Origin of the sequence: Marinobacter sp. (genome assembly GCF_040882185.1) — a bacterium.
In the GTDB taxonomy this organism is placed as follows: Bacteria; Pseudomonadota; Gammaproteobacteria; order Pseudomonadales; family Oleiphilaceae; genus Marinobacter.
This window is the reverse complement of record NZ_JBBEBW010000006.1, coordinates 1-115,343: the sequence shown is the minus strand read 5'-3', so window position 1 is coordinate 115,343 and position 115,343 is coordinate 1. Positions and strand designations below refer to the sequence as shown.

At 55.1% G+C, this 115,343-nt stretch carries 107 protein-coding genes (1 of these 107 running past the window's edge); 79 read left to right on the top strand and 28 right to left on the bottom strand.

What is annotated here, in order from left to right; translation table 11 throughout:
- The 19 genes from WEB64_RS05765 to WEB64_RS05675 all read left to right on the top strand — a co-directional run.
- Positions 1–152 carry the 3' end of an acyl-CoA dehydrogenase family protein gene (locus WEB64_RS05765; RefSeq protein ID WP_368059915.1) on the top strand. Its footprint begins 988 nt before the window's first position, so only the last 152 of its 1,140 coding nucleotides appear in the window; its start codon lies off the left edge, out of view; it ends in the stop codon at positions 150–152.
- Between the two features lie 19 nt (positions 153–171).
- Positions 172–1,620, top strand: a complete 1,449-nt coding sequence (locus WEB64_RS05760; protein ID WP_368059917.1) for a hydroxymethylglutaryl-CoA synthase family protein — start codon at positions 172–174, stop codon at positions 1,618–1,620.
- Positions 1,621–1,649: 29 nt separating this feature from the next.
- Positions 1,650–2,849: an acetyl-CoA acetyltransferase gene (locus tag WEB64_RS05755; RefSeq protein WP_368059919.1), complete on the top strand. Its 1,200-nt coding sequence runs from the start codon at positions 1,650–1,652 to the stop codon at positions 2,847–2,849.
- 23 nt (positions 2,850–2,872) lie between these two features.
- A complete protein-coding gene (locus WEB64_RS05750) occupies positions 2,873–4,564 on the top strand; it encodes an acyl-CoA dehydrogenase family protein (RefSeq protein ID WP_368059921.1) in 1,692 nt (563 codons plus the stop codon).
- 37 nt (positions 4,565–4,601) lie between these two features.
- Positions 4,602–5,522, top strand: coding sequence for an SDR family NAD(P)-dependent oxidoreductase (locus WEB64_RS05745; protein WP_368059923.1), 921 nt, complete (start codon positions 4,602–4,604; stop codon positions 5,520–5,522).
- A 71-nt stretch (positions 5,523–5,593) separates the two neighbouring features.
- Entirely contained in the window at positions 5,594–6,451 is an 858-nt protein-coding gene (locus tag WEB64_RS05740) for a MaoC/PaaZ C-terminal domain-containing protein (RefSeq protein WP_368059925.1), read from the top strand.
- A 1-nt stretch (position 6,452) separates the two neighbouring features.
- Positions 6,453–7,679 carry a CoA transferase gene (locus tag WEB64_RS05735; protein ID WP_368059927.1) on the top strand — a complete coding sequence of 409 codons (1,227 nt, stop codon included), beginning with the start codon at positions 6,453–6,455 and terminating at the stop codon, positions 7,677–7,679.
- A gap of 69 nt (positions 7,680–7,748) precedes the next feature.
- Entirely contained in the window at positions 7,749–8,879 is a 1,131-nt protein-coding gene (locus WEB64_RS05730) for a CaiB/BaiF CoA transferase family protein (protein ID WP_368059929.1), read from the top strand.
- Positions 8,880–8,919: 40 nt separating this feature from the next.
- Complete coding sequence (locus tag WEB64_RS05725) at positions 8,920–9,714, top strand: enoyl-CoA hydratase/isomerase family protein (RefSeq protein WP_368059931.1); 795 nt, start codon at positions 8,920–8,922, stop codon at positions 9,712–9,714.
- Between the two features lie 37 nt (positions 9,715–9,751).
- Positions 9,752–11,305, top strand: coding sequence for an acyl-CoA synthetase (locus tag WEB64_RS05720; RefSeq protein WP_368059933.1), 1,554 nt, complete (start codon positions 9,752–9,754; stop codon positions 11,303–11,305).
- A 128-nt stretch (positions 11,306–11,433) separates the two neighbouring features.
- Positions 11,434–11,892 carry a PaaI family thioesterase gene (locus tag WEB64_RS05715; protein ID WP_368059935.1) on the top strand — a complete coding sequence of 153 codons (459 nt, stop codon included), beginning with the start codon at positions 11,434–11,436 and terminating at the stop codon, positions 11,890–11,892.
- Positions 11,893–12,078: 186 nt separating this feature from the next.
- Complete coding sequence (locus WEB64_RS05710) at positions 12,079–13,146, top strand: C4-dicarboxylate TRAP transporter substrate-binding protein (protein WP_368059937.1); 1,068 nt, start codon at positions 12,079–12,081, stop codon at positions 13,144–13,146.
- Positions 13,147–13,180: 34 nt separating this feature from the next.
- A complete protein-coding gene (locus WEB64_RS05705; protein ID WP_368059939.1) occupies positions 13,181–14,257 on the top strand; it encodes a C4-dicarboxylate TRAP transporter substrate-binding protein in 1,077 nt (358 codons plus the stop codon).
- 83 nt (positions 14,258–14,340) lie between these two features.
- Positions 14,341–14,946 carry a TRAP transporter small permease gene (locus WEB64_RS05700; RefSeq protein WP_368059941.1) on the top strand — a complete coding sequence of 202 codons (606 nt, stop codon included), beginning with the start codon at positions 14,341–14,343 and terminating at the stop codon, positions 14,944–14,946.
- Positions 14,947–14,949: 3 nt separating this feature from the next.
- Entirely contained in the window at positions 14,950–16,296 is a 1,347-nt protein-coding gene (locus tag WEB64_RS05695; protein WP_368059943.1) for a TRAP transporter large permease, read from the top strand.
- Between the two features lie 50 nt (positions 16,297–16,346).
- Positions 16,347–17,930 carry a class I adenylate-forming enzyme family protein gene (locus WEB64_RS05690; RefSeq protein WP_368059945.1) on the top strand — a complete coding sequence of 528 codons (1,584 nt, stop codon included), beginning with the start codon at positions 16,347–16,349 and terminating at the stop codon, positions 17,928–17,930.
- Positions 17,930–19,093: an acyl-CoA dehydrogenase family protein gene (locus WEB64_RS05685; RefSeq protein ID WP_368059947.1), complete on the top strand. Its 1,164-nt coding sequence runs from the start codon at positions 17,930–17,932 to the stop codon at positions 19,091–19,093. Before WEB64_RS05690 ends, WEB64_RS05685 begins: the two co-directional genes overlap by 1 nt.
- A gap of 18 nt (positions 19,094–19,111) precedes the next feature.
- A complete protein-coding gene (locus tag WEB64_RS05680; RefSeq protein ID WP_368059949.1) occupies positions 19,112–20,200 on the top strand; it encodes an acyl-CoA dehydrogenase family protein in 1,089 nt (362 codons plus the stop codon).
- Positions 20,201–20,216: 16 nt separating this feature from the next.
- Entirely contained in the window at positions 20,217–20,999 is a 783-nt protein-coding gene (locus WEB64_RS05675) for an enoyl-CoA hydratase/isomerase family protein (protein ID WP_368059951.1), read from the top strand.
- A gap of 101 nt (positions 21,000–21,100) precedes the next feature.
- On the opposite strand, the gene WEB64_RS05670 is transcribed toward WEB64_RS05675, so the two are convergent.
- The 4 genes from WEB64_RS05670 to WEB64_RS05655 form a co-directional block, all read right to left on the bottom strand.
- Positions 21,101–22,063, bottom strand: a complete 963-nt coding sequence (locus WEB64_RS05670) for an NAD(P)H-dependent flavin oxidoreductase (protein ID WP_368059953.1) — start codon at positions 22,061–22,063, stop codon at positions 21,101–21,103.
- Positions 22,064–22,103: 40 nt separating this feature from the next.
- Positions 22,104–23,483, bottom strand: a complete 1,380-nt coding sequence (locus tag WEB64_RS05665) for a hypothetical protein (RefSeq protein ID WP_368059955.1) — start codon at positions 23,481–23,483, stop codon at positions 22,104–22,106.
- A gap of 10 nt (positions 23,484–23,493) precedes the next feature.
- Positions 23,494–24,174: a nitroreductase gene (locus tag WEB64_RS05660; protein ID WP_368059957.1), complete on the bottom strand. Its 681-nt coding sequence runs from the start codon at positions 24,172–24,174 to the stop codon at positions 23,494–23,496.
- A gap of 148 nt (positions 24,175–24,322) precedes the next feature.
- Positions 24,323–25,114, bottom strand: a complete 792-nt coding sequence (locus WEB64_RS05655) for an IclR family transcriptional regulator C-terminal domain-containing protein (RefSeq protein WP_368059959.1) — start codon at positions 25,112–25,114, stop codon at positions 24,323–24,325.
- A 145-nt stretch (positions 25,115–25,259) separates the two neighbouring features.
- Here WEB64_RS05655 and WEB64_RS05650 point away from each other — a divergent pair, with 145 nt between their 5' ends.
- From WEB64_RS05650 to WEB64_RS05630, 5 genes are all read left to right on the top strand, one after another.
- On the top strand, positions 25,260–26,381 hold the full coding sequence (locus tag WEB64_RS05650) for a C4-dicarboxylate TRAP transporter substrate-binding protein (protein WP_368059961.1): 1,122 nt from the start codon (positions 25,260–25,262) through the stop codon (positions 26,379–26,381).
- Positions 26,382–26,439: 58 nt separating this feature from the next.
- The gene (locus WEB64_RS05645; RefSeq protein ID WP_368059963.1) at positions 26,440–27,630 is read left to right on the top strand and encodes a CaiB/BaiF CoA transferase family protein; all 1,191 of its coding nucleotides are present in this window, start codon (positions 26,440–26,442) and stop codon (positions 27,628–27,630) included.
- A gap of 82 nt (positions 27,631–27,712) precedes the next feature.
- A complete protein-coding gene (locus WEB64_RS05640) occupies positions 27,713–28,711 on the top strand; it encodes an NADPH:quinone oxidoreductase family protein (protein WP_368059965.1) in 999 nt (332 codons plus the stop codon).
- 10 nt (positions 28,712–28,721) lie between these two features.
- Complete coding sequence (locus WEB64_RS05635; protein ID WP_368059967.1) at positions 28,722–29,228, top strand: TRAP transporter small permease; 507 nt, start codon at positions 28,722–28,724, stop codon at positions 29,226–29,228.
- Positions 29,225–30,532: a TRAP transporter large permease gene (locus tag WEB64_RS05630; RefSeq protein ID WP_368059969.1), complete on the top strand. Its 1,308-nt coding sequence runs from the start codon at positions 29,225–29,227 to the stop codon at positions 30,530–30,532. The genes WEB64_RS05635 and WEB64_RS05630 overlap by 4 nt, the downstream gene beginning before the upstream one ends.
- Before the next feature lie 36 nt (positions 30,533–30,568).
- Here the strand turns inward: WEB64_RS05630 and WEB64_RS05625 are convergent, their stop codons facing one another.
- The gene (locus WEB64_RS05625) at positions 30,569–32,329 is read right to left on the bottom strand and encodes an acyl-CoA dehydrogenase family protein (RefSeq protein ID WP_368059971.1); all 1,761 of its coding nucleotides are present in this window, start codon (positions 32,327–32,329) and stop codon (positions 30,569–30,571) included.
- 139 nt (positions 32,330–32,468) lie between these two features.
- Here WEB64_RS05625 and WEB64_RS05620 point away from each other — a divergent pair, with 139 nt between their 5' ends.
- The 6 genes from WEB64_RS05620 to WEB64_RS05595 all read left to right on the top strand — a co-directional run bounded on the left by WEB64_RS05620 (position 32,469) and on the right by WEB64_RS05595 (position 39,561).
- Positions 32,469–33,401 carry a LysR family transcriptional regulator gene (locus WEB64_RS05620; RefSeq protein ID WP_368059973.1) on the top strand — a complete coding sequence of 311 codons (933 nt, stop codon included), beginning with the start codon at positions 32,469–32,471 and terminating at the stop codon, positions 33,399–33,401.
- 248 nt (positions 33,402–33,649) lie between these two features.
- On the top strand, positions 33,650–34,801 hold the full coding sequence (locus WEB64_RS05615; protein ID WP_368059975.1) for a TAXI family TRAP transporter solute-binding subunit: 1,152 nt from the start codon (positions 33,650–33,652) through the stop codon (positions 34,799–34,801).
- Positions 34,802–34,873: 72 nt separating this feature from the next.
- Entirely contained in the window at positions 34,874–36,826 is a 1,953-nt protein-coding gene (locus tag WEB64_RS05610) for a TRAP transporter permease (protein ID WP_368059977.1), read from the top strand.
- A 29-nt stretch (positions 36,827–36,855) separates the two neighbouring features.
- Positions 36,856–37,536, top strand: a complete 681-nt coding sequence (locus tag WEB64_RS05605; protein ID WP_368059979.1) for a 3-oxoacid CoA-transferase subunit A — start codon at positions 36,856–36,858, stop codon at positions 37,534–37,536.
- On the top strand, positions 37,523–38,164 hold the full coding sequence (locus WEB64_RS05600) for a 3-oxoacid CoA-transferase subunit B (protein ID WP_368059981.1): 642 nt from the start codon (positions 37,523–37,525) through the stop codon (positions 38,162–38,164). The genes WEB64_RS05605 and WEB64_RS05600 overlap by 14 nt, the downstream gene beginning before the upstream one ends.
- A 59-nt stretch (positions 38,165–38,223) precedes the next feature.
- Positions 38,224–39,561: a hypothetical protein gene (locus tag WEB64_RS05595; protein WP_368059983.1), complete on the top strand. Its 1,338-nt coding sequence runs from the start codon at positions 38,224–38,226 to the stop codon at positions 39,559–39,561.
- Positions 39,562–39,611: 50 nt separating this feature from the next.
- Here the strand turns inward: WEB64_RS05595 and WEB64_RS05590 are convergent, their stop codons facing one another.
- Positions 39,612–40,595, bottom strand: a complete 984-nt coding sequence (locus tag WEB64_RS05590) for an aldo/keto reductase (RefSeq protein WP_368059985.1) — start codon at positions 40,593–40,595, stop codon at positions 39,612–39,614.
- Between the two features lie 168 nt (positions 40,596–40,763).
- Between WEB64_RS05590 and WEB64_RS05585 the strand changes: the two genes are divergently transcribed.
- The 8 genes from WEB64_RS05585 to WEB64_RS05550 are packed head-to-tail and all read left to right on the top strand — an operon-like array spanning position 40,764 to position 48,502.
- Positions 40,764–41,894, top strand: a complete 1,131-nt coding sequence (locus WEB64_RS05585; RefSeq protein ID WP_368059987.1) for an ABC transporter substrate-binding protein — start codon at positions 40,764–40,766, stop codon at positions 41,892–41,894.
- A gap of 9 nt (positions 41,895–41,903) precedes the next feature.
- Entirely contained in the window at positions 41,904–42,776 is an 873-nt protein-coding gene (locus tag WEB64_RS05580) for a branched-chain amino acid ABC transporter permease (RefSeq protein ID WP_368059989.1), read from the top strand.
- 9 nt (positions 42,777–42,785) lie between these two features.
- Entirely contained in the window at positions 42,786–43,667 is an 882-nt protein-coding gene (locus WEB64_RS05575) for a branched-chain amino acid ABC transporter permease (protein WP_368059991.1), read from the top strand.
- Positions 43,664–44,482, top strand: a complete 819-nt coding sequence (locus WEB64_RS05570) for an ABC transporter ATP-binding protein (protein ID WP_368059993.1) — start codon at positions 43,664–43,666, stop codon at positions 44,480–44,482. Before WEB64_RS05575 ends, WEB64_RS05570 begins: the two co-directional genes overlap by 4 nt.
- Positions 44,483–44,484: 2 nt before the next feature.
- Positions 44,485–45,195, top strand: a complete 711-nt coding sequence (locus tag WEB64_RS05565; RefSeq protein ID WP_368059995.1) for an ABC transporter ATP-binding protein — start codon at positions 44,485–44,487, stop codon at positions 45,193–45,195.
- The gene (locus WEB64_RS05560) at positions 45,195–46,793 is read left to right on the top strand and encodes an AMP-binding protein (protein ID WP_368059997.1); all 1,599 of its coding nucleotides are present in this window, start codon (positions 45,195–45,197) and stop codon (positions 46,791–46,793) included. The genes WEB64_RS05565 and WEB64_RS05560 overlap by 1 nt, the downstream gene beginning before the upstream one ends.
- 9 nt (positions 46,794–46,802) lie before the next feature.
- Complete coding sequence (locus tag WEB64_RS05555) at positions 46,803–48,005, top strand: acetyl-CoA C-acetyltransferase (protein WP_368059999.1); 1,203 nt, start codon at positions 46,803–46,805, stop codon at positions 48,003–48,005.
- Positions 48,006–48,037: 32 nt separating this feature from the next.
- Complete coding sequence (locus tag WEB64_RS05550) at positions 48,038–48,502, top strand: MaoC/PaaZ C-terminal domain-containing protein (protein WP_368060001.1); 465 nt, start codon at positions 48,038–48,040, stop codon at positions 48,500–48,502.
- Here the strand turns inward: WEB64_RS05550 and WEB64_RS05545 are convergent.
- Complete coding sequence (locus tag WEB64_RS05545; protein WP_368060003.1) at positions 48,499–49,401, bottom strand: LysR family transcriptional regulator; 903 nt, start codon at positions 49,399–49,401, stop codon at positions 48,499–48,501. The two genes, WEB64_RS05550 and WEB64_RS05545, sit on opposite strands and share 4 nt — an antisense overlap.
- A gap of 167 nt (positions 49,402–49,568) precedes the next feature.
- On the opposite strand from WEB64_RS05545, the gene WEB64_RS05540 reads away from it, so the two are divergent.
- The 10 genes from WEB64_RS05540 (at position 49,569) to WEB64_RS05495 (ending at position 60,735) form a co-directional block, all read left to right on the top strand.
- Positions 49,569–50,402: a MaoC family dehydratase N-terminal domain-containing protein gene (locus WEB64_RS05540; RefSeq protein WP_368060005.1), complete on the top strand. Its 834-nt coding sequence runs from the start codon at positions 49,569–49,571 to the stop codon at positions 50,400–50,402.
- Entirely contained in the window at positions 50,403–51,566 is a 1,164-nt protein-coding gene (locus WEB64_RS05535) for an acyl-CoA dehydrogenase family protein (RefSeq protein WP_368060007.1), read from the top strand.
- Between the two features lie 58 nt (positions 51,567–51,624).
- Positions 51,625–52,800 carry a CaiB/BaiF CoA transferase family protein gene (locus WEB64_RS05530; RefSeq protein WP_368060815.1) on the top strand — a complete coding sequence of 392 codons (1,176 nt, stop codon included), beginning with the start codon at positions 51,625–51,627 and terminating at the stop codon, positions 52,798–52,800.
- A 34-nt stretch (positions 52,801–52,834) separates the two neighbouring features.
- Positions 52,835–53,659, top strand: a complete 825-nt coding sequence (locus WEB64_RS05525; RefSeq protein WP_368060009.1) for a CoA ester lyase — start codon at positions 52,835–52,837, stop codon at positions 53,657–53,659.
- A 29-nt stretch (positions 53,660–53,688) separates the two neighbouring features.
- Entirely contained in the window at positions 53,689–55,344 is a 1,656-nt protein-coding gene (locus WEB64_RS05520) for a long-chain fatty acid--CoA ligase (protein WP_368060011.1), read from the top strand.
- 135 nt (positions 55,345–55,479) lie between these two features.
- On the top strand, positions 55,480–56,394 hold the full coding sequence (locus tag WEB64_RS05515; RefSeq protein WP_368060013.1) for a LysR family transcriptional regulator: 915 nt from the start codon (positions 55,480–55,482) through the stop codon (positions 56,392–56,394).
- 427 nt (positions 56,395–56,821) lie between these two features.
- Positions 56,822–57,820 carry a TRAP transporter substrate-binding protein gene (locus tag WEB64_RS05510; RefSeq protein WP_368061559.1) on the top strand — a complete coding sequence of 333 codons (999 nt, stop codon included), beginning with the start codon at positions 56,822–56,824 and terminating at the stop codon, positions 57,818–57,820.
- 68 nt (positions 57,821–57,888) lie between these two features.
- Positions 57,889–58,392, top strand: coding sequence for a TRAP transporter small permease (locus tag WEB64_RS05505; protein WP_368061560.1), 504 nt, complete (start codon positions 57,889–57,891; stop codon positions 58,390–58,392).
- A 10-nt stretch (positions 58,393–58,402) separates the two neighbouring features.
- Entirely contained in the window at positions 58,403–59,665 is a 1,263-nt protein-coding gene (locus WEB64_RS05500) for a TRAP transporter large permease (RefSeq protein WP_368061561.1), read from the top strand.
- A 257-nt stretch (positions 59,666–59,922) separates the two neighbouring features.
- Complete coding sequence (locus tag WEB64_RS05495; RefSeq protein WP_368061562.1) at positions 59,923–60,735, top strand: class II aldolase/adducin family protein; 813 nt, start codon at positions 59,923–59,925, stop codon at positions 60,733–60,735.
- A gap of 489 nt (positions 60,736–61,224) precedes the next feature.
- Here the strand turns inward: WEB64_RS05495 and WEB64_RS05490 are convergent, their stop codons facing one another.
- A complete protein-coding gene (locus tag WEB64_RS05490; RefSeq protein ID WP_368061563.1) occupies positions 61,225–62,022 on the bottom strand; it encodes an enoyl-CoA hydratase-related protein in 798 nt (265 codons plus the stop codon).
- A 246-nt stretch (positions 62,023–62,268) separates the two neighbouring features.
- On the opposite strand from WEB64_RS05490, the gene WEB64_RS05485 reads away from it, so the two are divergent.
- The 6 genes from WEB64_RS05485 (at position 62,269) to WEB64_RS05460 (ending at position 68,923) form a co-directional block, all read left to right on the top strand.
- Positions 62,269–63,084, top strand: coding sequence for an ABC transporter ATP-binding protein (locus tag WEB64_RS05485; RefSeq protein ID WP_368061564.1), 816 nt, complete (start codon positions 62,269–62,271; stop codon positions 63,082–63,084).
- Positions 63,084–63,962, top strand: a complete 879-nt coding sequence (locus WEB64_RS05480; protein ID WP_368061565.1) for a branched-chain amino acid ABC transporter permease — start codon at positions 63,084–63,086, stop codon at positions 63,960–63,962. Before WEB64_RS05485 ends, WEB64_RS05480 begins: the two co-directional genes overlap by 1 nt.
- 1 nt (position 63,963) lies before the next feature.
- The gene (locus WEB64_RS05475; RefSeq protein WP_368061566.1) at positions 63,964–65,007 is read left to right on the top strand and encodes a branched-chain amino acid ABC transporter permease; all 1,044 of its coding nucleotides are present in this window, start codon (positions 63,964–63,966) and stop codon (positions 65,005–65,007) included.
- A 90-nt stretch (positions 65,008–65,097) separates the two neighbouring features.
- Complete coding sequence (locus tag WEB64_RS05470; protein ID WP_368065526.1) at positions 65,098–66,306, top strand: ABC transporter substrate-binding protein; 1,209 nt, start codon at positions 65,098–65,100, stop codon at positions 66,304–66,306.
- 8 nt (positions 66,307–66,314) lie between these two features.
- Positions 66,315–67,124, top strand: a complete 810-nt coding sequence (locus tag WEB64_RS05465; RefSeq protein WP_368065525.1) for an ABC transporter ATP-binding protein — start codon at positions 66,315–66,317, stop codon at positions 67,122–67,124.
- Positions 67,121–68,923, top strand: coding sequence for a long-chain fatty acid--CoA ligase (locus WEB64_RS05460; protein WP_368061504.1), 1,803 nt, complete (start codon positions 67,121–67,123; stop codon positions 68,921–68,923). The genes WEB64_RS05465 and WEB64_RS05460 overlap by 4 nt, the downstream gene beginning before the upstream one ends.
- Positions 68,924–69,043: 120 nt before the next feature.
- Here the strand turns inward: WEB64_RS05460 and WEB64_RS05455 are convergent, their stop codons facing one another.
- Positions 69,044–70,318 (bottom strand): porin, encoded by a 1,275-nt coding sequence (locus tag WEB64_RS05455; protein WP_368061503.1) that lies wholly within the window; start codon positions 70,316–70,318, stop codon positions 69,044–69,046.
- A gap of 201 nt (positions 70,319–70,519) precedes the next feature.
- Here WEB64_RS05455 and WEB64_RS05450 point away from each other — a divergent pair, with 201 nt between their 5' ends.
- From WEB64_RS05450 to WEB64_RS05415, 8 genes are all read left to right on the top strand, one after another.
- Entirely contained in the window at positions 70,520–71,434 is a 915-nt protein-coding gene (locus WEB64_RS05450) for a LysR family transcriptional regulator (protein ID WP_368061502.1), read from the top strand.
- A 168-nt stretch (positions 71,435–71,602) separates the two neighbouring features.
- On the top strand, positions 71,603–73,144 hold the full coding sequence (locus WEB64_RS05445) for an ABC transporter substrate-binding protein (RefSeq protein WP_368061501.1): 1,542 nt from the start codon (positions 71,603–71,605) through the stop codon (positions 73,142–73,144).
- A gap of 2 nt (positions 73,145–73,146) precedes the next feature.
- Entirely contained in the window at positions 73,147–74,064 is a 918-nt protein-coding gene (locus WEB64_RS05440) for an ABC transporter permease (protein ID WP_368061500.1), read from the top strand.
- Entirely contained in the window at positions 74,065–75,006 is a 942-nt protein-coding gene (locus WEB64_RS05435) for an ABC transporter permease (protein ID WP_368061499.1), read from the top strand.
- A gap of 1 nt (position 75,007) precedes the next feature.
- Positions 75,008–77,032, top strand: a complete 2,025-nt coding sequence (locus tag WEB64_RS05430) for a dipeptide ABC transporter ATP-binding protein (protein ID WP_368061498.1) — start codon at positions 75,008–75,010, stop codon at positions 77,030–77,032.
- A gap of 25 nt (positions 77,033–77,057) precedes the next feature.
- A complete protein-coding gene (locus tag WEB64_RS05425) occupies positions 77,058–78,134 on the top strand; it encodes a hypothetical protein (RefSeq protein WP_368061497.1) in 1,077 nt (358 codons plus the stop codon).
- Positions 78,135–78,170: 36 nt separating this feature from the next.
- Positions 78,171–78,989 carry an alpha/beta fold hydrolase gene (locus tag WEB64_RS05420; RefSeq protein ID WP_368061496.1) on the top strand — a complete coding sequence of 273 codons (819 nt, stop codon included), beginning with the start codon at positions 78,171–78,173 and terminating at the stop codon, positions 78,987–78,989.
- 167 nt (positions 78,990–79,156) lie between these two features.
- Positions 79,157–80,086 (top strand): pirin family protein, encoded by a 930-nt coding sequence (locus tag WEB64_RS05415; protein WP_368061495.1) that lies wholly within the window; start codon positions 79,157–79,159, stop codon positions 80,084–80,086.
- A 104-nt stretch (positions 80,087–80,190) separates the two neighbouring features.
- Here WEB64_RS05415 and WEB64_RS05410 read toward each other — a convergent pair whose 3' ends face one another.
- From WEB64_RS05410 to WEB64_RS05360, 11 genes are all read right to left on the bottom strand, one after another.
- A complete protein-coding gene (locus tag WEB64_RS05410; RefSeq protein ID WP_368061494.1) occupies positions 80,191–80,616 on the bottom strand; it encodes a VOC family protein in 426 nt (141 codons plus the stop codon).
- An 85-nt stretch (positions 80,617–80,701) separates the two neighbouring features.
- The gene (locus WEB64_RS05405) at positions 80,702–83,275 is read right to left on the bottom strand and encodes an EAL domain-containing protein (RefSeq protein ID WP_368061493.1); all 2,574 of its coding nucleotides are present in this window, start codon (positions 83,273–83,275) and stop codon (positions 80,702–80,704) included.
- Between the two features lie 299 nt (positions 83,276–83,574).
- Positions 83,575–83,838, bottom strand: a complete 264-nt coding sequence (locus WEB64_RS05400; protein ID WP_368061492.1) for a sulfurtransferase TusA family protein — start codon at positions 83,836–83,838, stop codon at positions 83,575–83,577.
- Entirely contained in the window at positions 83,822–83,947 is a 126-nt protein-coding gene (locus tag WEB64_RS05395) for a hypothetical protein (protein ID WP_368061506.1), read from the bottom strand. Before WEB64_RS05395 ends, WEB64_RS05400 begins: the two co-directional genes overlap by 17 nt.
- Positions 83,944–85,116, bottom strand: coding sequence for a formate dehydrogenase subunit gamma (locus tag WEB64_RS05390; protein WP_368061491.1), 1,173 nt, complete (start codon positions 85,114–85,116; stop codon positions 83,944–83,946). The genes WEB64_RS05395 and WEB64_RS05390 overlap by 4 nt, the downstream gene beginning before the upstream one ends.
- A gap of 85 nt (positions 85,117–85,201) precedes the next feature.
- Positions 85,202–85,810 (bottom strand): formate dehydrogenase FDH3 subunit beta, encoded by a 609-nt coding sequence (gene fdh3B, locus WEB64_RS05385; protein WP_368061490.1) that lies wholly within the window; start codon positions 85,808–85,810, stop codon positions 85,202–85,204.
- Positions 85,811–85,825: 15 nt separating this feature from the next.
- Positions 85,826–88,711 carry a formate dehydrogenase subunit alpha gene (locus WEB64_RS05380; protein ID WP_368061489.1) on the bottom strand — a complete coding sequence of 962 codons (2,886 nt, stop codon included), beginning with the start codon at positions 88,709–88,711 and terminating at the stop codon, positions 85,826–85,828.
- Between the two features lie 90 nt (positions 88,712–88,801).
- A complete protein-coding gene (locus WEB64_RS05375) occupies positions 88,802–88,990 on the bottom strand; it encodes a twin-arginine translocation signal domain-containing protein (protein WP_368061488.1) in 189 nt (62 codons plus the stop codon).
- Between the two features lie 41 nt (positions 88,991–89,031).
- Positions 89,032–89,577, bottom strand: coding sequence for a molecular chaperone (locus WEB64_RS05370; RefSeq protein WP_368061487.1), 546 nt, complete (start codon positions 89,575–89,577; stop codon positions 89,032–89,034).
- Positions 89,578–89,739: 162 nt separating this feature from the next.
- A complete protein-coding gene (locus WEB64_RS05365) occupies positions 89,740–90,375 on the bottom strand; it encodes a DUF3306 domain-containing protein (protein WP_368061486.1) in 636 nt (211 codons plus the stop codon).
- A complete protein-coding gene (locus tag WEB64_RS05360) occupies positions 90,375–90,953 on the bottom strand; it encodes a DUF3305 domain-containing protein (RefSeq protein ID WP_368061485.1) in 579 nt (192 codons plus the stop codon). Before WEB64_RS05360 ends, WEB64_RS05365 begins: the two co-directional genes overlap by 1 nt.
- Positions 90,954–91,095: 142 nt before the next feature.
- Between WEB64_RS05360 and WEB64_RS05355 the strand changes: the two genes are divergently transcribed.
- Genes WEB64_RS05355 through WEB64_RS05340 form a run of 4 tightly spaced genes read left to right on the top strand, consistent with a single transcriptional unit; the run spans position 91,096 to position 95,114 of the window.
- A complete protein-coding gene (locus WEB64_RS05355; protein WP_368061484.1) occupies positions 91,096–93,075 on the top strand; it encodes a 4Fe-4S binding protein in 1,980 nt (659 codons plus the stop codon).
- Between the two features lie 19 nt (positions 93,076–93,094).
- The gene (locus WEB64_RS05350) at positions 93,095–93,940 is read left to right on the top strand and encodes an Mrp/NBP35 family ATP-binding protein (RefSeq protein ID WP_368061483.1); all 846 of its coding nucleotides are present in this window, start codon (positions 93,095–93,097) and stop codon (positions 93,938–93,940) included.
- The gene (locus WEB64_RS05345) at positions 93,937–94,641 is read left to right on the top strand and encodes a biotin/lipoate--protein ligase family protein (protein WP_368061482.1); all 705 of its coding nucleotides are present in this window, start codon (positions 93,937–93,939) and stop codon (positions 94,639–94,641) included. Before WEB64_RS05350 ends, WEB64_RS05345 begins: the two co-directional genes overlap by 4 nt.
- Positions 94,638–95,114: a DUF6505 family protein gene (locus WEB64_RS05340; protein WP_368061481.1), complete on the top strand. Its 477-nt coding sequence runs from the start codon at positions 94,638–94,640 to the stop codon at positions 95,112–95,114. The genes WEB64_RS05345 and WEB64_RS05340 overlap by 4 nt, the downstream gene beginning before the upstream one ends.
- A 16-nt stretch (positions 95,115–95,130) precedes the next feature.
- On the opposite strand, the gene WEB64_RS05335 is transcribed toward WEB64_RS05340, so the two are convergent.
- The 7 genes from WEB64_RS05335 to WEB64_RS05305 form a co-directional block, all read right to left on the bottom strand.
- Complete coding sequence (locus WEB64_RS05335) at positions 95,131–96,378, bottom strand: molybdopterin-binding protein (RefSeq protein ID WP_368061480.1); 1,248 nt, start codon at positions 96,376–96,378, stop codon at positions 95,131–95,133.
- 6 nt (positions 96,379–96,384) lie between these two features.
- Positions 96,385–96,891 (bottom strand): molybdopterin-guanine dinucleotide biosynthesis protein B, encoded by a 507-nt coding sequence (gene mobB / locus WEB64_RS05330; protein ID WP_368061479.1) that lies wholly within the window; start codon positions 96,889–96,891, stop codon positions 96,385–96,387.
- Positions 96,888–97,475, bottom strand: coding sequence for a molybdenum cofactor guanylyltransferase MobA (gene mobA / locus WEB64_RS05325; protein ID WP_368061478.1), 588 nt, complete (start codon positions 97,473–97,475; stop codon positions 96,888–96,890). The genes mobB and mobA overlap by 4 nt, the downstream gene beginning before the upstream one ends.
- Complete coding sequence (fdhD, locus tag WEB64_RS05320) at positions 97,468–98,337, bottom strand: formate dehydrogenase accessory sulfurtransferase FdhD (protein WP_368061477.1); 870 nt, start codon at positions 98,335–98,337, stop codon at positions 97,468–97,470. Before fdhD ends, mobA begins: the two co-directional genes overlap by 8 nt.
- 65 nt (positions 98,338–98,402) lie before the next feature.
- Complete coding sequence (locus WEB64_RS05315; RefSeq protein ID WP_368061476.1) at positions 98,403–99,209, bottom strand: substrate-binding domain-containing protein; 807 nt, start codon at positions 99,207–99,209, stop codon at positions 98,403–98,405.
- A 70-nt stretch (positions 99,210–99,279) separates the two neighbouring features.
- Positions 99,280–100,023, bottom strand: coding sequence for an ATP-binding cassette domain-containing protein (locus WEB64_RS05310; RefSeq protein WP_368061475.1), 744 nt, complete (start codon positions 100,021–100,023; stop codon positions 99,280–99,282).
- Complete coding sequence (locus WEB64_RS05305) at positions 100,020–100,718, bottom strand: ABC transporter permease (RefSeq protein ID WP_368061474.1); 699 nt, start codon at positions 100,716–100,718, stop codon at positions 100,020–100,022. The genes WEB64_RS05310 and WEB64_RS05305 overlap by 4 nt, the downstream gene beginning before the upstream one ends.
- Positions 100,719–100,835: 117 nt before the next feature.
- On the opposite strand from WEB64_RS05305, the gene WEB64_RS05300 reads away from it, so the two are divergent.
- Positions 100,836–101,720, top strand: coding sequence for a substrate-binding domain-containing protein (locus tag WEB64_RS05300; protein ID WP_368061473.1), 885 nt, complete (start codon positions 100,836–100,838; stop codon positions 101,718–101,720).
- A 115-nt stretch (positions 101,721–101,835) separates the two neighbouring features.
- Positions 101,836–102,960 carry a putative sulfate/molybdate transporter gene (locus WEB64_RS05295; protein ID WP_368061472.1) on the top strand — a complete coding sequence of 375 codons (1,125 nt, stop codon included), beginning with the start codon at positions 101,836–101,838 and terminating at the stop codon, positions 102,958–102,960.
- A 45-nt stretch (positions 102,961–103,005) separates the two neighbouring features.
- Here WEB64_RS05295 and WEB64_RS05290 read toward each other — a convergent pair whose 3' ends face one another.
- The gene (locus tag WEB64_RS05290; RefSeq protein WP_368061471.1) at positions 103,006–104,064 is read right to left on the bottom strand and encodes an SDR family oxidoreductase; all 1,059 of its coding nucleotides are present in this window, start codon (positions 104,062–104,064) and stop codon (positions 103,006–103,008) included.
- A 144-nt stretch (positions 104,065–104,208) separates the two neighbouring features.
- Between WEB64_RS05290 and WEB64_RS05285 the strand changes: the two genes are divergently transcribed.
- From WEB64_RS05285 to WEB64_RS05235, 11 genes are all read left to right on the top strand, one after another.
- Positions 104,209–105,123, top strand: a complete 915-nt coding sequence (locus tag WEB64_RS05285; protein WP_368061470.1) for a LysR substrate-binding domain-containing protein — start codon at positions 104,209–104,211, stop codon at positions 105,121–105,123.
- Between the two features lie 62 nt (positions 105,124–105,185).
- Positions 105,186–105,524, top strand: coding sequence for a hypothetical protein (locus WEB64_RS05280; RefSeq protein WP_368061469.1), 339 nt, complete (start codon positions 105,186–105,188; stop codon positions 105,522–105,524).
- A 536-nt stretch (positions 105,525–106,060) separates the two neighbouring features.
- Positions 106,061–107,305, top strand: coding sequence for a transporter substrate-binding domain-containing protein (locus tag WEB64_RS05275; RefSeq protein WP_368061468.1), 1,245 nt, complete (start codon positions 106,061–106,063; stop codon positions 107,303–107,305).
- Positions 107,306–107,401: 96 nt separating this feature from the next.
- Complete coding sequence (gene urtB / locus WEB64_RS05270; RefSeq protein WP_368061467.1) at positions 107,402–108,271, top strand: urea ABC transporter permease subunit UrtB; 870 nt, start codon at positions 107,402–107,404, stop codon at positions 108,269–108,271.
- Between the two features lie 12 nt (positions 108,272–108,283).
- On the top strand, positions 108,284–109,414 hold the full coding sequence (gene urtC / locus WEB64_RS05265) for an urea ABC transporter permease subunit UrtC (RefSeq protein WP_368061466.1): 1,131 nt from the start codon (positions 108,284–108,286) through the stop codon (positions 109,412–109,414).
- Positions 109,415–110,164 carry an urea ABC transporter ATP-binding protein UrtD gene (gene urtD, locus WEB64_RS05260; protein ID WP_368061465.1) on the top strand — a complete coding sequence of 250 codons (750 nt, stop codon included), beginning with the start codon at positions 109,415–109,417 and terminating at the stop codon, positions 110,162–110,164.
- Positions 110,157–110,852 carry an urea ABC transporter ATP-binding subunit UrtE gene (urtE, locus tag WEB64_RS05255; protein WP_368061464.1) on the top strand — a complete coding sequence of 232 codons (696 nt, stop codon included), beginning with the start codon at positions 110,157–110,159 and terminating at the stop codon, positions 110,850–110,852. The genes urtD and urtE overlap by 8 nt, the downstream gene beginning before the upstream one ends.
- A gap of 77 nt (positions 110,853–110,929) precedes the next feature.
- Positions 110,930–111,976, top strand: coding sequence for an aliphatic amidase (locus WEB64_RS05250; protein WP_368061463.1), 1,047 nt, complete (start codon positions 110,930–110,932; stop codon positions 111,974–111,976).
- 96 nt (positions 111,977–112,072) lie between these two features.
- Positions 112,073–113,200, top strand: coding sequence for an AAA family ATPase (locus tag WEB64_RS05245; RefSeq protein ID WP_368061462.1), 1,128 nt, complete (start codon positions 112,073–112,075; stop codon positions 113,198–113,200).
- A gap of 45 nt (positions 113,201–113,245) precedes the next feature.
- Positions 113,246–114,400 carry a transporter substrate-binding domain-containing protein gene (locus tag WEB64_RS05240; protein ID WP_368061461.1) on the top strand — a complete coding sequence of 385 codons (1,155 nt, stop codon included), beginning with the start codon at positions 113,246–113,248 and terminating at the stop codon, positions 114,398–114,400.
- On the top strand, positions 114,400–115,035 hold the full coding sequence (locus WEB64_RS05235) for an ANTAR domain-containing response regulator (protein WP_368061460.1): 636 nt from the start codon (positions 114,400–114,402) through the stop codon (positions 115,033–115,035). Before WEB64_RS05240 ends, WEB64_RS05235 begins: the two co-directional genes overlap by 1 nt.
- Positions 115,036–115,343 lie beyond the last annotated feature (308 nt).

The following is a 115,343-nucleotide window of genomic DNA, read 5'->3' as shown; positions in this document are numbered from 1 at the left end:
GCAAGGTCGTTGACCAATGCCTGCAGCTCTTTGGTGGTTATGGCTACATGCGTGAGTACCCGATTTCCCGCATTTATGTGGACGCGCGGGTACGTCGGATCTACGGCGGCACTTCAGAAATCATGAAGCTGGTTATTGGCCGCTCCCTCTAACAAACAGGAAGGAAAACACATGTTTGGTATTACCGCCTACGGTGCCTATATACCGAGAAGCCGGCTCTCCAGGGCAGCCATAGCTGACGCCAATGACTGGTTCGATGCCAGCCTGCGGGGTCTTGCGAAAGGTGAGCGCAGTGTCTGCAACTGGGATGAAGATACGATCACCATGGCCGTGGAAGCCGGGCAGGACTGTTTATCCCTGCTGGACGCCAGCTCGGTGGGCGCCCTGTATCTGGCCTCCACTACCTTGCCTTTCCTTGATCGGCAGAACTCGGTGGTGGTCAGCCAGGCGCTGAATCTGGGTGACCATCTGCGCACCATGGACGTCAGCGCTTCCCAGCGCGCGGCGACCTCGGCCCTGATTGCGATGTTGGAAGCTGGCGGTTCTGATAAAGGCGCCGCCATGCTGGTGGCTTCTGAGCATCGTCGCAGTAAGTGCGGCTCCCGGGCGGAAATGCTCTGGGGTGATGGCGCTGCTGCGTTGGGTGTGGGCAGTAACGGCGTGATTGCTGAGTATCTTGGTAGCGAGACCTATGTAACAGACTTTGTCGATCACTACCGCGGTGAAGACTCCACGCTGGATTATGAGTGGGAAGAGCGCTGGATACGGGACGAAGGTTACCTCAAGAGTGTGCCGCTGGCCGCTTCCCGGCTGCTGGAAAAAGCGGGCGTAAAGGTCAGCGAGATTGCCCATTTCGTGCTGGCATCGGATCAGGCCAAAACACCGGCTGCGGTTGCCAAAAAGCTCGGAGTGTCGGCGGAAGCCGTCGTTGACAATCACATTGCGACGACGGGTGTCTCTGGTGCGGCCCACCCGATTCTTATGCTGACATCAGCGCTTGAAGCTGCCAAGCCTGGCGATCTGATCATGCTCGCAGGCTTTGGCCAGGGTACCGATGTCGTGCTTTTCAGGGCTACCGATCAGGTTGGGGCACGTCGACCGAAAACGGGCTTCGCCGGGGCACTCGAACGTCGTCGTCCCGATGAGAACTATAACCGCTTCCTTAGCTTCAATAATCTGGTTGAACGCGAAACCGGCAAGCGTGGCGAGCTGGACAAGCAGAGTTATCTGGCTGCGATGTACCGCAAAAAGGATCTGCTGACCGGCTTTGTCGGTGGCAAGTGCCGCGAGTGCGGCACCATCCAGATCCCGAAGGAGAACTATTGCGTCAATCCTGATTGTGGCGCATTGCACAGTCAGGATGATTACCCGATGTCCGCCTTACCCGGTCGGGTGAAAACCTGGACTGCTGACCGCCTGACCTTTGACTGGAACCCGCCCGCTTATTTCGGATTGGTGGAGTTCGAGGGTGGTGGTCGAATGATGATGGACTTCACGGAAGTAGAGGAGGGGAGCATCGACACCGGTGTCGCCGTCAGTCTGCATTTCCGTATCCGACAGTTCGATAACCAGCGGGGCTTCCGGAAATATTTCTGGAAGGCGACACCCTCCGGGCAATAACACGCGCAGCTGACAACAGGTGATTGAATATGGCTAGTGGAATCAAAGACAAAGTAGTGGTCCTGGGGATGGGTTGCAGCAAGTTCGGAGAGCGCTGGGATGCCAGCCCTGCCGATCTGATGGTGGAAGCCTTCGAGGAATGTCTTGCTGACGCGGGGATCGAGAAAAAGGACATTGAAATGGGCTGGTTTGGCGCCGGTATTGATGCCTACAACGTGGGCTCCAGTGCATTGCCTTTGTCCCTTGCCTTGCGGTTGTCGAACATTCCGGTAACCAAGGTTGAAAATATGTGTGCAACTGGCACCGAAGCATTTCGCGGAGCGGTTTACGCGGTTGCCTCCGGTGCTTGTGATATCGCCCTGGCGCTGGGTGTGGAGAAACTGAAGGATGTCGGTTACGGCGGTCTGCCCCAACGCACTCGCGGCGTGGAAAACGACATGTTCTGGCCCAATCTGTCAGCGCCGGGCTCGTTTGCCCAACTGGCGAGCGGCTACCGGGCCAAACACGGTCTCGATAAGACTGAATTGAAGCGCGCCATGGCGCATGTTTCAGTAAAGAGTCATGCCAACGGGGCGAAGAATCCGAAGGCCCACCTGCGTCGTGAAATCACGGAAGAGCAAGCCATCAATGCCCCTTATATTGCAGAACCGATTGGCTTGTATGATTGCTGCGGCGTGAGTGATGGCTCCGCCTGCGCCATCGTAACCACGCCTGAGATAGCCCGGCGACTGGGTAAAACAGACCTGGTGTCCGTGAAGGCGTTGCAATTGGCGGTTTCCAACGGTGATGAGGCCAGTTTTAGTGACTGGGACGGGTCTTACCTGAAGACCACGCGTATTGCTGCCCAGCGTGCTTATAATGAAGCCGGTATCAAAAAACCCCGGGAAGAAATCAGCATGACGGAAGTTCATGACTGCTTCTCGATTACCGAGCTGGTGACCATGGAAGACCTGCAGTTGTCTGATGAAGGTCAGGCAGTGCGTGACGTGTTAAACGGTGATTTTGATGCGGGTGGTCGAATCCCCTGCCAGATTGATGGCGGTCTCAAATGTTTCGGCCATCCCATTGGGGCCTCGGGTTTGCGCATGATTTACGAAAACTACCTGCAGTTCCAGGGGCGGGCAGGGGACCGGCAACTGCCGAACGCCCGCCTGGCCCTGAACCACAACCTTGGGGGCTTCCCGCACCAGAATATCTGTAGCATCTCGATTATCGGGCGTTACGAGTAAATGTCGAAGGAACAGGTGATCTGATGAGCCACACACAAACAGCCGTTATGCAGTCGGGCAGCGACGCCGAATCACTGGCGGTAGCCCAACGCAGTCTGGACAAGGTCCGGAAGCAGCTTGGGCTGGCCCTCAAGAACCTCAAAGCCTATTGCACTGAAGAGGGTCGGCTGAGCGCAGGCCTGCTGGACCGGCACCAGTTGAGCTGTTATGAGGCAGCCTTCTGCGCAGCGGAGCTCTCTGCTTCTGATGCGGTCTGTCATTACGCCGTGCAAGCAGGTGTAGAAGACGAGCTTGCCCGGGATGTGGCACTTGCTTTCTGCGCCGAAGCGGTGCCCTCGGCCATCCAGCGTTTGCTGGCCCGCGCCGGAGATGTTGGGCTTGATCGCGCCACGATCATTGGCTTGTACAGCGACGGGGACATCGAGCAGCTTGTCGGGCAGTTTGGAAATAGTGACTTCCTGGCGGCTATCGGAGCCACCGTGGCGGAACGAGGCAGTACCCGTTTGCCGTCCGCTCTTGGCGAAGAAAAGGAAATGGTGCGGGACATGTTCGCGCGGTTTGCCAACGACGTGGTGATGCCGCTGGCCGGCGCAATCCACCGGCAGGACCTCGATATCCCCGATGAGATTCTCAAGCCAGCAGCGGAACTCGGCTGTTTCGGCATCAGTATTCCAGAGCGGTTTGGCGGTTTGTTGCCCGATGATAAGCCGGACAGTCTGGGCATGATTGTTGTAACCGAAGAATTATCACGAGCGTCACTGGGAGCCGCTGGTAGTCTGATAACCCGTCCGGAGATCGCCGCCAAGGCTCTGCTGCAGGGCGGTACCGACGAACAACAGCAGAAATGGTTGCCGCGAATTGCCTCAGGCGAAACCCTCTGTGCGATCGCCATCACCGAACCCGATTATGGCTCGAATGTGGCTTCTCTCGGGCTGAAGGCGACGCCGGTTGAAGGCGGCTGGGTTCTTAACGGCAGCAAAACCTGGTGCACCTTTGCAGGCAAGGCCGGGATGCTGCTGGCGATGGCCCGGAGTGAGCCGGACCCGTCGCTGGGTCACCGGGGTCTAAGCCTCTTCCTGGTGGAAAAACCGCCAGCTGCTGGCCACGAGTTCCACCACCAACAACCGGCTGGCGGTGTTATTTCCGGTAAGGCTATAGCCACGCTGGGCTACCGGGGCATGCATTCATACGACGTTTTTTTTGAAGACTATTTTGTGCCGGCTGACGGCTTGATTGGCGGTGAGAAAGGCCGTGGTCAGGGCTTCTACTTCACTATGGCCGGATTTGCTGGCGGAAGGATCCAGACCGCCGCCCGGGCAACCGGAGTGATGCAGGCTGCATTTGAAAAGGCCTTGAGCTACGCCAAAGACCGCAAGGTGTTCGGCAAGGCGGTGGGTGATTATCAGCTCACCCAGGTGAAACTGGGCCGGATGATGTCGACTCTTACCGCTTCCCGTCAGTTCAGCTACGCGGTTGCCCGCATGATGGACGATGGCGGCGGCCAGATGGAAGCCAGCCTGGTGAAACTGTTTACCTGCCGTTCGGCAGAGTGGGTAACCCGTGAGGCCATGCAGATTCATGGTGGCATGGGTTATGCCGAGGAGTCAGATGTCAGCCGCTACTTTGTCGATGCGAGGGTACTGCCCATATTCGAGGGGGCTGAAGAAACCCTCGCGTTGAAAGTCATTGCAAGAAACCTGGTTGCGCAGGCTTGAAATCACAAACCTACAAGAAACCTTTCGGGAGAATGTTATGAGCGATAAAAAAATGTTGGATGGAAAAGTCATTGTGGTGACCGGTGGTGGTCGTGGTATCGGTCGCGCCACGTCTCTGATGCTCGCGGAACACGGTGCTAAAGTCGTGGTTAATGATATTGGCGGCGGTGCTGACGGTGCTGGTAACGACCAGGCCCCTGCTGACGAAGTCGTATCTGCAATCAAGGAAGCTGGCGGTGAAGCCGTGTCGAGTTTTGACAGCGTGACCGAATGGGAAGGTGGCCAGGCCATCATCCAGACCGCACTTGACACTTTCGGTCAGATCGACTGCGTCGTTAACAACGCCGGCAATCTTCGCGATGGCATTTTTCACAAGATGTCGGAGCAGGACTTCGAGTCCGTTCTTGCTGTGCATCTCAAGGGCACTTTCAACGTCAGTCGCGCGGCAGCACCGCATTTCCGACAGCAGGGCAGTGGTACCTTTGTGAACATGACGTCCACGTCTGGCTTGATCGGTAATTTCGGGCAGGCCAACTACTCCGCAGCCAAAATGGGCATTGTGGGCCTGTCCAAGTCCATGGCCCTGGATATGGACCGGTTTGGTGTTACCTCGAACTGCATCGCACCGTTTGCCTGGAGCCGACTGATCGGAAGCATCCCGACAGAAGACGAGGCCCAGAAAGAGCGTGTCGCGAAGATCCAGAAGATGACGCCGGACAAGATTTCCACGTTGGTGGTATCCCTGTGCAGTGACCAGGCCAAGCATGTGACAGGTCAGATCTTTGGCGTCCGCAATAACGAGATCTTCCTGTTCAGTCAGCCGCGGCCGATTCGTTCTGCGCACACGGCTGATGGCTGGACGCCGGAGACAATACTGAGCCGGGTGATGCCTGCCTTTGAAGCGGATTTCTACCCGCTCAGCCGCTCGGCGGATATCTTCAGCTGGGACCCGTTCTGAACAACCGCGGTTAGCAACGACTCCGTCCGGTATAACCGGAGGGAGTCTTTTCCAGACGAAGGAGGATGCACGTGGCCATCAGTTACGACAAACTTGTAAATCGCAAGTTCGAACGTATCGACCAGAAATACACCGAGAAAGATTCCATTCTGTACGCCCTGGGTGTGGGTCTGGGTATTGATCCCCTCGACCGGGATTGCCTGCCGTTCGTTTACGAGGATGGCCTGAAAGCGCTACCCAGTATGGCGGTGGTTATGGCTTACCCGGGCTTCTGGGCGAAAGAGCCGGACACCGGGATCGACTGGGTGAAGGTTTTGCACGCCGGCCAGGAGGTGGTCATGCACAAGCCGCTGCCTGCCTCCGGTCAGGTGTATGCCACCACTCGTGTCACCGATGTGATCGACAAGGGGGAGGGCAAAGGCGCCCTTATTTTCTCCGAACGCACCGTGATGGACGCCGCGACAGATGAGCCGCTATGTACGTTATTAATGACCACGATTGCCCGCGGCGATGGGGGTTTTGGTGGCCCTGCCGGGCAGACCCCGAAGCCGAATCCCATTCCCGACCGCGAGCCGGATACGGTATGTGACCTGCCAACGCTGCCGCAGCAGGCCCTGATTTACCGGCTGTCCGGGGACTACAACCCGCTCCACGCCGACCCGGATGTGGCGAAAAATGCGGGCTTCGAAGCCCCCATCCTTCACGGCCTGTGCACCTTCGGGGTGGCCTGCCACGCTCTTGTTAAAACCCTGTGTGATTATGATCCAGCGCGTTTTCACCGAATGAGTGTGCGCTTCTCGGCACCGGTTTATCCGGGCGAAACCATTCGCACTGAAATCTGGCGCGAAGGGAATTCCGTGGCCTTCCGTTGTCGCTCTGTGGAGCGGGATCTGGTCGTGATCAACAACGGCTATGCTGAGGTAAGCTGATATGCAGAATATTCTTTCCGGACTACGGGTCATTGAGGGCAGTGCTTTTGTGGCCGCGCCCTCGGGGGGCATGACGCTGGCGCAACTGGGAGCGGATGTGATTCGTTTCGACCCCATCGGCGGCGGCATCGATTACCGCCGCTGGCCGGTGACCAGTAATAACGAGAGCCTTTACTGGCATAGCCTGAACAAAGGCAAGCGGTCCATCGCGGTGGACATCCGCCGTCCGGAAGGTCAGGAAATCCTGTCACGCCTCATTACGCTTCCCGGGGATGATTGCGGCATGTTTCTCACCAATTTCCCGGCCAAAGGCTGGCTTTCCTATGAGCGCCTGAAAGAACTTCGGGAAGACCTGATTTACATGAACCTCACCGGTGACCGTCATGGCAAGAGTGCTCTGGACTATACCGTCAACTGCAAGGTTGGCTTCCCGTCCATCACGGGTGTGGGTGAGGCCGGAAAAATCCCGCCCCTGAACAATCCCATGCCTGCCTGGGATGTGATCACCGGCCAGCAGATTGCCCTGGGTTTGCTGGCTGCGGAGCGTCATCGCTCCCGTACCGGTAAAGGTCAATTGGTTAAGATTGCGCTGGCAGACGTTGCTCTGGCTACGCTGGGTAATCTCGGCTACATCGCTGAAGCCATGATCAACAATGCCGACCGCGAGGCGATCGGCAACGACATATTTGGCACCTATGGGCATGATTTCCAGTGCAGCGACGGTGAACGGGTAATGATCGTGGGGGTCAGCCCGAACCAGTGGAAGGCAATCGTCGCAGTGACCGGCACCGAAAATCCGATCCATGAATTGCAGACGCGCGCAGGCCTGGATTTCAGTAAAGAAGGTGATCGCTACAAGGGTCGTGACGACATTACCGCTATCTTCAAACCCTGGTTCAATGAGCGTCCTTACAGCCAAGTCAGCACTGAGCTGGATAATGCCGGTGTTTGCTGGGGTAAGTATCAGACCATCAGGGAAACGGTGAGTTCGGATATGGATTGCTCCACGGACAATCCATTGTTCCAGCTGGTTGATCAGCCCGGAATCGGTGAATACCTGATGCCCGACCATCCCCTCCGGTTCACCGGCATGGATCGTGACCCGGTGCTTCGGGCACCGAAACTCGGCGAGCACACTGAGGAAATTCTGGCGCAGACCCTGGGGCTGTCCAGCGGTGAGATTGGCAAGCTGTTCGACGATAAAGTTGTAGCCGGTAGTGAGCAGTAGGACCACCCACTGCATTTGACCAACAAAGACAAGAAACGCTGGGCCACCAACGCCCGGCAGGAGAACAGAATGGGACCATTGAACGGGTTTCGGATTATCGAGCTGGCCGGGCTTGGCCCTGGGCCATTCTGCGGCATGGTACTGGCTGATCTGGGCGCGGAAGTGATCAGTGTTGAACGCGTCGGGGCGCAAGCTTCAAAGCCAGCCCTGGATTGCAGTCGCCGGGGCAAACGTTCGATCGCGCTGAACCTGAAAAGTGAAGAGGGTGTCGAAGCCTTACTCAAACTGACAGAGACGGCAGACGCATTGTTCGAAGGTTTTCGCCCCGGGGTGACCGAAAAATTGGGCATCGGGCCTGAGCAATGCATGCAGCGTAACCCGCGGCTGGTGTATGGTCGCATGACCGGGTGGGGACAATACGGCCCGCTATCGAAAGCCGCTGGCCACGATATCAATTATATCTCTCTTACGGGTGTGCTCGGCGCGATTGGCCGAGCTGGAGAAAAGCCGGTACCACCTCTGAATCTGGTGGGTGATTTTGGCGGTGGCGGTATGTTCCTCGCTCTGGGTATTGTTTCGGCTCTGCTGGAAACGGCCAGGTCCGGTGAGGGGCAGGTCATTGACGCCGCCATGACGGACGGTTCGGCGGTGCTCATGTCAATGTTCCATACCGCCCATGAAATGGGCGTGCACTCCCTGCAGCGCGGAACCAATCGCCTCGATACCGGCGCCCATTACTACGACTGCTACGAAACAAGTGATGGCAAGTACATTTCCATTGGCTCGATAGAACCCCAGTTCTATGCCCAGTTGATGGAGGTTGCAGAGCTTCCGAAAGCGGAGTTCGGCGAGCAGTTGGATCGCAGCCGCTGGCCCCGGTTAAAGAAAACGCTGGAGCAGGTGTTCCGTCAGAAAACCCGGGACCAATGGTGTGAATTGATGGAAGGCACCGATATCTGCTTTGCCCCGGTGCTGGATCTGAAAGAAGCCTGGGCACATCCCCACAACCAGGTCCGGCAAACCTATGTTGAGGTGGACGGCATGCAGCAACCAGCACCGGCGCCCCGCTTCAGTCGCACCGCACCGGGCATTCGCTTTGCGGCCCGGCAATATGGCGCGGATACCGCAGAGGTGCTGGGCGAGCTGGGTTTTGCGCCTGAACAGCTGGAAGCCATGCGATCCGCAAAAGTCTGTGGTTAACCACCGACCACATGCTAATCACCCGACAGGATAAGACATTATGAGTCATTTGAACTACGAGATCGATGGCCAGGTCGCCTACCTGACCATGAATCGCCCGGAAGCCCGTAACGCGTTGTCACTGGAAATGCGCACCGAAATCCGGGACCGCTTGCAGGAAGCGGAGCTTAATGACGACATTCGCTGCATTGTTTTGCGTGGCGCCGGTGAGCACTTTCTGGCCGGTGGTGACGTCAAGTCCTTCATGGCGTTCACCAAGCTGCCCCCGGAAGAACGTCGTCTTACCTTTATCAATCGTATCCATGGTCTCAATACCATCATGTACGCCATGCGGCGGTTGAATAAACCGGTGATTGCCAGCGTTCGGGGTGCGGCGGCCGGTGCGGGCGTTAGTCTTGCGCTTTGCTGCGACATGGTGGTGGCGTCCGAAGATGCCTTCTTCACCCTGGCTTATTCAAAGATTGCCAGCAGCCCGGATGGGGGCGCCTCCTATTACCTGCCACGTCTTGTGGGCACCAAGAGGGCCATGGAAATAGCGCTTCTGGGCGATCGTTTCACTGCGCAGGAAGCACTGGGCATGGGTCTTATCAATCGTGTTGTGCCCACCGGGGAACTCGCGGCGAAAACCAAGGAGCTGGCGGATCGGCTGGCTAATGGCCCCACTCGCGCCTATGGCAATATCAAGAAACTGATTCTGTCCGCCTCTGACAATTCCCTTGAAGAGCATCTACAAGCAGAAGCCGAGATTTTCGGGGACACGGTCATGGCGGACGACTGGATTGAGGGCGTCGTCGCATTCAATGAGAAGCGCGAACCGGAATTTAAAGGGCATTGACCCGATCTGGCCTGACCGGCTTTCAGGAGGCGTAGCAGTGACCAATACAACAATCGACAAGACAACATTCAAAGGTATCGTTTGCGGCTCACGGCATTTCACCCATGAGATGTTCCAGAATGATGTAAGGCGTGCTGCCAGCGTCTTCAGCAAGATGGGGATCGGTGAGGGGGAGTGCGTGGGTATCTTCATGCGTAACGACATTCACTTCATGACTGCCAACCACGCCGCCAACTATGTCGGGGCTTATGCGGTGCCTATCAACTGGCACCTGGCGGGAGAAGAACTCACTTATATACTGAATGATTCCGGTGCCCGGGTTCTGGTCATCCACGCCGACCTGTACCGGAAGGTGAAGGAGGCCATTCCTGCCAGTGTCAGTTGTATCCTGGTGGAAACCCACGAAGATATCCGCGAGCCTTTTGATCTGTCGGCTGATCAGTGCACTGTGCCGGAGGGGGAAGCCGACTGGCATCGTTTGCTGGATTCGGAACAGCCCTTGCAGGCCCCGCCCGTTCAGGGGCCGTCCTCCATGTTGTATACCTCCGGCACCACGGGACATCCGAAAGGTGTTCGCCGGATTCCGCTCAATGCCGAAGGCGCCGCCATACTGCGGGATTTCCGGACCCGGGTTTACGGCTGCGGACCGGGCGCCCGCTGTACTGTGCCGGGGCCGCTTTATCACAGTGCGCCCAATGGCTATGCCATGCAGGCTTCCAAAATCAGTGACTTGTTGGTGATCATGCCGAAGTTTGATTCTGAGGAATTCCTGTCATTAATTGAGGAGTACCGGCTGACGGCGGCGATTATGGTACCGATCATGTTCATCCGGTTACTGAAGTTGCCGGAGGACGTTCGCCATAAATTCAACCTGTCGAGCCTCGAGTTCATTATCCATGCTGCCGCCCCCTGCCCGGCGGACGTCAAACGCAGGATGATCGAATGGTTCGGCCCGGTGATCAATGAGTTTTACGGCTCCACAGAATCCAGTGCGGTCAGTGCCTGTAATTCCGAACAAGCACTTGCCAAGCCCGGGAGTGTCGGCAAGACGGTACCGGAAGCGGATATTCGAATTCTGGACGAGAATGGGGATATCGTGCCCGCCGGCCAGATCGGTGAGATCTATTCACAGTTTCCGCTGATGGATTTCACCTACAACCGTAAGCCGGAAGCCCGTGCTGAGATGGAAAAGGATGGCTACGTTACCTCCGGTGACATGGGTTATCTGGACGAGGACGGCTTCCTGTTTATTGCCGACCGGGTAAAAGACATGGTGATCTCCGGGGGTGTGAATATCTATCCTGCTGAGATAGAGGCGGTTCTGCACAACTATCCGGGTATCAAGGATTGCGTGATTTTCGGTATTCCCGACGAAGAGTTTGGCGAATCACTGATGGCAGTGGTGGAAGCGCAGAGCGGCATCACGCTGGATACCGAGAAGGTCAGGGCCTATTTACGGGAACATCTGGCGGGGTTCAAGGTCCCGAGACGGATAGAGATCGGCAACGACCTTCCCCGGGAGGACTCAGGCAAGATTTTCAAGCGTCGCTTGCGGGATAAATACTGGCAGCAGGCTGGCCGGAATATCTGATCAGGTTAGCGTGAGCGCGCTTCCATGAAGATATTCGATTAAGGCATGTTTGCTATAAAAACATAACTTATTTGTAATATGGATAGGGCGAGAAGTAGGGTTTTCAGTTCGCCCGGGAAATCAGAAAAATGCCGATAAACGATAGCAGTGGTAATGCAAATAACTTTAAGACTGAAACCGAAAACATGACCGGTTTCAGGGATGCCCTGGGGTTTACCGTTACGGAGTGGCGAAAAGACTTCTGTGCGTTAACGGTGCCGCTGGGCGACCAACATATGAATCGCAACGGCTTTGTGCATGGCGGGGTATTTATGTCCCTGCTGGACTCCGCAGCTGGCCTGTGTGGCACCTGGTGCTCAGTGCCAGGCAATGTCCGCAAATGCATTACGGTGTCTATGAATACCCACTTTATCAACCCCGCCCAGGATGGGCTGTTGCGGGTTGAAGCCCACCTGATCAGCCGCGGCCGCAAAATGTTCTTTGTGGAGGCTCGGATTACCCGTGACGACCAGCTTATCGCTACCGGCGCCGGAACCTTCCGGTATGTATTCGGCGGCGAGAACGAGGAGGGAGTTCCCTCAGTTTAAGCCTGCCCGTTAGGCCTTCCTTCCCGATAAATAAATGCATAAATCAACCAATAAAATAATGGCATATATTATATAAAATATGGGTCATTGTTGATATTGGTCTGCGGTGCTAGGTTGAACTCACAGCACCACCACGGTGATGTATCTCTTAGTTCAATAACAACAATCAGCACTGGAGACATAACCATGAAACCGTCCATGAAACGTTTATGCCTGCTTCCCCTCCTGGGGCTGCTCGGCGTCGGTCAGGCAACGGCAGACGTTGTCTTTCGATACGCCGAAGGTGGCCCCAACCGTGGTACTCGCGCCGAGGCTGTGCAGTATTTCGCTGACGAAGTCGAGCGCATATCCGAGGGTGAGATGAGGGTCGATATCCATTGGGGCGGTGCGCTGCTCAAGTGGAGTGGCGTGATGGACGGTGTCGCGGCGGGGACCGCAGATCTGGGCTCGGTACTCTCATCCTACGAACCTTCAAAGCTGACGGCGCTCGGTATTGGCGATATTCCGCTTGAGTACTCCGACCCCTGGGTGGGTATGCGCGCGATGTACGACCTGATGACCGAAGAGCCAGCGATGGCCGAGGCCATGAGTGAGCGTGAACTGGTCTATCTCAGTAACTTCAGCACCTCCGGTGTTCAGTTCGAGTGCACGGAAGGCAATGAGATAAAGACCGTTGAAGACATCAAAGGCAAACGGATGCGGGCCACCGGCACCTACAGCAAAGTGCTGGATGACTTGGGTGCGAACATGGTCAATATGACCTTCGGGAAAGTCTATCAAGCCTTGGACAGCGGACTTGTGGACTGTCTCGGCAGCTATTTCTACACCATGCGGGCCTACAAGACCTATGAAGTAGTAGAGACAGTAACCCGTGTCGATTGGGGGCAGTTGCTGGGCTTTGCCATAGTCATGAATGAATACTCCTGGCAGGACCTTGATGGAGAACAGCAGGAGATCCTGCGAGAGGCAGGCTCCCGCATGATCGACCATTTCGCCAGACTGTTGATTGAAGATGGCGAGGAGGTCGCCGAGATGCTGGATTCAGGTGGCTTTGGCAAGACCGTTCCGGTCAAACCCATCGCATCAGAGGAAAGAGAGCGGATTCTGGAGGCCACCCTCAAGTTCCGTGACAGCTGGATTGAGGATGCGGATCAGGCGGGTATTCCCGGCGAACAACTGTGGAGCCGCTACGAAGAACTGCTGGAGCAATACCAGCAGAAGCTTAAGAGCTCGGGTTATCCCTGGGCCGAATAACCCCCCTGGAAAACAAAAAAAGGACAACCTAGTTATGAAGTCAGTCGACTCGATAAAAACCCTTTGTATGGGCTCATTTTTAGCCCTTGCCATGGCAGGGCAAGCCCTTGCCGAAACCACCTTGCGTTATGCCGAAGCCACGCCCAACCGTGGTAGCCGGGCAGAGGCATTGCAGTTCTTTGCCGATGAAATTAATGAACGTTCCGGCGGCGATCTCGCCCTGGACATTCATTGGGGTGGAGCATTGCTCAAGTACTCCGGCATTCTGGATGGCGTATCCGCTGGCACCGCGGATATGGGGAGCGTTCTGGCAGCCTATGAGCCGACCAAAATGCGTGGTTTGAGCATCGGGGATATCCCGGTTGAGGGTAATTCTGATCCCTGGGTCGCGATGCGAGCCATGTACGACCTGATGACGACCAACGAGCAGATCCAGGACTCTTTTGCTGATGAGGGGGTGGTTTATGTGGGGAACTACACCACCACGCCAGTCCAGCTAGAGTGCACGGAAGGCAATGCGATCCGCACCGTTGAAGATATGAAAGGCAAGCGGATTCGCGCTTCGGTTATCTACGCCAAGATCGTCGATGAAATAGGAGCCAATCTGGTGAACTTTACTTACGGTGAAGTCTATCAGGCTCTGGATAGCGGTCTGGTGGACTGTTCTGCTGGTTATCTTTATGCCATGCGTTCCTTCAAAACGCCGGAAGTAACCAGCAGTGTCACCCTGACGAACTGGGGCCAGATTACCGGTTTCGCCATCATGATGAACAAGTACAGCTGGGAGGATCTCAATGAGGCCCAGCAGCAGCTTATGCGGGAAACAGGTTCCGATATGGTGGACTTCTACGCCGAGACGGTGATTGAAGAAAGCCAGGTCATTATCGATGCCTTGCCCACAGGTGAATTGGGTAACGAGATCGAAGTCATCAAGATGGCTGATTCAGAGCGTGACAAGTTGCTCAGTCTGTCCGGCAAGTATATTGAGCAATGGATTGAAGAGATGAACCAGGCCGGATTCGACGGCCAGGGTATCTGGGAGGAATACCAGCAGTTGCTGGCCAAATACCAGCAAGTACTGGATGAGAAAGGCTATCCGTGGGAAGCCTGATCCGTCCCTGAGTCAGCAGGAATGCCGGGCGCCCCTGAGGCGCCCGGCTATCAACTACCTCGACCGGTTTCAGGATTTCAGCAATGAAGAGTATCCACTCCTACCTACCGCCTGATCCACACGGTTCCGATCCGGAATATTGCGGCCCGGGCCCGAAGCCTGTCAGAAAACTGCGTGGCTGCCTGTCATGGCTTGAAAATGCGTTCATTTACCTTGGCGCCATCTGCATTCTCATTATGGGTGTGCTGATTACCGCCAGTGTGCTGTTACGCACTTTTGGTAACTCCGGGGTTACCGATGAGGTCACTATCATCGGTGAATTGATGATAGGTGCACTGATCCTGCCGTTAGCTTATGTGGGCGCTGATCGGGGGTTCATTGCTGTCGAGATTTTCACCCAGAAACTGGGGCCGCGATTTCAGCAGGTTCTCAATCTATTGACGGCCATCGTTGGCCTGTTGGCGGTTATGCCTATTACCTATGCGGCCTATATGACGATGGTGGATGCCTATACCTCAGGTGGCTATTTCTTTGGCATGTTACAGCTACCCAAATGGCCCGGTGCCACGGCGTTTTTTGCCGGTTATTTTCTGTTTTTTCTTCGCCTGGTCGACCTGACCGTAACGGATCTCCTGTGCTCATTGGGGGTGATCAAACCCCGGCCAGACCTGCCTTCCGAGGAGTTGTAATTCATGGAACCCACTGTAATCGGTGCCTATGGATTTGTTGTCGCCCTGGTGCTGATGTTTCTGCGAGTGCCCATTGCCTTTGTTCTGGTCAGCGTTGCGTCGGTCTGCTCGTTGATTACCTACGCCTGGCGCCCAGGCCGTGATTTCGATTTTGAGCGAGGTATACGTCCTGCGTTATCGTTGATCGAGACCAACGCCTTTGATTTCATTCATTCCTATTCCCTGAGCATGATCCCGTTATTTATTGCAGCGGGACACATTGCCTATCACACCCGAATCACCACAGACATTTATGCGGCTGTCCGGGTCTGGCTGGCCCGGATGCCGGGTGGTCTGGCGATCGCGTCGCTGTTCGGTTGTGGTGGTTTCTCGGCCATTACCGGCTCAAGTCTGGCCTGTGCATCTTCCATGGGTCGAATCTGCGTACCGGAGATGCTCCGGTTTGGCTACGGCAAACAACTGGCAACTTCAACTGTGGCGATGGGTGGCACGCTCGGGTCGCTGATTCCGCCCAGCGTACTGTTTATTCTCTACGGTATGTTCACCGAGCAGTCGGTAAACAAGCTGTTTATGGCGGGTGTTTTGCCGGGTGTTCTGACGATGGTGGGGTTCATTCTGGTGGTCGTGATCTGGTCGCTGTGGAAACCCAGCGATGCACCCATACCGGACGAGTTGCGGTATACCCTCAGGGACAAGTTCAAGGCTGGGCTCAAGGGTTGGCCAGCCCTGGCGCTGATGACGATTATCATTGGCGGCATCTACGGCGGAATTTTCACGGCCACGGAAGCGGCTGCTATCAGTCTTGCCTTTGTGATCGGGTTTGGCGTCATATCCCGTCGCCTGAAATGGGCAGACTTTCTCAGTTCTCTGAAAGAAACTGCCTACCAGACGGCGTCCCTGTTTTTCATTGCCATCGGGGCAAAGATCTTCGTGTCGTTCGTCTCCCTTACCGGGGTGACCGGGGCCTTTGTCGCTTTCGTCGCAGGTCTCGGGCTGGAAACCTGGATGGTACTGTTCTTTATCGTCCTGCTGTACGTTGGACTGGGCATGTTCCTGGACTCCATCGGCACCATGTTGCTGACCTTGCCATTTGTAATTCCGGTCGTGGAAGGCATGGGTATGGATCTGATCTGGTTTGGTGTGGTGGTTGTGAAGCTGCTTGAAATCGGTCTGGTGACCCCGCCCCTTGGCATGAATGTGTTTGTTATAAACAGCGTGGTGACAAAGGAAATAAAGGTCCACACCATCTTCTTCGGCGTGATGAGATTTCTGGTCGCGGACTTTGTGGTATTGGGCCTCATCGTGGCTTTCCCGATTATTTCCCTGTTAATTCCCAATGCCATGTCGTGATGTTCGATAACGCGACATCGAATGAATAAATTCAACTGGAGAAGGTATACATGTCAGTAGCAGGTGCCAGGGACAAAACACCGGAAATATCGGCGATGGCCTGGTTAGAAAAGGCAGCGGATTGCTGGCCAGAAAATCCCTCTGTTTCCTGGCAAGGAAGAACTTACTGCTGGCGGGAGACTTTCGCGCGCTGCAAGGCCATGGCGGGCGCTCTGGAGCAACAGGGTATTGGTTATGAAGATCGGGTAGCCTACCTGGGCTATAACACCCACTGGGGCTTTGAATTGTTTTTCTCGGTGCCCTGGCTGGCTGCGATTATTGTACCGGTGAACTTCCGCCTCTCCGTCAGGGAAATGATCGAGTGTATGGAAGACTCGGAGCCGCGCATCCTTGTGGTGGACGAGCATCATATCGAGCAGGCCCGGGCCATCCAGCAGGTGTGCCCCTGGCTGGAGATGATTATTTACGCCGGGTCGGGTGATGTGCCGGAAGGCATGATGGCCTATGACAGTCTGCTGCAGCAGGCGGCCGTGCCTGAAGCCGTTCCTGGGGGTAATGACGATACCCTCATTCTGTTTTACACAGGGGGGACCACCGGTCGCTCAAAGGGCGTGATGCTGTCCCATATCAACCAGTTTGCCAACGCCATGGGCGGTATCTCCCTGTATCAGTTGCAGGAAGGGGAGACCCATTTGCTGGCAGGCCCCATGTTTCATACCGCAGCCGGTTCCCGGGTCTACACTGCTACGCTGATGGGTATTCATACGGTGATCCTGTCCCGGTTTGATGTGGTTTCGGTGATGGAACTGGTGCACCGATACCGCATCAATACCACCCAGATTGTGCCGACCATGTTGCAGATGCTCCTGGACCACCCCCGTTTCCCGGAATTTGATCTCTCCAGCCTACGCCTCATTACCTACGGCGGCGCACCCATGCCCGTGGCCCTGATGGAGCGGGCCCTGCGAGTGTTGCCGGGTACCCGCTTTGGCCAGTCTTATGGCATGACGGAAGCGTCCCCTGTGGTATCAGTGCTGAACAGCGAAGATCATTCTCTGGCACCAGAGCGACGGGCAAGGCTGGTCTCCGCCGGTCGCGCTGCCCCGCACGTTAATATTCGGGTGGTCGGGCCTGACAGAAAACGCCTGGCCAGTGGTCAGGTTGGGGAAATCGCCGCTCGTGGTGCCAATATAATGAAAGGATACTGGCGGGCTCCGGAGCTAACCCAGGCGGTATTAAGTGATGGCTGGTATTACACCGGTGACAGCGGCTATCTGGATGACGACGGCTACCTGTTTCTGGTGGGCCGCATGAAGGACATGATTGTCAGCGGGGGTGAGAATGTCTACCCCATAGAAATCGAAAATATACTGTCACGCCATCCGGATATAAAAGAATGTGCCGTGATCGGTGTGCCGCATCCGAAATGGGGCGAGGCGGTCCATGCTGTGATCCGGGTGTCCGAGGATTCCGTTGTGTCGGAGCAGGAGATTATTGATTATTGCCGGGAGCGGATTGCCCACTATAAATGCCCGACGGCCGTCACATTTATGGACCAGCCCTTGCCGGTGTCGACAGTCAATAAAATCCTGAAAACAGAGCTTAAAAAAATGATTACCGGGGAGATTAACTGATGTCGGAAAACATTCGTTTTAACTTCCCCGCGCCAGTTATCGACGAAAGCGTTGAGCGCTTGCGTATGGAGGTCCGTGCGTTTTTGCAGGATGAGATTCGCAAGGGCGGTTTCCGGCCTGTGACCGATTGTTGGTGCTCGGGTATTGATCCGGCGTTCAGCCGTAAACTCGGGCAGAGAGGCTGGCTGGGCGTGACCTGGCCGAAGCAATACGGTGGCCGTGAACTGAGCGCGCTGCACCGCTACGCGATTACCGAAGAGCTGCTGGTGGCTGGCGCGCCGGTGCACGCCCACTGGATTGCGGATCGTCAAAGTGGTCCTTTGATCCTGGCAACCGGAACGGAGGACATGAAGCGCACCCTGTTACCCCGAATTGCGGCGGGGGAGTGTTTTGTCGCACTGGGTCTGAGCGAGCCGGAATCCGGTTCGGACCTGGCGTCAGTGCGCACCCGGGCTCACAAGGTTGAGGGTGGATGGGAGATTACCGGTACCAAACTCTGGTCATCCGGCGCCCAGATCTGCCAATACATGACTGTGCTGACCCGCACCAGCGAGCGCAATGACAACAAGCGTCACGAAGGCCTTACCCAGTTTCTGGTACCGCTGGATTTGCCGGGTGTCAGCGTGCGTGGTATCCGGGATATGAGCGGGGTCGAGCACTTCAATGAAAGCCACTTTGAGAAGGTGTTTGTGCCGGAGGATGCGGTACTGGGTGCCGTCGGTGAAGGCTGGCAGCAGATTACCAGTGAGCTGGCCCTGGAGCGTTCCGGCCCGGAGCGGCTGCTCAGTACCTTCGTGGTTCTGGAGAAAGCCTTCGTGCAGGGAGCCGCAACCATGAGCGGGCATCAGACAGCAGTGATGGGGGGCATGATTGCCCGAATCCGCGCGTTACGCGCTATGTCTCTCGGCATCGCAGCGTTGCTGGAACAGGGTCATTACCCGGAAGTCGAGGCCTCGCTGGTGAAAGATCTTGGCACCCGGTTTGAACAGGACATTATCGAACGCCTGCGCGAATTCTGGCCTATTCAGCTCAAGCAGAGCTTTGGTGATGAGCTGCATTACCTGCTCTCCGACAGCCTGTTGCGGCAGCCTTCCTTTACCTTGCGCGGGGGCACCAATGAAGTGCTCAAAGGTATTATCGCCCGGGGCATGGGGCTGCGCTGATCAAATATGGGGTTTGAAATGGAACAGACGGATCAACTGATTCTGGACACGTCGCAACGGCTGTTTGTGGATCATTGTGGAGCGGACGTGGTTAACACGGCCGAAAACGGTGTCGCGCCCACCAGGCTGCATACGGCCATTCTTGAGGCAGGACTTCCCCTGGCGTGGGTGCCGGAAGCCGCCGGAGGAGTCGGTGGTTCCCTGGCGCTGGGCTTCAATCTTATTCGCCAGTCGGCCAGCTTTGCCCTGGCCGCACCCTTGGCAGAGACGTTGGTGGCGAACCGGGTGCTGGCAGAAAGCGGGCTCGAGCTTGGGGATTCCTGGTCGGTGTTGGTCTTTGACGGTGGCAGCCTGCCGACGTTATACGATGGTAAGGTCAATGGGGTAGTCGAGAACGCTCCGATGCACACTGGCGTTGTGCGTTTGGTGGTGCCTGTCTCTGATCAGGGGACCATGAGAATGGCCACCTTTACTGCAGACAATGTATCCATCGATTATCGTGAAAGTCTTGCCGGGGAATCGAGAGCACGGGTTCAGTTAAATGAGGCTTGCCCGCTGGAATTATCGCCAGCGATAGCGGACATCACCGAGCAAGGATTAATGCAGTTCTGTGCCCTGGTGCGGGCGTGCCAGATTGCAGGCGCGATGGAGAGAATGACCGAGCTGACGGTTGCTTATGTGAAGGAGCGGCAGCAGTTTGGTCGCGCACTGGGTAAGTTTCAGGCCATTCAGCACAAGGTGGCAGATATCGCAGGGGAAAGTGCGTTGGCGAATGCTGCGGTCGAGCAAGCGGTACGGGAGTTGTCGGCACACGGGCAGCCTTTCAGTAGCAACGGCGACACGCTTCTCTCTGTGGCGACGGCCAAAGTGGTGGCCTCGGAAGCGGCCGGCACGGTAGCGCGATTGGCGCACCAGTGCCACGGCGCCATGGGGTTCAGTTTCGAATACCCGCTGCAACAATACAGCCGGCGGATCTGGAGCTGGCGCGAAGAGTATGGCTCGGAATTCTATTGGTCAGAACGCATCGGCCTGGCCGTCGCCAATGAGTTAAAGGGCAGCCCCACAGGCCAGAGCGAGAGTCAGGTCTGGGACATTGTTTCCCGCTAACAAACAAGGACAACAGATGAAATCGTTTGATGATGTTGCTGTGCAGTGGTTTGAGCATGTAGCGGTGGTGGAAATTCGTCGCCCGCCTCTTAACTTTTTTGATGTGTCGTTAATCGAGCATATCGCCGAAACGTTCGAAGCACTTGAGCAGGACGATCAGTGCCGGGCCATTGTGCTGGCGGCCCAGGGCAAGGCGTTTTGTGCTGGCGCAGATTTTTCCTCCAATGGCAGTGATCTGTTCAAGCCGGACGCAGCCAATAACGCGATCACTCTTTATAAGGCAGCGGCTCGTCTGTATGCCTGTAAGAAACCGATTGTGGGTGCCATTCACGGGGCCGCTATTGGTGGTGGTCTCGGGCTCTCCCTGGTACCGGATTTTCGGGTAGTTTGCCCGGAAGCACGTTTTGCGGCCAATTTTGTGCAGCTCGGTATTCACCCTGGGTTCGGTATCAGCCTGGTATTGCCAAGGTTGATTGGCCAGCAGCGGGCCAATCTGATGCTGTTAACCGGACGCCGGATCAAGGGTGAAGAGGCCTATGAGTATGGCCTGGCAGATAAATTGGTGCCTTCAGACCAGGTGCGGGATGAAGCCATTGGTCTGGCGACTGAAATCGCCCAATGCGCGCCGTTTGCGGTTGAGTCCACCCGCGCCACACTCCGGCAAGGGCTGGTGGACGAGCTGAAACAGCGGCTGGAACACGAGTTTGCCGAACAGGCATGGCTGGCGAAAACGGCTGATCATAAAGAAGGTATGGCAGCGGTTACCGAACGACGTCCCGGGAAATTCAATCGCAGTTGATCACCGCGATTGCTGTCGCCCTCCTGTGTGTACCGCACCCAGAATTGCAGGTGCGGTGCAAATGGCCGTTTTGGCTCAGATCCTTCTGAGGACCTGATTAATCACTTCGTGATTTTCTGCCGTGCAACTTCATATTCATCACGCAATTGCGCCACGGCTTTCGACACCGGTACCATCTCAGTAATGCCACCCACGCCCTGGCCAGCACCCCAGATATCTTTCCACGCCTTCGGTTTGCTGCCCCCGGCGGAGCCGAATTTCATTTTGCTCTTGTCAGAAACCGGCAGGTCTTCTGGGTCCAGGCCGACCTTCTCGATACTGCCGCGCAGGTAGTTGCCGTGAACGCCGGTAAACAGATTGGTATAGATGATATCGGACGCTGAAGAGGCCAGGATCATGTCTTTATAGGCCTGCTCGGCATTGGCTTCTTCGGTGGCGATAAAGCGGGTTCCCATATAAGCCATATCGGCGCCCATTACTGTCGCGGCGAGGACCTGATGACCTTTGGTGATAGAGCCGCCGAGGATAACCGGGCCATCGAAAAAGCTGCGTATTTCCGCCAGCAGGGCAAAGGGGCTAAGCGTGCCGGCATGGCCGCCAGCGCCAGCAGTGACCAGAATCAGGCCATCCACGCCCATGCTCAATGCCTTCTTCGCGTGGCGAATATTGGTCACATCATGGAAGACCAGGCCGCCATAACTGTGGGCAGCTTCCACGATCTTCGGGTTGGCCTGCAGGCTGGTGATAATAATAGGCACCTTGTGGTCCACGCACACCTGCATATCGTGTTCCAGCCGGTCATTGGTGGCGTGGGCAATCTGGTTGACCGCGTAGGGTGCAACCCTGGCGTCCGGATTCTCGGCCCTGTAGGTGGCCAGCGCCTGTTCGATCTCCGTTAGCCATTCATCCAGTTTTTCCGCTGGCCGCGCATTGAGCGCCGGGAAAGAACCAATAACCCCGGCCTTGCACTGTTCGATAACCATTTTCGGGTTGGAGATGATGAACATCGGCGAGCACAGCACCGGAAGGCTCAGTTGGTCTTTGATGTTATCTGGAAGGCTCATGGCAGTTTGCTCCTGTTAAAAGGCTATATAAGACTGGACGTTACAGCACCAGATAGAGTGTCACATACATAATGGCCAGCACGCTGGCACTGAACCACCCGTTCCACTGGATACCGAAACGTAGGGGTGAAATACCGGAAAAACCGGCGATAAAACGTAACGACGCCGTAAACGGGGAAGCGCCCGCAAAAATCGCCCATGTTATGGCAATTACCGAAGCTTGAGCCTGGGGGGCAATGTTGAGGTCGGGCAGTTGCTGCAATGCCCCCAGAATCAGCGTCACCGTTATAATCGCGTTAATACCGATGAATGCAAAGGCCAGCATGACCAGGGAAATACCGACCATCAGGGTGGCATTGCTGATGTTAGCCTGGGCCAGGAATTCGCTGGCGGCGACCGGGTCGATAAGCGGAATCAGAATCACGCCGATAAAGCCGGAAGAGGCGAACAACACCACTTCATTACGCTGGTTAATGAACGTTTCGGGAAAGGATCTCTTCATACGCCTGAGTAGCAGGCCTCTTTTTATCCGGGTCGGTCTGCCCTTGTATTGCACCCAAATCCAGGTCAGGCCGATGACGGGCGCGCAGATCAGTAACGCTGAAAATAGCGGCAGCCCGGTAAGCTGTGAAACCATGAAGGCGAGGCTGGGTATCAGTGCCACCAACCCCACCAGGGGAATAAGATAGCTCAGATTACCACCGTTGACGTACTGCACTCTGGGTCGTTTGTAGGCAAGGCGATCCAATATCGCCCCCCAAAGAATGAACAACAGCGTCCAGAGCAGGCCGAGCGGAGCGTATTGCTCCCAGGTCAGATCAGGTATGCCGGACAACACCAGCAACATGGTAACGGAAGTCGGTGCCCAAAGCGGTACACCACAAAATCCCCGAATGGTGGCGGTTAACATGCGCTTGCGGCGGATGCCGCCAATCCGCTGGGATTCGGGGTCGGAGGCAGGCCGAATGGCCCGGCGTACCATCGTACCTAGAACATTCAGCGCTCCAATATTCAGCATCACACCGAACAAATGCGAGCCGAACGCCATCAACAGGTAACGACGCCCCGGCGGCTGGTTTACCAGCACCGTTCCGCAGCGACTTACCAACTGCGACGTTTTGGCGGATTCGCGAAGGACCGCCAGAGAGGTCAGGAATAAGGTGAAGAACGCCGAGCGGTCAATCGCCTCCGCCAGGACCGCAGCAGATACCGCTCCCCTGATCCAGAGTACGAACCCGAGCACGGGCGCCAGAATGGCAAAAATCCGATAGGTAAGGCTGATACCCGGCCATTGCAGGAACGCGAACAGCACGAGGGCGCCACCGGCCAGTGGACTGAAAACCAGCCAGTCGCTGAACTCCCGTGCCAGAGCACAGAAACAGGCGGTTAGCAGACAAAATGTCGAAAGGGTACGGGCCACTAAGCGGCCCCTACTGGCTCTTGAACATCACCGTGTCAGACAACGGCTCCCGAGTAGTCTGGGTGCGGTTGGCTGGCACATCGGGATCTTCGTAGCCAAAGCTGATGCCCAGCAGGATCCCCGTCTGCTCGTCGAGACTGAAGGCTTCCCGCACCAGATCAGGATAAGCGCGCATGCTGCCCATGGCGCAAGAGCTCACGCCAAAGGCGTTCATCGCCAGTATCAGGGTCTGGGCATAAATACCCACATCAAGAGCGATGGTCGAGCCGAACCTGCGATCCATGCCCAGGAAGAGGATGTGGGGCGCATCGAAGAACTCGAAATTACGACGCACAGCCCGGAGGCGTCCGGCCTTGTCGTCCCGGGCAATGCCCATTTCGTTATACAGGGCGACGGCGCAATCCACCTGGCGTTTACGGTATTCACCTTCAAATTTGGACACGTAACCAAAATCCGGAGTTCCCGGTACGCCGTCTTCCTGGCGTTGCAGGAACTGCTCCCGCAACCGGTCTTTCAACTCGCCGGAGGCCACGTAGCAGGTCCAGGGTTGGGTGTTGCAGTTGGACGGCGAGGTTCTGGCGAGCTCAAAAATCGAGGTCAGGACATCGTCACTCACCGGCTCGGGAAGAAAGCCCCTTACTGAGCGGCGAGTCGTGATGGCGTCGACCAGTGTCATTGTTGGCGTAGTCATGGAATTCCCGAAATTATCAGATGGATTGTTGAGACTGACACGGTAACAAGATAAAGGTCAGTGGAGAAAAGCATATTTTCTATAAAAGCCATGCCGTTTTGGAATGGCTTTTTGAGCGCTTACTGACAGCGGTCGGATAAGCTCAGTTTTAGCCCAGCGGCTCTTTGGTTTTGAGTTCTGTGTTGATCCTGCTGGCGGTCTTCTGGAGCTCTTCCAGCAGGTAGTCCAGCACCCCTGGCTCTGCTGCTTTGCTCGGAGGCATGGTCAGGTTAATTGCCGCAATCGCCTTGTGATGCCGATTCCGGATGGGCACGGAAATGCCGCACATGCCTTCCTCCAGCTCCCGGTCCACGATGGACCAGCCTTTTGCACCGTCGGCCAATATTATCCGTTTTAAGTCTTCCTTGTCGGTAATGGTAAACCGTGTATAGCGGATGATTTCCTGAGTATTCAGGTAGTGGTCAAGGTCTTCAGGCGGCAGATCGGCCAGCTGAATGCGCCCCAGGGAGACCACATGCGCTGGTAAGGTGCTACCTACGTTCAACGTGCTCTTGAGCAGTTTCCGGGTCGGAACCCGCATCACGTAGTAAATATCATAACCCTGCAGCACTGCGATCGAGCAGGATTCCTGAACCTTTTGTACCAGTTCTTCCATATGCCCCTGAGCGAACGACCATATCTCCATGGATGAGAGGTAGGAAAAGCCCAGGTCCAGAATTTTTGGAGTGAGCCAGAAGTGCTTGCCATCGGAGTTGGCATACCCCAGCGCAGCCAAGGTGTGGAGTAGTCTGCGGGCGCTTGCGCGGGAGATTTCCGAGCGTCTCGCCACCTCTGACAGAGTCAGTCGTGACGCGCCCTCACCGAAGGCCCGAATCACGTCCAGCCCGCGGGCAAAGGACGTCACTACGGCGTTGTCGTCGTTCTGAAGGCTGTTAGTCATTTTTTCTATACCTGAAAAGATCCTTTGACATTGCTCAAAAATTGCTCTTATCTTGAGCGTGTTCTCAGAAAGAACATAACGTGCGCACAGCGAACAATAAAGCATCATGGTCCTGCGTGCAATCCAGCTATTCGGAGACATATACATGCCTAACAACAATAGATCCCGACTGATTTCTGCAGCATCTGGTTGTGCACTACTCGCCGGCCTGGCCGTTTCATCCGGTGCCGCTGCCCGTGACCTTACCTTTGCGAGCTATCTGCCGCCCCAGCATCCCACCAGTGAGGGCATTACAACCTTTATCGATGAGGCCCGTGAGCGATCCGACGGTAGCATTGATTTCAAATTTTTCCCTTCCGGGGCCGCTGCATCCGGTAAAGGCATGCTGTCCGCTGTTACCGACGGAATGATCGACGGTGGCTTTCTGGTCACCGTTTATTTCCCGACATCGGTGCCCGCCAATACCACCATCAGCGACCTGTCATTCTGGAATCAGGACTCCCTGGTGGCTACGGCCGCATCAGTGGACACCATCCTGAATGACTGTCCCCAGTGTCTGAAAGAGTACGAAAGCAACAACGTGCGATTCCTCGCCAGTTACGCCACGCCACCTTATCAGGCGATGTGTAAGGACGAGTTTGCCTCCGGATTTGAACCTGAAGGCAAAAGAATGCGTGTAGCCGGTGAGGAAATCGGCAAATGGGTATCCGGTATCGGCGGTGTGCCGGTGAATATACCCAATAGTGAATCCTATGAGGCCATGGAGCGTAGCCAGCTGGATTGTGTCATCGGTGCGACCAGCTGGCTCAAGTCCCTGTCCCTGATCGAAGTGGCAAACAGTGTGGTTGAATTGCCCATGGGCGCGTTTCTCGGTGGCTCCCTGTTGAACATCCGTGAATCTGTCTGGCAGGAAATGAGCGACAAGGAACAACAGGCCCTGGTGGACGCCGCGTCTATTGGTCTGGCCCGTACCATTTACGCCTACCAGGATGAAGAGAACGAAGTTAAGGAACTGGCCAAAGAAGAAGGCGTTAACTTTGTTGAAGTATCCGATGCGATGAAGCAGCAACGTGAAGAGTTCATGCAGTCCCAACTGGCACGGGCGGCAGAGACGGCCACAGGACGCGGAGTTGAGAACGCGGAGCAGATTGTCGAGAATTTCAAGAAGAACCTGGAAAAGTGGGAAGAGCTGCTGGCAGGCAAATCACTGTCCGAGGCGGAATACGCAGAGCTTTTGAAGACGGAAATCTACGACAAGGCGTTTTAATGTCGAAAGAATGCCGGCTCTAGTGGCTGGCATTGCTACTTTTCAGGGTGGTTTTTGGATGAATGAAAGCGTAACGCAGTTCAAACCCTTTAGCGGGGTGCGTGTATTGGACATGAGTCAGGGCCTGGCCGGGCCTTACGCGGCCCAGATGCTGGTGATGATGGGGGCAGAGGTGCTGAAGGTAGAGCCACCTCAGGGCGATTGGGGCAGGGTGATGGGCGTTGCCCGCGAAGGGCATAGCTCGCTCAGTGTGTCGGCAAACTGGGGCAAACGGGCTATCTGTCTCGATGCCAGAAAACCTGAAGGAAAAGCCATCCTCAAACAGTTGGTGCGTGGTGCCGACGTCGTACTTGAGAGCTTTCGTCCCGGCGTGCTGGCCAAAATGGATATGAGCTATCCCGCTTTAGAGTCGGTGCGCCCGGGCATCATTCTTGGCTCTATTTCGGGTTTTGGCAGCACGGGGCCCCACGCCAAACGGCCCGGCTCGGACAGTATCCTGCAAGGTTCTACTGGCATGGCGGTGATGAATGAGACCGATGATGGCGTCCCGAAGCGGGTGGGTATGCTGGCGGTGGATATGATCGCCGGGCTATACGCGGGCTTTGCCTTGTCTGCGGCGATTCATGAACAGAAAGCCACAGGCCTGGGCCGTCATCTGGACTTGTCCCTTCTGGGTTCCGCCGCTGCCTTCCAGGCTATGCCACTGATTGAGTCCCACTTGCAGGGAGGTGTCAGGAATAAACACGTCACGGTACCTTCAGGAAATTTTGCCACCAGCGACGGGATGATTTCCGTGGTGTGCCTGCGAAACGAAATGTTTGTGGCGCTGGCTCAGGCGGTTGAGCGTCCAGAGTGGGCCGCTGACCCTCGCTTTGCCGATAATGAATCCCGCCAGATCCATGCCGAGGAAGTTCACAGAATGTTGGCAGAGGTGTTTGTCCAGCGTACCCGCGCTGACTGGATTGAGCGCCTTAACAAGGCGGGTGTGCTTTGCGGTCCCCTGAACAGTTATCAGGAATTACAGCAGGACCCACAGGTGCGCTTTCTTGACCTGATGCCGATGGTCGCCCACGGAGCCTTCGGGAGTATCCCATTGCCCCGATTCCCCGGAGCCGATCTTCAGGCTGAAGACCTCAGCACGGCACCTGGTCTGGGCCAACATACCTGTGAATTACTGCGGGAAGCGGGTTACAGCCAAAATGAAATTGACACCTTTCTGATGTCGGACGTTTGTATCCAGGCCCGATAGTTCGATGAATAGTTCAGTGGATAGTTCGGTAAATAGTTCAGTGAGTTAAACAGAAGGCGGAAGATGAAAGGTGGGTTCAACGATGCGTGCAGTAATCTGTGAAAAGTTTTCGTCCTACAAAGATCTCAGGCTGGCGGAGGTTGCCGCTCCTGAAATGAAACCGGGGTGCGTGCGGATTGCCGTTCACTTCGCCAGTGTCAGCTATGCCATATCGTTAATGGTTGCAGGCAAGTATCAACGCAAGATGAACTTGCCGTTCATTCCCGGCACCGAGGTTTCCGGATACGTTCTGGAATGTGGCGAGGGCGTTTCGGAGTTTCAGCCCGGCGATCCTGTGGCCGCGATAATAGATGCTGGCGCCTACGGCGAGGAAGTGGTGGTTGATCCGGCAACGGTCTATCGAGTTCCCGCGGGCTTTCCGTTAGTAAAGGCGGTCTCGATCCCGCTCTCTTTTGGTACCGCCGCGACGGCGTTAGGCCGGGGAGGTGTGGGGCCAGGCAAGACGGTACTGGTGACCGGGGCTGGCGGGGCGCTTGGGTTGGCGGCGGTGCAGGTGGCGCAACTCAAGGGAGCGACGGTCATTGCAGCTGCGGGTTCCGAATCGAAACTTGAGGCGGCCCTGGCCGCCGGGGCGACCCATGCAATCGATTACTCGGCGGGCAATCTGATCGACAGCGTCAAGTCCCTCACCGGTGGCAAGGGAGCAGACCTTGTGTTCGACCCGGTGGGTGGCGAACTGTTTGAACGACTAATCCGCTGCACCGCTATCGAGGGCAGCATGCTCTCCCTGGGTTTTGCCAGCGGCGATATCCCGTCTGTTCCGGTCAATCTGTTGTTGGTGAAGAACATCAGCCTCTTCGGAGTGAACTTCTCGGAGTATGTGGGGTGGGGCAAGCAGGATCGCAGGCATGAGTTTGCCCTCCAGATCAAGGAAATGATGGCCTGGCTATTCAAAGAGGCAGATAACAACAATCTCGCGATCAGGCAGCCGGAAGTGTATGCGCTGTACGATTTCGAGGCAGCGCTTGACTGCGTAATTGGTCGTCGATCGATCGGAAAAGTCGTTATAACAACAAGATAAGAGGTGTGTCGTGGGCAGGTATCTAAAGAAATTCAGCGATGGGACGGCACTGGTGGTAGGGGTGCTTATCGTCCTCATGATGTTGCACGTAACCGCAGAGGTATTATTGCGGGTGGGGTTCGGCATGCACATTCCTGGCACGATGGAAGTCGTTACTTATTACTATATGGTCGCGGCGGTCTTTATGGGCATCTTTGCCTGCACCACTGAAGATGGCCATATCCGGGTGGATGTATTGGCGCAGTTTCTGAAGGGCAGGGTGCGCCTTGCTGTCGAACTGATTGGCCTGGTGGTGATGGCTGTCTATTTTGCTATTTTTGCCTACGGTCTCTATCTGCAGGCCGTGAAGAGCTGGACCCGCAGTGAAACCGTCGATGCGATTTTTCTGGAACTGCCAGTGTGGCCCTCACGATGGATTGCCGTCGCGGGTGTCATTCTTTCTGTGCTTTCGGTCTTGTACCTGTTCCGCTTTGTGTGGGGTAACCGACCTGGTGGGCCTCGGGAGGCAGGGCAATGAGTAATATACAGATTGGCCTGACGTGTATTGGTCTGCTGCTGGTCCTGCTCTCTCTGCGAATCCCTATCGGAGTGTCGCTGGGGATGACGGCCTTTACCGGTATTTTCGCCCTGCGGGGTATGGATGCGGCCTTTTCACTTATGGGGTCCACGACCTTTCAGTTCATCGCGCACTGGTCCTTGACGGCCATCCCGATGTTTATCCTGATGGGCGCTATTGCCTTTCACACGGGGCTCACCCGGACTCTGTTCGATGCGGGCAAAGCGTGGCTGAGTTTCTTACCTGGCGGATTGGCCATTGCCACGAACGTGTCCAGTGCCGGTTTCGCTGCCGCCAGTGGTTCTAGTGTGGCGATGGCAGGGGCAATGTCGAGGCTCGCCGTGCCGGAAATGCTCAGAGCAAAGTATGATCCGGGGCTGGCAACCGGTGTCGTGGCGGCTTCGGGTACACTCGGCGCGTTTATTCCGCCCAGCATACCGTTTGTGCTGTATGCCGTGTTCATGGAAGCGTCGGTGGGTCAGTTGTTAATGGCAGGTATTATTCCCGGGCTGTTAACGATGGTGGCATACTCGCTGTTAATCATTGTGCGGGTAAAGATAAATCCTGGGCTGGCCCCGGTTAGCAGTGATAGCTTTACCCGCTCCGAGAAATGGATGCTGCTGCTGAAGTCATGGCCGCTGCCAGTTATTGTGGCGGGTGTGATTGGCGGGTTGTATACCGGAACCGTGACCGCAACCGAAGCGGGCGCCTTCGGAGCCTTTATCGCCATTGTGGCAGCCGTTGTGCAAAGAAGCTTCAGTTGGGACGCGCTCAGGCAGGCGGTCTCAGAGACCGTAAAAAGCACCGCCTCAATTTTTCTGATTGCTATCGGTGCCGTGTTATTCAGTCGAATGCTGACCCTGAGCCAGATTCCCATGAATATCGGTCTCTGGGTTGATGACTATGCTGTAGCGCTATGGATCTTTCTCCTGATCGTTACTGTTTTTTATATTATTCTCGGGATGTTCCTCGACCCTATCGGCCTGATGCTGGTGACTCTGCCGGTTCTGGCACCGTTTGTTATCGCTTTTGATATCGATGTGATCTGGTTTGGCGTGCTGGTGGTCAAGTTTATTGAAATTGGACTCCTGACGCCGCCGATCGGACTTAACCTCTTTGTGGTGAGCGCCGGCGTGGGAGATGCTGTTCCGTTCGGCACCATTGTCCGGGGTACGTTGTGGTTCCTGGCAGCAGAGGCGGTGGTGCTGGCGTTGCTGATGTTTTTCCCGCAGATTTCCCTGTTCCTGCCCTCGCTGATGTATTAGTGCCTGGAGACCTTGAGGTCTCCAGGGCGGGCGTGTTCACCCCTTCAGCCCCTGACCACGAGCCAGTTCTTCGGTATTGACCAGCGCCCTTACCTGTTCGTCGGTCATCGGGCTTTCGTCGAGCAGTTTTGCCAGCGCATCCGTTGATTCTCTGATGACCGATAAAGGGTCGGGTGGCAGTAGCTTATGGCGCACAACCAGCCACGCCAGCGCCTGTCGCCGCTTGTCTCCCGGTAACCGCGAAGCTTCCCATGCCATCAGAATGGCCGAGGTGATGTGATACAGGCCGCTGGCGATCCGTCTGGCCTCCTGCTCGCAGGCGGAGTCCTGTGCCAGCGCTTCCGCACTCTCCACCGCCTTGTTAAGCAAGGCCTGCAAAAGTCGACTTTCATGGGGCTCCAGCGCCGACTCCTGCAGTCGCTGATTCAGATACTCAGCAAGCACGGCTAACGTTTTCTCACGCCGGATCGACCGAAACACATCCAGAGCAACAATATTGCTGGTGCCTTCCCATATGGAGCCAAGATGCGCATCGCGAAGTACTCGGGCGTCTGACCACTCTTCGATGTAGCCGCAGCCACCGCGTACTTCCATCCCATCCCCGGCCACCTTGCGTGCATCCCGGGTGGTGCGGAATTTAATCATGGGTGTCAGGATGCGTAATAACTTGGCGGCCTGGTTATCACCGGCATCGGCGCGCCGCAGGCAATCGGCCGTATGGAAGACCAGCGTGCGTCCCTGCTCGGCGGTGACCATCATTTTGCTGAGCTGACGCTGCATAAGGGGCAGTTCGATGAGTTGGCTACCGAAAGCATGACGATGGCGGGCAATAAAGAGCGCTTCGTTGACTGAGCGCCGCATTAATCCCGCCGAACGCACGCCGTTCGAGAGTCGCGACATGTTGATCATGTCCGTCATCTGTTTGAAGCCCTGGCCAGGCTCTCCTACGACATAAGCTTCGGCACCTTCGAGAAGGATTTCACCACTGGCCATTGAGCGCGTACCCAACTTGTCCTTCAGGCGTACGATGCGATAGTGGTTGAGTTCACCGCTCTCCAGATACCGGGGCAGAAGAAACAGTGTGAGGCCACGGGTACCGCCTTCGCCCTGTTCGGGGCGCGCCAGCACCATCGCCAGAGCAGCATCAGGGTTGGAGCAGAACCACTTGTCGCCGTAGAGGCGCCACGTGCCGTCCACTAATCTGGCTTCAGTCGTAATGGCACCTACATCAGAGCCAGCATCCTGCTCAGTCATGAACATGGCGCCCTGATAAGCCTCGTCCATATTCTGAGAAGTCAGAGCTTCAAGGTAGCGACTAACCAGAGCCTCGTCACCGAACTTGCGAAGGGTGCGGGTCAGTGCATCCGTCATACTGAGCGGGCAGCACAGACCAAATTCCGCCTGCACGAACAGGTAGGTCAGAGCGTACTTGACCACCGGGGGCATGGGCTCCGGCCAGTCAAGCACCCCGCCACGATGGGACATCGCCGCCAGACCAAACTGGCCATAGGCATAAGCTTCCAGGCGCAGATAGGCAGGATGCTTGTGGACTTTCTGAACCTCGGCACCGTTTCTGCTGCGCAAGGCAAGTTCAGGTGGGTTCTTGTCAGCAGCAAGGGCCAGCGTTTCGAGCTCACCACCCGCTAGCGCCCCCATCTCGGTAAAGTGAGTTTCCAGATGGTGACGTAACGTCGCTGGCAAATAGATGCTCAGAAGTTGGGAGAGGCTCGGGTCGCTGTGGTAGGTGTTCTGTCCCCGGGCATCGGGAATATTGCGGTATATCGTTTCTTCCTTCATTGCGGTCTACCTCCTGGACTTATTATAGGCTTTAGCCTCACATTAGGCGGGTAAATGGCCGGTTTCCAATACTGTTTTAGGATCCATTGATACAGTTTACTGTATGGTTAAAAAAGTAGATGAGCAGGAGATAACGGTTATGGCGCTGACATTTCGCCAGTTGCGATACTTTGTGGTGCTCTCGGAGGAGTTGCACTTTGGCCGGGCAGCGCAACGTCTGCATATTTCTCAACCGCCTCTGAGCGCGAGCCTTCGCCTCCTGGAAGATGAGCTGGGAGTCAAGCTACTGTTGCGCAATAGCAAACGCGTTGTTCTCACGCCTGCAGGGGAGGCGTTCCAGCGCCAGGCACGCCGGATCCTTGAACAGTTGGAAGAGTCACAGAATCTGGTGCAGCGAATTGCCTCCACTGCAACAGGCCTGGTGCGCTTCGGGTTTACGCCAGCCATGCTCTTTCGCGGCTTGCCAGAACTGTTCAGGCTTCTGCAATCCCGCTACCCGGGTATTGAAATACAACTGATAGAACGCAATTCGGCCGATCAGGTTGAGGCTGTAATGCAAGAGCAGCTCGACATAGGTTTCATCCACTCTATGCCGTTACCCGAGGGTATCGATTCGGTAACTTTGACGGATGAGCCCTTTGTCTGTTGCTTACCTGCACATCACCAATTGGCAGCCCGGCGTAGTCTCGCAGTGAGGGAGCTTGCCAGTGAGCCGGTTATCCTGTTTGGGCGCGACCTGGCTCCTCATTACTACGACAGGATTATCAGCCTGTTTCATCATGTCGACGTCGAACCACAGATTTGTCATGAGGTATCCCACTGGCTGACTATTCTCGCGCTGGTCGCAAATGGTATGGGCATTGCCCTGGTGCCCCAGTCGCTCGCCAAATCCGGATTTTCCAACGTAAGCTTTGTGCCGCTTACCGACGCCACCACTCGTCATCAGTCGCACTGCATCTGGCTCCGCGATACCGATTCACATCAGGAAATTCGTAACTTGCTACTGGACTGCCTGAAAGAACAGCATCGAGAGCGAAATGGGGCTTTTGACCAGGATGGTGCTCGCGAATAATTCCATGCCACTGTTGGTGAGCCAGGTTTTCAGAGGCCCAGGCGTAAGCTATATAAAAATAGCATTTCTTTTATAGAATTGTTGTTTATTCGATTATAGAAAATACGTTGACTGGCTGAGATAGCAGGTTTAGTTTGAAGGCGCTATCGGTTCAGCCGGTGGCAGTTTGTTCGTCATGACAGGCTAAAGCTCTGTCGTGAGCTATTCTTAAGTAGCTACTTACAACAACAATTATTCGGAGAGTCCCTATGACATCCCAAACACCAAGATTAATGCGCCCTCTGGCCAGCTCCGTATGCGCTGCTGCAATGTTGCTGAGCATCAGTGCACCCGCCGCGGCAGAAGCCGAGCTGCCTGATACGATGACATGGTCTGCCTACGATGTTGGGTCCGCAGGCTACGCCGAAGCCTCCGCCATTGCCGATGCCTTCGGCAAGGCGCATGGCACCCGAGTCCGTATCCAGCCCTCCGGTTCTTCCATTGGTCGGCTGCAGCCCCTGATCAGCGGTCGGGCGGACTACGCCTTCCTCGCCACAGAAACTTTTTTTGCTGCTGAAGGTATTCATGACTTTGCCACCCGTCGCTGGGGCCCCCAGGATCTCCGGGCCGTCGCGGGGCGTCCGTCTGCGTTTGGTATCTTCACAGCAGAGGACGCGAATATTGAATCACTGGATGATCTGGCGGGTGTCCGCTTTGCCTACGTTGCCGGTAATCCCTCCGTCAACGTGAAATGCGATGCCTTTCTGGCGTTTGCCGGCCTGACCAGGGATGACGTGGACGCCATCATGTTCCCGACTTATGGCAATGCGATGAGCTCGCTGGCCCGCGGCGAGGCGGATGCCTCCTGCACCACCACAACGCCAAGCCACGTCTATGAACTGGCCGAGTCGCCCCGTGGCATTCGCTGGCTGGAAGTGCCGAAGGACGACGAGGAGGGCTGGAAACGAATCCGCGAAGTGGCGCCTTTCTTCCAGCCTTATATGGAAACCGTCGGTGCGGGCATCAGTGAAGAAAATCCGGTAAACGTTCTTGCCTATCGCTATCCGGTGCTGACGGTTCGTGCCGACATGGACGAGGAAGCGGTCTACAACTACATCAAGGTGCTGGATGAGACCTTCGATATGTACAAGGATGCCACGGCGGTTATGCATCGCTGGAACCTGGAGGAAGCTGGTGTTCCTGCCATTGATGTGCCCTTCCACGCGGGGGCCATCCGTTACCTGAAAGAGAAGGGTATCTGGACCGAGGAGCATCAGGCCTGGAACGATGCACGTACTGAGCGCCTGAACGCGTTGCTGGAAGCATGGCCGAGCGCGGTGGCAGAGGGCGAAGGTAAGACCGATGACGAGTTTGCCGAGATCTGGGAGAAGCACCGCACCGAGGCACTCAGTTCGCTCTAACCGTTTCTCAATGGTTTGAAGAGGGTGGTGCAATTGATGCACCACTTTTCTTCGTCTTTTTCGGAGTATGGCATGACTTCTTCTCCGGGCACCCCTGCCCAGAATTCTCAATCCGTTCCCGGCGAAACCAGCGGCGGTCGTCTGCAAGGCGCCGGTTATTGGGGCGTTCTTGTATTAGGCAGCCTGGGTTTGTTGATGGCCATCAATCAGACCTTCAACTTGGAGATTCTTGGCTTTAAACCGCTGGGAAACTCCTATCTGTATTATCTGATCGGTATTTTTCTGGCCGCGGCCTTCCTGTGCTTTCCTGCCTGGTCCGGCGCAAAACACAAGGTTCCCTGGTATGACTGGGTACTGGGGCTATTAGCCCTCATTTCCTGCGGGTACCTGGGATATTACGGGTTGATCATGATTCAGATGGGCTGGGAGTTTGAAGCCCCTGTTGAAGCGACCATATTGTCAGCAGTGCTGTTAGTGATGATCCTGGAGGGTGTTCGCAGGTGCGGAGGCTGGCCGTTGCTGTTCGTTGCCCTGTTTTTCGGCACCTATCCGCTTTACGCCGGGAGTATGCCGGGATTTCTCTGGGGCAACGAATACACCCTGCCGGAGATTATTCGCGCCCACGTTATTGGTGTGGAAAGTGTTATTGGCATACCGATGCAGGTGGTGGCGCAACTGGTGATTGGCTTCGTCGTCTTCGGCGCTGCCCTGACCATCACCGGTGGCGGTGAATTTTTTATGAAATTTGCCACCGCTTTGATGGGCAGGAGTCGCGGTGGCCCGGCCAAGGTGTCAGTTCTATCCAGCGGAATTCTAGGCAGCCTGTCCGGTAGTGTGATTTCCAACATCCTCACCACCGGACCTATAACTATTCCTACCATGAAGAAGACCGGTTACCCGGCCCATTATGCGGCGGCAATTGAGGCTTGCGCCTCCACCGGCGGCACGCTAATGCCCCCGGTTATGGGTGCGGTCGCATTTATTATGGCGTCTTTCCTGGGGGTCGCCTATGCCGAAATCATGATCGCGGCGTTTCTTCCCGCGCTGCTGTTTTACCTGGCATTGCTTTTCCAGGTCGACAATTATGCTGCTAAACGAGGTCTGAAGGGCCTGCCGGAAGATGAAATTCCCAGCCTGAAGGAAACCCTGAAAGAAGGTTGGCCCTACTTGTTTGCACTGGCGATGCTGATCTACATGCTGTTGGTGATGCGGCTTGAAGCCTACGCCCCCTATTACGCTTCCCTGGTGCTGTTGGGTGTTTCCCTGTTCAAACGCAAGTATCGAATGAGTTTTGCCCGGGCCAAACTGTTTATCCGGGACCTGACGACAAATGTCGCCAACCTGGTGGCTATTCTGGCAGGCATTGGTCTGGTGGTTGGAGGGCTATCCTACACCGGTGTAGCCGGAGCGTTCTCCCGTGAATTGTTACTTTATGCCGATGGCAGCATCCCCCTGATGCTGGCGGCCGGTGCCGTGACCAGCTTTATTCTGGGCATGGGGATGACCGTCAGTGCCTGCTATATCTTTCTGTCTATCCTGCTGGCACCTGCTTTGGTGAATGCAGGGCTTAACCCGCTGGCAAGTCACCTGTTCATTCTGTACTGGGGCATGTTGTCCTATATTACGCCGCCTGTTTCACTGGCCGCGATAACGGCTGCTGGTGTTGCTGGTGCTAATGCGACCAAGACGGGCCTTTACTCCATGCGCCTGGGTGGCATTCTCTTCATTCTGCCGTTCCTGTTTGTACTTAACCCCTCCCTTATCTTGCAAGGGGATATCTCCCGGATCCTGATGTCGACTGTGACGGCCGTCACCGCGATCTGGCTGATTGCTTCGGCAATGGAAGGCTACCTTTACCGGATAGGCATTATTGCGTGGCCGTTGAGGGTAATGGCATTGGTTGCAGGTGGCCTGATGATCTATCCGAATTTAGTCAGTGAGGCCCTGGGGTTGGGCGTCATAGCGTTGATGTATGTAGGAAAGGGATTCCTGAATCGTGGCGCCATGCCGGCGCTCCATCGCTAAACCCGGTTTCTGTTAAGAGGTGATTTATTGTGATTGATAAACGGGTTGCATCGTTCAAAGAGGCTGTGGCGGATATTCCCGATGGTGCGGTTGTAATGATCGGCGGCTTTGGCAGTTCAGGAATACCGCTAAAACTGATTGAAGCGCTGCGTCAGCATGGCGCAAAGAGGCTCACCATTATCTCGAACAATGCTGGCGTAGCCGAAGAGGGTATCGCGTCGCTGCTGAGAGACGGGCTGGTAAGCAAGATTGTGTGCTCTTTCCCTCGCTCAGCCGGTTCTGTGTGGTTCGAGAAACGCTTCGAAGAGGGTTCCGTAGAGCTGGAGCTGGTGCCCCAGGGTACTCTGAGTGAGCGTATCCGGATTGCCGGGGCCGGCATTGGCGGCTTCCTGACTCCCACTGGCTATGGCACCAGGCTGGCCGAAGGTAAGGAAACCAGGGTGATCGATGGTAAGGGGTATGTGCTCGAGCTTCCCCTGCCTGCGGATTACGCTCTGGTACGGGCGGAGTGTGGGGACCCATGGGGCAATCTGACTTACAACACCGCGGGACGGAATTTTAACCCCATGATGGCCAGTGCGGCTCGTGTAACCATTGTGGAAGTCACTTCAGTGGTGAAGGTGGGTGACCTGGACCCCGAGCGCGTGGTGACACCGGGTATTTTCGTCGACCGGGTAGTAGCAGAGGAGATGCATCATGTTGAGGCTTAATCCCGAACAAATGGCCGAACGTGTGGCTCAGGATATTCCCGACGGTGCCTATGTGAACCTTGGTATTGGGATGCCGACCAAGGTTTCAAACTACGTGTCTGACGACAAACAGGTGATTTATCACAGTGAGAACGGCATCCTCGCGGTCGGCCCGGCGCCTGCACCGGGCGAAGAAAACCCGAACCTGATTAATGCCGGAAAGCAGTACGTCACCCTGCTTCCGGGCGGGTGTTATTTTGATAACGCCGAGTCGTTCGCGATCATGCGCGGTGGTCATTTGGACATCGCGGTGCTCGGAGCCTTTCAGGTATCTGCCAAGGGTGATCTGGCGAACTGGGCGACCGATAACGACAAGTTTCCTCCCGCGGTTGGCGGTGCCATGGACCTGGCCGTGGGTGCCCGCAAACTTTTCGTATTGATGCGTCACACCACACGGGAGGAAGAGCCTAAGATTCTCGATGAGTGTACCTATCCGCTGACCGGGACCGGTGTGGTGCGACGAATTTTTACTGACCTCGCGGTTATTGACGTCACCCCGGACGGGCTCCGGGTGGTTGAGTTGTTTGGCGATAACTCGTTTGAGGAAGTCCAGGCGTTAACCGGCGCCCGGTTGCTGCCACCAGTCTGAGCGAAAGACTAGTCACACGATCAAACAGATAGCGCGGGGCGATAAGGAATGTCGGTAGTATGAAATCTTTGTTGCGCCCGGACAGCATGCCCCGGACCCGTTCCACCCTGGCTTATCTTGCCCTCGTTGCCGGAATTGCCACCTTTGTGCCGGGTAATACGGTGGCTGCCACCGTGTTTGCGTGCGTAGCGATTGTGCTGGGTTGGGGCAACCTGCGGGTAGTGGGCAAGGTGTTATTTTCGCTGATCATCGTGCTGACTGTTGCCGCCCTGGCATTCGAGCCGTCGGCCTTGCCCAAAGCGGCAGCCAACATGGCGCGTATTGGTGCTTTGATCATCACCGTTATGCTGTTATCCGCCGTGATGGGTCAGTCCAATGATCTGAAAATTATTTCCCGTAGCCTGTTCGCTGGCAACTCCCTCGCCCGTTACCTGGGCATGACATTTGGTACTGCATTACTATCGATACCCCTGAACTTCGGGGCGGTAGGCGTGGTCGCCACCATGATTGGATTGCAGGTCAAAGAGCAGGGTGACAGCGCGTTGGCGCGTAATGCCGCCAGAGCGGTGGTGCGCGGTTTCGGGGGCTCTCCCATGACCTCGCCCTTGTCGATCGCTATCGTGATGACCGTGACTTTCCTGCCGGGGCTGTCGAGCTGGAAACTGATCGCAGTGGGTTTGCCAGTATCTGTCCTCTATCTGCTGTCGGGTGTCTTGGCGAGAGAACAGGAACCGGCCCGAGAGGAAGTGGCAGTACTGCCAGATGATCACGCATCCGCGGTTTTCCCCTGGCTTCGGTTCGTCGCTGTCATCGCTTTGATTTGCTTTGGCGCCTTTACCCTGAGCTCCCGGGCGGGGTTGTTATACTCCCAGGCGGTCACGCTTAGTTGTCTGTCGGCAGTGATTCTGGGCCTGGCCTATCGTCGGCTTATGGATGGCGTTGTGGCCCTGCCTTCACTGGCGCCCATGAACAATGAACTGGTCATTATGGGGGGCTCTTCCTTTCTGGGAGGCATCATCGGGGTCTTTGCGCTGAACTGGTTGGGGATGGATTTCAGCTTGCCGGTGTGGGCCTATCCCCTGGTGGCGATTGCAGTGCCCTGGCTGTTTTTTGCTGGTGGCACCGTGGGCGTGAACCCGATTATTTCCGGAACGCTGGCCGGTAGCATTCTCGGGCCGATCTGGCCTGAGTATGGCTTGCTGGGCCTGGGGCTGGGCATGATCACCGGCTGGGGTATCACCATTGCGGGTACTCCCTACTCGGCGAATGCTCTACTGTTGGAGCGTTGCACGGGGTATGACGCCCGTGAGGCTTCGTATGGGTGGAGCCTGAGATACTCATTACTCGCGCTGACTCTTTGTAGCCTGCTGTGTGCCGTGCTCACTCTACCGTTCTGACCCTGCCGTTCTGATTCGGACCGGCAGAGTCAGAGACTCGGGCGTGATCGTTAGCCGTGACCGGCGACCCGATGAGGCACATAGGCCGATTCCAGAGCGACTTTTTCTTCGTCCGAAAGTGTTAGTTCCAGTGCCGCGATAGCCTCGTCGATGTGCCCCGGTTTACTTGCGCCAATAATCGGGGCAGTAACCGCAGGATTGGATATAACCCAGGCCAGGGCGATCTGAGCCATGGCAATCCCTCGGTCCGTGGCGACCTTGCGCAGGGCTTCGATTACCGGTTGATCGATATCACTGCCGAGACGCCACTTGCGGGTATTCTCATCGGTTTTTGCCCGCGTACTTTCGCCGCCCTCGCCCTGCACTGTCTTGCCAGCGAGGATACCCCGCGCCAGTGGGCTCCAGGGTATAACACCGACGCCCTGATCGGTGCATAGTGGGAGCATCTCACGCTCCTCTTCCCGATAAACGAGGTTGTACATCGGCTGCATGGTCGCGAAGCGGGTCCAGCCATGCATTTGTGCAGTGTGTTGGGCTTTGGAAAACTGCCAGGCGAACATGGACGAGGCACCGATATAGCGGGCTTTTCCGGCCTTTACCACATCGTGCAGGGCTTCCATGGTCTCTTCGATGGGGGTGTGATAGTCCCAGCGGTGAATCTGGTAAAGGTCGACGTGATCGGTACCGAGTCTCGCCAGGGAAGCGTCGATAGCATGCATGATGTGCTTTCTCGACAGGCCCCGGTTGTTCGGACCCTCTCCCATGGGATTAAACACTTTGGTGGCGATGACCACATCCTCGCGGGGTGCGTAATCCAGCAACGCCTTGCCCACAACACGTTCCGATTCCCCCAGCGAGTACATATCAGCGGTATCAAAAAAATTAATGCCGGCATCCAGTGCCTGCTTGATAAACGGTCGGCTGGCCTGCTCATCCAGCACCCACTCCCGCCATTTTGGCGAGCCGTAAGTCATAGTGCCGAGACACAGGGCGGAGACGTTCATGCCGGTAGTTCCAAGGCGGCGATAGTTCATGGTTGTGCTCCTCTAATAACGGGTTCAGACAAGAGTAAACGAAACAGTCACCGGTCGTGACAGACCCATATTCACTTTGTCTTAACAGGGTCTTAATAAATGGCGAATTGTGCGTTCCTGAATCGGTGCTAGGTTTAAATGGGACAATAACAATACCGAGGATAGCTTATGTTACGTAAGACACTTTCATCCATCGCTTTCGCCATAGGGCTCGCCTCCGCTGCATCCGCACAGGCAGATGACGTTACCATTGGCGCAGTATTTCCGCTGAGTGGGCCGAATGCCACCTACGGTGACATTTTCATGTCCGGCGCAGATTTGGCAGCCAAGCATGCCAATGAAGGCGGCATGTTGTCAGGCAATTTGAACATACTTTACGAAGACAGCCAGGCCCTGCCCCAGCAGGGGGTCGTCGCGATGAACAAGCTGGTCAACGTGGAGGGTGTTCCGTACGTACTTTCTGCCTTTACCGGGGTTTCGAAGGCCATTTCCACGCTCGCCCAGCGCAGCCAGACCGTGGCGGTCAACGGTGGCGGTGTGGGTCCAGACCTGGCGGAACTGGGGGAATATTTCTGGAACGTCATCCCGCTGGCGAACAATGAAGTAGGGGCGCTGGCGGCCTATGCCGTGAATGAGCTCGGCCATAAGCGATTTACCCTGGTGTATGTCGATGATCCGCTCGGAGAGTCGATTCTTAAAGAACTGGAAAAGACGCTGCCGCCACTGGGTGCCGAGCTCGTTGAATCTCACTCGATTGCCGCCTCTGCCCAACAGTTCAGTGGCGTGGCTGCAAGGGTTCGTAGCGATAATCCGGATGTGGTCTATGTGGCCTCCTATGGCTCCCAGCAACTGCAGATCGTCAAGCAGTTGCGGGATAATGGTGTTGATGCGCAGATTGCCAGTTACTCAGCGTTCTCTGTGCCTGAGCTACATGAGCAAAAGGAAGCCCAGGGGGCGTTATTCACCACCCAGAGCATCGAGTGGGATTCTGAAGACCCGGTCACCAAACGTTTTGTTGATGATTACAAAGCAGAGTACGACAAGAACCCGACCTCCTATATTGCCAACTACTACAACGCTGTAAGAGTCTTTGTGCTGCTTGCACAGGCACTCGAAGAGCAGGATAAAGAGATAACCGGCGAAAACCTCTTGGCCCAGCGCAAAGCGACGGACACCTTCGAGCTGGTGGGTGGCAAGGTCTCGTTTCAGGAAAACGGCACTTTGCTGGCACCGATTCAGGTACTTGAGGTTGACGGTTCCGGCAGCGGCAAGGTGGTTTTTGTTCAGGCTGCGGAATAAGGGTCGGCCATGCTGTTTCTGCAACTCCTTGCCAACGGTTTGCAGGTGGGGGCGATCTACGCCCTCACTGCCGCTGGCTTCTCACTGATTTTTGGCTCCACTAAAATATTCCATTTTGCCCACGGTGCGACCTTCGCGATTGCCGCTTACCTGTTCCATTTCGCGCTGGCTGGTCTGGGGCTGCACTGGACATTTGCGGTGGCTGTGGCGGCGATCAGTGCGGTGGTCTTCGGTGTGCTGCTGGATCGCTTTATGTACGCGCCGATTCAGCGTCATGAAGGCTCGTTCTTCACTGTATTTGTGGCGTCTTTCGGTATCGGGATCGTGGTGCAAAACCTTCTGGGGAGCGTGTTCGGCCGGGGTTTCATGTCTGTCAGCTCTCCCCTGAGCAACTCGGTGGAAGTCATGCCAGGGCTTTACCTGTCGCCGCTGAACGGGCTTGCCATAGTGTGTGCCATTGTCTGCTTTGTGGCGCTGCATTTCTTTCTGACCCGCACTTTCGTGGGTAAGGGCTTGCGAGCCTTGAGTGAGAACCCGGAACTGGTGCGCACGTTCGGGCTTAGCCCCCGGCGGTTATCTACTTATGCCTTCGCGCTTGGGTCTCTGTTGGTGGTGCCTGGTGCCATTTTTACGGCCGCAGGCACTGGTATCAATCCGACTGTTGGCCACCACGTTATGTTGATCAGTCTTGCTGCGACCATCGTGGGCGGCATTGGCAGCCTTCGTGGCGCTGCCTGCGCCGGGCTGTTGATTGGCGTGGCGGAGAACCTGGCGATGTGGAAGCTGGGAACCCAGTGGAGTGAAGCCATCACATTCGCGATCCTGTTCTTCTTCATTATCTTCAAACCGTCCGGATTCTTTGGACGGGCGACAGTCTCGTGAGGCCCTGACATGACAGCTTATATCTTGAACTTGCTGGTTCTGATCTCGGTTTACGCGATCCTGTCGACCACTCTGAATTTCATTATCGGCTATGCCGGTATTTTCTCTCTGGCGCACGCGGTGTTTTTTGGTATTGGCGGTTATACCGCAGCGCTGGTGGCCATGAACGTTACTCCGGAGTTCTTCGTGGCGGTGCCCTTTGCTATGGCTGCAGCCGCTATAACGTCCCTGTTGCTGGCACTCCCCGCGCTGCGGGTGCGGGGTGAATACTTTGTGGCGGCCTCCCTTGGGCTACAGGTGCTGGCAGTCACCCTGTTCTCGGAGTGGAAGAGCTTTACCGGGGGCATTGGTGGCGTGATCGGGATTCCGGCGGTAGAGCTGTTCGGCTATCCGGTCTACAAGCCCTGGCAATTCCTGGTGATGTCCCTGATTTGCCTCGTGATTATTATTGTCATTACCCGAACCCTGGTACATACCAGCTTCGGCCGCAGCCTCAAAGCTATCCGGGACAGCGAATCAGCCGCGCTAGCGTCCGGCAAGAACATTACCGTGATCAAGACGCTCTCCGTTGTGCTGTCTTCGTCGCTGGCCGCGGTGGCCGGGGCGCTCTATGCCTTTTACATGAGCTTTATCAACGTCCAGAGCTTTATGCTCGATACCTCTGTGCTGGTAATGGCGATGGTCATCATCGGTGGCACCGCCACCATAATGGGTCCGCTGGTGGGGGCCGCATTGCTCATGCTCATGCCCAGCGCGCTGACGTACCTTTCGTTCCTGCCCCAGACCGAAATTGGCTCCATTCAGCAGATCGTCTACGGCCTCGCCATGGTGTTACTGATGATCTTCCGTCCTGGTGGCATCGTGAGCGCACACCCCGGAGGTGGCAAATGAGCGAGCAACTTAATACCGCCCAGGAGACTGTAAATCTGGCGCCCGGCTCCGGTTTCACGGGGTCGACCGATGACCAGGAGGTCTTGCTGGAAATCCGTCACCTGAGCAAGAACTTCGGTGGCCTGCAGGCTATCAACGATGTTTCCCTGAATCTCAGGGCAGGCATCATCACCACGCTGGTTGGCCCCAATGGAGCCGGTAAAACCACCTTGTTCAATATGATTACGGGGCATATTCCGCCTTCCGAAGGTGATGTCCAGTGGCAGGGCGAATCAGTGATTGGCAAGCCGCCCTGGAAGATAGCCAGAGAAGGGATTGCCAGGACGTTTCAGGATCTTCGGCTGTTTACCCATATGACCGTGGAAGAAAACATACTTACCATGATGGAGTCCGGTTCCTGGCTCTGGCAGTCAGGCGGTAAATCCCGCAAGACCAGGCGATACGACAGAGTAAGCCGGATTCTGGAACGAACCGGCTTGGCTGACAAGCGCCATACCCGGGCTATTGACCTGGCCTATGCGGAACGCAAGTTTCTGAGCCTGGCCAGAATCATGGCGACGGATTCCCGCCTGTGGCTGCTGGATGAACCGGCCTCCGGTCTTGACCCTCACTCCTATAACCTGTTCCTGCAACTGCTCCGGGAGGAAGTCAAGGAGGGTATTACCGTCTGCATCATTGAGCATAATCTGGACATAGTGGTGAATATATCTGACCGCATAGCGTTTCTGGACCAGGGTAAATTGCTGGCTGATGGTGAGCCCGAAACCATCCTGAACGACCCGGCCCTGGCCGCTATTTACTTCGGGGAGAGATAACCGTGGCAGATAAAATACTCCAGGTTGAGAATCTGGTTGTCGGCTATGGTGGACGGCCAGTGTTGACGGACATCAATGTTCACGTTAACGACAATGAAGTGCTGTGCCTGATCGGCCATAACGGTGCAGGCAAATCGACCCTGCTCAAATCCATTTTCGGTCTGGTGCCCCATGAAGGTGGCCGCATTCTGTTTAATGGCGAGCAAGCAGTGACCGAGCCCCGGGCCATGACCATGGCGGGTATGTCCATGGTGCCGGAAGGCCGCGGCGTCTTCCCTGGTATGACCGTGGAGGAAACCATGAGCCTGGGTATGTGGGCAGCCGGTGTTCCCGAAAAAGAGCGGGCAGAACGCATCGATTGGGTAATGTCGATCCTGCCGATGATGAAAAAGTTCTACCAGACCCGGGCCGGCAATCTGTCGGGCGGGCAACAGCAGATGGTCTCTATTGGCCGGGCGCTGCTCAGCCGTCCTCGTTGCCTGTTAATGGACGAACCCTCTATCGGCTTGGCGCCCAAACTGTTTCAGGATCTCTGTGGCCCGATCCGGGAATTGCAGCAGAAAACCGGGATGTCGATTCTGCTGGTAGAGCAGAACGTCAAGGAAGCCCTGAAAATCTCTGACCGGGTGGTGGTAATGAAATCCGGACAAATGACCTGGGAGGGGCAGCCGTCTGAGTTGAGTGACAACAAGAAACTGATGGAGCTCTACTGATGTCGACGAAGCTGACCCTGGCCGCAATGGTGGCAAGGCATCTGGAGCAGGCGCCGGACTCCTGTGCCCTGATTGTGGGTGATCGTCGCATCAGCTATGAAGAGCTGGACCAGATGGGATGCGCAGCGGCAAGTTGGTTACTGAAGCAAGGCATTGGTCACGGCGACCGAGTGGCGGTATGGCTCGTCAACCGGCCCGAGTGGCTGGCGTTGATGCTGGGGTTATCCCGACTCGGTGCTGTGCTGGTGGCGGTGAATACCCGTTACCGCACGACTGAATTGCAGCATATCCTGGCGGCTTCCGGAGCCCGGATGCTGATCATGCAGCCCCATTTTCGCAAGATCGATTTCCAGGCCTTACTGGAAGACCTTAAACCGGAGACAGTACCGGAGCTGGAAGCCATTGCCGTCATTGAACCGGCAGCCCGAATGCCGAGGTTTGCGGGGTGCTCGATCCAGACATTCCCTGATCTGGAAAGCGCCAACGTCCCCGCTATTACAGACAAGTCCACTGAACACGACCTGGCCATGCTGTTCACCACGTCTGGCACGACGAAACTGCCAAAGCTGGTGACGCATACCCAGCGCTCGCTGACCAGCCACGCCTATTGCGTAGCGCCAGCCTTTGGCTTTGATCAGCCAGGTGTCGGCCTGCTCGCGACCCTGCCTTTCTGTGGAACGTTTGGCCTCGTACCGGTGATGACTGCGCTGGCGGCAGGCGCGCCCATTGCCGTAATGGATACATTCGATGCAGAACCTGCGGTCGAGCTGATCCGCGAACATCAGCTGACCCACCTGTTTGGTAGTGACGAGATGTACTGGCGCATCCTGGACGCACTGCCGGGCGGAGCTATGCTGGATAGCCTCAGGGCCTGTGGCTTTGCTGCTTTCCATACTGGGGCGGAGGAGCTCGCCAGGGTGGCCAATGCCCGGGGCGTACCCTTGGCAGGGGTGTACGGCTCCAGTGAGGTGCAGGCACTGTTTTCGATGCAGGCTTTATCGGGAGCGCTACAAGAGCGATGCAAGGGCGGAGGTATCCCCGCTGATCCGAAAGCCCAGGTGAGGGTTCGCCACAGCGAGTCGGGCGAGCTATTACCACCGGGGGAGAGCGGTGTCCTGGAAATTCGCGCGGAGGGTAACTTTGCGGGTTACTTCAACAATCCGGAAGCAACCTCTGAAGCTGTCGATCAGGACGGTTTCTTCTCTACCGGAGATATCGGGTATCTGCGGGAGGATGGTTCTTTCGTCTATCAGACCCGGGCTGGAGACGCGATTCGCCTTGGCGGGTTTCTGGTCAATCCAGCGGAAATAGAAGATGTGCTGAGGGATTGCCCGGGTGTTGCTGAAGCCCAGGTGATTGGCGCAGATGTTAACGGTAAACCCGCGTGTGTGGCGTTTGTTATTACTGAGCCGGAGGCCGATATCGATGCTGAAGGTATCCGTGCCTGGCTCAAAAACGTTGTCGCGCCGTTCAAGGTGCCAACAAAAGTCTGGTTCCTTGATGCCTTCCCTGTTACTGAAAGCGCAAATGGCACCAAGATCCAGCGGTCAAAACTGCGGGCGATGGCTGCCGAGCGCGACTCCAATATAACCACTTGAGGTGACACCATGCAAAGAAGACGAGCAGCCATTGTTACTCCGGTACGCACCGGTGTAGGCGCATTTGGTAAGGCATTGAGACCGATCTCCGTTGAAGACCTGATTGCTACGGTCGTCAAGGAAACCATCAGACGATCGGCAATTGATCCGGCCCTGATAGAGGATGTGGTAGTCGCGCAATCCTACGCCAACAGTGAAGTTCCCTGTGTTGGCCGTTGGGCCGCATTGCAGGCGGGATTGCCCGAGCATGTGCCGGGTATGCAGCTTGATCGGCGCTGTGGCGGCGGGCTCCAGGCCGTCATTAACGCGGTGATGATGGTGGAGTCGGGCGCCTGCGATGTGGTTGTCGCGGGGGGCGTTGAGAGCATGAGCAACATCGAGTATTACTCCACCGATATGCGCTGGGGCAAGAAAGCGGGCTCCTTTACCATGCATGATCGACTGGATCGTGGGCGGGAACGTTCCCAACCGGAAGACCGGTTTGGCTACATTTCCGGCATGATCGAGACGGCGGAAAATCTAGCCACGAAATATCAGATATCCCGCGAAGAGGCAGATTCCTACGCCATGCGCAGTCACCAGCGGGCCGCTGCAGCCTGGAATGAAGGACGGTTCGATGACGAAGTGGTGCAGCTCTCCATTCCTCAGCGTAAAGCTGAGCCCGAGGTGTTCTTCCGGGATGAGGGTGTGCGACCAGCGACCACCATGGACACGCTCGGCGCTCTAAAACCCATTATTAAAGGGGGCACCGTGACCGCGGGCAATGCCAGTCAGCAAAGTGATGCCGCGGCGGCTTGCCTGATTGTGTCTGAGGACAAACTGGCAGAGCTGAACCTGGACCCGATGGCCTTCATGGTGGGTTGGTCGGCAGTGGGTTGTCACCCGGCCACTATGGGAATCGGACCGGTGCCAGCGGTGGAGAAACTGTTCCGTAAAACCGGCCTGGGCTTTGATGACATGGGGTTGGTTGAGCTTAACGAAGCCTTTGCGTGTCAGGTTCTGTCGGTACTCAAAGAGTGGGGCTGGGCCGATCACGACCGGCTCAATGTCAATGGCTCTGGCATCTCGTTGGGGCACCCCATCGGAGCGACCGGAGTTCGGATCATGACCAGCCTGTTGCATGAAATGAAACGGCGTGATTGCCGTTACGGCCTGGAAACCATGTGCGTTGGCGGTGGGCAAGGTGTCGCTGCGATTTTCGAACGCGCCTGATACTCGGCGAAAAAACAGGCAAAGGAGAACCCATGGATCACTCATTGTATTTTGAAGACCTGAAAGCGGGTGAGGTGTTTGAAAGCACCGGCAGAACCATCACCGAAACGGACATGACCATGTTCTCCATGCTGTCCGGTGACTGGAACCCGGTCCACTGCGATCAGGAATTTGCCAGCAAAACCCGCTACGGGGAACGACTCGTCCATGGCGCTTTCGGTATTGCCGTTGCGACCGGCATGATGCATACCCTGGGCGTGTTCGAGAAATCAGCGGTGGCGATGATGTCCATCAGCGAGTGGAAATTCGTCAAACCCATTACCATTGGTATGACACTTCGGCTGAAGTTATCGATTCTGGATTTTGAAGAGGGCACCAGTAAACGGGTGGGCCGGGTCAATCGGCGCCTGCAGTTGGTTAACCAGCATGACGAAATCGTTCAGGACGGCGTTTCCGACATGCTTATCCTGAAGCGGAGCGGGATTTCGGAGAGTTAAGTAACGGCCAGACTGGCCTGGGCGCGAATTTCCTCGACCAGTTCCTTGCCACATTTTGGTAAGGCGTCCAGTTCCCTGACGATAAGGCTACGCTCTCTTTCGGCCCAGCTTTCCTCAAGCTCGACGATGGAAATAGCCATGGATTCCGCGTAGCGGTGAGCGATTGAGCGGGGCAGTATGCTGATGCCGACGCCCCGGCTGACCATCCGACAGGCTGATTCAAAGCCGAAAACCTGTATCCGCATCTGCAATTGGGAGTTGATTTCACTGGCCTGCCCCCGCAGGAAATTGAACAGGGTGCTGCCTTCGCGGAGGCCGATATGGGGATAATTCAGGGTTTCCAGGAACGTTATATTTTTACGCTTTGCCAGTTCATGATCGCTTGGTGTGACCACCACCAGGCGGTCAACGTTAAATGGGATAATTTCCAGTTTCTTTGCTGTCACCGGACCGGCGACCACGCCGAGGTCGGTGGAGCCATCAATTACGCCCCTTACGATGTCATTGGTGAGGCGCTCCTGCAGATCAACAGTCACTCCCGGGCGGGTAACCAGAAACCGCGCCAATACATCGGGCATGAAATCACTCACGGCGGTGGTATTGGCGAATATGCGGATGTGGCCGGATTGGCCTTCGGCATATTGGGAGAACTCATCCTTGATGTAGTCCACCTGACGCATGATCGCCCGGGCATGCACCAGCAGGTCATGACCTGCGGGCGTCAACTCAACCCCCTGACTGTCGCGGTAGAAAAGACGGCTGCCCAACTGGCCTTCCAGAGCCTTGATACGCATGCTGGCAGCTGCGGTAGACAGGCTGGCCCTTCTGGCGCCGCCAGTTAGACTGGTAGCTTCAGCAACATGGATAAACAGGCGTAAATCGGGAATATCAAAATGCATAATGGGATATCGGCAGCAAGCTAACTAAGGGATCGCCAGTCTAAACCACAGGGGGGTTCATGGAAACCAAACGCACCCTTGAGGAAAATCGAATTCACTCTTCCGTGATATACCGGCATTCTTACTAAAATTTAAAAACTAGAATACGTATTGATAGAGGAAGCGCAATGGAAAAAGCACCTGAAGACTGGATTGGTCACAAGGAATCCTGCGCAGATGCGCTTGATACCTCACTCGCCAGCCGCATCGCAGCCATGCTCTCCCAACCGTTTCCACAGGAGGGCGACGCACTTGCCCCACTCTGGCACTGGGCTTTTTTCCAGGTTCCGATGCCCCCAGCCAGTACGGGGCCGGACGGGCACATAGCGCCGGGTGGTTTTCTGCCCAAGTCTGATGGCAACACGCGCATGTGGGCCGGGGGCAGGGTGGATTTCCATCGTCCACTGTTAGTAGGCCAGCGCGCCGAGCGTCAATCCAGGATCAAATCGGTCATCGAGAAAACCGGTCGCTCGGGTAAATTGTTGTTTGTGACTGTTGAACACCAATATCACCAAAACAGCGAGCTGTGCCTGAGTGAAGAGCAGGACATCGTATACAAAGCGCCAGCACCCCCGAGACTGTCTCTGGACAAACCAGTGGACGAGGCCCAGTGGAGTAATAGCATCGAGCCTTCGCCACTGCTCCTGTTTCGATATTCCGCCGTAACGTTTAATGGACATCGTATTCATTACGACAAGCCCTACACCACTGAGGTAGAAGGGTACCCGGACCTTGTTGTTCATGGTCCGCTGATTGCCACCTTGATGATGCAGGCATTTCTGGAGGCCAATCCGTCACTTACTCCGGTGCGCCTGTCCTATCGAGGGTTGAGACCTTTGACGGTGAATAAAGCCTTTAACGTTGAAGGTCGGATCAGCGGTGAGGGTAAAGCTCTGCTCTGGGCGGCCAACGAAGATGGCCCGGCCCATGAAGCCGAAATCGAATTCAAGGAGAACAGATAGATGACCAGCCCATCCATGAAGAAATATGAGGACATCCGTGAAGGCGTGCGTGGTTTATGCGCGGAGTTTAATGCGGCCTATTGGCGTGGTGTGGACGAGCGTAAGGCGTTTCCGGAAGAGTTTGTTGAGGCTATGACCCGTGCTGGCTGGCTGGCTGCGATGATTCCCGAGGAATACGGCGGCTCGGGCCTGGGCGTATCGGAAGCCTCGGTCATACTGGAAGAGGTCAATCTTGCCGGTGGTAACTCCGGCACGGTGCACGGCCAGATGTACAACATGTTTACTCTGCTGCGTCACGGCAGTGAGGAACAGAAGCAGAAGTATCTGCCAAAAATCGCCGCCGGCGAATTGCGTCTGCAATCCATGGCGGTCACGGAGCCCACTACGGGTACCGATACCACCAAGATCAAAACGACCGCGGTGCGCCAGGGCGACAAGTATGTGGTCAATGGCCAGAAAGTGTGGATTTCCCGAGTCCAGCACTCGGACCTGATGATCCTGCTGGCCCGCACCACGCCGCTGGCAGAGGTAAAACGCAAGGCCGAGGGCATGTCGATCTTTATCGTTGATCTGCACCACGCCATTGGTAACGGCCTGACCGTTCAGCCTATCGCCAACATGGTGAACCACGAAACCAATGAGCTGTTTTTCGATAACCTTGAAATCCCCGCCGCGAACCTGATTGGTGAGGAAGGCAAGGGCTTCCGCTACATTCTGGACGGCCTGAATGCCGAGCGCGCGCTGATTGCCGCCGAGTGTATCGGGGATGGCCGCTGGTTTATTGAAAGGGCGCGTAAATACGCCAGTGACCGGGAAGTGTTTGGCCGACCCATTGGTAAGAACCAGGGCATCCAGTTCCCCATTGCCAAGGCGCACATCAACGTGGAAGCGGCGGATCTGATGCGCTGGCGTGCCTGCGAAGAATACGACAGCGGCCAGAACGCCGGTGCCAGCGCCAACATGGCAAAGTACCTTGCGGCAGAAGCCTCATGGGAGGCTGCCAACGTCTGCCTGCAGACCCACGGCGGCTTCGGTTTCGCTAACGAATACGACGTCGAGCGGAAGTTCCGGGAAACCCGGCTTTATCAGGTGGCACCGATCTCCACCAACCTGATTCTGTCCTACGTGGCAGAACACCTGCTGGAATTGCCACGCTCATTCTGAGTTTTTTCAACGCAGGGAAAGGTGAGGAACTTTTTTGAACCATAACAAAAACAAGCCGATGCCTTTGAGTGGCATTACGGTTATCTCCCTGGAGCAGGCGGTAGCTGCCCCCTTATGCACCCGGCACCTGGCAGAGCATGGCGCTCGGGTGATCAAGGTTGAGCGGCCCGGACAAGGTGATTTTGCCCGCCAGTATGACGAGCGGGTGAAGGGCCTGTCATCGCACTTCGTCTGGGTAAACCGCTCCAAGGAAAGTCTGTCTCTTGATCTCAAATCAACGGAAGGCATGGAAATACTCCATCAACTGCTGGCAGAAGCGGACGTTCTGGTGCAGAACCTGGCGCCGGGTGCGACTGCACGGATGGGGCTGTCATTTGCAGATTTGCATCCCCGCTACCCACGACTGACGGTTTGTGACATCTCGGGCTACGGCGAGGGTGGTCCGTATCAGGACAAGAAAGCCTATGACCTGATGATTCAGAGTGAAAGCGGCTTTCTTTCCGTTACCGGTACTCCCGAACCGGAAGGCATGGCGAAAGCTGGTTGTTCGGTTGCCGACATTGCGGCAGGCACTTTTGCTCAGAGCAATATTCTGTCTGCATTGCTGCTTCGGGGTCAGACCGGAGAGGGCAGCCATATAGATGTTTCGATGTTGGAATCGCTGGTTGAATGGATGGGGTACCCGATGTATTACAGTTTTGACGGAGCGCCAGCACCGGACCGGGCGGGTTCCTCCCATTCCACGATCTATCCCTATGGTCCGTTTCCCATCGGTGACGGTAACACGGTGATGCTCGGCCTTCAGAACGATCGCGAGTGGCGGGGCTTTTGTGAACGGGTGATCCGAATGCCGGAACTGGTGGATAACCCGTTGTTCGTAACCAATCCCCGCCGCTCCGCCAACCGTGTCGAGCTCAATGGCCTGATCCGCGAGGTATTTTCACAGCTCACGCTTGCAGAGGTGACCAGTCGCCTTGATACCGCGGGCATTGCCAACGCTGCGGTGAATGATATGGAACAGGTTTGGCAGCATCCTCAGTTGCAGGCCCGTGACCGCTGGTTTGAAGTGATGACGCCATTGGGCGAAGTGCCAGCGTTGAAGGTGCCGGGGCTGTTTTTTGAGGAAGCGATATCTGCCGTGCCGGAGGTAGGGCAGCACACCCGTGCAATCCTGCAAAACCTGGGTTACGGCGACGAGCAGGTTGAAGAGTTTGAGCGTGTTGGTGTGGTGTAGCCAGCAACAGACTATCGATAGCAGGTAAGTGACGATGACAAACGATAACCTGAAAACGATGTTATTTGTGCCAGCGTCGAGGCCGGAACGGATCGCAAAGGCGCTTGCCAGCGGCGCTGGCGCGGTCATAGTGGATATGGAAGACGCGGTATCTGAAAATGCCAAGGACACCGCACGACAAGCGCTGGAGGATTTTTTGAACCAGCACGAGGGCGCCGGCATTTATGTGCGGATAAACGCACGTGGAACTGCATTTTTTGACGAGGATCTGGCGCTTTGTAGCCGCCACGAGAAGGTTATCGGCATCATGCTGCCACGAGCAGAGTCGGCGGAAGATATTTCGCTGGTAGCCACTGCGGGCAAGCCTGTGCTTCCGCTGATCGAGACGGCCAAGGGCCTGGTTGCTATCCATGACATTGCCGCCTCACCGGCGGTTAACCGGATGAGTTATGGGGGGCTGGACCTGAGTGATGATCTCGGCATCGAAGGCAACACCGCTGGCGCCGAGACCATTCTGGATCAGTGCCGGTATCAGATTCTGGTAACTTCGCGGGCGGCTGGCCTGTTGCCGCCCATCGATACTGTGTTCCCGGTCTTTGACGATGATCAGGCCGTTCTCACCCGGGCCCGGCGGGCGCGGAATATGGGCTTCTCCGGCATGTTGTGTATCCACCCCAAGCAGATAGGCCCGGTGCAGTCCGGCTTTGCACCTGACACCGAGCAAGTCCAGTGGGCCCAAAAGGTCATGGCGGCGGCGGAGTCGGGGGAAGGTGCCTTCAAGGTCGATGGCCAGATGGTGGATGCCCCGGTTATCGCGATGGCAAAAACCATTCTTGAGCGTGCTCAGGGTCATTATTAGAAAGCCATGTAGGTAACAGGAGTTCAGGCATGAATTGCGGAAGTAGCAAGTATTGGCCGAAAGGGCTGCCCTGGTCGCTGGACCTGCCCAGGACCAGCCTTTACTACAACCTGGAAGTGGCCGCGACGCGCTACCCGACCAAGCCCGCCATCGTATTTTATGGGTACACGCTTAGCTACGCTGAGTTTTTGCGGCAGGTTGAATCCATGGCGGGTTACTTGCAGCAGGTTTGTGGGGTTAGGCCGGGTGACCGGGTCGCCCTGTACTCCCAGAACTGCCCCCAGTACATGATTGGCTACTATGCCATTTTGCGTGCACAGGGCGTTGTTGTGCCAATCAATCCGATGAATCTGGAGGATGAGCTGCGCTACTGTGTTGCCGACAGTGGCGCCAGGACCTTGCTCGCCGCTCAGGAACTCTTCGAATTCGCCAATCCGTTGCTGCTGTCCGGGGACATCGGACATCTTATTGTGCACGCCTATTCGGATTATCTGGCACCAACCCTGGACATGCAGGTTCCCGCTGCGGTGAGCGCGCCAGGGCTGGCTCTGGCCGGGCAAGACGTCGCCCTCTGGCAGGACGCATTAGCGCAAGCTCTAAGCCCCGCCCACTTTGAAGGAAGGCACGATGATTTGTGTGTCATTGCTTACACCTCGGGTACCACGGGCAAGCCCAAAGGCTGTGTCCACTCACATAGCACCGTGATGGCTTCGGTGGCCGCCTCCGCCGTGTGGCGTGGCGGATCGCCCGCGTTCTCGTCCCTTGCTATCGCACCTCTGTTTCACTTTCTCGGCATGCAGGGAGGCATGAATGGCCCGATATATAACGGATCAACGGTGGTCATCATGCAACGGTGGGACCGTGAAGCGGCTTTGCTGCTGATCGAGCGATATCGGGTCAATATGTGGAGCGCACCGCCTTCGATGATCGTCGATTTCTTTTCCAATCCGGCCCTTGGCGATCACGATATTTCCAGCCTGTTCCGGTTGATGGGGGGTGGCGCCGCCATGCCCGAGGCAATTTCACGCAAGCTCAAGGACGAGTTCGGGATTTCCTACAACGAAGCTTACGGGCTGACCGAAACCGCCGCTTTTATTCTTGGGAACCCCGTCGAGCGAGGCAAACGACAGTGCCTTGGCATCGCCAGTTTCGGGGTGGACGCGCGGATTGTTGATCCAGGCACACTGGAAGAACTGCCCCAGGGAGAAACCGGTGAAATCATCCTCCACGGCCCCCAGGTGATGCTGGAGTACTGGAACAACCCTGAGGCAACCGCCAAGTCCTTCCTGGAGCGCGACAGTAGACAATTTCTGAAAACCGGCGATTTAGGCTATGTAGATGAAGAAGGCTATTTCTTCATGGTCGACCGCCTTAAACGGATGATCAACGCCTCAGGCTTCAAAGTCTGGCCTGCGGAAGTGGAAAGTATCATGTACGGCCATCCCGACATCCAGGAAGCCTGCGTGATTGGTGTGCCGGATGAGAAAAGAGGGGAGACCGCCAAAGCGCTGGTGGTGTTAAAAGCGGGCGCCAGTAGTGCCATAAACGGCGATGATATCCTTGCCTGGTGCAAGCAGAATATGGCGGCTTATAAAGTGCCGACGGCGGTAGAACTCCTCGACGAGTTGCCGAAGTCGGCGACCGGTAAAATCATGTGGCTGCAATTACAGCAGCGGGCCCGCTAACAAACTAGGTTTCATCAATTATCTTCGAGCATCAGGGGACGTTGGTTCTGCTGACGATGATGACGGGGTGAGATGGTATTACGCTTGTTGAGCGTTAGTCGGCTCATCCTTGACCGGTCCCGGATAAGGTAACGAATGATGAAAGAAAATAGACTGCTCGAAATGCGGATATTCAAGGCGGTGGTGGATGCGGGAGGGTTCACTGCTGCGGCACATCTGCTTGGGGTGAGCCAGCCTTTCGTTAGTCAAACAATGACCAGTCTGGAGCGCAGACTGGGTGTCCAGTTGATCCATCGGTCTACTCGTGGCCATAGGTTGACCGGGGAGGGCGAGCAATTTCTGAGTGCTTGCGGAAGGATTCTCAATGAGATTGAGCTGGCGGAAGCGCAGGTTTCCTCCGCACGCTCAAAGGTCAGTGGAGAGCTTCGAATCAGTGCGCCTTTGGCCTTCGGCCTGGACCAGATAGTACCGCTGCTTCCTGAAGCGATGGCTGACCAGCCAAATGTTGTCTTCCATCTTGCCCTTTCTGACTCAATTGCAAATCTCATCGAAGACAATGTTGATGTGGCTATTCGTATGGGCAGGTTAACGGACTCCTCCCTTAAAAGCCGTAAACTTTGCGACCTGCAACGTTTGGTTGTGGCAGCGCCCAGCTACTTGGAAGCCCATGGTTTGCCACAGACGCCTGCGGACCTGCGTCGGCACAATTGCCTGATGTGGGAGGGGCCGCGGGATCATCTCAATCGCTGGTCGTTTCGGATTGACGGGACGGTAGAAACCCTGCTCGCGAGCGGTAATTTTCGCAGCAGTAATGGCCTGACTTTATTTGAGCTATGCACAGCAGGCGTCGGAATTATGCGACTGGCTGAACATCTGGCGCTTCCCGCCATTCGCGAGGGCAAACTGGTGCCGCTTTTAAGCGACCACCAGGTTCATGATGATACAGCCATCAGTGCGGTCTTCCTCCCCGAGCGCGAACTCCTACCCCGGATTCGGAACTTTGTCGACTACCTTGTTGAAGCTTTTCGTCAGCCGCCATGGAGCGAGTAGCGCCAACATCGACCTATTAGTCTCCGCAATAAAACTTATTCGATTGGCGCCGTTGACCACTGCTCGGCAATTCTTCTAGTTTAAGAAACTGCCAGGTTATAGAGAGACCGCAAAAAGAGAATCTGGACTTTATGTTCATGCCAGTAAATCCAAATAGAGGCTGGTAATTGAATCACTGATATAACTAAGGAGCCTCTGATTAACTCCTGAATCGCTCTGAAAGCCCCGAAGGGCGCGCTCTGAAGGCTGCATCTGCGGCGTTGCGACTCTTGCCAAGGGCTACGGCCATTGGCGGCGAGCCGCGCCTTGCACCTACAGCCTTCAGAGCCCGCAGAGACGATTCAGGAGTTAATCAGAGGCTCTCTAATTAAAACAAGAATGGTAGCGCCCTTACTGGAAGGAAGCTGCCGAATTTGGAGTAATAACCATGAATAAGAAACTGACACTGCTATTTTCTGGTCTGATGACTATCGCAACTGTACTTCCTTTCTCCCACTCTCTCGCGTCAGCAGCGGACGGTGAGGTCTTCGAGATTCGTCTCGGTCATACAGGTTCCCCGGACCATCATTTCCAGGTTATCTCCAAGCGTTACGCGGAACTTGTTGAAGAGCGCACTGACGGTAACGTCAAGATATCTGTTTATCCTTCTGACTCGCTTGGCAAACAGCTGGAACTGGTTGAGGGAACGTTTATCGGTACTAATGATATGGTTCTGACTTCCGACGCAGTGCTCTCAAATTTTGTCCCGGAGGTCGGTATTATCAATCTCCCGTTCATCTTCCGTGATCCCGACCACGTACGGGAGGTGTTGGATGGAGACGTCGGTAAAGCGCTTTCCGATAAAGTTGAGCCGCAGGGCGCCGTGGTTGTCGGCTGGTGGGAAAATGGCTTCCGGCATATTACGAATTCCAAAAAGCCGATTACCAAGCCTGAAGACTTGGCGGGGATGAAACTTCGAGTTCCAGAAGGTCCCATTTTCGTTGACAGCTTCGAAACACTCGGCGCCAATGCCACCCCTATTGCGTTCACTGAGCTCTATTCGGCTTTACAACTTGGTGTGGTAGATGGCCAGGAAAATCCACCGGCTCACATTCTTACCCAAAAGTTCTATGAAGTGCAGGACTACGCTTCAAAAACCGGGCATATCTATCTCTCGTCCCCCGTTCTGATCAATAAAGCGCTGCTCAATCGGATGCCTGAGGAGTATCAACAAGTAATGATGGACACTGGTAGAGAATTGGCTGCTGAGCACACCCGTATGGTGGTTTCAGAAGAAGATGCCCAGTGGGAGCAAATCAAGGAACTCGGAATGAAAGTGAATGACGTTGACAAGGCGCCATTTGTCGAAGCCACCAAACCTGTTATCGAGAAATATCGCGGCGTATTTGGGCCAGAACTCATCGACCAAATCATAGACACCAAGTAACAGCTCAGTGCGAGGGGGGAGCTGCAAGTCATCGTAGCTCCCAGGCCCCTGTCGAGGTTCTTCCTGCCATGTATGAAAAAACGCTCACTCTATTAACCAGAACATTGACCGCGTTATCAGCGGTTCTGTTTCTGATCATGACGACGCTTGTCTGCCTGCAGGTATTCTACAGGTACGTCCTGAACGCCCCGCTTACCGGATCCGAAGAGGCGGCACGTGCGCTCCTGATCTATGTCGTACTTCTGGGGGCGGCCTCCGGTGTCGGAAACCGATCACATCTGACGATTGGCTATTTCTATGAGCGGTTCCCAGTAATACTCAGAAAAGCGGCGACTCTGCTTTATTTTATCTCGATTCTGAGTATTGCCCTGCTCTTTGTAATTCAGGGTTGGGACCTTGCACAGCGCACCATGATGCAGACGACACCAGCGTTAAGGATACCAAAGGGGCTTATTGTTTATGCGTTCCCGATAGGTGGGGCGTTGATGTGCATCTACTCGGTCAGCTTGATCAAAGAGATACTGGGTGCGTCAAATAACCCGCATTCCGCACAAAATAAAAAGTCGCTCTGAGAGACAGTCCATGGTTCTTACCCTGTTTGTTATCTTTTTTGTATTGATATTTCTCGGCGTACCAATCGCCTTCTCACTTGCCGGTGCATCCATCCTGTCTCTTTTTATGTTTACCGATATGCCAATGCTGCTTGTTGTGCAGAGGATGTATTCGGGGTTGGATGTTTTTGCTTTGATGGCGATACCGCTTTTTCTGTTTGCCGGGTACTTGATGTCGGAAGTCAAGATTTCGGACAAGCTTATTGATCTGGCATACGTATTCCTCGGTCGTTTCAAGGGCGGGCTTTTCCTTGTAGCCACTGGCTCCTCAGCTATCTTCGGCGCTATTTCTGGCTCTGCTAACGCAACCACCGCTGCGATTGGCTCCGTTATGATCCCGTCCATGGCAAAAAAGGGCTACGACCAGGCAGATTCAGCCGCCGCAGTGGCTGCCTCGGGCATTCTGGGCCTCGTTGTACCGCCGAGCATTACAATGGTTCTATACGGTGTGGTTGCTGGCGTGTCGATCGGTAATCTGTTCCTCAGTGGTATCGTGCCTGCGATCATCATCTCGGCCGGGCTAATGGCTGTTAACTATTTCATAGCTCATAAGCGGGGCTATGACGGCGGTGAGCCCGTTCCAATACGAAGTGCCCTGAAAACTTTCCGGGAAAGCATGGTTGCATTGGCAATGCCGTTGATCATTCTTGGGGGTATATATTCGGGGGCATTTACACCTACTGAATCAGCGGCCGTTGCAAGTCTTTATGGATTACTTGTAGGCTTCTTGTGGTACCGGAATCTGACCTTCAAAAGCGTCTTTAATGTTAGCAAGAAAACCGTGGAGGTATCGGCTACGATTCTATTCCTGATCGCCACATCTAACATCTTCACCTATATCCTTACCTCCGAAAATGTACCTCAAGGGTTAGCTGCAGGCCTTATAGGATTTTCTGACAGCAAGGTCGTCGTCCTCTTGATTATATTGGGAATGCTACTTGTATTGGGGACATTCCTCGATAATGTAGCGGCAGTTATTCTGGTTACCCCCACTCTGATGCCTGTGGTTGGAGCCCTGGGGATTGATCCGATATTCTTTGGTGTCTTCATGGTCATTGCTGTGGCTGTCGGTCAGATAACGCCGCCAGTGGGGTTAAACCTGTTTATAGCAACAAATCTTACCAATAGGCGATTTGAGGATGTCTGTAAAAGTACAGTTCCTTATTTATTACTCTATATATTATTGCTTCTATTTTTCATATTTGTACCAGGGTTGCTGTCAGTCTTTAATTAGGGAGTATCGGTTTTTCACGTGATACCGAATTGTGGTGTTCATAACTTGATGTGATAAATCTTATTGCGAAGCGCATATTGATGCTGGTGGTGCGAATAGATAATGTTGATATAGATCAGCTGGAATTCTAAGGAGCCTCTGATTAACTCCTGGGTCGTCTCTGGCTTTCAGAGCGCGCAGAGACGATTCAGGAGTTAATCAGAGGCCCCCTAAATGATACCAGTGTTATATATTGGATATTTTTAGTCGGAGAAAAAATGATGGATTTAGGAAAGAGAGTTTCAGTTTATCAGCCGGAGCAGGAAGGTCTAAAATTTCCTGAGCTTCCTACTTTTTCAAGTCTGGCAGACGAACGACGTCATCTTAAGGAGCGCCTGGTAGCGGCATGTCGCGCCTTTGCGATACACAATCTGGATTATGGTTTCGCAGGACATTTAACAGTGCGGGACCCGGAGCGGCCGGAATTGTACTGGACCAACCCGATGGCTGTGCACTTCTCTCAGGTCAAGGTGTCCAACCTCATTCTGGTTGACCACGAGGGTCACGTGGTCGAGGGTGATTATGCGGTGAATCGTGCTGGTTTTATATTGCATGCAAATGTACACGAAGCTAACCCGGACATTATTGCGATGTGCCATGCCCACAGTGTTTACGGTACCGCGTTCGCGGCTCTTGGCCGGGAGCTTGAACCGATTACCCAGGATGCATGTGCCTTTTTTGAAGACCACGTAGTCATTGGCAGCGAGGCTGGCGCCGTCGCCGTCGAGAACAAGGCAGGGTGTAGCGTTGCCGAATCTTTCAAAGGTGTGAAAGCCGCGATTCATCAGAACCATGGTTTGCTCACCGCCAGTCGCCACAGCATCGAATCCGCCGCGTTCTGGTTTATCGCCCTTGAGCGGTGCTGTCAGCAGCAGTTATTGGTGGAGGCAACTGGTATCAAACCGACACTCGTGACGCCCGAGCGCGCGCGCTACAGCCGCGAGCATGTAGGTAGTGAATACATTGGCTGGCTGCATTTCCAACCTATCTGGGAGCAGCTATTGGGAACCAGCCCGGGTATGCTCGAATGATCTAAAATGAGGGAAGGGGTTTCGGTACGCAGTCGCATTTCGAGGTGACTGTATCAGGGCGCATATGCTTATTGCCCGGACGAGACATCAGTTCCTGCCAAACATAAAAAAAGGACCTGCGCTGTCACGCAAGTCCTCCATATACATACTGCACATCGGCGAGGCCTAATGCCCGCCAGCAGCCTTCGGTTTAACGAAAACCGAGAAAGGAAAGAATTGCCAAAACGATAACCACGGCGCCTACGATATAAACGATATTGTTCATAACTAATTCCTTTTTGTAAGAACCTGCAATTCTGGTTGCGCCAGAATCGCCTGCTGCGAATGATGTAACTCCTTCTACAGGCTATTCCTTTACCAGATGTAAATCCAGAACAGGTTTTTGGCATTGGCTAGTCTTTACTCTGGCGCGCAGAGCGCGAGAAGTGTTCGGTGCCAATGGACCTGCTATGTCAATCTCGTGCCATTCCGGACGATGGGTGTGCCTCTTCAATTTCCGGCAAAGTCAGGTTTTCGCTTGGCCAGAAACGCGGACACGCCTTCGCTGAAGTCTGCAGTTGCAGTCATCTTCAGGAACGCCGATCGTTCTGCTTCCAGATGTTCAGCCAGCTGATCGCCGTTCGCACGGTCGGTAAGCTGGCGGAAGGCGCCAAAGGCTCGGGTTGGGCCGTTGGCCGTTTTGGTGATGATGTCCGCCAGCAACTTTTCATACTGCTCCTCCGGCGCAAACGCGGTGATCAGGCCCCAGTCTCTCGCTTCGGCTGCGTTAAGTGTGCGGCCCAGCAGCATGAGTTCTGCCGCCCTGCCAGCGCCGATCTTGTGCGTCAGAAACCAGCTGCCGCCGCAGTCGGGCACCGCACCGATGCCGTTGTAGGCCACCAAAAATTTGGTGTCTTCCCGGGCTACAACCAGATCTGCCATCAGAGCCAGGCTCAGACCGGCGCCAGCGGCCACCCCCTTTACCGCTGCGATAACCGGAGCGTCCATGCTGCGCAACAGGAGGATAGCCGGGTTGACTGCATCCAGAATGGCACTGATCGCTTTACCGGCCTGCTCCGCTGTACCGGTCATGCTGGCTATGTCGCCGCCGGCCATAAATGCTCGCCCCGCACCTGTCAGGACCACGCATCGCACTCCCGGTAGGGCTTTTATTGCTCTCACCGCAGCGAGAAAGGCCTCAGCCAGCGGTACATTGACGGCGTTGAGCGCTTCTGGCCGGTTAAACGTCAGCGTCGCCACACCGGTTTTTTCTTCAAAAGCCATCACGACCAGTTTGTCCATCATCATTGAGTGCTCTTTATCCAGGCAGGTCTGTCAGTCAGATTCCCGCGTATCAAGTGTGATTATCTTTCAGTCAACAGGATAGATCGGTTTGCCTATTGTCGCCTGGATGGGCTACTTTAAATCCGGACTGGGAGTAATTCCGGCGATAGAAAAAAACAAAAATTACAATCATCTTTAGGCGTGGGCTGGGTATCAGCGAGGCGGGTTTCCCTGCCCGTGCACCCGTCGCCAGGGGTGCCGGGAGGTAAAGTGAGCATCCTTGAGATCAGCAATCTATCTCTGTCATTTGGTGGTGTGAGGGCCCTGCAGGATGTCAGCTTCCGGGTGCCGGAAAACACCGTCACCACGATTATCGGTCCGAACGGTGCCGGTAAAACGTCTTTGTTCAATTGCATTTCCGGTTTCTACAAGCCGCAACAGGGCACTATAAGCTACCAGGGTCAGGTGCTTTCAAGCGCTATCAAACCTCCCAAACGGGCTGCTCTGGGCCTCGCTCGTACCTTCCAGAATATTGCGCTGTTCCGGGGCATGACCGTACTCGACAACATCAAGCTCGGTGCTCATGTGCACATGAAAAGCGGCCTGCTCAGCGCGCTGGCCTATTTCGGTCCGGCCCGCCGGGAAGAGATGGGCGTCCGCAAGGATGTGGAACAGCGAATCATCGACTTCCTGGAGATTGACCATATCCGCCGCCAGCCGGTGGCAAGCCTTTCCTATGGCCTGCAGAAGCGGGTGGAGCTGGCGCGGGCCCTGGCCATGCAACCGACAGTCCTGATGCTGGATGAACCGGTGGCGGGCATGAATCGGGAAGAGAAAGAAGACATGGCCCGCTTCATTCTCGATATCCGGGAGGAGTGGGGTATTACGGTGCTGATGGTGGAACACGATATGGGCATGGTGATGGATATATCGGATCATATTGCCGTGCTCAATTTCGGCCAGGTCATTACCGAAGGCGTGCCTGCCGATGTTCAGAAGAATCCCGAGGTGATCAAGGCCTACCTGGGTAACAGCGATATCGATAGTCTGCGAAAAAAGCTTAACCCCCAAGGGGAGGCCGCCTGATGGATTGGCTGTTCTTCGGTGAAATCAGTCTGGCCGGTCTGGCCATGGGCGGGCTTTATGCTCTGATCGCCCTGGGGTTCGTGATCATTTATAAGGCTACCCGGGTGATCAACTTCGCCATCGGTGAAATCATGATGTTCGCCGCCTATCTGTTTCTGGCCTTCGCCGGTGGCATGGAATTGTCAGCCTGGATTGCGTTGCCGCTGGCGGTGATAGGCGGCAGCCTCCTGGGCGGCGTGATCGAGAAAACCATGATCCGGCCGATGCTGGGAGAATCGCCCATCTCGGTGGTGATGGTGACCATCGGTATCGCCAGTATCCTGGTGGGGCTGGTGGAATTTATCTGGACCGCAGATCCGCAATTGCTGCCCAGTTTCCTGCCCCGGGAACCAGTGTTCATTGGCCCGCTCTATCTGGCGCCTAAAATCGCTTACGGTTTCCTGATTGGTGCCGCATTACTGATTATTTACCTGCTTTATTTCCGGTTCTCCCGTGGTGGTGTTGCTTTGCGGGCGACGGCCTCGGATCAGGCTGCTGCCTATTCCATGGGCATCAACGTACGTCGGGTATTCAGCATGGCCTGGATATTCGGTTCGTTGGCGGCATCACTGGCTGGCGTGCTGGTAGCCGCTACCGGAGGTCTCAGCCCCCAGTTCGGGATTATCGGGCTGAGTGTGCTGGTGGTGGTGATAGTCGGCGGACTGGACAGCATTCTGGGAGCGCTGATAGCCGGTGTTTTCATTGGTTGGCTGGAAACCGTGGCAGGTGCCTATCTGGGTGGCGAGTACCGGATGCCGGCGACCTTTCTGGTGTTGGCAGTGATCCTGGTGATTCGACCCTACGGCCTCTTTGGCACCCATGAAATAGAGCGAGTGTAAGATGCGCATCGGTGACGCAAAACAGAGCTATGAAGCCGATGAGGCGATCTGGACCAGCCATACCCAAAAACTGTGGTTTGGCTTCCTGCTGCTGATTCTGCTGGTATTCCCGTTTATGGCGGATTCGTACCTGCTTTACCTCGGGTGTCTGGTAGGCATTGCGGTGATCAGCACCACGGGTCTGAACATTCTGACCGGTTTTACCGGCCTGATTTCTCTCGGTCAGGCAGGCTTCATGGGGGTTGGTGCCTACACCGTGGCCTGGCTCTCCCTCAATACCGCCTTGCCCTTTCCGGTCACCCTCCTATTGGCAGGGCTCATGGCTGCGGCCGTGGGGATTCTGGTGGGCTTGCCCTCGCTGCGGGTTAAGGGCCTTTATCTGGCGATAGCGACTTTGGCGGCCAGTGTCTTCCTGCATTTTATCTTTGCAGAATGGGAGTCCGTCACCGGCGGCATGGGCGGCCTGAGTCTGGAGCCGGCGCACCTGTTCGGGTGGAGCTTCCAGAGTGATTTTATGATGTATTTCATCATCGTGCCGTTGGCGGTGGTGATGGTGTTTGCGGCTCGCAATGTTTTCCGGACCCGGGTTGGCCGGGCCTTCATTGCCATTCGTGATCGGGATATTTCCGCTGAGATTCTCGGTATCGACCTGTTGCACTACAAGTTGATGTCGTTTGCGCTCAGCTCGTTCTATGCCGGGGTTGCTGGCGGGTTGTTCGCTTATTTCTACCGGGTAGTGACGCCGGAGAGTTTTCCGTTATCCATGTCGATTTTCTATCTTGCGGCAGTAATTGTAGGCGGGATGGGCAATTTGCTCGGAGGCATCCTCGGCGCGGCATTTATGACCCTGGTACCGGAAGCGCTCAAATTGCTGACGGCTGCCCTGACACCATTTTACCCGGACGCCCCCGTCTTCATGTCGCCGATGCTGGAGATTATATTCGGCGCCCTGATTGTAGGCTTCCTGATTTTTGAACCCCATGGCCTGGCGGAGATCTGGCATCGCATACGCCGTTTCTTCCGCCTGTGGCCGTTTCGGAATTAACGGTTTTTCAACGAGCGTTCCAATGTTCAATAAGTGTTTCAACGAAAACCTGTGCAACGCCAACAACAAGAAGCAGCAAGGAGAATAATCATGTTCAGAAACATCCTCAAAAAAGGTCGCCGGCTCGCCGGGCTTGGCAGTTTGGTCGCTGCGATAACGGTAGCCGGACCAGCCATGGCCCAGGATAAGGAACCTATCGTGTTCGGTGGCTCAATCCCGCTCTCCGGGGTGTTTGCCTTTGCTGGCATTCACATCCATGCCGGTCTGACGGATTACACGGACTGGATCAACAGCGAGGGCGGGATCAATGGCCATCCGGTGAAATACGTAATGGAGGACACCGCCTACGAGGTGGACCGTTCAGTGGCAGCCTTCAAGAAAATTTCCGGCAGTGATTCACCGGCAACCTATTACGGTGACAGCACCGGTTTTATGAAAGCCATTGCCTCGGAACTGAACAGTCAGGGCGATACCCTCATGAGCGGTGCCTCATTCGCCACGGCACTGACGGATAACGAACAATACCCTTACCAGTTCATTCCCGGACCGAATTACAGCCAGATGTTCGGCATCATCCTCGAATACATCGCCTCCCAGGGTGAGGGTGGGGATATGCCTACCGTGGCCTTTGTCTACAGCGATACCGAGTTTGGCAAGGACCCCATCGAGAATGGCAAGGAAAGGGCCGCCGAACTTGGTATTGAGGTGGTTGAGGAAATCGTCACGAAGCCCGGTAGCGTGGACGTGTCTGCCGAAATCCTGAAGCTGCGTCGCGTTCGCCCGGATTACGTGGTGTTCCATGGCTATGTGTTGTCTCCGATCAACGAGTTCATGGTACAGATGCGCCAGATGGGGCTGGACACCAAGTTCATGGGCACTTTCTGGTCTTCCGATAAGCTGATCGTCGATAAGATGGGCGCGGATGCCGATGGCTATATGGGTGTGATGCCTTACAACTATTATGACAGCGATGAGAGCGGCCCGATGCTGGATGCGCTGCGTGCCCAGGCCGAGAAGAGCGATCCGGAAGCGGGCTATCGACCTACTGGCTACATGCAGGGCTGGTTCAACGCCATGGTCTGGACCGAAGTCATCAAGCGCACGCTGGACGCTGATAAGGAACTGACGGCGGAGAACATGGCAGCATCGCTGGCCTCCATCGAGGATTGGGATACCGGCGGCATTATCGGTATTCCGGTGACGGTCCATGACATGTCCTTCCCGGTGGGCCGTATCTGGCGGGTTAACGCCGCCGAGGGCAAGTACGAGCCGGTATCCGAGTGGATTCACCTCGACTGAGGGGCAGTATGGAAGCCTTACTGGAAATCGATAACATCGAGGTGGTCTACAACAAGTCGGTGCAGGTCCTCCGGGGCCTGTCACTGCAGGTTCCGAAGGGCGCTATTGTGGCGTTGCTGGGCTCCAACGGCGCAGGCAAGTCCACCACCCTGAAAAGCGTTTCCGGCCTGCTGACCCTGGAAGATGGCGAAGTGACCGCTGGCCAGGTTCGCTTCCGTGGTCGTGATGTCAAAGACACCGCGCCGGAAAAGCTGGTTCGCAATGGCTTGTTCCATGTGATGGAAGGGCGCCGCGTGTTCGAGGACCTCACCGTGGAGGAAAACCTGGTCGCGGCCACCTACGCTCTTAGTGGCCGTAAGCCTTCCCTGAACGACAGCTATGAGCTTGTCTATAACTATTTTCCGCGCCTGCGGGAGCGCCGAAAACAGCTCGCGGGGTACCTCTCCGGCGGCGAGCAACAGATGCTGGCTTTGGGACGGGCGCTGATTGCCCAGCCTGAGCTGATCATGCTGGATGAGCCGTCGCTCGGCCTGGCACCTCTGCTGGTGGAAGAAATCTTCACCATTGTGGCCCGGATCAACCGTGAGCAAGGCACCGCCATTTTACTAGTGGAACAGAATGCGGCCGTTTCGCTGGCGATCGCTTCTTACGGTTACATTATGGAAAACGGCAAGATCGTGATCGACGGCCCGGCAGACAAACTCACTTCCAATGAGGATGTGCGGGAATTTTATCTCGGGGTGGGTGGCAAGGAAGGTGAGGCCCGCAGTTATCGGGACATCAAGCACTATAAACGCCGCAAAAGGTGGCTTTCATGACGACACCTTCCATACCGGACCTGACCCTGACTCAGATGTTGCGGGCTCATGCCAAAGAGCAGCCCGAAGGGTCAGCCCTGCGCCAGAAGGATTTCGGTATCTGGCAAGCGTATACCTGGCAGGATTACTATCAACGCGCCCGGCATTTCGGGCTCGGGCTGCGTGCCCTGGGCCTGGAGCAGGGCGGCCATGTCGCCATTATTTCAGAAAACCGGGTGGAGTGGGTTATCGCCCAGATGGGCATAGGGATAGTTCGGGGTATCTGTGTGGGCGTCTATCCGACCAGTCCCTGGAATGAGGTGGCCTACGTCCTTGAGCATAGTGATGCGGAAATGGTGGTGTGTGAGGATCAGGAACAGACCGATAAGGTGCTCAAAGCCTGGCCGGAGTTGCCGAAACTGAGACACAGCATCGCCGTGGATATGAAGGGCCTTCAATACTACCCGGAGCCACCGGCTGCGTTCGAAGATATCGAAGCCCGGGGGCGGGAGTATGAGAAAGAGCATCCTGGGCTGGTGGATGAACTGCTGGAAAGTCAGCAGATGGATGATACCGCCCTGCTGATCTACACCTCCGGCTCTACCGGCCGCCCCAAGGGCGCGATGATCAGTTGGGGTAATCTTCATGCCGCCGCGCCGGGATTAATTGAACTGCTGAGGGCCAATGAACATGGCTCCAGCCTGTCCTATCTCCCGCTGTGCCATGTGGCCGAGCAGGCCTTTACCAACATTGCTCCCGTCTACGTGGGCAGCACGGTCAGCTTTGGCGAGAGCCTGCGCACGATCCAGGAAGATCTCAGAGAAGTTGCACCAACCTTCTTCCTGGGGGTCCCCCGGATCTGGGAGAAACTGCATTCTTCCATCTACATTAAGATTCAGGAAACCGGTCGCTTGCGACAGGCTCTGTTTAACTGGGCAATCCGGGTTTGTGCCCCCATGGCTCTCAAGCCACGCAGGCAGTGGAGTTTCAAAGAAAAGTGCCTGTACGGCCTCAGTTATTTCCTGGTGCTACGGGCGTTGCAAAACTTTATTGGCTTACGTAGGTGCACAATCGCGCTAAGCGGAGCTGCACCCATTTCCACGGGCATTCTCGAATTTTTCCGAACCATCGGCATTCCTCTGGTGGAAGTATACGGCCAGACGGAAAGCACTGGCGTGGCTACCGCCCAGCCGGTAGACAATGTTCGGCTGGGCACCGTCGGTGTGGCCGTTTCCGGTGTGGAGGTCAAACTGGGTGAGCATAACGAAATCATTATGCGCGGTGACAGCATGTTCAAGGGTTATTACAAGAATGACGACGCCACCGCTTCAACCCTGAAAGACGGCTGGCTGCATACCGGGGATGTCGGTGAATGGCGGGACGATCAGCTCAAGATTGTTGATCGCCTGAAAGACATCATGATCACTGCCGGGGGCAAGAACCTCTCGCCCACGGAGATCGAGAACACCATCAAGGCCAGCCCCTACATCAAGGAATGTATCGTAATTGGCGAGGCCCGAAAGTACGTCTCCGCCTTGATCCAGATCGATTTCGACACGGTGGCTAAATGGGCCGAGCAGGAACGGATCGCCTACACCACGTTCCGCAGCTTGACCGAGCAGGAACGGTTAAACGAACTGATTCAGAAAGAGATAAACAAGGGCAATGAACAATTGCCCCAGGTCGCCCAGATCAAGCGCTTTCACCTGCTCATCAAGGAACTCGACCACGATGACGATGAGGTGACAGCAACCATGAAGGTGCGGCGGAGTAAGATTTATGAGAAGTATAATGAGGCGATTGAATCGTTGTATGCCTGAGGGCAGATGCTCGCCTCCATCCAGCCAAACCGGGCACCAGGCTGAGCTCTCGTATCAACTGAAAAAGCCCCATGGAGAGGGGCATAAGAGCACAACAACGAGTGACTGAACGGAGTCTGGCTAGAACTTCACCCGCAGCCCCGTAGTAACAATCTTGATGTTGTCATATTTGGGGTTGTAGCAGGTTCTGCCCGAGGTCGTGCACCACTCGTCACGCTCAAAACTGTGGACCTTGGCGCCGCCGTAGACGTCGAACATTTCAGAGGGGCTCCAGACGTAACCAACTCCCACTACGGTCGCCTTTTCGTCATCTTTGTTGCGGTTTTTGGTGTAGCCCCAGTGGATATCAAAGGCGTGCTGGCGGTTCGGGCGATAGCCCAGTTTGGTATAACGAAACTGGCCCAGCTCTGAGCGGGTTGAACTGAAGTTGCCTGATTTCTCTTCGCTTGTCAGGTCCAGCTCATAATTGACTGCTGCCAGGGTCAGGTTCAGGCCGGTAGTGCTGTGAAAGTATGATACGGACCCGCCGTAGGTATTGATATCAGGATCGACGCCGGAGTCGGGGTCAAACGATGAGGCCGGGTCATCGGCGTTCCGTCTCGCCCTGGAGTACCCCAGGCCAAGAAGCAGGCGACCTCCTGGCGCTCGTAACCCTGACTTCAAACCCACTTGCAGGATTGATTCGTGACCTCCGTCCCCGCTGTCATGACCAGCGCTGACTGAGAGCGTAACCGGCCCGAGACGCGGGCTGTCATAGCGAATGCGGTCATGTCGGTTCTCGAAGTTGTAGTCCCGCATGCTACCGGCGATGGTGACTTCGTTCTGTGCCGGGTTCTGGGTGTCGAAAGGTTCGGTGCCGGTGAAATTCCCATCGGCGTCGAACGTCCGCTTGAAGGAAGAGTCTTTCATCCCATGCCGCAGGCTGCCGCCAATAAGACTCGGGTTGCGGAAGCTGACTACACCGGTGCCTGAGTAGTCCCGCCGACCAGCGTTATAGGCGGCGCCCTCGCCACGGCCGAGGGTAATTTTGCCATAAGGCGAGTCCACAAACGCATCGGTAATACGCTCGTCCACTTCAGCATCCGTGGACTTGTTGTCCGGGTCGACATCATTGGAGGCGTTTGAAAAAACACCCAGTTCGATCAGGGCACCTGCCGTCCAGCCCTCGAATAATCGTTGCGTACCCCCGATGTTGAAGCGTGTCGGGCTGTTCCGGTTGTCGACATGATAGAACTCAGTGTCTGAACCTACGCCAAGATTATTGGCGCTGTAGCCATCCTCCACGTACATGATGGCACGGTTTACCTGGCCACCCACTTCAACTTCCAGCGCAGATGCGGGGAGTGCCGTCAGACCGACGACACCAGCCGCCAGCAGCGAATTAAAACACCTCATATTGCCTCCGGTTTCTTGTTTTGTAAGGTGTCGTCCGTAGAGTTCACCTGATTGTATTCGGCCAGTTTGAGACATCTGCTTGTAATCGTTCTGGTCTCATGGCGCTTTCCACGCTTACTTTATCGGCTACTATTGATACCTATGTAAATTGAAAACATTAGATAGGTATATGCGTTTTCTGCATGTAACCAGGAGAAGCCATTGAATATCAAAAAGTTGAAATGCTTCCGCGCAGTGGTCATTCATGGGTCTCTAGTGGCGGCAGCCTCGGTGATGAACCTCAGTCAGCCTGCAACCAGTAGATTGATCTCAACGCTGGAGGCCGAGCTGAAGCTGAAACTGTTCAAGCGGGAGAAGCGCCGGCTGGTACTGACGCCTGAAGGCAAAGAATTCTATCGGGAAACGGAGAAGATACTATCCAATCTGGATGATCTCCCCCGCATCGTCCAGGAAATCAAAGCCGGTGGTACCCGGACCCTGCGCATTGTGGCCCTGGCACGACTGGCCAACAGTCTGGTTTCGCCTGCGCTGGCACGGTTTGTCCGGGAACATCCGGAGCAGCGTTTCAGTGTGGACGTGCGAGGGCACCGCGACATCGAACAATGGGTGGCTGGACGTCACTACGACATCGCAGTAGCGCTCACTAAACCCTGCAATCACCCTTCTGTTATCCAGCGGCCCTTCTTTGATACCAATGCCATGGTGATGATTCCCCGTGGCCACCCTCTTGAATCTCTGGACACGGTGACGCCGGCGCAAATGGCTGAATACACCATTATTGCCCTGGCGCCAGGGTTGCGCCCTCGTTTCCAGATGGAAGAAATTTTTCAAGCGGCGGGTGTAACACTTGATTGCAAGATAGAAACCACCTCCAGTGTGCTGGCTTGCCAGATGGTGGTGGAAGGCCTGGGGGTAACGATTATTGATCGCCTGGCCGCGTTGGCGGTAGATCAGTCAAGGTTTTGCCTGCGGCCCCTTAGTCCGAATTACGGCTTGCAGTTCGTATTGTTGTTCCCGCCGGGCTTTGAAGAAACGCCGGTTACTACCAGCCTGGTTCGCTGCCTGCAGGAAGAGGTGGTTGCCGCCCTGGGTGAGCATGCGATTCTGACCAGTTAAGCTGATGTGAGATGGTGCGGCTTCCGCTTTAGATGCATTAAATGCATATGAATATGACTTATATTCAATTTTAAAATCAATCGAGGCTGCTTAAACTGCTTTCAATCTTTGATCTTTATACACACCAGACAACGATCAAGTGCTCCAATAATTACAATAGGAGGAGACATGAGGACGCGGCCCCCAGTGCCCATTGGTAACTGCCTCACTGGCTTGATTGCCTTGTGTGCACTGTCTTTTCATGCCAACGCAGGCCCGGATAACGACACGCTTGTGGTTGCTCTTTCCAAGCCGCTGACAACCGTGGACCGGTTGTATTCCATTCAGCGGGAAGGCTTGATTCTTTCCCGGTTGACCGATGACGGCCTGTTCTTTGTGGATCCGGAGTCCCTTGAGTTCGTCCCGCTGGCGGCTTCCTCCTATGAGTGGGTATCGGACACCGAGTTGGAAATCACGTTGCGGGAGGGCGTGGTGTTTCACGATGGTAGCCCGCTTACAGCGGAAGATGTGATCTACACCTTCGAATGGGTGATTAACGAAGAATCCGACACCAGCCGTGGCCCGGTTATCCGGAGCTGGCTCGATAGCGTCGAAAAGCTGGGGCCTCGGAAAGTCCGTTTTAATCTGAAGTTGCCTTACCCTATGGCATTGCGGGACATGGCCATCAGCATCCCTTTGCGGAAGCAGGGGACCTACGAAGATGCGGAAGATGACGCTGAAGCACAGCCTTTAAACGGCATCGGCCCCTATCGAGTCTCGGCCTTCAGGGCCGGGCGAGAGATAGTTCTGGAGCGCTTCGAGGGCTACTACCAGACCAGCCCCAAAGCGAATCCAGCAATCAGAAACATGATCTTCCGGGTGATACCTGACCAGGGTACGCAGCAGGCGGAACTGCTCAGCGGTGGCATCGACATCATGATGGACGTACCACCGGACGTGGCCGATAACGTGAGCCACCTACCGGGGGTGAAACGCCTGGAAGGCAACGATATCCGCATCGGATACATTACTCTTGATGCTGCCGGGGAGGCCAACCCAGACTCGCCGTTTGTCAACCGCAAGGTGCGCCAGGCGATCAACCATGCGATCAATCGTGAGGAGATCACCCGGTACCTGGTGCGTGGCAGCGCCGAGGTAGTCCACTTTGCCTGTCACCCGCGCCAGTTCGGGTGCAGTGCCGATGGCCCGCGTTATCCTTACAACCCGCAAAAAGCCAGGCAACTGCTGGCCGAAGCCGGCTACCCGGATGGGTTTTCCTTCAAGCTCTGGGCCTATCGGGAAAAGATCATAGCCGAGGCGGTTGTCAGCAACCTGAACGCCATCGGGCTGGATGTCGATCTGCGCTTCGTCAAACTGAATGTGTTCTCCAAGGTTCGTAACAGCAAGGATATGCAGGCTTTTTTTGCATCCTACGGCAGCGGTGGCACAGCCGACGCCTCGGCGTCCACCGGGGTTCATTTCGCCGCCAATTCCGCCCGCAATTACAGCGGTGATGAAGCCCTTGCTGCCACGGTGAGCTCGGCCGAACAAACCATCGATTCCGATGAGCGCAAGCGACTATATCGCAAGGCTCTGAACCGGATAGCTGAGCAGGCCTACTGGGTTCCAATGTTTTCCTACAGCCAGAATTTCCTGTTAACGCCTGGGCTGGAGTTTTCAGTTCCCAAGGACGGCGTTCCCCGATTCTGGCAAGCCAGCTGGAGGCAGTGATTATGCTGAACTATGTCCTGCGTAGAGGCTTCATGGCGCTGCTGGTGGCTTTGACTGTGTCTTTCGCTACCTTCTCGCTTTTCCATTTTGCCACCGACCCAGCCCAAACCATCGCCGGCGAGGATGCGCCCCAGGAGATGGTCGATGATATCCGAGAACAGTACGGATTCGACCGTCCGGTTCTGGTCCAGTATGGCGATTGGCTGGGTGGCGTATTCGACGGAGATTTTGGTAAGAGCTACTTCTGGAAGCAGCCCGTGGTGGACCTGATCCAGGAGCATGCCGGGGTTACTATCCTGCTGGCACTGTCGTCGCTGTTGGTGACGATCCTGATTGCCTTACCACTGGGTATCAGTGCCGCGCTGAGGCCCAACAGCTGGGTGGACCGCTTTGCTTTATCGACGGCTGTATCGGCCCAGGCAATTCCCAACTTCTGGCTGGGCTTGATGGTGATCATCCTGTTTGCCGTCACCTTCCCGATCTTTCCGGTTTCCGGAGATGCGACCTGGAAACACTACGTGCTTCCTTCGCTGGTGCTCGGTGCCAGTTCGGTGCCAGCGGTTATGCGCCTGACTCGTACAGGCCTGCTGGACGTGCTGTCTTCGGACTACATCCGCACCGCGCGGGCCAAAGGTTTTATGGGCTACCGGCTGATTTTGCAACAGGCAATGCGCAACGCCCTGCTGCCCATTGTCAGCGTACTGGCGGTGCAACTCGGAAATAAACTGGGTGGCTCGGTGGTGACGGAGTCGGTGTTCAGCATGAACGGGCTGGGTCGACTGGCGGTGGAGTCCATTTTTAATTCGGATATTCCCACGGTGCAGTCGCTGATCCTGATATTTGTGTTGACCTTTGTATTGCTCACGCTGGCGGCTGATCTGATCAACGCCTGGCTTGATCCTCGGATCCGGATGGGGTGAATGATGACAATAAGACAAACACTGGGCGATGTCAGTATCGCCTCCGTTGAAACACCTCCAGAGTATGAAGGAGGCAGTCTGGGACTCACCCCCACCAAGGCCGCCCTGAAGCGGGCGCGCAAACATCATGGCCTGAAGATTGGTTTTGGCATTCTGCTGGTGATGGCGGTGTTCGCACTGTTCGCGCCCTGGCTGGCACCACACGATCCGTACATGCAAAACCTGTCGTTACGTATGTTGCCGCCGGTCTGGAATGAGGGCGGAAGTTGGGAGTATTTACTGGGCACTGATCACCTGGGGCGAGATTATCTGAGCCGCCTTATCCACGGCGCCCGCATTTCGATGGCCATCGGGCTTGGTGCAGCGTCCATCGGCGCAGTGATTGGCGTCACGTTAGGGCTTCTCGCGGGTTATTTCGGTGGCTGGATCGACCAGGCGGTCAATTTCCTGGTGACCTGTCAGTTGGCGGTGCCGAGTCTGCTATTGATCATGGCGCTGGTGTTCGTGATCGGCCAGTCGGTCACCGTGGTTATTTTTGTCATCGGCGTCACCCACTGGGTGTTCTACCTGGTGGTGACTCGTTCCGCCACTCTGCGTTTGCGAGAGCTGGATTTTGTTGCCGCTGCGAACGCCATGGGGTGCAGCAAGTTCCAGATTGCAGTAAGCGAAGTGCTTCCGAACCTGACCAACCAGATCATGGTGATTTTCACCCTGGAAGTGGCGGTAGCCATCCTGAACGAGGCGACACTTTCCTTCCTGGGGCTTGGTATTCCGTCGCCGCTGCCGTCTTGGGGCCTGATGATCGCCGAGGGCAAAACTGCCATGTTCTTCCAGCCGTGGCTGGTGATCCTGCCCGGTATCGCGCTGTTTATCCTCGTGATTGCCATCAATCTGCTGGGCGATGGGGTCCGCGATGTCACTGTTACCAATCGGAGGAACTGATATGAGCACAGCATCCATTCTGGATATTCAGAACCTGTGTGTTGACCTCCCGACCGACTCGAGCACGCTAAAAGCAGTCAGGGGTATCAGCCTGGACCTCAAACGAGGCGAGACCCTGGGCATCGTGGGCGAATCTGGCTCCGGTAAATCCATGACTGCACTGGCCATCATGAATCTGTTGCCTCCGTCTGCCAGACGCGCAGCCGCCTGCATTAATTTTGACGGCAGCGACCTCGCCCATTCGGGCGAGCGGGAACTGGCGACCAAAGTGCGCGGACAGCGAATAGGCATGATTTTCCAGGAACCCATGACCAGCCTGAATCCGGTCTACTCCATTGGTCGCCAACTGACCGAGACCATGACCCTACATCGCAAGGTGTCCAGGGCCGAGGCAGAAAGGCGGGCGATCTTCCTGCTGGAAAAAGTCGGCCTGCCCGATCCGGCCAGCCGGTTGAAGCAGTATCCCCATGAACTCTCGGGTGGCCAGCGCCAGCGCGTGATGATCGCCATGGCCCTGATGAACGGGCCGGACCTATTGATTGCAGATGAGCCCACCACCGCTCTGGACGTGACCATTCAGGCGCAGATCCTGTACCTGTTACAGGATCTGCAAAAAGAGCTGGGCATGTCGATGATCCTGATTACCCATGATCTGGGAGTAGTGTCCCGCTCTGCGGACAAAATTGCCGTGATGTACGCCGGTGACATAGTGGAAACCGGCACCGCTGAGGAAGTGCTCAGGAATCCGCAGCATCCCTATACTCAGGGGCTGCTGGAGTGTGTGCCAGGATATCGAGGGGATGCCGCGCACCGGCTGGGCTCGATTCCGGGCATCGTTCCGTCCATGACCGGCCGGATTCAGGGTTGTGCGTTCGCCTCCCGGTGCCCCCGGGCAGTGGACGCCTGCAAAACGGAAGCGCCGCCCAGGAAGCAGCTTGGGGCAGGGCGGACCTACGTCTGTCACGATCCGGAGGCAACGCGGCATCAATCTTCCGCTAACCTGGACGGCGCTGCTGACGAGAAGCCGATGGAACTCCCGAAAACACCGGGCGAAAAAGTTCTGACGGTGGACGGCGTCAGTTGCACCTTCCCGGTACGTCGCGGGCTGTTTGGTAAGCAAAAGTCGCTCAAGGCGCTGGATCATGTCAGCCTGGATATTCGCAAGGGCGAGGTGCTGGCGCTGGTAGGTGAGTCGGGGTGCGGCAAGACCACGCTGTCGCGAACTATAATGGGGTTGCAACAACCCGACTGTGGTTCCGTCAGCCTGGGTCAGCACGAGATCAGTACTCTACCTGCCAGGCAGCGCGCCCGAATGATCCAGCCGATCTTCCAGGATCCGTACTCTTCCCTGAACCCCCGCAAAACGATTGGTGACATTATCGGTCGGCCGCTGGTGGTCAATCGCCTGGGCACCAAAGAGCATCAGCGCGCCAAGGTTCACACAATGATGGAACATGTGGGCCTGCCCCGACGGGTGTTCAATAGCTACCCGGACCAGCTTTCCGGTGGCCAACGCCAGCGTGCCGCCATTGGCCGGGCATTAATTATGGACCCGGAGATTGTGATCTGCGACGAGCCCACCTCCGCGCTGGATGTGTCGGTGCAGGCTCAGATACTGAACCTGCTGCTGGACTTGCGGGACGAACTGGACCTTACCTATCTGTTCGTCACCCACGACCTCTCGGTGGTCCAGCATATGGCCGATCGGGTGGCGGTGATGTATCTGGGGGAAATCGTGGAGTGCGGTGATCGCAGCCAGGTGTTGTCCAGCCCGAGGCACCCATACACCAGCGCACTGCTTGATTCTGCATTGAGCATTTCGCCGGACCTCCGGGTACCTGCACCGGGATTATCCGGTGAGTTCCCGAACCCGATGAACCGACCTTCTGGCTGTCCTTTTCATCCACGCTGCCCCATCGCGGAACAGCAGTGCAGGGAAGAAGCTCCGAAGCCGGAAATTATCAACGCCACCTTTGTTAAGTGCTGGAAGGCAAAAACGTTCAGCCACCAGGCAAAGCATCAATAAACAACAATATGAAGGGCCCTGCGCCATGAAGATGATCGCCGTTTTTTTAGTTGCGCTTTTCTCATTCCTGACCGGCTGTCAGACGGTAACAAAGGACCCTGTTGCCTATTCGGAAGACAGCGAGTCGGACCTTTTTGATCCGGAAACCTTCGAGCGCTACAGCTCGATCGTGGTGCAAGCGGGTACAACCGAAAAGCCGGTGAGCATGCGGCTGTGGTACACCCGCCCCGACGAGTTAAAGGCGGATACTCCGGTGGTCATGGTGATGCACGGCGGGCGTCGTGATGCCGATGTGTATCGCGATTACTGGGGCGCCTATGCCAATGAATACAACGTTCTGATTGTGGCCCCGGAAATATCAGAAGAAGATTTTCCGACCGGCTGGGGCTACCAGACCGGCAACTGGGTGACCCCGGACTCCTCCTCTGTAGACGAGACCAAAGGCCAGCGGAATCCGCCGGAGCAATCATCCTTTGCAGCCGTGGAGCGCGCCTTTGACAAACTTCGTAATGCCTTTGCGCTCGAGACCAACGAATACGACATCTGGGGCCACGGCAGCGGTGCGCAGTTTGTTACCCGGATGGTCATGCTGTATCCCCAGGCACGCATCGACACTGCGATAGCAGCCAATTCCGGTACCTATACGTTCCCGGACTGGACCTTGCCGTTGCGCTATGGCCTCAAGAATACAGGCATTGAAGAAGCGGACCTGAAGCCGGCCTATGCGCATCACCTCGTAGTGATGCTCGGCACTGCCGATAACGACACCTCCCATCGGCTACTCAGCAAACTGGACATCGCCGAAGCTCAGGGCGCCCACCGACTGGAGAAAGGTGAGAAATTCTACGCGGTTAACAAAGCCAAAGCGGATGAGCTGGGCGCGGAATTCAATTGGGAACTGGAAACCGTCTACGGCATAGGCCACAGCGGCCAGGAGATGGCGGTAGCGGGTGCCCGATACCTGTTGGCAGGCCACAAAGAGCGAGCACTCTTTCCCCTGGGGGATGGACCCGACGGCGCAAGCGCTCGTGGTTCACGTGAAAAAAACGAGTTACTCCAGGGCTCTGGTGAAGAAGATGACCCTTTTGCGGATATGGACTGAGTGTTCCAGGACACGGCACAGAGAGTGAGTTGGCACATGAATGATACACGCAGGACACGAAAAGCAGCTCCGCGATTCGGGGTTAATCTGGACCACGGCTGGGTCAGCTATCTGGAAAACGGCACAGGGGAACCTGTCCTCTTCCTCCACGGCCTGAACGGCAATGCTTCCAGCTGGCAAGATCAGCTCAGCGTGCTTGCATCCGGGATGAAGATGATCGCATGGGACGCCCCCGGTTACGGCAAGTCGGATGTGGCGGGGAATACAGTCGAAGCTCTGGCCCGGGTTGCGATCGAATTCACCAAGCGAATATGGTCGGAGCCAGTCAACGTCGTTGGCCACTCCATGGGTGGGCTGGTGGCAATGAAAATGGCCGCGCTCGACCCCGCGCTGGTTAAACGCCTGGTGTTGTCCTGTACCCATCCCGGGCATGGCCTGAGTCAGAGCGGCGGTGCTAACGAGCGTTACCGGCGGCGTCTTGAAGAGCTTCGTGATTTGCCGCCCGAAGTCTATGGTGAGTGGAGGGCGAAAGGCATGTTGCCGGATGGCACCAGCGACATCATCTTCGGTAAAGTGGCGAAGATTGCGGCAGAGTCCAGGTCAGAGGGTGTTGCTAACGCCGCGTGGGCCATCCAGACCGAGGACCTGAAACCGGAGTTGACCCGGATTCAAGCGCCCACGCTGGTCATTACCTGTGACCAGGACAAGGTGGCGCCGCTGCACAAGGCCGAACCGTTACTGGCAAGAATACCGAACGTGCGTCACCTGGAACTCAGTGGCCTGGGGCATGCGCCCTATATTGAGGACGCCGGGCGTTATAATGCTGCAATTTCGGGGTTTTTATTGGGCGAGTGATCAACGTTCTTGATCACCGCTCATTCAGACACCAGATTGCGTTTGTGGAGTATTATCAGGCTTGGTTTATGTGCTTTTCGAACCTGAGGGTGATTAACGCAATGACGACCGGGTAGCGCCCAGTTGCGGCGATCACCACCTTTTGCTGAACAGACAGGAGGTGCGAGATGAGCAATATTCTGCTGACGGCTGAACAGGACTGCGATGCCCTGGAGGTGCCCTGCCAGGCTATCGAACTGATCCTGAGCCCGCGGGTGGCGGATCTTGGGGGATTCTTCGTGCGTCGTTTGTTGCCGACATCGAAGCGTAAGATGGTAGGCCCCTGGATCTTTTTCGACGAAATGGGCCCAGCCGACTTTTCTCCTGGTGATGGCATCAATGTACGCCCGCACCCACATATTGGTATTGCCACGGTGACCTACCTGTTCGAAGGGGAAATTTTGCACCGGGATTCCGTGGGCAGCCTGCAACCCATTCGCCCCGGAGACGTCAATCTGATGGTGGCAGGCAGGGGCATTACCCATTCTGAGCGGGAACGACCGGATATCACCAGTGTTGCGCATCGGCTGCACGGGCTTCAGCTTTGGCTGGCACTGCCCGAACAGCACGAGGAAACCGATCCGGGCTTCCATCATTACAAAGCTGACGAATTTCCGGTTCTGACAGTGGACGACGTTAGTGTGCGGCTCATGATCGGCAGCGCCTGGGGTGCCACGTCACCGGTTCAGCAGTTCTCGGAAACATTATATGCCGAGGCGATTCTGAAAGCTGGCCAGTCATTGGTACTTCCGGATACGGCTGAACGGGCGGTCTATGTGGTAGAGGGTGCTCTCAAGGCGGCAGGCAGTTATCTGCCGACCCATAGCATGACGGTATTCTCCCGGGGAGAATTGGTAACTGTTACGGCGGACGAAGACACCCGTTTGGTTGTGATCGGTGGCGAACCGGTAGGGCGGCGGTTTATCGAATGGAATTTTGTATCGTCACGCAAGGAGCGTATCACCCAGGCTAAAGATGATTGGCAGGCCGGGCGTTTTGACAAGGTGATCGGGGACGAGGTTGAGTTCATTCCGTTGCCGGATATAGCGAGAGGGTAGGCGAGATAATCAGGTGAGTCCGGCCCGGCTTCTGGAGGGCTCTTGCTGATGAAGCCCTCCCTGCCTCGGAAGTTGTAGTGTAGTTGTGGCGGGGCCCCAAATCTTTACCTGGCGAAGAGCTGGCCGATGTCGGCAAATGCCTTGAACTCCAGTGCATTGCCACAGGGGTCGAACAGAAACATCGTCGCCTGCTCACCCGGCTCTCCCTTGAAACGGATATAGGGCTCGATCACGAACTGTGTATCGCATTCACGCAGCCGCTTGGCCAGCGCTTCCCACTGCGCCCATTCCAGCACGATGCCGAAATGCGGCACTGGCACGTCGTGGCCATCAACCGCGTTGGTATGCGCGCTTTCCTGTGAGGCGGTCTTTGGATGCTCATGGATCACCAGCTGGTGGCCATAGAAGTCAAAATCGACCCAGTGATCGCTCGACCGGCCTTCAGCCAGGCCGAACGTCTCGCCGTAGAAATGCCGTGCCGCTGGCAGGTCGTATACGGGAATGGCTAGATGAAACGGGCAAAGTGCCATGAGTCTGTTTCCTTCAAGTTAGTGATGGATAGGATTTACCCTGCAGCAGTGAAATAGCAACCGTAAAAGCCTTGGCCGAACCCAGTTAAGCGCTGGAATGATCGTGCCTAAGCTGATCAGGAATATGCACTGAAAGGCTTAGGTTCATAGCTTGCAGATCAACGGGGCGCCCCAGGTAATAGCCCTGGAAGCAGTCACAATCAAGCTGAGCCAGGAGATGATGCTGGTTCCCGGTTTCCACGCCCTCAGCCACTACCCGCATGCCGAGGTTATGCGCCATGTTAATAATTGCCTCGATAATGATCCACTCGTTGCCGGAGTTATTCTCTCCTGTCTGCTGTACAAATGATTTGTCGATCTTGACCTCGTCGAAGGGAAGTCGGCACAGGTAGGCCATGGAAGAGTAACCAGTCCCGAAGTCGTCCATGGAAAGCTGGATACCTTGCGCTCTGAAGGCATGCATCTTTAGCAAGGCATCATCAAGGTCGGCTAATACCAGAGATTCGGTCAGTTCCAGGCACAAGCCTTCCGGTCGGGCACCGGATAGTCGAATAGTGGCCATAACCTGTTCGACGTAATCGACTTGATGGAATTGTTTGGAACTGACATTGATCGACACTTGCAGGCTCTCTGTGGGCGGTTGAGCCTGCCAGATGGCGAGTTGGGTGCAAGCGGTCTCCAGCACCCATTGCCCCAGGGGAATGATCAGGCCGTTGTCCTCGGCGATCGGAATAAACTCTGGTGGGGGGATCAAGCCTCGCTCCGGATGCTGCCAGCGTAGCAAAGCTTCCACCCCCACACAGAGGCCACTGCGACCCACCTGTTTCTGATAGACAAGATACAGTTCACCCCGATCCATAGCATGTCTTAGTTCGCTTTCCAGGCGAAAGCGTCGTGTCAGAATGGACTGGGTGTGTGGATCGTGGAAACGAATCATGCTGCGGCCTGCGGATTTCGCCTCGTACATGGCGGTGTCAGCCCGTCTCAACAGCTCTTCACGGGAGTGATCGGCGCCTTTGAACAGTGTTATACCGACGCTCGCTGCACATCGATACTGATAGCCGTTCAGATTTACCGGTTCGGTCAGGAGTTTGAGCAGATCGTCAGCAAGACGCCCTGCATGCTGTGTGGCCAGCTCTTCTTCTGCACCAATATCTCCGATGATAACGACAAATTCGTCCCCGCCGACCCGGGCAACAGTGTCGATCCCCCGAAGGCGTGTGATGAGTGTGTGGGCCAGGATCTTGAGCAACTCATCACCAAAAGAATGACCCAGGGTGTCGTTGAGGCTTTTGAAATCGTCAAGATCGAGAAACAGCAGGGCGCCATATTGCTGGTGTCGTTGAGATGACGCCAATGCCAATTCCATGCGATCTTCGAACAGGCGTCGATTCGGCAGGCCAGTCAAATCGTCGTAAAATGCCAGTTCATGGATGCGTGCCTCGGCTTGCTTCTGTTCGCTCACATCGGTGATAAAACCATTCCAGAGTATGGCTCCATCCGCCATCTGATCCGGCATGGCGTTGCCTTGAAGCCAGCGTTCTCCGTGATTCAGGCGAACCCGGTATTCATGCCGCCACACCTTGAGAGTTGCGGCCGATTCACGAATGGATGCCCTGACACCCTCCAGATCATCCGGGTGAATGATCCGGAAAATTGAGGTGGCATCATCCTTTACCTCATCCGGCGTGACACCGTGAACGGATTGGATGGCTTCGCTGGCGTATGGGAAGGACATATGGCCGTCGGGGTCCATCTGAAACTGATACACCATCCCCGGAAGACGGGGGACGAGCTTGCTGAAACGATCCTCGAGTTGCCGGGCTGCGTTTGCGGAGGCCTCGGCGATCCTGTCGGCCGCGATGATGCGGAACCGGAATACTACGGTAACGGTGGACATCACCAGGATGAAGACGCTGGCAATGACAGCCAGTGTCGCGATTAGGGCTTGATCCAACGTCTGCGTTGGAATTGGTGTAGATGCTCCGTCTATGGGCAGGAAAACGGTTGCGGTCATGGCCACATAATGGAGGCTTGATATTGCGATCCCCATGAGCGAAGCGCTGATGAGTTTGAATAAAAGGCCATAGTTGAGGGTGTAGCTTTCACCCTGCATAACCACTATTAGCCGAGGTACTGACAAGGCGGCACTCGCCATTACAACCGCAACAATGATAGATAGCAAAAAAAGTCCGGGCTGATACAGCATGTGTGCCTCGACACGCATTCCGCTCATACCGAGGTAGTGCATGACACCAATCCCCAGACCCATCAGGGCGCCGCCCACCATGATGGCAGCAACACCAGGTTTGTTCTTGTGCAATATACTCAGCGCGATATAACCGGCGGCGATGGCTGGAAGTACCGATAACAGGGTCATTCCGGGCTCGAAATAAACAGCCAGTGGCAGGCGGAAAGCCATCATGCCGATGAAATGCATCGTCCAGACGCCAACCCCCATGGCCACCGCGCCAATCAGATGCCAGCGGAAGCGTACCGACGCTGACTTGGTGGCGCGCATAAGATCCACGTGGCTGATACTGGCAAAGGCTGCCAGGATGGCAACGAACACTGAAAGGATGACCAGAGGTACCGAGTAGCTCCCGGAATAGGCTATCGCAAAGGGCGTGGTGGCATCGGTAAAGTGGAGTGGGTGCATGAATCAGGCATCCATTAAAAGTTGATACCATACCTCACTTGAGAGTTACCCTTCGTGGAACCAGGTCTGTGATCTCAAAAAGCGGGGCAACTGGGCATTTCACGGAGCTATACCCAATGCAGGCTTCCACTTTATGCTTGTCTCGTCCTTAAGTTGAGGGGTGCTGTGGCTCGTGTTGGCAAGATGCTATCAAATTCCGAACGCGGACACATTTTTCATTTTGTAAGCACGCTGCGGACTTTGCTGGGTGGCAGTGCCTCATACTGTAGCGGTTCAACGATTCCGAGCGCGAGCGCCAGCTATGCTAAACAGATACGACAACGGAAGACGCCAGCATCCTCCTCGCGGACCCATTCGATCCTGTGGCCGGTCAGTTCACAAAGTAACTGTAGGTCTCGACGGCCGCTGGGGTCATCGGCCAGCAACTCGACTTGCGTGCCGCTGGGCAAATTCTGAATGCGTTTTTTGAAACGCAAAATGGGGAGTGGGCACACCAAACCGACGGCGTCGATCTGGTGTACCTCTGTTTGCTGTGACACTGACTGATCAGTCAAGCCGTACATTCTCACTGCTGGTCTGCTCAGCTGAGGACCACCCGAACTGATTCAGAGCGGCCGGGGCGATGGCGGCAATGATCAAAGCTGCGACAAATGCGGAAATCATAACTTTCACGATGATTCTCCTCTGCCTTGTTTGGCTTCGACCTCAGCTACCCACAGGTCGTGGTGCTGGCGCGCCCACTCGACATCAACATGACCGTTACCCATGGCATCGAAGGCACCTTCCATACCGACAGAGCCGATATAAATGTGGGCGATAATGGCTACCATCATCACGAATGCCACAATCGAGTGCCAAATGTTGGCGTACTGCATCTCTTCGTGGGGCGTAAGGGCTGTCGGGAAATCCGTCCCCACAACACTGTTGATGGCGGCAAAGGTATCGGCAAACATTATCAATTCAAACGGGAACAACAGCGACAGGCCTGACAATGAGACTGAAAAACCCAATACCATCACGGTCCAGAAAACAATTTTCTGCCCGGCGTTGAACTTCTTTGCAGACGGATGGGCTTTGGTAAAAATACCGCCGCCCACCTTAAGCCAGTGCCAATCAAGCTTGTTGGGAATGTTGTGCGCCACCCACATGCAGAAGGTCAACACCAACCCCAACATAAACGCCCAGGCAATATTGTTGTGGACCCACTTGGAGCCCACAGCCAAAGTAGAAAAAGCATCCTGCCCGATAACAGGGATCAGGAAACTGCGCCCCATCAAGGTAAACAGACCCGTTATCGCTAAAGCGACAAACGAGCCCGCCAACAGCCAATGGCCAAATCGTTCGATGGCTTTGAATCTTTCTATCGTAGTGCCTGCAGGACCGCCGTCGATCTTGATTCTGCCGCGAACGAAGTAGAACACTATCAGCAACGCGATAATACCTAACAAAGCCAGACCGCCGTAGGTAATGATCGGACCTTCACGCAATTTGTACCAAGGCATGCCGCCGTCCTGAATCAGGACGTCAGCTGCTGGACCTCGTGCTTGCGTCCTGATATCACTCTCGTTATAGCGAATACCACGCCAGGTATCGGAGTCAGAAACCCCGCCCTGGGTACCCAATTGATCGCTGATCCCCGCCGCATTGGCTGGGTCACCCAGGTTTTCAGACCGAAAACTTTCGTCAACTTCCTGTTTTTCCTGCCGAGCCATGATGTCTTCGAGGGTCTGAGCACCCCCGGTACCCGCACGATCAGCCTCCGGGGCCTCCTGCGCCAAACCAGGGTTAGAGACCAGTGTCGCCAGTGCAAAGACGACGGCACCCAATATTTTAAGGGTCATGAAAGCACTCCAATAGAACCAACAAAAAGAACTCGTTGCCTTAATCGATTCCGGGGCCCAAAGGCCCCGGCTTGATCAGGCTTGCTCAGGCACCCTTCTTCTCGTAGGCCGTGCCCCATCCCCAGGCGCCTGAACCGAAACCACGGTTCACCACGCGCTGGCGATAGATGTCCGAAACCTCGTTACCGTCACCGGCCAACAGGGCTTTGGTCGAGCACATTTCCGCACAGATCGGCAACTTGCCCTCGGCAATACGGTTGCGCCCGTACTTATTGAACTCGGCTTTGGAGTTGTCTTCTTCAGGACCGCCTGCACAGAACGTGCACTTGTCCATCTTGCCACGGCTACCAAAGTTGCCCGCCTGGGGGAACTGGGGTGCGCCGAATGGACAGGCATAAAAACAATACCCACAACCAATACACAGGTCCTTAGAGTGCAAAACCACACCGTCATCGGTCTGGTAAAAGCAATCTGTTGGACAAACGGCCATACAGGGCGCGTCTGAGCAGTGCATGCAAGCTACCGAGATCGAACGTTCTCCGGGTTTACCATCTTCGATGGTGACCACGCGGCGACGGTTGATGCCCCAGGGAACTTCATGCTCATTTTTACAGGCCGTAACGCAGGCATTGCATTCGATGCAGCGTTCGGCGTCGCAAAGAAACTTTGCGCGTGCTTGACCTTCAAGTGCCATGTTATATACCTCTTATTATGCTGGCGAAATCGAACACAGGGTGCATTTGGTCTCTTGCATCTGCGTGACCGAGTCATACCCGTATGTCTGAACCGTGTTGGTGGATTCCCCCAGAACGTATGGATCGGCGCCTTTGGGGTACTTGTGCCTCAGGTCCTTACCTTCCAGGTGTCCGCCAAAGTGGAACGGCATAAACGCTACGCCTTCGCCGACGCGCTCGGTGATCATTGCTTTCACCTTGATGCGCGCGCCCTCAGGGCCGGAAACCCAGACGTCTTCGCCATCACGGAGATTCAGGTTATTCGCATCCCGCGGATTCACCTCAATGAACATGTCCTGCTGCAGTTCCGCCAGCCAAGGGTTTGAACGGCTCTCATCACCACCACCTTCGTACTCGACCAGCCGGCCTGAGGTCAGGATGATGGGGAAGTCCTCGCTGAAGTCCTTCTTCTGAATTGACTCGTACAGGGTCGGAACACGCCAGAACTGCTTGTCGGCATAGGTCGGGTAGTCTTCCACCAGGTCACGACGATTGGTGTAAAGCGGTTCGCGGTGAAGCGGCACGGGGTCCGGGAAGTTCCAGACAATCGCGCGCGCTTTGGCGTTACCAAAGGGTGCGCACTCGTGCTTGATGGCAACGCGCTGTATGCCGCCTGACAGGTCGGTCTTCCAGTTAGTCTCGGGGCCTGCAACCGCCTCAATGCTGGCACGCTCTTCGGCCGTAAGGTCTCCATCCCAGCCCAGGTCCATCAGCATCTGCATGGTGAACTCTGGATACCCGTCCTTGATCTCCGAGTTCTTCGAGTAAACGCCTTCAGCGAGCAGGTTCACGCCGTCGCGCTCGACACCATACCGGGCACGGAAGGTAAGGCCGCCTTCAGACACCGGCATCGACATGTCGTACAGGTTCGGTGTGCCTGGGTGGTTCATCTCGGGCGTGCCCCAGCATGGCCACGGCATACCGTAGATGTCGCCATCGCAAGGCCCGCCCACCGCACGCAGGGTCGTCTTGTCGAAGTGGTGCTGGTTCGCCATGTGCTTCTTGAGACGCTCCGGGGACTGACCGGTGTAGCCAACGGTCCACATACCGCGGTTGAATTCGCGAGTGATGTCCTCGATTACCGGCTCGTCGCCTTCGACGGTAATATTGCGGAACATGCGGTCGGTGAAACCGAACTTGTCGGCAAACAGCTTCATGATTTCGTGATCGACCTTCGAGTCGAACAGCGGCTCGATGACTTTTTCACGCCACTGCAGTGAGCGGTTGGAAGCGGTAACTGAGCCTGATGTCTCGAACTGGGTAGTCGCGGGCAACAGGTAGGCGCCGTCCTTCCGGTCGTGCAGCACAGCTGATACGGTGGGATAGGGGTCCACAACGACCAGCAGATCCAGCTTTTCCATAGCTTCTTTCATTTCAAGCATACGGGTCTGCGAGTTGGGCGCGTGACCCCACAGAACCATGGCCCGGGTGTTGTCTGGTTGGTCAAGGTTTTCTTTGGCTTCCAGAACACCATCGATCCAACGGGATACGGTAATGCCCTTCTCGTTCATCATGGCCACGGATTTGCCGTCTTTGTCCATGGTGGCAAAACGTCCCTTCAGCCAGTCCAGATCTTCTTCCCAGACTCGGGCCCAGTGGGCCCAGGAGCCAGCTGCCAGACCATAGTAGCCAGGCAGGGTATCGGCCAGCACGCCCAGGTCGGTGGCACCCTGAACGTTGTCGTGCCCACGGAAGATGTTGGTGCCGCCCCCCGGAACACCGACGTTACCCAACGCAAGTTGCAGCACACAGTAGGCACGGGTGTTGTTATTACCGTTGGAATGCTGGGTACCACCCATGCACCAGACCACGGTACCCGGCCGGTTGTTGGCCATAGTACGTGCTACACGCTCCAGTTGAGCACCCGGAGTACCAGTAACGCGCTCAACTTCTTCAGGGTTCCAGCGCTTTACTTCTTCGCGGATGTCGTCCAGGCCGTATACGCGGGTACGGATAAACTCTTTGTCCTCCCAGCCATTCTCGAAAATGTGCCAGAGCAGGCCCCAGATCAGCGCGACGTCGGAACCGGGACGGAAACGAACATACTCATCCGCATGGGCCGCCGTGCGCGTAAAACGCGGGTCGCAGACAATCAGCGGCGCGTTGTTCTGTTCCTTGGCCTTCAGAATGTGAAGCAGCGACACCGGGTGCGCTTCAGCAGGGTTGCCCCCAATGATGAAGATCGCCTTGGAGTTGTGCATGTCGTTGTACGAGTTGGTCATCGCCCCGTAGCCCCAAGTGTTGGCTACGCCGGCGACCGTCGTGGAGTGACAGATTCGGGCCTGGTGATCGGTATTGTTGGTGCCCCAATAGGCGGCAAATTTGCGGAACAGGTAGGACCCTTCGTTAGAGAACTTGGCGCTTCCCAGCCAGTAGACCGAGTCAGGGCCACTCTCTTCGCGGATTTGCAACATTTTGTCGCCAATCTCGTTGATCGCCACATCCCAGGAAATCTTTTCCCACTGGCCGTTGACCATTTTCATGGGATATTTCAGGCGGCGTTCACCGTGTCCGTGCTCACGCACCGATGCGCCCTTTGCGCAGTGAGCACCCATATTAAAGGGGCTATCCCAACCCGGTTCCTGGCCGGTCCATACGCCATTTTGAACCTCAGCTTCGACCGTGCAGCCGACCGAGCAGTGCGTACACACTGATTTTTTGAGAACGACTTCGCCACCCTGTGTCGATGGGGTCGCAGCTTTGACGCGTGTCGACGGCAGTGACAAAGCCGCCAAGCCACCCACTGCGACACCGGAGGCGGCCAAGAAACCACGACGGTCCATTGTTTTAGCAGCGAGGGATGAAAGTAAAGATCCCGCACGGGAGCCTTTCGCTACCCCGTTGGTTTTCTTCCTTAACATATCGATTACCTCTCTCTTTTTTTTATTCTCGTTTTACTGGCAGCGCGATCATCCAAGAGCCTTTTGCAACTTTGGATCACTCACACTTCCTTAAAAGCGAGCCGATTCGAAATATTTACGTGTGTGCTCAGTGTCACGTAAACCGCGGCTTTTAGGGGCGTCCTGGACGACCTTTGCTGCGGCATTCGGTGCAACCACCACTGCAACGGCAGATGGAACTGCAATTGCCGCCATTCGCAGGAAATTGCGACGGCTGTTGTCACGCTTTTGGTTGTCCATAGGAAACCTCCACCTGGGTTGAGGGATCAGGCTGATCCCGGTTATTGAAGTGCAAATGCATCAGTCTCTACCGCCATGAAAGCACGACCCAGTGAGCCCACCGGAGCGTAGAAAATTGCAGTTTGCGCTTTTTCCAAATCGGTAAAAAACAACGCTGCCCACTTTGTCAGGTGCGCTTCAAAAAAGGCTTTTTGCGAAGACAGATCACTGTCGCACTCAAACTCGCCCGTAATGATTCCCGCCATGATTTCGCAAAGTGTGCCTATATGATCTTCCGGTTCTTTAACGTTATCGATGGCTCTGACGCCTCTGGCCATCAGGTCGCCACGCAAATCTGCAAGAGGCTTCTCGTTCAGAAAACCGGTCAGGTAATAACTGGCATATGGAAGCAGTTCACCACGGCCAACCCCGATAAAAAGGTTGTTGTATTCGCGATTGGCGGCGTCAGGTGAGGTGCGTTCGGCCAGGGCAGCCAAGGTCTTGGAGGCTATCCCCATAGCAGTATCACCGCCCTGCAAGGATGCTAGGCCTTTAAGTAGCTCACTCGAAGGTGGGCCGCCCAGTAGGGCACCCAAAAGTTGGTACATTTGTGCTCTCGCGCGATCTTCGTTACTGATCGAGCGAGGGCACCGGACTTCCGCAGTGTTGGACAACTTGTTTCTCTCTCATATTATGTCTTTATTTAAATTGTTATCTTCATCTTATAGCCCCAATCACCCCCGGGCGCAACTTGGGTTCTGACTACCGACTTAATAGTGAAAACTCATCCTTGGTCGATAACGCGGTGCAGGTTCTGCCTCAGTAACAACGGGTTCGACGCGCCGCGTTGAGGAAGGTTCAATGACGGGTTCGAGCTCGGATTTCTCAGCGACGCTATCTGGTGCATTCTCAGTTACAGCCGCATCTACTCCTGCAGGGGTAGAAATTTCCGAAGCCTCCGCCGGCTCTTGTTGCTCTTGAATCTGATCCCCGACTTCCTCATCAGCTTTTGGGGTTCTATCAAAACCCTGGCCTACCTTGTACAGGGTCTTCACAACATTGCCTGCACTGGCAGCGTCCGTGAAATCTTCATCATAGTCATTGAGCCCGTCCAGCACCGCCAGAACGGGGTTGGATTTCCAGAGCGAGCGCAGGGCCCGGCGGCGCAGGAGTTCAGGAATCTCTTTGCGCATGAACCCTGTAAAATCGGTACCGAGTTCAATGGCATCCGGGTTCGGTAAATTGTACTTCTCTAGCACCTCGTGCTCAGGCAAGGCCTCATTGATGGCCAGCTCTCGCTCTTCGGGTGATGGTTCAGGCTCAACGGACGACGGTGGGGAAAGCTCTGGTTCCTTGCTGGCTTCAGTTTTTTTGCGCGACCAGCGCTGTAATCGTGACTCGGCCATCAATGCACCCTCGATTTTTTAATGTCGGTGGGTGAACGGAAGACATCGCTTTCTTGAGAAATACGCGCATCACCTTTGCCGTCCTCGATGCCGTCAATACGGACCTCGTCACGACGACGTTTCTTGAACGGCTCTTCGATGTAGTGCATGTCGATAAACTCTTTAATCCAGGCCGCTAAGGATTCGGGAATCGGAACAGCTTCGACCTGGCTTTCGCCACTATCCAGAGCGTCCAGCGCCTCATGAGCACTGGCAGTAACGGCGCTGACAACCCATCCTGAAGGCGATCGATTAGTCTGATCTCTATCCATTATGACCCAGACGGAAGGGGCAGCCATATTCAGGGATACGAGGTAACCTTCTACATCGGCGCGAAATAATTCCATAGTCACAGTGCCAGCGTGGTAATCAACTACCTCGCCGTCGCGAACCAGTTCTTTCCAGAACGCATCCGGTGCACCTGGTAAAACAGCCGTCGGCTTCCAGTTATCCCGAGCCCACTGTGTCACACCGGGCTTCCGTCGAACGACGGCGCCGATTTTTAACTCGCGCTTCCAACTCTCTATGTTACGGCTCATAACACCTCTCTCTAATCAAATTAGCAGAGCACCGGTAATTAGCCAATTATCCAATTGTCCAATGACTGGCAGCTGTGTCATCCTCGACAATATCGGATAAACACATATACGTACAATAATAACTGAGAGGGTTAAAATTCTGATGACGGCACCCAAAACCCTACTGTTGTGCACCTGCGACAAAACTCAGTCTTTTAGTCCCGAGGTACTGCAAACGGCTGCGGGAGCTGAGCAGGTATTCGTGGTGGATCAATTGTGCGGCACTGAAATGAATATTGCCGCCGAGCACTTGGGCGGCAGCAATGAAGTGCTCATCGCCTGTGGCCAGCAGGCTGCCTCGTTCGAACGCTTGAGCGAAGATATTCAGGCTGAGATTCAACATTCGGTGCCGCTGGGCTCAATCGACATTCGGGATCGGGCCGGTTGGAGCTCACCGACCGCTGACTCCTGGCGCCTGTACGCCAAACAAGCCGCCTTGATCGCTGCGGCCCAGCTAACGGCTCCTGTGGCGCCTGTTAAAACGATTGAGTCCAGCGGTGTGTGTTGCATTGTCGGCCCTACCGAGAAGGCCGTCAGGATGGCTGAGCTGGTACAGGACGAGCTGGGCGTCACCTGTATCGTCAACGATGCGGGGCCGATACAGCTGCCCTCCGCCGGTTACGACATGGCTAAAGGCCAATTGACGACCGCCCAAGGCGCGCTGGGCAACTTTAAACTGGAGTTTGCTCAGTTGCAGACTCTGAATCTCGCTGGTCGCGGAGCTCTCGGTTATAATCAGGTTAAAGCTTCCGCTCATAGTGAGTGTGATGTGTTTATAGACTTGCGTGGCGGTGAGCCAGCATTTCCCAGTCACCAAAAACGCAACGGCTACTTTTGGGCCGACCCGACCAAAACCGGAGAGTTGGAACGTATTGCTCTGACTGCCAGAGACCGGGTTGGTGAGTTCGAGAAAACCGTGTATTTCAAGCTGGAAGAATCGTTATGCGCGCACTCCCGGGCGAACAAACCTGGCTGCACCCGTTGCCTGGAGGTCTGTCCCACCGAGGCGATCTTTTCCGCCGGTGATCACATCCAAATCGATTCCGATATTTGCGCTGGCTGCGGGTCCTGTGCGGCGGTTTGCCCGACCTCAGCCGTGACCATGAACGAAACGCCCTTCGAGGCGCTGACCAAAGCCGTGGATGTCATGGCCAGGGTTTACCGGGAACAAACCGACGAAGCTCCGCGTCTGGTTTTCCACACCTTGGGCGATGGCGCTGACGCCATTACCCAGTTGGCGCGATATGGCGAGGGGCTGGCGGACGATCTTATCCCGCTGGGACTGGAACATGTCGATCGTATTGGCCATGCTGAGGTACTGGCCGCGTTTGGAGCGGGCTACGCTGAAGTCCTGATCCTGGCGGACAACGAGACCGACCGCCAGGTTGTTGCCGCCGAAGTAAAGCTGGCTCAGGCCATGCTTATCGGTAGCCACAACGCCCCCAGTCGTGTCAGAGTGATCTCCGACAACGAACTTGGCGCGGCGGGGGATAACGCTGGTCGCGTGAGCGAACCGGTTTTACTGGTCGGCGGCCGCCGGGACATCACGCGGGTCACAGTCGCGGCAATGGCAGGGAAGATCGAAACGCCGATCCCCCTGCCAGCGGGCGCACCTTATGGTGCGATCGAGATCAACTCCGATAAGTGCACGCTCTGCCTGGCCTGTGTTTCACTGTGCCCCACCGGCGCCCTGGGAGACCATCCGGACCGGCCAGAGGTTCAGTTCACGGAGAATGCCTGTGTTCAATGCGGCATATGCGAAAGCACCTGTCCCGAGACGGCCATCACGCTGAAACCTCAGTTGGATATTTCCAAGGACGCGCTGAGTGCCCGGGCACTGCATGGCGAAGACCCTTTCGAATGCATCAAATGTGGCACGCCCTTTGGCGTCGCCAGTACCATTAACCGAATCGTGCAAAAACTGGAAAACCAGCACTGGATGTACACCAACTCTGATAATGTTCAGTTGATCAAGATGTGTGACAACTGTCGGGTAAAAGCCCAGTTCCATGGGGATAAAGCGCCCATGGCAGGGGGCGACCGTCCTCGGGTTCGCACCAGTGACGACTACCTGGACAGCTAAAAACCAAACAGGACACAACATGGTTCAATATACCGACGTCGGACAACCCAACCTGATTGGTACCGACGCGCCCCGGCCGCAAGACAAAAACCCGAAGGGGATTGATCGCATCATCGCCATTGCTTCGGGTAAAGGCGGTGTCGGCAAGTCGACTGTGGCATCCAATCTGGCTGTCGCGCTGGCCTCGAAAGGTCTTAAAGTGGGTCTGTTGGACGCCGATGTCTACGGACCCAGCCAGCCTCGCATGCTGGGTGTTTCAGGCCGCCCATCCAGCCCCGACGGGCATACCATCCTGCCCTTGCGTAATCATGGCGTGACCCTGATGTCCCTGGGGCTGATGACCCCGGACGACGAAGCCATCATCTGGCGCGGACCTATGCTGATGGGGGCCCTGCAACAGATGATGAACCAGGTGGATTGGGGCAGGCTGGATGTGCTGCTGGTGGATCTTCCTCCCGGTACCGGTGATGTTCAAATGACCCTGAGCCAGAAATTCTTTGTTGCGGGGGCCGTTGTGGTCTCGACACCTCAGGACATTGCGCTGATGGACGCGCGCAAAGGCATTGATATGTTCAACCGGATGGACGTGCCCTTAATGGGTGTGATCGAAAACATGGCATCCTTTGTCTGCGACGGCTGCGGTAAAGAACACCATCCCTTTGGCTCCGGCGGCGCTCGGGCTGAGGCACAAAAAATTGGTGCACCCTTTCTGGGTGAGATTCCCCTGGACCTGGACATCCGTATCGGTTCGGACGGTGGCATCCCGATTGTGGTATCAAAGCCGGATAGCCCTCAGGCACAGGCCTTCCAGCGCATCGCTGATGAAATTGTGGCCTCTGACGCATACGCCCGGGCCATCCTATGATCGAGTCGCCCCAGTTTCCGCCGTTACTCACGGGAGAGGTGGTGCCCAGGCACACGGATCCCTTTGATCAAGCCATCAGCAGGGCCATCGAGGGTGTCGATTCAGGCACAGTTTTTTACTCTGAGGCAGGGGGTACCTTGCGCGCTGCCCTGGTATTGGCGCCGGAAAAGCCTCTGGAAGAGGCAATTCTGGCGGTCTATGTTGCCCAGATAGGCCTGGCCGAGAGTCTGGGCGCACTGGCGCCACCGGAAGTGCCGGTGCACTTTCAATGGCCTGACCGTATCAAGGTCAATGGTGCGGTCTGTGGTGGGGTTCGCTTTGCGGCGGATGTGTCAGATCCAGAGGCGTATCCTAACTGGTTAGTCATCGGTATCGATATGCCCTTTATACCTGTGAGCGACGAGCCAGGCGAAAATCCGAATGAAACCTGCCTGCTGGATGAGGGGTGCAGCGACATCACCCCCATGGCGCTGCTGGAGAGTTGGTCCAAGCATACTTTGCTGTGGCTGACCCACTTTCTGGACAGTGGGTTTGAGCGCGTACACAACGAATGGCGGCCACGCTGTGACACCCAGGGCAAGATGATCGATCAGCCAAGATCCGGACTTTTTGTTGGACTGGATGAAAAAGGCCGGATGCTATTACGCCAGGATGACATGACCGAGACATTGAGTTTGATTAAATTCGCGGAGCGCACATGAAACTGGCCCGAAGCCTGCGACTGGATGTGTCCGATGAAAATGTGTTCGAAGCGCCAGCCCCCAGTGGCGAGTGGGCCATCTCCGGCGGGTTCGAATTTTCCAATTGGACCGAAGCAGATTTGAAGGGTAAGGCCCGCCAGGCTTTCACCAACGGTTGGTACAGCATAGAGTCTGGCGGGCGCGCCAGTTTTGTGGGCGTCTGCAACATCACGGAAGCCGAATTGGAGCAGCTGCGCCAGACCCTGGCGAAGACCTTTGTTGAGCGTTACGGCGCGCCGGATATCGACACGGCCTATCCCTTCGCTTGCGAAGAAATCGACCAGATGCGCCGTATGTGCGAGGACTTCGAGGATAATACCCTGCTGATGGTCAGCCGCACTCTGACCGAATTAGGTGTTGAGGAAACCTACCGCTCCCGGGCCCCGCAAGATGCTTCGCTGGAGGCCTTTGCCGTTCACGGCAGCGTCGATTGATTCTGCTCAGTAAGGATTAGAGCCCGAAGCTGCCGTAGGGGATAAATCGCACGGGAGTTCCTGGCTCGATTTGCTGAGCGCTCTCATCCAGTTCCACCAAACCCTCGGACCAGGCCAGACCGGTCACTCGGCCAGATCCCTCAGAGCCGAATACCTCAACCTTTCCATCACGGACCCGTGCGCGCAACATCTCGCTGCGCCCCGGCTTCTTGTTCTTGGTAAAGTTTGCTGGCAGGACATAGGCTTGGGGTTCGAACCATTCAGCCCCTGCCAGTAGCGCCATTGCAGGCGCCCCAAAGCGCAGCGCGCAGACCCAGGCGGCAACCGGATTGCCCGGCAACCCCAGCACGGGCGTTCCCTGAAACATGGCCAACGCCAGGGGGCGACCCGGCTTGATCGCGATACGCCAGTTGCTGATGTCACCATGAGCTTTCAGCGTTTTCGATACATGATCCTCGTCACCTGCGGAGATACCGCCACTGGTCAGGATCAAATCGCATTGCTTTGCGCCTCGCTCCAGGGCAGCTTTGACGTCCTCGGCACGGTCCAGCACATGGCCCAGGTCCACCAACTTATAGCCGAGCTGAGCCACCAGAGCACTCAGCATCGGGCGGTTTGCGTCATAGATCTGCCAGTCGGTGACCGTGGAACCGACTGGTTTCACTTCGTCACCCGTTGATAAGACGCCGACTCGCAGCCGCTGAAAAACATCGACCGACTCGACACCCACACTGGCGAGAACGGAAATCTGGGTAGGCGTCAGGTGGGTAGACGCTGTGAGAATCCGCTCCTCTGCCTTGATGTCTTCTCCCGCTTGACGGGAATTGGATCCTGCTTTTAACGTGCCATTCAGATGTAGCTGCCCGTCTATGACCTCGCAGTCCTCTTCCAGGGCCACTGTATCAGTGCCAGCAGGTATTACTGCACCGGTTAAAATCCGGATAGCGTAGCCTTTAGGCACATGGCCGGTGTACGGCTCCCCGGCGGCGCTCCGGCCATCTAAAAGAGGCATGGTGCAGGGCACCTCGGTTAACGGACCCGCAAAAGCATAGCCATCGACTGCAGAATTGCTACTGGGGGGATGGGCGCGGGGCGCATAAATATCAGTCGCCAATATCCGGTCACTCATCTGGGAGAGCGGAACAGCGCGATCCACACCCACTACTGGATGCAAGCGGGAACGTAACCGCTCCAGGGCTTCGTCCACCGGCGTCCAGTTCACCCCTGGGGGCAAGGCAAAACAGTCGTTACGCAGCTCGTTCATAACTTTTCATAGCTTTCCTGAACTCAGAATAAAATCAGCTATTCCGTGAGCATCGTTTAAATCAAAACGGTCCAAATCAGAACCGGCGCCCGCAAACTCCGAAGCATAGTCCGTTGCCACGGCAATGATAGTGGGGTCGTCCGGGTGCAGTGGCCCACTTAGGCACGCTCGCCTGTGTACTTCAATCTTGGGGTGTGAATGCGATTTGAATCCCTCGACCACAACCCAGTCGCAGGGGCCTAACCGGGCCAACAGCTCATCGAGTGTCGGCTCGTCGGCGCCACGCAGTTCGTGCATGATGGCAAAGCGCTGCCCACCCGCCAGGATGACTTCCCGGGCGCCAGCGTCACGATGATGGTAGCTGTCGGTGCCGGGCTGGTCCACATCTACGCCGTGATGGGCATGCTTGATCGAGTTAACCGTTAAACCACGGCTCGATAGCTCGCGAATCAGGGCGCTGGCCAGGGTCGTTTTTCCACAGTTTTTCCAGCCCACAATGCCTATTACATTCACTTCAGGTGTTGCTCCGCCCAGGCCAGATCTTCCGGCGTGTTGATGTTGAAAAAGTCGTCCGGGCCGAACAGCGCCAGCGACTCGCCCTGGGCCTGGGTCCACTGACGAATCTTGCGCACACCGTCATTCAGGCTGGCTCGCAAGTCATGCCGTAATGCGACCTGCCACCGGCCAAACGTCGGCTGGGGCAAGCGGCCACGTTCTGGATCAGGTGTGGCTGCCAGCACCACCGGGGTATCGAATTCGGCCAATCGTTCTGCCAGGTCCAGAGGGAACGACGGGGTATCCGCGGCGACGCTGATCAGCCATGCATGTCCCTGTTCGGCAGCCCAATCCATGCCCGCGAGCACACCAGCCAGCGGGCCCGGAAAATCGGCGATCGAGTCGGCTACCACGGGCAAACCCAGATCATCAAAACGGCTCAGGTCGCCGTTGGCATTCAACACTACGGCGGCGACCTGCGGTGTGATTCGATCGACAACACGCTGGATCAATGACCGATCACCCAGCATCAATCGTCCTTTGTCACCCCCGCCCATCCGGTTTGCCTGGCCGCCCGCCAGAATCACTGCGCATTCAGTCATGCTTCGCCCCTTTCCGACGCAATTTTTTATCTTCATCGGGAACCTGCGACAAATCCTGATCGAACACCAGGCGGTGATGGCCACTAAGGCAGGTAAATTTCTTGCCTCGCATCCGCCCGATCAGCGTCAACCCGACCTGCTGGGCAATGTCGACGCCCCAGGCCGTAAAGCCTGACCGGCTGATCAGGGTGGGTATGCCCATCAGGGCTGTCTTGATCACCATTTCGGAGGTCAATCGCCCCGTGGTATAGAGGATTTTATCGGCCGCCGATATGTCATTCAGGTGCATCCAGCCTGCGATCTTGTCGACCGCGTTATGGCGCCCGACATCTTCCATGTAAGCCAGAACCTCAAGCCCCTGACACAGGGCAGTGCCGTGAATCGCACCGGTTTCCATATACAGGCTGGGCGTGTGGTTGATCTTATACGAGAGGTCGTAAAAGGTACTGGTGTGCACCGGTGTATCCGGCAAGGACAGCCCGTCGAGCCCCGCCATCATGTCACCAAACACAGTGCCTACTGCGCAGCCGGAGGTCCGGGTTTTCTTTTCAAGTTTGTCCTCTACATCGGTCACATTTGCAGTGCGGACGACCGCGACTTCCAGCTCTTCATCGTAATCAATCTTCGTGACCTGATCGGCCTCCTTGAGCATACCCTGATTCAGGAGAAAACCGAGGGCCAGATATTCCGGGTGATCGCCGATGGTCATTGCCGTGACGATCTCCTGGCTGTTCAGATAGATAGTCAGAGGACGTTCTTCGATCACACTGATTGACTTCGATTGACCGGTTTCATCAACTCCTTCAACAGTGCGGGATAGCCGAGGGTCGGTAGGATTCGGCAAAAGAGGTGTAATTATCATTTTTATTGTAGCCCTTTAAGGGACGCCTTTAATCGGAATCTCTATGAAAGGCGATAGAGATCAGCCTACTTGGCATTCGGGAAAAATAGCTGTTGTCCGTCCACCTTGAAGTCGGCAATCGTTTGTTGGCCCTGCTCGGAGACAAGCCACTTATGCCACTGCCCAGCCAGATCGTGCTTGAGGTGCGGATGCTTTTCTTCGGAGAGTAGCAAGCTTCCGTACTGGTTGAACAGCACTTCGTCGCCTTCAAAAAGCAGCGTCAGGTTCTGCCGGTTTTCAAATACCAGCCAGCTGGCGCGGTCCGACATCACATAGGCATCCATGGCGGCGGCGGTGTTGAGTGTTGGCCCCATGCCGCTGCCGAGTTCGCGGTACCAACCGCCAACGGGTTCCACACCGGCGTTTTCCCACAGGCGCAACTCGGCGCGATTGGTGCCGCTGTCATCGCCCCGTGAGGTAAAGGGCGCTTCGGCTTCTGCGATAGCCGCAAATGCTTCGGCGGCGCTTTGCGCTTCTCTGACATTTGCCGGATCATCGGCCGGGCCTATCAACACGAAGTCGTTGTACATCACATCGGCTCGCTCGCTGGCGTATCCGTTGTCGACAAAGTGCTGCTCGCCGGTGGTGTCGTGCACCAAGAGGCTGTCGGCATCGCCGCGGCGGGCGATTTCGAACGCTTGCCCGGTACCCACCGCCACCACTCGCACCTCGATATCGGTGGCATTTTTGAACTGCGGCAAGATGGCGTTGAATAACCCGGAGTTCTCAGTTGAGGTTGTCGAGGCCAGGGTGATGTAGTCATCGGCGCAAGCGCTGGCCGCCAGGCCCATGGTGGTCACACCTGCAAGTAGGAGCGTTAATGGTGTTTTCATCTTGTTATTCTCCATTAGTGTATTGAAGGCATTCCTTGAATAACTACTTGGCAAAGCCCTCAGAATCGCTCTACTCGTATAGCTCTCCCGCAATAAACGCTTGCGCCTCTTGCGAGACGGGGGTGTTAAAAAAGGATTCAGCGGGGGTATGCTCACGCACTTTGCCGCCAGAAAGAAACAGCACATCCCCGGCGAGGCGTTTGGCCTGATGTAGGTCGTGGGTGGTCATCACGATGCGCGTACCCTGCTGATGAAACTCCTTAACTGCGGCTTCTACGGCTTTAGCCGCCGCGGGGTCGAGTGCGGAGGTAGGTTCATCCAGAAACAGCACCGCGGGGGAAAGCACCCAGGCGCGCGCGAGTGCAAGGCGTTGCTGTTCTCCGCCTGAAAGCACGCGGGCGGGCGTATCGGTGCAGGCGGTGAGGCCAAAACGCGCAAGCGCTTCACAGGCGAGTTTTTTACGCGCCTTGCCCGGAGTTTTATTCACGGCCAGCGCGTGCGTGAGATTGGCCAATGCTGAGCGGCGCAAAAGTATTGGGCGCTGGAACACCATTGCCTGGCGGGGATGTACTTCGCCAGACCACGACACCCGCCCCTCATTGGCCGGAAGCAAGCCGTGAGCCAGTCGCAGCAAAAGGCTCTTGCCGGCTCCGTTAGGCCCCATCACAAGGGTGGGACCGGCCCCATTCAGAGTGAATGAGCATGGCCCGAACAACTGCTTGCCCTGATGGCTGAAAGCGACGTCATCGAAGCGTAGCGCCGGGGGCGGAAAAAGCGCAAGTGTGGTGGTAATCGGTACGTTTAAAGAGGTCATCCAATCCGCCTTTTGGCTACTTCACCCAATACATAGGCGCCGGCATTGAACAGCATCACCAGCGCCAGGAGCACGATTCCCAGTCCTAACGCCAACGGTAAGTCGCCCTTGGAGGTTTCCAGCACGATGGCGGTAGTCATTACCCGCGTAACACCGTCAATGTTTCCGCCCACCATCATCACGGCACCCACCTCGGCGCTGGCGCGGCCGAACCCGGCAAGCAGCACGGTCAATAGCGCAAAACGGGCGTCCCACAGCAGGGTGGGCATCATGCGTGAGCGCGACATACCCAGTGAAATAAACTGTTCGCGGTACTCACCCAGAAGCTCCTCTACCTTCTGGCGCGAAAGCGCGGCCAGAATCGGCAGCACCAGCACCACCTGCGCAATCACCATGGCGCTTGGTGTAAACAGAAGCCCCCACTCACCCAGCGGCCCAGCCCGCGAGAGCAGCAAATAAACGGTTAGCCCGGCCACAACCGGAGGCAGTCCCATCAGCGCATTGAGCGCAACTACCACCCCGCCTCGTCCGGGGAAACGCCATAGCGCTACCGCCGCGCCTAGCGGAAACCCCAGCACAGCCGCAATCAGTACCGCCAGAAGCGAGACCTGCAGCGAAAGCGCCACGATCTGAAATAGGGTGGCGTCCAGGTTCAACAGTAGCGATAGCGCTACATAAAACGCATTACTTTCCACGGCTGCGTCTCCTTAATATTGAGCATCCTGGCGCTTTCTACTACGCTTTGCACAGCTTGCTGGAATACATGCAGCTTAAAACAGTCTGGCGCTTTTCCCATACAGCAGGAGAGACCGATGCCGCTTCCCGCCAACCTCACCACGGCAGAAGTCGCCGAATATCTGCGCCTGAAAGAGCGCAAAGTGTACGATCTGGTCAGCCAGGGCGTGATTCCCTGCGTACGGGTGACGGGAAAGCTTCTGTTTCCACGCCAGCGTATCGACCTGTGGTTGATGAACCATCTGGAGGGGGACGACGCCGCAGGTACGCCGACCCCGCCGGTGTTGGCGGGTAGCCAGGATCCGCTGCTGGAGTGGGCCATCAAAGAGAGCAGCGCGGAGCTGGCACTGCTGTGTCAGGGCAGCGGCGATGGCGTCCACCGACTACTTGATGGACGCGCCATGCTCGCAGGGATGCACATCTGGCACGCTGAAAGCCAGCGCTACAACGACCCGCCGACGTTGGGGTTGGGGGGAATGCGCGATCTAGTGCTGATTCGCTGGGCGAAACGCCAGCAGGGGCTTCTCTTAGCCACCGATAACCCTCATCGCCTGACACGGTTAGAGGATATAGCCCGCCCTGGCATACGTCTCGCGTATCGTCAGCCCGACGCCGGCGTCAGCCACTTGCTGCAAAGCTTGCTGGAGCGTCACCGCATCGACGCCAAGCAACTTACGTGGGCTGCGAACCCGTCGCTTAGCGAGGATGACCTCGCCCTGGCCATTCGCCAGGGTGAAGCGGATATCGGCGTGGGGATCGAGGCGGCTGCGCGGCGCCAGGGGCTGGCCTTTATTCCGTTGCAACAGGAGTATTTTGACCTCGCCATGCGTCGGCGTTACTACTTTGAACCGGCCCTGCAGCGCTTGCAGGCGTTTGCCCGTAGCGAGCGCTTCGCGCAGCGCGCCAAGGCGCTGGGCGGCTACGATATCAGCGAGTTGGGACAAGTGGTATATAACGCTTAAGCTAAGGAGCCTCTGATAAACTCCTGAATCGTCTCTGCGGGCTCTGAAAGCCAGAGGCGATCCAGGAGTTTATCAGAGGCTCCCTGATATATAAGTGCATTACTGAGGAACCTGCATGCCTTCAATCCAAAAACATCTAGTGAAGGATGCCAGCGGGGCACTGGGCGATTTAGGCACATTGCTGCCACTGAGCCTTGGGGCTATCGGGTTGGCAGGATTAGCCCCGGTACCCCTACTGCTAGGGTTTGCCGTGTTCTACATCGCAACCGGACTCTACTATCGTCTGCCGATACCGGTACAGCCCATGAAAGCGGTTACTGCCCTGTTGCTCACTACCCAGGTGAGTACGGAAAGCCTGGTGGCAAGTGGCGTGCTGATCGGAGCGATATTGCTGTTGTTGGGCTCAACCGGCTGGATTAATCGGGTGGCACGTCTCGTACCGGGATCGATTTTAAGCGGCCTCCAACTAGGGTTGGGGCTGTTACTGGCCAGCATGAGCATAGGTTTGATGGCCACGTCGTTGCCGGTGGGGGTAATCACTTTGGCGGTGCTGATAATAACCCTGAAAATATTGCCGAACTGGCCAGCAGCGTTAATAGGGCTTTGCGTGTCAGTCGTAGTCGGTGTGTTGATCGGGGCACCAGGACCGACGCTTCATATCACCAATCCGGTTACGTTCTCGTTGCCTGAGCTGCCGGGACTAAACGACTGGCAACAGGGGTTTTCAATGTTGGTATTGCCTCAGTTAGCCCTCACGTTAACCAATGCCATCTTTCTGACCGCGCTAATGACAGAGGATTACTTCGGCGAACAATCTCGTCGCGTTTCGCCAGCCCGGCTTTCGGTGAGTACCGGGCTGGCCAACCTCTTTATGGTGCCGCTTGGCGCATTGCCTATGTGTCACGGAGCGGGTGGTTTAGCGGCGCACTACCGCTTCGGGGCTCGCACCGGCATGGCTCCCGTTATGCTAGGAACAGGCTTGCTCATGATCGCTTTGATACCGGGCGGCCTTTCATTCATTGCGGCAATTCCAACGGCTGGTCTTGGGGCCTTGTTGTTGGTGGCCGCAGTCGAGCTTGCCTTGAGCAAGCGTCTCAGGACAGCCAAACTGTCTTGCTGGCCTGTCATTGCAATAACAGCGCTGGTTACTGCCTGGGCCGATCCACTCTTCGGCTTTTTAGCAGGGGTGGCTGCGGAAGCTATTCGGGCTGCCTGGGTGCGTAGACAAAAGATTGCTTAGAGAGCAGTCATTACCCAGGGCCGCCTCCGCCTCTGTCAGGATGGTTCAGGGAATGATCTTCTCGGCGCGCAGGCGATCAAATAGATCAATAAAAGCACCGCGGGTCTCACGGAAATGATCGAAGCCAAAGTCGCGGCACTTGGTGGTGTCGTTGACGCACTCCTGATCGCGGCCCAGATCGGCGTCGGTGTGCCACCAGGAAGCCAGCTTGCCGACGTCCGGCTCTATCAGATCGTGCTTTTCGGCAATTTCCCTCCAGGTCGAGTCTGCGCCAGCCATCTGATTCTCCAGTGGCTGGGGCGTCTCGGGGCAGTCCGCCACCTCAAGATCGAAATATTCGCCGATCTCGCGCCACATGCGGCGCCAGCGGAAGACGTCGCCATTAACGGTATTAAAGGCCTGATTGGCCGCCCCCGGCGTTGTTGCCGCCCACTCCATTTGTCGCGCCAGAACGAGCGCATCGGTCATGTCGGTCAGCGCGTTCCACTGGGTTTGTGAACCCGGAAACACGAATGGCTGGTCGGTCGCCTTGCAGATCGACGCGTAGACGGCAATTGTGGTGCCCATGTTCATGGCGTTGCCGAGTGCATAGCCGACCACGGTGTGCGGACGATGCACGTTCCAGGCAAACCCGTGACGATTGGCGGCTTCGAACAGCACGTCTTCCAACGCGTAGTAAAAGTTTTCCCCCGGTACCCGCGGCTCGGACTCGCGGAACGGGGTTTCGATACGTCCACTTCCGTAAGCCTCGAACGATCCCAGATACTGTTTTGTGCCGGTCACCAGCGAGGCATGCTCCAGGTTATCGCTATCGAGCGCCTCGAACAGGTTACGCATCATTGTGCTGTTAGCTTCGACGTTGGCCTTCTCGTTATGGCGACGAATCCAGGTGCAGTAGAAGACATGAGTAATCGGCAGGTCAACAAGCGCCTGCTCGGTGGCGGACTTGTCCAGCAGATCGGCGGCAACGGGAATGACGCCGCTCTGATTGGTGGGACGGCGTGACAGACCGTAGATGGTCCATCCGCTGGCGACCAGATAGGAACACAGATTGCCGCCGGTAATACCAGTAGCGCCTACAACGAGGGCTGTGCCTTTAAGCATGATTGGTGTCCTTCTTGAGGGTTCGACAAACTCCGGCTTCACGCCAGATCGATAAAAGCAGTCTGGTCGAGGCCAATCGTTGCTACAATCGAAATTATCGCAAATCTTTATTGCATCAAACGCAACATAGGACAATTCAAAGGGATGGATCTTAACGCCTTACGCGTATTCGAACGCGTCGCTGCCACCAGTAGCTTCACTGCCGCCGCGCATCATTTCCATCGCGCGGTATCGTCCATCTCGCGACAGATTCGCGGATTGGAGGAAGCGGTGGGGCAACCGCTGTTCTACCGGCACACCCGTGCCGTCTCCCTGACCGAGGCGGGTTGGCGCTTTTATGAAGAGGTGCGTGACATTCTCGAACGCCTGGATATGGCAACCGAAGCGCTGAATCAACCACAGGCGGAACCCGCTGGCGTATTGCGCATCAATGCACCAGTCGCCTTCGGCCAGCGCCAGATTGTGCCCTTGCTCCATGGTTTTCAACGCCGTTATCCGGGCATCAAGGCAGAACTGCAATTGAACGACCGTGTTGTCGATCCGGTGCGCGAAGGTCATGACATCACCTTCCGGGTCGGTAATCTGTCCGACTCCTCGTTGGTGGCACGACGGCTAGCGGCTATGAACTACGTCGTCGCCGCATCACCAGCCTATCTGGCAAGACAGGGAGCGCCGGAGACCCCCGAGGCGCTTGCAGTACATGACTGCCTGATCTACCAGGGCGAGCTGGGCCGCCAGCGCTGGTATTTCCAGCACAGTGAGGCGTCAAAGGAAGTGGCTTACGAAGTCGACGGCAGCCTCGTAAGCAACGACGCCGAGAGCCTGGTAAGGGCGGCAATACTTGGTCAGGGGCTGGTCATATTTCCCACCTGGCTGATCGCCGAGGAACTTGCCGGAGGTGCTTTGATGGCACTGCTCGAGGCATGGCGCGCCGAGGTCATGCCCGGCCGTCGCGAGCTTTATGTGCTGACCCCAGAACGCCGACTCAGAGCACGCAAGGTGCGAGCCTTCATGGACTATCTGTTCGAGGCGGTGCCGCCAATTGCGCCCTGGGGGTAGCTGACCCCATGAGACGAACCGGTGGGTCATTCATCAGAAAGACCGTCAAAAAGAAACCGTACGTGTACTTCCAGTTCCGTGAGCTGGGGCGGGGGTATCGGCAAGTCTATATTGGCCCGGACGATGAGAAGGCGCAGGCGATGATTAATCGGATCAGGGATCGCAACGAATTTCTGGCGGATCAGAAGACGCATATCATGGACCTTGCCCGGGCATTCAATGCTGCGGGAGGGTACGCCATGGATCACGCAAGCCTGAAGGTTATAAAGGGTTTTGCAGTTGCCGGAATCATGCAACCGGGTGCAGGACAGGCAACGTTGGTAGGCACCTACGCCTATAATCTGCTTGGTAATGTTCTCATCAAGGCTTACGATCAGACGACCCGTCAGGTTCGAACCTGAGACCTCTGCTCCGAAGGGCACCGCTACTACCCGATAGAAAGCGGTCTTCATTGACCAAAAATCGGCACAATCAATCACTTATATCAAAATAAATTGTATTAAAAATGCCGATATATCAACATTTTGACCAATTAACACCAATTGTGGGCACAAGGCTGATAAGCGTTTTCTGTCCGGAAAGTGGACATTCGATCGGTGCTCCTAAGCTGCTTTGGACACTACACTGAGCGATGGAAGTGAAGGGGTTCTGAGTGCCTTTCGCGCACAGCGTTATTCCGCAAGCCATTTGGATGCAAAATCTTTTTCCTGACTGGATTATCGCTCTGAGTTTGACAAAAATTTATTCATGTGCCTTAGTAAATAAGCATTAGCCGAAGTCAAAGTTGACGTTTGGCGAGAACACTACAACGGGCATCGCAGCCCCCCATGTTTAAACCGAAAGGTTTGGCAAGGGGGGCTTTTTTTTGTCAAAAAAAAGTGGAATTCATCTTAAAGATTGATTCCGAAGAAAAAATATTGTTCTGGAGGATTTGGAAATGAAACGACGTGACTTGATAAAAGGACTAGCCATGGGTGGCGTAGCTGGTGTGACAGGACTGGGTGGATTTCCTGGTATTTGGACCGGTCGCAATGCTGCTTGGGCTGCAGGTAATGATATTCCGGTAGGAGTCTTGTTTTCCAAGACCGGTGCGGTTGCAGTGGTTGAAAGTACATTGCACGACGCCTGCATGATGGCGATCGAAGAAATTAACGATAGTGGCGGTATTAATGGCCGAAAAATCCGCCCTTTTGTTGAGGACCCCGCTTCTGACCCAGCCACCTTTGCAGACCGCGCGAATCGACTAGTTCGGCGAGATAAAGTGGTTTCTATTTTTGGTTCCTATACTTCGGCCAGTCGCCAAGCAGTTCTGCCGGTTGTCGAAGGCCAGGACAATCTCTATTGGTATCCAACACTGTATGAAGGCCGCGAATGCTCTCGCAATGTTATGTATGGAGGCGCCGTCCCTAATCAACAGCAACAGGATTTCGTTCCCTGGTTGAAAGAAAAATTCGGTGGGCGGTTTTATCTGCTTGGAAATAATTATGTGTACCCAAGAGAAGAAAATAATGTGGCTCGCAAAATTCTCAAGGACATTGGTGGGGAAGTAGTGAATGAGGAGTACGTCCCATTGGGTCACGACAGTTTCAGTTCCATCGTAAGCCGTATTCGCCGTGAGAAACCAGACGTTATCTTTTGCACTTTGGTTGGTGATTCAGACGTTGCTTTCCAGAGGGAATACCACAGCGGAGGTTTAGACCCTGAACAAATGCCAGTGGCGAGTCTTACTCGGTCTGAAGTTGAGGTTAAGGCTATCGGCGGCGAGGCGGCAGCTGGCCACTTTTCGTCAGCCCCCTATTTCATGGGCCACCAGTCGGCTGAAAATGAAAAGTTTGTGGAAGCCTACCTAAAAAAATACGGAAAGGATCAGGTGACCCATTTCGTTAATGAGGCAGCCTATTTCCAGGTGTATCAGTTCAAAGCAGCAGTGGAAGCTCTTGGATCTGAGGAATTGACTCCCTCTGCCATAAGGAATGCCGCGGTTGGGCAACGCTTTATGGCACCTCAGGGGGAGATAGAAATCGATGGCAATCTACACACTCATCTGTGGCCAAAAATTGGACAGTGGCAATCAGATGGGCAAGCCAAGGTTCTACAGGACTCCAAGAGTCGTGTGGCTCCTGAGCCGTATTGGGCCTATGAAGACCAGACGTGTACGGCCGACGGGCTTCAAGAAGTTTGATAGACCCCATTTCCGAATATTTATAACGGCTCGCTTGGATACAGCTACCCAGGGAAGGGTAATGGATCCGCAGAGTTTGTCTAATAGGAGAGCTCGATGGGTTCATTACTTAATGAGATATTCATTGGTCTAAGTTTGACTTCGATTCTGCTCATGATTGCGCTGGGGCTGGCCATTATATATGGAACCATGGGTGTCATTAATTTAGCGCATGGTCAGTTTGTAATGGTAGGAGCTTATATAGCTTGGTTTCTTCAGAGTGAGTATGGATTCAGCATTATTGTCGGATTACCTCTAATATTTATTGCTGGCGGAATATTGGGGCTCCTTATTGAACGAACGATCATCCGAAGACTTTACCAACGTCCATTGGATACCATTCTTGCGACTTGGGGTATTGGTATTGTACTTGAACAACTAGTCAGACAATTTTTGGGCTCAGATTCACGTTATGTAGGTCGCCCTGAATTCCTGGAAGGTAATCTGATTATTGCCGGTGTTCATATGTCATATTATCGACTATTTATTATCGGATTTTCAATTTTCATTCTAGGTGCTACTTGGTACCTATTATATCGAACGGAGTTTGGATCAAAGCTAAGAGCTGTCATTCAAAATAAAGAAATATCTGAATGTTACGGGGTTAGTTCAAGTCGTATTTACGCAATGACGTTTGCTTATGGCGCAGGTCTTGCGGCCGTTGCAGGTGCACTTATAACGCCGTTTGTGAGTGTTACGCCGACTATGGGTACGGAATTAGTCGTCGACGCTTTTCTTGTCGTCATAGTTGGGGGTGTTGGTAGTATCGCAGGTACTGCAGCCTCAGCTTTAATGATTGGAGAAGCCACAGCTTGGCTTTCTTATTGGTTTAACGACACTACGGGTCGAATTCTAATTCTACTTGGTGTGATTGTTTTAATCCGGTTTCGTCCGCAAGGACTATTCCCCGACACGGTTCGGCGCTAAGGAGAATTTGTTATGAATAAAGGTTTCTCCATAGATTGCGTAGGGTATGCGCTGTTTGCGGTATTCATCCTCTTAGTAATGCCATGGATGGTTGATTACAGCGGCTATGAATTGAATAGCTACGCGCGCTATTTGGCTTTAGGGATGGTGGCAGCAGCACTTGCCTTATCTTGGGGAACGGCTGGACTGTTAAATCTCGGTCAGGCCCTAACCTTTGGGGTTGGCGGTTACATCATGGCGATGCATTTGAAGCTTAAAGCAAGTAGTTCCCAAGCTGGGGGACTGCCAGATTTTATGGTTTGGACAAATATGGAGGAGTTACCCTGGTTTTGGGAGCCGTTTCACTCAGTAGGATTTACGCTTGCTGCTGGTGTTTTGGTACCCGTGGCAATCGCCGCCCTGATTGGCGGATTTATGTTCAGAGGACGAATAACTGGTGTCTTCGTTGCGATTATAACTTTATCGCTGATGCTCGCTGTCCAGCTTTGGATGATCGACGAACAACGATTCACAGGCGGCCAGAATGGCCTTACCGGATTAGCAGCTTTGGAACTATTCGGTTGGACGGTGGATATATATACGATGGCTTTTTATTATCTTGTGGCGGGCTGTTTATTGGTAATTCTTTCGTTAGGTCTATTGCTGGTTCGAAGTAAAGCAGGTCTTGTGCTAAGAGCTATTAAAGCCAATCCCGAACGAGTGCGTTTTTTCGGGTATGACGTAGCTACATATGAAATCCTGGCATTTTCCACGTCTGCAGGAATAGCCGGTGTTGCAGGTATGTTATATGCGATGGTACTCGAATTCGCCTCACCTACCTATATGGGCTTATCGCTGAGTCTTGCCTTTGTAATATGGGCAGCAGTAGGCGGACGAGAATCTATTGTAGCTGCGACTCTTGGCGGCATCGGTGTGAATATGGCGGAAGGTAGACTTTCAGATCTATTTTTCGATCAATGGACACTTATTCTAGGTGTGGTATTTATTGCTGTAGTGCTCTTTTTACCAAGAGGGCTTTTCGGAATTGTGATGGATTTTCGGGAAAAATTGGAGGCTTATTTCAGAACGAGATCAATAGTGGCGAAAACAAGTGTTAAAGAAAGCAACTCTGGAACTGTTATTAAACAAGGTGGAGAAAAATAAATGGCTGCTTTAACACTAGAAAAACTTACGGTTAGTTTTGGTGGCCTGGTTGCGGTCAATGAGCTCAATTTGCATGTACGTGATGGTGAGCTCAGATGTCTTTTAGGCCCCAATGGTGCAGGTAAATCGACCACGCTTGATTTGATATGCGGTAAAACAAAGCCGACCTCCGGACGAGTATTGCTAGCTGATAGAGATATCACTCATTTACAGGAATTTAAGCGAGCTCGTGCCGGAGTTGGTAGAAAGTTCCAAACGCCGACGGTATTTAAAGAATTGAATGTTATAGAGAATCTTGAAATAGGACGATCAGACAGACCCGGCATCGCCAGTACACTTCGTATTTTCCGTACGCCCATAAGAGGTCGAATTCGGGAGGTACTTTCATTGGTTGGTCTGGAAAGTGAAATGTTTACCAAGGCAGAGAATCTCTCGCATGGTCAAACCCAGTGGTTGGAACTCGCGATGCTCCTGATGCAGGACTGCCGGGTGATTCTGATGGACGAGCCAACTGCTGGGATGACGATACAAGAAACGAACCAGACAGCTGCGCTTTTCCGCGAGTTACAAGGAGATCACACCATGATTGTGGTGGAGCACGATATGGCTTTTGTTCGAGATATCGCTGATATCGTGACGGTAATGGACAGTGGCTCGTTACTGGCTGAGGGGAATATCGCTGAAATTGAGGCGAATGCCGCTGTGCGGGAAGCCTATCTCGCTGACGTAGGAGACGACGATCATGCTTGAGGCTAAAGCTCTTTATTCCTATTACGGGAAAAGTCCGATTTTGCAGGACATTGATTTTCAGATTGAGGAAGGTGGATTCCTCGGCATTGTTGGCAGAAATGGTGTCGGAAAAACAACTCTGCTCCGCACCATCATGGGACTCACCGATCACGCCAAAGGAATGCTTTCATTCAATTCTTCGAATCTTTTAGGCATTTCTACGCCTGAACGCGCAGCTGCTGGTATTGCTTACATCCCGCAAGGGAGAGAGGTGATTCCCCGGTTTACCGTTCGGGAAAATCTGCTGATGGGTATGTTTTCGCGGGGCGACAAATCGCGCCGTATACCAGAACATATCTTCGAATTATTTCCAATGCTCTGGGATTTTATTGATCGTCGCGGGGGAGACCTTTCGGGGGGCCAGCAACAACAGCTAGCCATTGGGCGTGCATTGGCAATGAATCCCAAAATCCTGCTTTTAGATGAACCTACTGAAGGCATTCAGCCAAACATTGTGCAGCAGATAGAGGGCGTGATCCGCAAGCTCAATCAAGAAATGGGCTTAACTATCGTGCTTGTAGAACAGAATACCAGATTTGTACGCCAAACCGCGGACTCGTTCGTGCTTTTAGACAAAGGGCGGGTGGCGTTGCGCGGCAAGGGTGAGGAACTGACCAGCAAAGTGATTGATCAGTACCTTGCCATTTAAAGAGGTGGCTTGATGCCATTTCACCAGGACACAAGCTGTCCGCCTATTATCTTTAAACGCTCTAAAGGAGTATTACAATGCGACATGGTGACATTTCAAGCAGTGACGATACTGTAGGCGTAGCCGTTGTTAACTACAAAATGCCACGGCTACATACCAAAGCGCAGGTGCTGGAGAATGCTCAAAATATTGCCGATATGGTTGTTGGTATGAAGAAAGGGCTACCAGGAATGGACCTGGTTATATTCCCTGAGTACAGCACCCACGGCATTATGTACGATCAGGATGAGATGATGGCAACGGCCACAACGATTCCCGGTGATGAAACAGAGATTTTTGCTCAAGCCTGTCGGAAAGCAAATACTTGGGGCATATTTTCTCTTACCGGGGAGCGCCACGAAGAGCACCCGAAAAAGCATCCTTACAACACTCTAATTTTGATGAACAACAAAGGTGAAATCGTACAAAAATACCGCAAAGTTATACCTTGGGTTCCCATTGAAGCCTGGTATCCCGGTGGCCAAACCTATGTAAGCGAAGGCCCTAAGGGAATGAAGGTAAGCTTGATCATCTGTGACGACGGTAATTATCCAGAGATCTGGCGTGACTGCGCGATGAAAGGTGCAGAGCTGATCGTGCGTTGTCAGGGCTATATGTACCCCGCAAAAGAACAACAGGTGATGATGTCGAAAACAATGGCGTGGGCCAACAATAGCTATGTTGCTGTTGCCAACGCAGCTGGTTTTGATGGAGTTTATAGTTACTTTGGGCATTCTGCAGTAATTGGTTTTGATGGTCGTACTCTGGGTGAGTGTGGTGAAGAGGAAATGGGAATCCAGTACGGTCAGCTTTCCATTTCACAGATTCGGGATGCTCGTAAAAATGATCAATCACAGAATCATCTGTTTAAGCTTTTGCATCGCGGTTACACCGGGATGCAGGCTAGTGGAGACGATGAAAAAGGGTTAGCAGAGTGTCCCTTTGAGTTTTACAAGACCTGGGTGACCGATGCGAAAAAAGCTCAGGAAAATGTTGAAGAAATGACCCGAAGCACGTCTGGGGTAGCTCAGTGCCCTGTGGGAAGTTTGCCATATGAAGGAAAGGAAAAAGAAGCTGGAAGTTGATTGGGGTGAATAGTCCGGTCTGTAAATTGTTACAGGCGCCAAAAATTCTGGACGGCATTGCTGTCGTCCAGAATTTGATCCTTATGGGGTGCAGCTATGCCTTTTCTCAATGACATGCTTGACTCTGTTGAACGGAAAAATACAGATAGTCAGGCAATGGCAACCGAAAACCAGAAACCAGTATCACCAGACGAACCTAGTCCCCAGCCGGGTATTACCACCCGATATCGTTTTGATATTAATGAGATCATGAAGACGGTTCGACACGAGGTCCGGGGCCAGTCTCAAGCGCTTGATGCTATCGAAAGTATGTTAAAAGTTGTGAGAGCGGATATTGCGGACCCACGTCGTCCTCCTTTTACGGCATTATTCCTGGGGCCGACAGGTGTTGGTAAAACTGAGACCGTGCGAGCCCTGGCCCGAGGCCTTCATGGCGATGCTGATGCTTATTGTAGAGTTGATATGAATACTCTATCACAAGAACATTACGCGGCTGCATTAACGGGCGCCCCCCCTGGTTATGTGGGCGCGAAGGAAGGTAAGACAATATTAGATCAAGAAGTAATTGAAGGCACACTCGGCAAACCAGGAATTGTGCTTTTCGATGAGATCGAAAAGGCAAGCCCTCAAGTAGCGCAGGCTTTGCTGAATGTTTTCGATAATGGTCAATTGACGGTCGCATCTGGAGAACGGACATACAGTTTCAGAAATACGTTAGTTTTTATGACTAGTAATCTCGGTGCACGTGAGATCCAGAATCATGAAGCGCCTAGTGGATGGCGGGCTTTTTGGCCGGGATCCAGCAGAACTCGAAAACAAAAACTTAATGCCGTCCTGCGAAAAAAACTGAACGATCACTTTTCTCCAGAATTTATAAACAGAATTGATAATATAACCGTATTTAATTGGATAGAAAAGGAGCTGGTCAAAGAGCTTATAACATTAGAAATCGAGCGCCTGAATCGACGCCTAATCAAACACGACTGTCGACTGGAATTATCAGAAGATGTTGCCTTTTACCTTGCGACAAAAGGTTTCGATCGACAATATGGCGCACGCGCTTTACGTAGAACGATACGTTCAGAGGTAGAGGTGCCGTTTGCAGAGCATTTGTTAACTGAGTATGTCCCGGAACCAGACAGCTGGAAGTCGGTAACAACGTTTATAATGCGTTATATAGATAGAAAAACAGTTTTTGAAAAAGAGATAAAGAGTACTGACTAGCTTTCACCAAAAATTTAATTCGAAGCCTCAAGGCGGAGAGCTTACATGGAAAATAAATCTTTGAAGCCATGGACTGTCGGTGTATTGTTCTCCCAAACAGGTGTTACATCTATTATTGAAAAAACACAGCTGAAAGGCACGTTATTGGCGATAGATGAGATCAATCAAGCTGGGGGAATAGAAGGTCGGAAAATATTGCCAATTATTATGGATCCGGCCTCTGATGTTCCAAAATATCGTGTTCTTGCCGAAGAAATGCTTTCTAACCCGGAATTGAATGTGATCTTCGGATGTTATATGTCATCGTCTCGAAAGGAAGTTGTTCCAGTAATTGAGCGACAGAATGCCTTTCTGTTCTATCCTACGCTTTATGAAGGGTTCGAGTACTCTCCGAACGTAATATACGGTGGTGCAGCGCCAAACCAGAATAGTCTTCCGTTAGCAATTTATCTATTAGAAAACTTCGGATCACGATTTTATTTTGTAGGCTCGGATTATATTTATCCGAGAGAGTCCAATCGGGTTATGAGAAATATCGTAAGGCAAGGCGGTGGTGAGGTCGTGGCGGAAGAGTATGTGAGTCTCGAAGCGCAATGCGGAGATTTTGATCGAATTCTAAGAGACATTAAGCATGTTTCTCCGGATGTCATTTTTTCTACAGTAGTTGGTTCAGGGACGGTAAATTTTTATACGGCGTACCATGAAAATGGTGGCGATGGTTTTAAGTTGCCTATTGCCAGTCTAACTACGAATGAGGCAGAGGTCGCTATCATGGGGCGGGGCGCCTCTGCTGGACATATCACCGCCGCACCATATTTTCGAAACATAAAAACCGAGGAGAACGAGAAATTTTTGAAAAAATACGCTCAGAAATTCGGTTCTACCGATGAGGTTACTAGTTGTTGTGAGGCAGCTTACTCACAGGTTCACCTATTTGCTAATGCTTTGCGACTGACAGGGTCTACTGATGCAGATCAGCTCCGGAAAGTGTTGCGAGGCGCGGAGTTTGAGGCTCCTCAAGGTAGAATTAAAATTGATCCCGATAATAATCACACCTACTTGCAGTCTCGAATAGCTCGCGTTGGGCGGGACGGTGAGTATTGTTTAGAGCGAGAAGCTATAAGGCCAATTAAGCCCGATCCATATTTGGCAGTTCCAACTTTGAACGATTGGGCCAACGCCCCAATACGGACTAACTAATGGAACATGATGAAATAATAGATCGTTTGCGGGTCCTAAATGTCCTTGTATTGCACCCGAGAGATGGCGATGCGGAGGAGCTATTGCAGCAGCTCAACCGTATTGGCTGTCGCGCTCAAGCTATCTGGCCTCCTCCTCGGAATTTCACGGATAAAGCCGATTTAACGTTTATTGAGGTGCGTGAAAAACCGCATGAGGGTATCAATAATTATTTGATGCTTACAGAAGACCGCCCGACCTTAATTGGTATGGCGGGTTACGAAAGTCCCTCTGTTCTTCAGAATTTAATTGATCTACAGGTTGACAGCGTGCTTGCAAAGCCGGTCAGACCCTATGGTGTGCTTAGTAGTATTGTTATTGCTCGGCGAAATTGGCAGCAAAATAAAAGACAGGAAAAACTTATAACAAAACTCAAAAACAAAGTAGAAAATAGTCATAAAATGAATGAAGCAAAGATAGTATTGATGCAAATTCATGATCTTAGTGAAGATCAAGCTTATAAAGCAATCAGGCATCAAGCTATGGCTTCACGAAAAACAATCGCGGAAGTGGTGCAATTGATTATCGAATCTAATGCTTTGCTGAGTAATTTTATAGCGAAAAAGAATTTAGACGGTGAGGAACGTGGGGATTAAAGGCCTTTTATGCCCTTTAAACTCATTGCAGAGGATCTTTGTAATAATATTATACTGTCCTGTCCCTGTAACCATCCCCTAAAATCGGTGCATGTGAAGTCAGATCTCGGGGTCAAGCTGAGGAAAATAAAACGGCTCCGCATGCTCGGGAATCTCCCATTTCAATGACCACCCATGACCTATTCGAGCTGTTACAGAGCGGCGTGTTTTCTGGTTACGTTGCGATTGTTACGAACGAACCTCCTGACAGTGACTTGATGAAGCGGTTGAGTGGGACAGCGGAAAAACATTATCGGAGTGTTTCTATC

Coding starts and splice junctions, on each gene's coding strand:
- WEB64_RS05760 (WP_368059917.1), top strand. CDS start 172: ATGTTTGGTATTACCGCCTACGGTGCCTATATACCGAGAAGCCGGCTC.
- WEB64_RS05755 (WP_368059919.1), top strand. CDS start 1,650: ATGGCTAGTGGAATCAAAGACAAAGTAGTGGTCCTGGGGATGGGTTGC.
- WEB64_RS05750 (WP_368059921.1), top strand. CDS start 2,873: ATGAGCCACACACAAACAGCCGTTATGCAGTCGGGCAGCGACGCCGAA.
- WEB64_RS05745 (WP_368059923.1), top strand. CDS start 4,602: ATGAGCGATAAAAAAATGTTGGATGGAAAAGTCATTGTGGTGACCGGT.
- WEB64_RS05735 (WP_368059927.1), top strand. CDS start 6,453: ATGCAGAATATTCTTTCCGGACTACGGGTCATTGAGGGCAGTGCTTTT.
- WEB64_RS05730 (WP_368059929.1), top strand. CDS start 7,749: ATGGGACCATTGAACGGGTTTCGGATTATCGAGCTGGCCGGGCTTGGC.
- WEB64_RS05725 (WP_368059931.1), top strand. CDS start 8,920: ATGAGTCATTTGAACTACGAGATCGATGGCCAGGTCGCCTACCTGACC.
- WEB64_RS05715 (WP_368059935.1), top strand. CDS start 11,434: ATGCCGATAAACGATAGCAGTGGTAATGCAAATAACTTTAAGACTGAA.
- WEB64_RS05710 (WP_368059937.1), top strand. CDS start 12,079: ATGAAACCGTCCATGAAACGTTTATGCCTGCTTCCCCTCCTGGGGCTG.
- WEB64_RS05705 (WP_368059939.1), top strand. CDS start 13,181: ATGAAGTCAGTCGACTCGATAAAAACCCTTTGTATGGGCTCATTTTTA.
- WEB64_RS05700 (WP_368059941.1), top strand. CDS start 14,341: ATGAAGAGTATCCACTCCTACCTACCGCCTGATCCACACGGTTCCGAT.
- WEB64_RS05695 (WP_368059943.1), top strand. CDS start 14,950: ATGGAACCCACTGTAATCGGTGCCTATGGATTTGTTGTCGCCCTGGTG.
- WEB64_RS05690 (WP_368059945.1), top strand. CDS start 16,347: ATGTCAGTAGCAGGTGCCAGGGACAAAACACCGGAAATATCGGCGATG.
- WEB64_RS05685 (WP_368059947.1), top strand. CDS start 17,930: ATGTCGGAAAACATTCGTTTTAACTTCCCCGCGCCAGTTATCGACGAA.
- WEB64_RS05680 (WP_368059949.1), top strand. CDS start 19,112: ATGGAACAGACGGATCAACTGATTCTGGACACGTCGCAACGGCTGTTT.
- WEB64_RS05675 (WP_368059951.1), top strand. CDS start 20,217: ATGAAATCGTTTGATGATGTTGCTGTGCAGTGGTTTGAGCATGTAGCG.
- WEB64_RS05670 (WP_368059953.1), bottom strand. CDS start 22,063: ATGAGCCTTCCAGATAACATCAAAGACCAACTGAGCCTTCCGGTGCTG.
- WEB64_RS05660 (WP_368059957.1), bottom strand. CDS start 24,174: ATGACTACGCCAACAATGACACTGGTCGACGCCATCACGACTCGCCGC.
- WEB64_RS05655 (WP_368059959.1), bottom strand. CDS start 25,114: ATGACTAACAGCCTTCAGAACGACGACAACGCCGTAGTGACGTCCTTT.
- WEB64_RS05650 (WP_368059961.1), top strand. CDS start 25,260: ATGCCTAACAACAATAGATCCCGACTGATTTCTGCAGCATCTGGTTGT.
- WEB64_RS05645 (WP_368059963.1), top strand. CDS start 26,440: ATGAATGAAAGCGTAACGCAGTTCAAACCCTTTAGCGGGGTGCGTGTA.
- WEB64_RS05640 (WP_368059965.1), top strand. CDS start 27,713: ATGCGTGCAGTAATCTGTGAAAAGTTTTCGTCCTACAAAGATCTCAGG.
- WEB64_RS05630 (WP_368059969.1), top strand. CDS start 29,225: ATGAGTAATATACAGATTGGCCTGACGTGTATTGGTCTGCTGCTGGTC.
- WEB64_RS05625 (WP_368059971.1), bottom strand. CDS start 32,329: ATGAAGGAAGAAACGATATACCGCAATATTCCCGATGCCCGGGGACAG.
- WEB64_RS05620 (WP_368059973.1), top strand. CDS start 32,469: ATGGCGCTGACATTTCGCCAGTTGCGATACTTTGTGGTGCTCTCGGAG.
- WEB64_RS05615 (WP_368059975.1), top strand. CDS start 33,650: ATGACATCCCAAACACCAAGATTAATGCGCCCTCTGGCCAGCTCCGTA.
- WEB64_RS05610 (WP_368059977.1), top strand. CDS start 34,874: ATGACTTCTTCTCCGGGCACCCCTGCCCAGAATTCTCAATCCGTTCCC.
- WEB64_RS05600 (WP_368059981.1), top strand. CDS start 37,523: ATGTTGAGGCTTAATCCCGAACAAATGGCCGAACGTGTGGCTCAGGAT.
- WEB64_RS05595 (WP_368059983.1), top strand. CDS start 38,224: ATGAAATCTTTGTTGCGCCCGGACAGCATGCCCCGGACCCGTTCCACC.
- WEB64_RS05590 (WP_368059985.1), bottom strand. CDS start 40,595: ATGAACTATCGCCGCCTTGGAACTACCGGCATGAACGTCTCCGCCCTG.
- WEB64_RS05585 (WP_368059987.1), top strand. CDS start 40,764: ATGTTACGTAAGACACTTTCATCCATCGCTTTCGCCATAGGGCTCGCC.
- WEB64_RS05580 (WP_368059989.1), top strand. CDS start 41,904: ATGCTGTTTCTGCAACTCCTTGCCAACGGTTTGCAGGTGGGGGCGATC.
- WEB64_RS05575 (WP_368059991.1), top strand. CDS start 42,786: ATGACAGCTTATATCTTGAACTTGCTGGTTCTGATCTCGGTTTACGCG.
- WEB64_RS05570 (WP_368059993.1), top strand. CDS start 43,664: ATGAGCGAGCAACTTAATACCGCCCAGGAGACTGTAAATCTGGCGCCC.
- WEB64_RS05560 (WP_368059997.1), top strand. CDS start 45,195: ATGTCGACGAAGCTGACCCTGGCCGCAATGGTGGCAAGGCATCTGGAG.
- WEB64_RS05555 (WP_368059999.1), top strand. CDS start 46,803: ATGCAAAGAAGACGAGCAGCCATTGTTACTCCGGTACGCACCGGTGTA.
- WEB64_RS05550 (WP_368060001.1), top strand. CDS start 48,038: ATGGATCACTCATTGTATTTTGAAGACCTGAAAGCGGGTGAGGTGTTT.
- WEB64_RS05545 (WP_368060003.1), bottom strand. CDS start 49,401: ATGCATTTTGATATTCCCGATTTACGCCTGTTTATCCATGTTGCTGAA.
- WEB64_RS05540 (WP_368060005.1), top strand. CDS start 49,569: ATGGAAAAAGCACCTGAAGACTGGATTGGTCACAAGGAATCCTGCGCA.
- WEB64_RS05535 (WP_368060007.1), top strand. CDS start 50,403: ATGACCAGCCCATCCATGAAGAAATATGAGGACATCCGTGAAGGCGTG.
- WEB64_RS05530 (WP_368060815.1), top strand. CDS start 51,625: ATGCCTTTGAGTGGCATTACGGTTATCTCCCTGGAGCAGGCGGTAGCT.
- WEB64_RS05525 (WP_368060009.1), top strand. CDS start 52,835: ATGACAAACGATAACCTGAAAACGATGTTATTTGTGCCAGCGTCGAGG.
- WEB64_RS05520 (WP_368060011.1), top strand. CDS start 53,689: ATGAATTGCGGAAGTAGCAAGTATTGGCCGAAAGGGCTGCCCTGGTCG.
- WEB64_RS05515 (WP_368060013.1), top strand. CDS start 55,480: ATGATGAAAGAAAATAGACTGCTCGAAATGCGGATATTCAAGGCGGTG.
- WEB64_RS05510 (WP_368061559.1), top strand. CDS start 56,822: ATGAATAAGAAACTGACACTGCTATTTTCTGGTCTGATGACTATCGCA.
- WEB64_RS05505 (WP_368061560.1), top strand. CDS start 57,889: ATGTATGAAAAAACGCTCACTCTATTAACCAGAACATTGACCGCGTTA.
- WEB64_RS05500 (WP_368061561.1), top strand. CDS start 58,403: ATGGTTCTTACCCTGTTTGTTATCTTTTTTGTATTGATATTTCTCGGC.
- WEB64_RS05495 (WP_368061562.1), top strand. CDS start 59,923: ATGATGGATTTAGGAAAGAGAGTTTCAGTTTATCAGCCGGAGCAGGAA.
- WEB64_RS05490 (WP_368061563.1), bottom strand. CDS start 62,022: ATGATGATGGACAAACTGGTCGTGATGGCTTTTGAAGAAAAAACCGGT.
- WEB64_RS05480 (WP_368061565.1), top strand. CDS start 63,084: ATGGATTGGCTGTTCTTCGGTGAAATCAGTCTGGCCGGTCTGGCCATG.
- WEB64_RS05475 (WP_368061566.1), top strand. CDS start 63,964: ATGCGCATCGGTGACGCAAAACAGAGCTATGAAGCCGATGAGGCGATC.
- WEB64_RS05470 (WP_368065526.1), top strand. CDS start 65,098: ATGTTCAGAAACATCCTCAAAAAAGGTCGCCGGCTCGCCGGGCTTGGC.
- WEB64_RS05465 (WP_368065525.1), top strand. CDS start 66,315: ATGGAAGCCTTACTGGAAATCGATAACATCGAGGTGGTCTACAACAAG.
- WEB64_RS05460 (WP_368061504.1), top strand. CDS start 67,121: ATGACGACACCTTCCATACCGGACCTGACCCTGACTCAGATGTTGCGG.
- WEB64_RS05455 (WP_368061503.1), bottom strand. CDS start 70,318: ATGAGGTGTTTTAATTCGCTGCTGGCGGCTGGTGTCGTCGGTCTGACG.
- WEB64_RS05445 (WP_368061501.1), top strand. CDS start 71,603: ATGAGGACGCGGCCCCCAGTGCCCATTGGTAACTGCCTCACTGGCTTG.
- WEB64_RS05440 (WP_368061500.1), top strand. CDS start 73,147: ATGCTGAACTATGTCCTGCGTAGAGGCTTCATGGCGCTGCTGGTGGCT.
- WEB64_RS05435 (WP_368061499.1), top strand. CDS start 74,065: ATGATGACAATAAGACAAACACTGGGCGATGTCAGTATCGCCTCCGTT.
- WEB64_RS05430 (WP_368061498.1), top strand. CDS start 75,008: ATGAGCACAGCATCCATTCTGGATATTCAGAACCTGTGTGTTGACCTC.
- WEB64_RS05425 (WP_368061497.1), top strand. CDS start 77,058: ATGAAGATGATCGCCGTTTTTTTAGTTGCGCTTTTCTCATTCCTGACC.
- WEB64_RS05420 (WP_368061496.1), top strand. CDS start 78,171: ATGAATGATACACGCAGGACACGAAAAGCAGCTCCGCGATTCGGGGTT.
- WEB64_RS05415 (WP_368061495.1), top strand. CDS start 79,157: ATGAGCAATATTCTGCTGACGGCTGAACAGGACTGCGATGCCCTGGAG.
- WEB64_RS05410 (WP_368061494.1), bottom strand. CDS start 80,616: ATGGCACTTTGCCCGTTTCATCTAGCCATTCCCGTATACGACCTGCCA.
- WEB64_RS05405 (WP_368061493.1), bottom strand. CDS start 83,275: ATGCACCCACTCCACTTTACCGATGCCACCACGCCCTTTGCGATAGCC.
- WEB64_RS05400 (WP_368061492.1), bottom strand. CDS start 83,838: ATGTACGGCTTGACTGATCAGTCAGTGTCACAGCAAACAGAGGTACAC.
- WEB64_RS05390 (WP_368061491.1), bottom strand. CDS start 85,116: ATGACCCTTAAAATATTGGGTGCCGTCGTCTTTGCACTGGCGACACTG.
- fdh3B (WP_368061490.1), bottom strand. CDS start 85,810: ATGGCACTTGAAGGTCAAGCACGCGCAAAGTTTCTTTGCGACGCCGAA.
- WEB64_RS05380 (WP_368061489.1), bottom strand. CDS start 88,711: ATGTTAAGGAAGAAAACCAACGGGGTAGCGAAAGGCTCCCGTGCGGGA.
- WEB64_RS05375 (WP_368061488.1), bottom strand. CDS start 88,990: ATGGACAACCAAAAGCGTGACAACAGCCGTCGCAATTTCCTGCGAATG.
- WEB64_RS05370 (WP_368061487.1), bottom strand. CDS start 89,577: ATGTACCAACTTTTGGGTGCCCTACTGGGCGGCCCACCTTCGAGTGAG.
- WEB64_RS05365 (WP_368061486.1), bottom strand. CDS start 90,375: ATGGCCGAGTCACGATTACAGCGCTGGTCGCGCAAAAAAACTGAAGCC.
- WEB64_RS05360 (WP_368061485.1), bottom strand. CDS start 90,953: ATGAGCCGTAACATAGAGAGTTGGAAGCGCGAGTTAAAAATCGGCGCC.
- WEB64_RS05355 (WP_368061484.1), top strand. CDS start 91,096: ATGACGGCACCCAAAACCCTACTGTTGTGCACCTGCGACAAAACTCAG.
- WEB64_RS05350 (WP_368061483.1), top strand. CDS start 93,095: ATGGTTCAATATACCGACGTCGGACAACCCAACCTGATTGGTACCGAC.
- WEB64_RS05345 (WP_368061482.1), top strand. CDS start 93,937: ATGATCGAGTCGCCCCAGTTTCCGCCGTTACTCACGGGAGAGGTGGTG.
- WEB64_RS05340 (WP_368061481.1), top strand. CDS start 94,638: ATGAAACTGGCCCGAAGCCTGCGACTGGATGTGTCCGATGAAAATGTG.
- WEB64_RS05335 (WP_368061480.1), bottom strand. CDS start 96,378: ATGAACGAGCTGCGTAACGACTGTTTTGCCTTGCCCCCAGGGGTGAAC.
- mobA (WP_368061478.1), bottom strand. CDS start 97,475: ATGACTGAATGCGCAGTGATTCTGGCGGGCGGCCAGGCAAACCGGATG.
- fdhD (WP_368061477.1), bottom strand. CDS start 98,337: ATGATAATTACACCTCTTTTGCCGAATCCTACCGACCCTCGGCTATCC.
- WEB64_RS05315 (WP_368061476.1), bottom strand. CDS start 99,209: ATGAAAACACCATTAACGCTCCTACTTGCAGGTGTGACCACCATGGGC.
- WEB64_RS05310 (WP_368061475.1), bottom strand. CDS start 100,023: ATGACCTCTTTAAACGTACCGATTACCACCACACTTGCGCTTTTTCCG.
- WEB64_RS05300 (WP_368061473.1), top strand. CDS start 100,836: ATGCCGCTTCCCGCCAACCTCACCACGGCAGAAGTCGCCGAATATCTG.
- WEB64_RS05295 (WP_368061472.1), top strand. CDS start 101,836: ATGCCTTCAATCCAAAAACATCTAGTGAAGGATGCCAGCGGGGCACTG.
- WEB64_RS05290 (WP_368061471.1), bottom strand. CDS start 104,064: ATGCTTAAAGGCACAGCCCTCGTTGTAGGCGCTACTGGTATTACCGGC.
- WEB64_RS05285 (WP_368061470.1), top strand. CDS start 104,209: ATGGATCTTAACGCCTTACGCGTATTCGAACGCGTCGCTGCCACCAGT.
- WEB64_RS05275 (WP_368061468.1), top strand. CDS start 106,061: ATGAAACGACGTGACTTGATAAAAGGACTAGCCATGGGTGGCGTAGCT.
- urtB (WP_368061467.1), top strand. CDS start 107,402: ATGGGTTCATTACTTAATGAGATATTCATTGGTCTAAGTTTGACTTCG.
- urtC (WP_368061466.1), top strand. CDS start 108,284: ATGAATAAAGGTTTCTCCATAGATTGCGTAGGGTATGCGCTGTTTGCG.
- urtD (WP_368061465.1), top strand. CDS start 109,415: ATGGCTGCTTTAACACTAGAAAAACTTACGGTTAGTTTTGGTGGCCTG.
- urtE (WP_368061464.1), top strand. CDS start 110,157: ATGCTTGAGGCTAAAGCTCTTTATTCCTATTACGGGAAAAGTCCGATT.
- WEB64_RS05250 (WP_368061463.1), top strand. CDS start 110,930: ATGCGACATGGTGACATTTCAAGCAGTGACGATACTGTAGGCGTAGCC.
- WEB64_RS05245 (WP_368061462.1), top strand. CDS start 112,073: ATGCCTTTTCTCAATGACATGCTTGACTCTGTTGAACGGAAAAATACA.
- WEB64_RS05240 (WP_368061461.1), top strand. CDS start 113,246: ATGGAAAATAAATCTTTGAAGCCATGGACTGTCGGTGTATTGTTCTCC.
- WEB64_RS05235 (WP_368061460.1), top strand. CDS start 114,400: ATGGAACATGATGAAATAATAGATCGTTTGCGGGTCCTAAATGTCCTT.